Source organism: Micromonospora citrea (assembly GCF_049629545.1).
Lineage (GTDB): Bacteria > Actinomycetota > Actinomycetes > Mycobacteriales > Micromonosporaceae > Micromonospora > Micromonospora citrea_A.
This window is the reverse complement of the sequence record NZ_JBNADX010000010.1, coordinates 1-115343: the sequence shown is the minus strand read 5'-3', so window position 1 is coordinate 115343 and position 115343 is coordinate 1. Positions and strand designations below refer to the sequence as shown.

Annotated in this window: 102 protein-coding genes, 1 tRNA gene, 1 other RNA gene and 1 pseudogene (1 of these 105 running past the window's edge); 42 read left to right on the top strand and 63 right to left on the bottom strand. The window is 72.9% G+C overall.

Annotated features, from left to right (window positions below; genetic code table 11):
- Together ACPFP2_RS13610 and ACPFP2_RS13605 are read left to right on the top strand one after the other, a co-directional pair.
- On the top strand, positions 1-852 hold the 3' portion of the coding sequence (locus ACPFP2_RS13610; RefSeq protein ID WP_424089495.1) for a carbohydrate kinase family protein. Its footprint begins 126 nt before the window's first position; only the last 852 of its 978 coding nucleotides appear in the window; its start codon lies beyond the left edge, outside the window; the stop codon is at positions 850-852.
- Positions 849-1376, top strand: a complete 528-nt coding sequence (locus tag ACPFP2_RS13605) for an AAA family ATPase (RefSeq protein WP_424089494.1) — start codon at positions 849-851, stop codon at positions 1374-1376. The genes ACPFP2_RS13610 and ACPFP2_RS13605 overlap by 4 nt, the downstream gene beginning before the upstream one ends.
- 132 nt (positions 1377-1508) lie before the next feature.
- Here ACPFP2_RS13605 and ACPFP2_RS13600 read toward each other — a convergent pair whose 3' ends face one another.
- The 8 genes from ACPFP2_RS13600 to ACPFP2_RS13565 form a co-directional block, all read right to left on the bottom strand.
- Complete coding sequence (locus tag ACPFP2_RS13600; protein WP_424089492.1) at positions 1509-3809, bottom strand: putative bifunctional diguanylate cyclase/phosphodiesterase; 2301 nt, start codon at positions 3807-3809, stop codon at positions 1509-1511.
- A gap of 146 nt (positions 3810-3955) precedes the next feature.
- Entirely contained in the window at positions 3956-5512 is a 1557-nt protein-coding gene (locus ACPFP2_RS13595) for a glycosyl hydrolase (RefSeq protein WP_424089490.1), read from the bottom strand.
- A gap of 132 nt (positions 5513-5644) precedes the next feature.
- On the bottom strand, positions 5645-7150 hold the full coding sequence (locus ACPFP2_RS13590; RefSeq protein ID WP_424089488.1) for a hypothetical protein: 1506 nt from the start codon (positions 7148-7150) through the stop codon (positions 5645-5647).
- Complete coding sequence (locus ACPFP2_RS13585; protein WP_424089486.1) at positions 7147-8235, bottom strand: hypothetical protein; 1089 nt, start codon at positions 8233-8235, stop codon at positions 7147-7149. The genes ACPFP2_RS13590 and ACPFP2_RS13585 overlap by 4 nt, the downstream gene beginning before the upstream one ends.
- Positions 8236-8299: 64 nt before the next feature.
- The gene (locus tag ACPFP2_RS13580; protein WP_424089484.1) at positions 8300-9682 is read right to left on the bottom strand and encodes an MFS transporter; all 1383 of its coding nucleotides are present in this window, start codon (positions 9680-9682) and stop codon (positions 8300-8302) included.
- Between the two features lie 71 nt (positions 9683-9753).
- A complete protein-coding gene (locus ACPFP2_RS13575) occupies positions 9754-9933 on the bottom strand; it encodes a hypothetical protein (RefSeq protein ID WP_424089482.1) in 180 nt (59 codons plus the stop codon).
- Between the two features lie 3 nt (positions 9934-9936).
- Entirely contained in the window at positions 9937-10170 is a 234-nt protein-coding gene (locus ACPFP2_RS13570; protein ID WP_424089480.1) for a zinc-ribbon domain-containing protein, read from the bottom strand.
- A gap of 42 nt (positions 10171-10212) precedes the next feature.
- Positions 10213-10506 carry a hypothetical protein gene (locus ACPFP2_RS13565; protein WP_424089478.1) on the bottom strand — a complete coding sequence of 98 codons (294 nt, stop codon included), beginning with the start codon at positions 10504-10506 and terminating at the stop codon, positions 10213-10215.
- A 190-nt stretch (positions 10507-10696) separates the two neighbouring features.
- Here ACPFP2_RS13565 and ACPFP2_RS13560 point away from each other — a divergent pair, with 190 nt between their 5' ends.
- Positions 10697-11029, top strand: a complete 333-nt coding sequence (locus ACPFP2_RS13560) for a YciI family protein (protein WP_424089476.1) — start codon at positions 10697-10699, stop codon at positions 11027-11029.
- A 1-nt stretch (position 11030) separates the two neighbouring features.
- The gene (locus ACPFP2_RS13555) at positions 11031-12248 is read left to right on the top strand and encodes an RNA polymerase sigma factor (protein WP_424089475.1); all 1218 of its coding nucleotides are present in this window, start codon (positions 11031-11033) and stop codon (positions 12246-12248) included.
- Between the two features lie 105 nt (positions 12249-12353).
- On the opposite strand, the gene ACPFP2_RS13550 is transcribed toward ACPFP2_RS13555, so the two are convergent.
- From ACPFP2_RS13550 to ACPFP2_RS13535, 4 genes are all read right to left on the bottom strand, one after another.
- Positions 12354-13208 (bottom strand): SRPBCC family protein, encoded by an 855-nt coding sequence (locus ACPFP2_RS13550; protein WP_424089473.1) that lies wholly within the window; start codon positions 13206-13208, stop codon positions 12354-12356.
- On the bottom strand, positions 13201-13761 hold the full coding sequence (locus tag ACPFP2_RS13545; RefSeq protein ID WP_424089471.1) for a helix-turn-helix domain-containing protein: 561 nt from the start codon (positions 13759-13761) through the stop codon (positions 13201-13203). Before ACPFP2_RS13545 ends, ACPFP2_RS13550 begins: the two co-directional genes overlap by 8 nt.
- A gap of 91 nt (positions 13762-13852) precedes the next feature.
- Complete coding sequence (locus ACPFP2_RS13540) at positions 13853-15196, bottom strand: class I SAM-dependent methyltransferase (RefSeq protein WP_424089469.1); 1344 nt, start codon at positions 15194-15196, stop codon at positions 13853-13855.
- Complete coding sequence (locus ACPFP2_RS13535; protein ID WP_424089467.1) at positions 15193-16575, bottom strand: FAD-binding oxidoreductase; 1383 nt, start codon at positions 16573-16575, stop codon at positions 15193-15195. Before ACPFP2_RS13535 ends, ACPFP2_RS13540 begins: the two co-directional genes overlap by 4 nt.
- Before the next feature lie 172 nt (positions 16576-16747).
- On the opposite strand from ACPFP2_RS13535, the gene ACPFP2_RS13530 reads away from it, so the two are divergent.
- A complete protein-coding gene (locus tag ACPFP2_RS13530) occupies positions 16748-17032 on the top strand; it encodes a DUF427 domain-containing protein (protein WP_424089465.1) in 285 nt (94 codons plus the stop codon).
- Positions 17033-17090: 58 nt separating this feature from the next.
- A complete protein-coding gene (locus ACPFP2_RS13525) occupies positions 17091-17816 on the top strand; it encodes an RICIN domain-containing protein (protein WP_424089463.1) in 726 nt (241 codons plus the stop codon).
- 38 nt (positions 17817-17854) lie between these two features.
- On the opposite strand, the gene ACPFP2_RS13520 is transcribed toward ACPFP2_RS13525, so the two are convergent.
- The 7 genes from ACPFP2_RS13520 to ACPFP2_RS13490 form a co-directional block, all read right to left on the bottom strand.
- Positions 17855-18325 carry a hypothetical protein gene (locus ACPFP2_RS13520; protein ID WP_424089461.1) on the bottom strand — a complete coding sequence of 157 codons (471 nt, stop codon included), beginning with the start codon at positions 18323-18325 and terminating at the stop codon, positions 17855-17857.
- A 64-nt stretch (positions 18326-18389) separates the two neighbouring features.
- Positions 18390-20342, bottom strand: coding sequence for a vWA domain-containing protein (locus ACPFP2_RS13515; protein WP_424089459.1), 1953 nt, complete (start codon positions 20340-20342; stop codon positions 18390-18392).
- A gap of 2 nt (positions 20343-20344) precedes the next feature.
- Complete coding sequence (locus ACPFP2_RS13510) at positions 20345-21823, bottom strand: magnesium chelatase (protein WP_424089457.1); 1479 nt, start codon at positions 21821-21823, stop codon at positions 20345-20347.
- A gap of 97 nt (positions 21824-21920) precedes the next feature.
- Positions 21921-22997, bottom strand: coding sequence for a hypothetical protein (locus ACPFP2_RS13505; protein ID WP_424089456.1), 1077 nt, complete (start codon positions 22995-22997; stop codon positions 21921-21923).
- Positions 22998-23091: 94 nt separating this feature from the next.
- On the bottom strand, positions 23092-23742 hold the full coding sequence (locus tag ACPFP2_RS13500) for a response regulator (RefSeq protein ID WP_088977583.1): 651 nt from the start codon (positions 23740-23742) through the stop codon (positions 23092-23094).
- The gene (locus tag ACPFP2_RS13495; RefSeq protein ID WP_424089454.1) at positions 23739-25025 is read right to left on the bottom strand and encodes a sensor histidine kinase; all 1287 of its coding nucleotides are present in this window, start codon (positions 25023-25025) and stop codon (positions 23739-23741) included. The genes ACPFP2_RS13500 and ACPFP2_RS13495 overlap by 4 nt, the downstream gene beginning before the upstream one ends.
- Before the next feature lie 127 nt (positions 25026-25152).
- Positions 25153-26121: an aldo/keto reductase gene (locus ACPFP2_RS13490; protein ID WP_424089452.1), complete on the bottom strand. Its 969-nt coding sequence runs from the start codon at positions 26119-26121 to the stop codon at positions 25153-25155.
- A 79-nt stretch (positions 26122-26200) separates the two neighbouring features.
- Here ACPFP2_RS13490 and mgrA point away from each other — a divergent pair, with 79 nt between their 5' ends.
- Positions 26201-27190, top strand: a complete 990-nt coding sequence (gene mgrA, locus ACPFP2_RS13485) for an L-glyceraldehyde 3-phosphate reductase (RefSeq protein ID WP_424089450.1) — start codon at positions 26201-26203, stop codon at positions 27188-27190.
- 585 nt (positions 27191-27775) lie between these two features.
- Here mgrA and ACPFP2_RS13480 read toward each other — a convergent pair.
- On the bottom strand, positions 27776-28705 hold the full coding sequence (locus ACPFP2_RS13480; protein ID WP_424089448.1) for a lytic polysaccharide monooxygenase auxiliary activity family 9 protein: 930 nt from the start codon (positions 28703-28705) through the stop codon (positions 27776-27778).
- A 131-nt stretch (positions 28706-28836) separates the two neighbouring features.
- Between ACPFP2_RS13480 and ACPFP2_RS13475 the strand changes: the two genes are divergently transcribed.
- Both ACPFP2_RS13475 and ACPFP2_RS13470 read left to right on the top strand, forming a co-directional pair.
- A complete protein-coding gene (locus ACPFP2_RS13475; RefSeq protein WP_424089447.1) occupies positions 28837-29838 on the top strand; it encodes a 2-hydroxyacid dehydrogenase in 1002 nt (333 codons plus the stop codon).
- A gap of 99 nt (positions 29839-29937) precedes the next feature.
- On the top strand, positions 29938-32025 hold the full coding sequence (locus ACPFP2_RS13470) for a DUF4153 domain-containing protein (RefSeq protein ID WP_424089445.1): 2088 nt from the start codon (positions 29938-29940) through the stop codon (positions 32023-32025).
- Positions 32026-32091: 66 nt separating this feature from the next.
- Here ACPFP2_RS13470 and ACPFP2_RS13465 read toward each other — a convergent pair whose 3' ends face one another.
- The 4 genes from ACPFP2_RS13465 to ACPFP2_RS13450 form a co-directional block, all read right to left on the bottom strand.
- Positions 32092-33078 carry a LacI family DNA-binding transcriptional regulator gene (locus tag ACPFP2_RS13465; protein ID WP_424089597.1) on the bottom strand — a complete coding sequence of 329 codons (987 nt, stop codon included), beginning with the start codon at positions 33076-33078 and terminating at the stop codon, positions 32092-32094.
- 98 nt (positions 33079-33176) lie between these two features.
- A complete protein-coding gene (locus ACPFP2_RS13460; RefSeq protein ID WP_424089444.1) occupies positions 33177-34016 on the bottom strand; it encodes a carbohydrate ABC transporter permease in 840 nt (279 codons plus the stop codon).
- Complete coding sequence (locus tag ACPFP2_RS13455; RefSeq protein ID WP_424089442.1) at positions 34013-35011, bottom strand: carbohydrate ABC transporter permease; 999 nt, start codon at positions 35009-35011, stop codon at positions 34013-34015. Before ACPFP2_RS13455 ends, ACPFP2_RS13460 begins: the two co-directional genes overlap by 4 nt.
- A 55-nt stretch (positions 35012-35066) precedes the next feature.
- A complete protein-coding gene (locus tag ACPFP2_RS13450) occupies positions 35067-36359 on the bottom strand; it encodes an extracellular solute-binding protein (protein ID WP_424089440.1) in 1293 nt (430 codons plus the stop codon).
- 247 nt (positions 36360-36606) lie between these two features.
- Here ACPFP2_RS13450 and ACPFP2_RS13445 point away from each other — a divergent pair, with 247 nt between their 5' ends.
- Positions 36607-38232 carry a glycoside hydrolase family 43 protein gene (locus ACPFP2_RS13445; protein WP_424089438.1) on the top strand — a complete coding sequence of 542 codons (1626 nt, stop codon included), beginning with the start codon at positions 36607-36609 and terminating at the stop codon, positions 38230-38232.
- Between the two features lie 103 nt (positions 38233-38335).
- On the opposite strand, the gene ACPFP2_RS13440 is transcribed toward ACPFP2_RS13445, so the two are convergent.
- Entirely contained in the window at positions 38336-39511 is a 1176-nt protein-coding gene (locus ACPFP2_RS13440) for an epoxide hydrolase family protein (RefSeq protein WP_424089596.1), read from the bottom strand.
- An 81-nt stretch (positions 39512-39592) separates the two neighbouring features.
- Here ACPFP2_RS13440 and ACPFP2_RS13435 point away from each other — a divergent pair, with 81 nt between their 5' ends.
- From ACPFP2_RS13435 to ACPFP2_RS13420, 4 genes are all read left to right on the top strand, one after another.
- Positions 39593-40564: a helix-turn-helix transcriptional regulator gene (locus tag ACPFP2_RS13435; protein WP_424089436.1), complete on the top strand. Its 972-nt coding sequence runs from the start codon at positions 39593-39595 to the stop codon at positions 40562-40564.
- 149 nt (positions 40565-40713) lie between these two features.
- Complete coding sequence (locus ACPFP2_RS13430; protein ID WP_424089434.1) at positions 40714-41223, top strand: SigE family RNA polymerase sigma factor; 510 nt, start codon at positions 40714-40716, stop codon at positions 41221-41223.
- Positions 41220-42098 (top strand): hypothetical protein, encoded by an 879-nt coding sequence (locus tag ACPFP2_RS13425; RefSeq protein WP_424089432.1) that lies wholly within the window; start codon positions 41220-41222, stop codon positions 42096-42098. Before ACPFP2_RS13430 ends, ACPFP2_RS13425 begins: the two co-directional genes overlap by 4 nt.
- Positions 42099-42296: 198 nt before the next feature.
- On the top strand, positions 42297-44879 hold the full coding sequence (locus tag ACPFP2_RS13420; protein ID WP_424089595.1) for a CHAP domain-containing protein: 2583 nt from the start codon (positions 42297-42299) through the stop codon (positions 44877-44879).
- A gap of 85 nt (positions 44880-44964) precedes the next feature.
- Here the strand turns inward: ACPFP2_RS13420 and ACPFP2_RS13415 are convergent, their stop codons facing one another.
- Complete coding sequence (locus ACPFP2_RS13415) at positions 44965-45807, bottom strand: glutamate ABC transporter substrate-binding protein (RefSeq protein WP_424089431.1); 843 nt, start codon at positions 45805-45807, stop codon at positions 44965-44967.
- Positions 45808-45973: 166 nt separating this feature from the next.
- Here ACPFP2_RS13415 and ACPFP2_RS13410 point away from each other — a divergent pair, with 166 nt between their 5' ends.
- Both ACPFP2_RS13410 and ACPFP2_RS13405 read left to right on the top strand, forming a co-directional pair.
- Positions 45974-47611 (top strand): hypothetical protein, encoded by a 1638-nt coding sequence (locus ACPFP2_RS13410; protein WP_424089429.1) that lies wholly within the window; start codon positions 45974-45976, stop codon positions 47609-47611.
- 142 nt (positions 47612-47753) lie between these two features.
- A complete protein-coding gene (locus ACPFP2_RS13405) occupies positions 47754-47897 on the top strand; it encodes a hypothetical protein (RefSeq protein WP_424089427.1) in 144 nt (47 codons plus the stop codon).
- Between the two features lie 65 nt (positions 47898-47962).
- Here ACPFP2_RS13405 and ACPFP2_RS13400 read toward each other — a convergent pair whose 3' ends face one another.
- Positions 47963-49459 (bottom strand): S1 family peptidase, encoded by a 1497-nt coding sequence (locus ACPFP2_RS13400; RefSeq protein WP_424089425.1) that lies wholly within the window; start codon positions 49457-49459, stop codon positions 47963-47965.
- Between the two features lie 278 nt (positions 49460-49737).
- Here ACPFP2_RS13400 and ACPFP2_RS13395 point away from each other — a divergent pair, with 278 nt between their 5' ends.
- The gene (locus ACPFP2_RS13395; protein WP_424089423.1) at positions 49738-50178 is read left to right on the top strand and encodes a VOC family protein; all 441 of its coding nucleotides are present in this window, start codon (positions 49738-49740) and stop codon (positions 50176-50178) included.
- Positions 50179-50267: 89 nt separating this feature from the next.
- Here the strand turns inward: ACPFP2_RS13395 and ACPFP2_RS13390 are convergent.
- Both ACPFP2_RS13390 and ACPFP2_RS13385 read right to left on the bottom strand, forming a co-directional pair.
- Positions 50268-50340: transfer RNA gene (locus tag ACPFP2_RS13390), tRNA-Ala, on the bottom strand.
- Between the two features lie 90 nt (positions 50341-50430).
- On the bottom strand, positions 50431-51021 hold the full coding sequence (locus ACPFP2_RS13385) for a YqgE/AlgH family protein (protein WP_088979561.1): 591 nt from the start codon (positions 51019-51021) through the stop codon (positions 50431-50433).
- Between the two features lie 150 nt (positions 51022-51171).
- On the opposite strand from ACPFP2_RS13385, the gene ACPFP2_RS13380 reads away from it, so the two are divergent.
- Both ACPFP2_RS13380 and mdlC read left to right on the top strand, forming a co-directional pair.
- On the top strand, positions 51172-51975 hold the full coding sequence (locus ACPFP2_RS13380; protein ID WP_424089421.1) for an S-methyl-5'-thioadenosine phosphorylase: 804 nt from the start codon (positions 51172-51174) through the stop codon (positions 51973-51975).
- A gap of 110 nt (positions 51976-52085) precedes the next feature.
- Entirely contained in the window at positions 52086-53681 is a 1596-nt protein-coding gene (gene mdlC, locus ACPFP2_RS13375) for a benzoylformate decarboxylase (protein ID WP_424089419.1), read from the top strand.
- 3 nt (positions 53682-53684) lie between these two features.
- On the opposite strand, the gene ACPFP2_RS13370 is transcribed toward mdlC, so the two are convergent.
- The 9 genes from ACPFP2_RS13370 to pruA all read right to left on the bottom strand — a co-directional run bounded on the left by ACPFP2_RS13370 (position 53685) and on the right by pruA (position 61725).
- Entirely contained in the window at positions 53685-54626 is a 942-nt protein-coding gene (locus ACPFP2_RS13370) for a hypothetical protein (protein WP_424089418.1), read from the bottom strand.
- A gap of 40 nt (positions 54627-54666) precedes the next feature.
- Positions 54667-55125 carry a hypothetical protein gene (locus tag ACPFP2_RS13365; RefSeq protein WP_424089417.1) on the bottom strand — a complete coding sequence of 153 codons (459 nt, stop codon included), beginning with the start codon at positions 55123-55125 and terminating at the stop codon, positions 54667-54669.
- Positions 55126-55316: 191 nt separating this feature from the next.
- Positions 55317-55692: a transfer-messenger RNA gene (gene ssrA / locus ACPFP2_RS13360) on the bottom strand.
- 105 nt (positions 55693-55797) lie between these two features.
- Positions 55798-56277, bottom strand: coding sequence for an SsrA-binding protein SmpB (gene smpB / locus ACPFP2_RS13355; RefSeq protein WP_088979560.1), 480 nt, complete (start codon positions 56275-56277; stop codon positions 55798-55800).
- A gap of 135 nt (positions 56278-56412) precedes the next feature.
- Positions 56413-57288, bottom strand: a complete 876-nt coding sequence (gene ftsX / locus ACPFP2_RS13350; protein ID WP_424089414.1) for a permease-like cell division protein FtsX — start codon at positions 57286-57288, stop codon at positions 56413-56415.
- A 70-nt stretch (positions 57289-57358) separates the two neighbouring features.
- Positions 57359-58039 carry a cell division ATP-binding protein FtsE gene (gene ftsE, locus ACPFP2_RS13345; protein ID WP_091083937.1) on the bottom strand — a complete coding sequence of 227 codons (681 nt, stop codon included), beginning with the start codon at positions 58037-58039 and terminating at the stop codon, positions 57359-57361.
- Positions 58040-58157: 118 nt separating this feature from the next.
- A complete protein-coding gene (gene prfB, locus ACPFP2_RS13340) occupies positions 58158-59279 on the bottom strand; it encodes a peptide chain release factor 2 (RefSeq protein ID WP_424089411.1) in 1122 nt (373 codons plus the stop codon).
- 65 nt (positions 59280-59344) lie between these two features.
- On the bottom strand, positions 59345-59860 hold the full coding sequence (locus tag ACPFP2_RS13335) for a PadR family transcriptional regulator (protein WP_363868572.1): 516 nt from the start codon (positions 59858-59860) through the stop codon (positions 59345-59347).
- A gap of 236 nt (positions 59861-60096) precedes the next feature.
- Positions 60097-61725, bottom strand: coding sequence for an L-glutamate gamma-semialdehyde dehydrogenase (gene pruA / locus ACPFP2_RS13330; RefSeq protein ID WP_424089410.1), 1629 nt, complete (start codon positions 61723-61725; stop codon positions 60097-60099).
- 433 nt (positions 61726-62158) lie between these two features.
- Between pruA and ACPFP2_RS13325 the strand changes: the two genes are divergently transcribed.
- Positions 62159-63172 (top strand): hypothetical protein, encoded by a 1014-nt coding sequence (locus ACPFP2_RS13325; protein WP_424089408.1) that lies wholly within the window; start codon positions 62159-62161, stop codon positions 63170-63172.
- A 28-nt stretch (positions 63173-63200) separates the two neighbouring features.
- Here the strand turns inward: ACPFP2_RS13325 and ACPFP2_RS13320 are convergent, their stop codons facing one another.
- On the bottom strand, positions 63201-63713 hold the full coding sequence (locus ACPFP2_RS13320; protein ID WP_424089406.1) for a DUF6912 family protein: 513 nt from the start codon (positions 63711-63713) through the stop codon (positions 63201-63203).
- A gap of 326 nt (positions 63714-64039) precedes the next feature.
- Between ACPFP2_RS13320 and ACPFP2_RS13315 the strand changes: the two genes are divergently transcribed.
- Positions 64040-64267: a helix-turn-helix transcriptional regulator gene (locus ACPFP2_RS13315; protein ID WP_424089404.1), complete on the top strand. Its 228-nt coding sequence runs from the start codon at positions 64040-64042 to the stop codon at positions 64265-64267.
- A 105-nt stretch (positions 64268-64372) separates the two neighbouring features.
- Positions 64373-64963: an Rv3235 family protein gene (locus ACPFP2_RS13310; protein WP_424089594.1), complete on the top strand. Its 591-nt coding sequence runs from the start codon at positions 64373-64375 to the stop codon at positions 64961-64963.
- Positions 64964-65281: 318 nt separating this feature from the next.
- Here ACPFP2_RS13310 and secA read toward each other — a convergent pair whose 3' ends face one another.
- The gene (gene secA, locus ACPFP2_RS13305) at positions 65282-68179 is read right to left on the bottom strand and encodes a preprotein translocase subunit SecA (RefSeq protein ID WP_424089402.1); all 2898 of its coding nucleotides are present in this window, start codon (positions 68177-68179) and stop codon (positions 65282-65284) included.
- 160 nt (positions 68180-68339) lie between these two features.
- Here secA and ACPFP2_RS13300 point away from each other — a divergent pair, with 160 nt between their 5' ends.
- A complete protein-coding gene (locus ACPFP2_RS13300) occupies positions 68340-69503 on the top strand; it encodes a GNAT family N-acetyltransferase (RefSeq protein ID WP_424089400.1) in 1164 nt (387 codons plus the stop codon).
- Entirely contained in the window at positions 69500-70606 is a 1107-nt protein-coding gene (locus ACPFP2_RS13295) for a GNAT family N-acetyltransferase (RefSeq protein ID WP_424089398.1), read from the top strand. The genes ACPFP2_RS13300 and ACPFP2_RS13295 overlap by 4 nt, the downstream gene beginning before the upstream one ends.
- Positions 70607-70740: 134 nt before the next feature.
- Here ACPFP2_RS13295 and hpf read toward each other — a convergent pair whose 3' ends face one another.
- From hpf to mtrA, 5 genes are all read right to left on the bottom strand, one after another.
- The gene (hpf, locus tag ACPFP2_RS13290) at positions 70741-71379 is read right to left on the bottom strand and encodes a ribosome hibernation-promoting factor, HPF/YfiA family (RefSeq protein ID WP_088977550.1); all 639 of its coding nucleotides are present in this window, start codon (positions 71377-71379) and stop codon (positions 70741-70743) included.
- 252 nt (positions 71380-71631) lie between these two features.
- Complete coding sequence (locus ACPFP2_RS13285; protein ID WP_424089593.1) at positions 71632-72297, bottom strand: ComF family protein; 666 nt, start codon at positions 72295-72297, stop codon at positions 71632-71634.
- A 52-nt stretch (positions 72298-72349) separates the two neighbouring features.
- Entirely contained in the window at positions 72350-74158 is a 1809-nt protein-coding gene (locus tag ACPFP2_RS13280) for an LpqB family beta-propeller domain-containing protein (RefSeq protein WP_424089396.1), read from the bottom strand.
- On the bottom strand, positions 74155-75837 hold the full coding sequence (gene mtrB / locus ACPFP2_RS13275; protein WP_424089592.1) for an MtrAB system histidine kinase MtrB: 1683 nt from the start codon (positions 75835-75837) through the stop codon (positions 74155-74157). The genes ACPFP2_RS13280 and mtrB overlap by 4 nt, the downstream gene beginning before the upstream one ends.
- Positions 75838-75925: 88 nt before the next feature.
- A complete protein-coding gene (gene mtrA / locus ACPFP2_RS13270) occupies positions 75926-76615 on the bottom strand; it encodes an MtrAB system response regulator MtrA (protein WP_088977546.1) in 690 nt (229 codons plus the stop codon).
- 219 nt (positions 76616-76834) lie between these two features.
- On the opposite strand from mtrA, the gene ACPFP2_RS13265 reads away from it, so the two are divergent.
- From ACPFP2_RS13265 to ACPFP2_RS13245, 5 genes are read left to right on the top strand one after another with little or no spacing between them, the layout of a single operon-like run.
- Positions 76835-77686 carry a hypothetical protein gene (locus ACPFP2_RS13265; RefSeq protein WP_424089394.1) on the top strand — a complete coding sequence of 284 codons (852 nt, stop codon included), beginning with the start codon at positions 76835-76837 and terminating at the stop codon, positions 77684-77686.
- A complete protein-coding gene (locus tag ACPFP2_RS13260) occupies positions 77683-78279 on the top strand; it encodes a DUF4129 domain-containing protein (RefSeq protein ID WP_424089392.1) in 597 nt (198 codons plus the stop codon). Before ACPFP2_RS13265 ends, ACPFP2_RS13260 begins: the two co-directional genes overlap by 4 nt.
- On the top strand, positions 78276-79682 hold the full coding sequence (locus ACPFP2_RS13255) for a DUF4350 domain-containing protein (protein WP_424089390.1): 1407 nt from the start codon (positions 78276-78278) through the stop codon (positions 79680-79682). Before ACPFP2_RS13260 ends, ACPFP2_RS13255 begins: the two co-directional genes overlap by 4 nt.
- Positions 79679-80671 carry an AAA family ATPase gene (locus ACPFP2_RS13250; protein ID WP_424089389.1) on the top strand — a complete coding sequence of 331 codons (993 nt, stop codon included), beginning with the start codon at positions 79679-79681 and terminating at the stop codon, positions 80669-80671. Before ACPFP2_RS13255 ends, ACPFP2_RS13250 begins: the two co-directional genes overlap by 4 nt.
- Complete coding sequence (locus ACPFP2_RS13245; protein WP_424089387.1) at positions 80668-81978, top strand: DUF58 domain-containing protein; 1311 nt, start codon at positions 80668-80670, stop codon at positions 81976-81978. Before ACPFP2_RS13250 ends, ACPFP2_RS13245 begins: the two co-directional genes overlap by 4 nt.
- A gap of 9 nt (positions 81979-81987) precedes the next feature.
- Here the strand turns inward: ACPFP2_RS13245 and ACPFP2_RS13240 are convergent, their stop codons facing one another.
- Positions 81988-83019, bottom strand: a complete 1032-nt coding sequence (locus ACPFP2_RS13240) for a stage II sporulation protein M (protein ID WP_424089385.1) — start codon at positions 83017-83019, stop codon at positions 81988-81990.
- A gap of 41 nt (positions 83020-83060) precedes the next feature.
- On the opposite strand from ACPFP2_RS13240, the gene ACPFP2_RS13235 reads away from it, so the two are divergent.
- Complete coding sequence (locus ACPFP2_RS13235; RefSeq protein WP_424089383.1) at positions 83061-84065, top strand: RDD family protein; 1005 nt, start codon at positions 83061-83063, stop codon at positions 84063-84065.
- Positions 84066-84067: 2 nt separating this feature from the next.
- A complete protein-coding gene (locus ACPFP2_RS13230) occupies positions 84068-84319 on the top strand; it encodes a hypothetical protein (protein ID WP_424089382.1) in 252 nt (83 codons plus the stop codon).
- Positions 84320-84475: 156 nt separating this feature from the next.
- Here the strand turns inward: ACPFP2_RS13230 and ahcY are convergent, their stop codons facing one another.
- The 12 genes from ahcY to ACPFP2_RS13170 form a co-directional block, all read right to left on the bottom strand.
- The gene (gene ahcY, locus ACPFP2_RS13225; RefSeq protein WP_424089380.1) at positions 84476-85963 is read right to left on the bottom strand and encodes an adenosylhomocysteinase; all 1488 of its coding nucleotides are present in this window, start codon (positions 85961-85963) and stop codon (positions 84476-84478) included.
- 306 nt (positions 85964-86269) lie between these two features.
- Entirely contained in the window at positions 86270-87433 is a 1164-nt protein-coding gene (manA, locus tag ACPFP2_RS13220) for a mannose-6-phosphate isomerase, class I (RefSeq protein ID WP_424089378.1), read from the bottom strand.
- Between the two features lie 2 nt (positions 87434-87435).
- Complete coding sequence (locus tag ACPFP2_RS13215; RefSeq protein WP_424089377.1) at positions 87436-88425, bottom strand: cation diffusion facilitator family transporter; 990 nt, start codon at positions 88423-88425, stop codon at positions 87436-87438.
- A 76-nt stretch (positions 88426-88501) separates the two neighbouring features.
- A complete protein-coding gene (locus ACPFP2_RS13210; RefSeq protein WP_424089375.1) occupies positions 88502-89698 on the bottom strand; it encodes an SIS domain-containing protein in 1197 nt (398 codons plus the stop codon).
- Positions 89695-89880, bottom strand: a complete 186-nt coding sequence (locus tag ACPFP2_RS13205; RefSeq protein ID WP_088963849.1) for a Trm112 family protein — start codon at positions 89878-89880, stop codon at positions 89695-89697. The genes ACPFP2_RS13210 and ACPFP2_RS13205 overlap by 4 nt, the downstream gene beginning before the upstream one ends.
- Before the next feature lie 62 nt (positions 89881-89942).
- Positions 89943-91325: a phosphomannomutase/phosphoglucomutase gene (locus tag ACPFP2_RS13200; protein ID WP_424089372.1), complete on the bottom strand. Its 1383-nt coding sequence runs from the start codon at positions 91323-91325 to the stop codon at positions 89943-89945.
- 69 nt (positions 91326-91394) lie between these two features.
- Entirely contained in the window at positions 91395-92489 is a 1095-nt protein-coding gene (locus ACPFP2_RS13195; protein ID WP_424089370.1) for a hypothetical protein, read from the bottom strand.
- A 122-nt stretch (positions 92490-92611) separates the two neighbouring features.
- Positions 92612-93325: a deoxyribonuclease V gene (gene nfi, locus ACPFP2_RS13190; protein WP_424089368.1), complete on the bottom strand. Its 714-nt coding sequence runs from the start codon at positions 93323-93325 to the stop codon at positions 92612-92614.
- Positions 93326-93332: 7 nt separating this feature from the next.
- The gene (locus ACPFP2_RS13185; RefSeq protein WP_424089366.1) at positions 93333-93575 is read right to left on the bottom strand and encodes a hypothetical protein; all 243 of its coding nucleotides are present in this window, start codon (positions 93573-93575) and stop codon (positions 93333-93335) included.
- A 34-nt stretch (positions 93576-93609) separates the two neighbouring features.
- Positions 93610-97656: a toxin glutamine deamidase domain-containing protein gene (locus ACPFP2_RS13180; RefSeq protein ID WP_424089364.1), complete on the bottom strand. Its 4047-nt coding sequence runs from the start codon at positions 97654-97656 to the stop codon at positions 93610-93612.
- Positions 97657-97673: 17 nt separating this feature from the next.
- Positions 97674-98018, bottom strand: a complete 345-nt coding sequence (locus ACPFP2_RS13175) for a hypothetical protein (RefSeq protein WP_424089362.1) — start codon at positions 98016-98018, stop codon at positions 97674-97676.
- Positions 98011-98442, bottom strand: a complete 432-nt coding sequence (locus ACPFP2_RS13170; RefSeq protein ID WP_424089360.1) for a YbaB/EbfC family nucleoid-associated protein — start codon at positions 98440-98442, stop codon at positions 98011-98013. Before ACPFP2_RS13170 ends, ACPFP2_RS13175 begins: the two co-directional genes overlap by 8 nt.
- Positions 98443-98518: 76 nt before the next feature.
- Between ACPFP2_RS13170 and ACPFP2_RS13165 the strand changes: the two genes are divergently transcribed.
- Positions 98519-99751, top strand: coding sequence for an SUKH-3 domain-containing protein (locus ACPFP2_RS13165; RefSeq protein ID WP_424089358.1), 1233 nt, complete (start codon positions 98519-98521; stop codon positions 99749-99751).
- A gap of 102 nt (positions 99752-99853) precedes the next feature.
- Here the strand turns inward: ACPFP2_RS13165 and ACPFP2_RS13160 are convergent, their stop codons facing one another.
- Positions 99854-101293, bottom strand: a complete 1440-nt coding sequence (locus ACPFP2_RS13160; protein WP_424089356.1) for an aldehyde dehydrogenase family protein — start codon at positions 101291-101293, stop codon at positions 99854-99856.
- Between the two features lie 140 nt (positions 101294-101433).
- Here ACPFP2_RS13160 and ACPFP2_RS13155 point away from each other — a divergent pair, with 140 nt between their 5' ends.
- From ACPFP2_RS13155 to ACPFP2_RS13140, 4 genes and pseudogenes are all read left to right on the top strand, one after another.
- A complete protein-coding gene (locus ACPFP2_RS13155; protein ID WP_424089354.1) occupies positions 101434-102867 on the top strand; it encodes a gamma-aminobutyraldehyde dehydrogenase in 1434 nt (477 codons plus the stop codon).
- Between the two features lie 47 nt (positions 102868-102914).
- The gene (gabT, locus tag ACPFP2_RS13150; RefSeq protein WP_424089352.1) at positions 102915-104186 is read left to right on the top strand and encodes a 4-aminobutyrate--2-oxoglutarate transaminase; all 1272 of its coding nucleotides are present in this window, start codon (positions 102915-102917) and stop codon (positions 104184-104186) included.
- Positions 104187-104365: 179 nt separating this feature from the next.
- A complete protein-coding gene (locus ACPFP2_RS13145) occupies positions 104366-104782 on the top strand; it encodes a GntR family transcriptional regulator (RefSeq protein ID WP_424089351.1) in 417 nt (138 codons plus the stop codon).
- Positions 104779-105207: pseudogene (locus ACPFP2_RS13140) on the top strand (ATP-binding cassette domain-containing protein); the annotation flags it as partial. The gene ACPFP2_RS13145 and the pseudogene ACPFP2_RS13140, both read left to right, overlap by 4 nt.
- Before the next feature lie 96 nt (positions 105208-105303).
- On the opposite strand, the gene ACPFP2_RS13135 reads toward ACPFP2_RS13140, so the two are convergent.
- Positions 105304-105603, bottom strand: coding sequence for a hypothetical protein (locus ACPFP2_RS13135; protein ID WP_424089601.1), 300 nt, complete (start codon positions 105601-105603; stop codon positions 105304-105306).
- Between the two features lie 16 nt (positions 105604-105619).
- Between ACPFP2_RS13135 and ACPFP2_RS13130 the strand changes: the two genes are divergently transcribed.
- Together ACPFP2_RS13130 and ACPFP2_RS13125 are read left to right on the top strand one after the other, a co-directional pair.
- Complete coding sequence (locus ACPFP2_RS13130; RefSeq protein ID WP_424089600.1) at positions 105620-105976, top strand: hypothetical protein; 357 nt, start codon at positions 105620-105622, stop codon at positions 105974-105976.
- Positions 105977-106262: 286 nt separating this feature from the next.
- Entirely contained in the window at positions 106263-108206 is a 1944-nt protein-coding gene (locus tag ACPFP2_RS13125; RefSeq protein ID WP_424089349.1) for a S8 family peptidase, read from the top strand.
- A 133-nt stretch (positions 108207-108339) separates the two neighbouring features.
- Here the strand turns inward: ACPFP2_RS13125 and ACPFP2_RS13120 are convergent, their stop codons facing one another.
- Entirely contained in the window at positions 108340-109038 is a 699-nt protein-coding gene (locus ACPFP2_RS13120) for a hypothetical protein (RefSeq protein ID WP_424089347.1), read from the bottom strand.
- 218 nt (positions 109039-109256) lie between these two features.
- A complete protein-coding gene (locus ACPFP2_RS13115; RefSeq protein WP_424089345.1) occupies positions 109257-109475 on the bottom strand; it encodes a hypothetical protein in 219 nt (72 codons plus the stop codon).
- A 130-nt stretch (positions 109476-109605) separates the two neighbouring features.
- Between ACPFP2_RS13115 and ACPFP2_RS13110 the strand changes: the two genes are divergently transcribed.
- From ACPFP2_RS13110 to ACPFP2_RS13095, 4 genes are all read left to right on the top strand, one after another.
- Complete coding sequence (locus tag ACPFP2_RS13110) at positions 109606-110883, top strand: GAF domain-containing protein (protein WP_424089344.1); 1278 nt, start codon at positions 109606-109608, stop codon at positions 110881-110883.
- A 40-nt stretch (positions 110884-110923) separates the two neighbouring features.
- On the top strand, positions 110924-112429 hold the full coding sequence (gene adh / locus ACPFP2_RS13105) for an aldehyde dehydrogenase (protein WP_424089342.1): 1506 nt from the start codon (positions 110924-110926) through the stop codon (positions 112427-112429).
- A complete protein-coding gene (locus tag ACPFP2_RS13100; protein ID WP_424089340.1) occupies positions 112429-112773 on the top strand; it encodes a DUF779 domain-containing protein in 345 nt (114 codons plus the stop codon). The genes adh and ACPFP2_RS13100 overlap by 1 nt, the downstream gene beginning before the upstream one ends.
- 114 nt (positions 112774-112887) lie before the next feature.
- Complete coding sequence (locus ACPFP2_RS13095; protein WP_424089338.1) at positions 112888-114294, top strand: polysaccharide deacetylase family protein; 1407 nt, start codon at positions 112888-112890, stop codon at positions 114292-114294.
- Between the two features lie 58 nt (positions 114295-114352).
- Here ACPFP2_RS13095 and ACPFP2_RS13090 read toward each other — a convergent pair whose 3' ends face one another.
- Positions 114353-115087, bottom strand: a complete 735-nt coding sequence (locus ACPFP2_RS13090) for a LamG-like jellyroll fold domain-containing protein (protein ID WP_424089336.1) — start codon at positions 115085-115087, stop codon at positions 114353-114355.
- Positions 115088-115343 lie beyond the last annotated feature (256 nt).

Below are 115343 nucleotides of genomic sequence, written 5' to 3'. Positions count from 1 at the left end.
GTGCTGCGCCGCGGCGGGGTCGCGGCCAACATCGCCTTCGGCATGGCGCAGCTCGGGCTGCGCCCGATCCTGCTCGGCGCGGTCGGCGCCGACTTCGCCGACTACCGTTCCTGGTTGGAGCGGCACGGCGTCGACTGCGACTCCGTGCACGTCAGCGAGGTGGCGCACACCGCCCGCTTCGTGTGCACCACCGACACCGAGATGTGCCAGATCGCCTCCTTCTACGCCGGGGCGATGAGCGAGGCCCGCAACATCGAGCTGTCCCCGGTGGCGCAGCGGCTCGGCGGCCTCGACCTGGTGCTGGTCGGCGCGAACGACCCCGAGGCGATGATCCGCCACTCCGCCGAGTGCCGGGAGCGCGGTTACGCCTTCGTCGCCGACCCCTCCCAACAGCTCGCCCGGATGGACGGCGAGGACGTGCTCGGCCTGATCGAGGGCGCCGACTACCTGATGACCAACGACTACGAGAAGTCGCTGCTGCAGAGCAAGGTCGGCCTCTCCGACGCCCAGCTGCTGGACCGGGTGAAGGTCCGGGTCACCACGCTGGGCAAGGACGGCGCGGAGATCGCCGGCCGGGACTTCGACACCATCCACGTGCCGATCGCCCGGGAGATCCAGGCCGTCGACCCGACCGGCGTCGGGGACGGCTTCCGGGCCGGCTTCTTCACCGCCCTGTCCTGGGGTCTGGGCCTGGAGCGCGCCGCCCAGGTCGGTTCGCTGCTGGCCACGCTGGTGCTGGAGACCGTCGGCACCCAGGAGTACGAGGTGCGCCGCGACCTGTTCGTCAAGCGTCTGGCCGAGTCGTACGGCGACGACGCCGCCGAGGACGTGCGGCCGCACCTGCTGCCGTGAGCACCGCACCCGCCGCCGGCGGCCAGGTGCTGGTCGCGTTCGCCGGCCTGCCGGGCGTGGGGAAGAGCACCCTCGCCGGGCGGGTCGGCGCGGCGCTGGGTGCGCCGGTGCTGCCCGTGGATCCGGTCGAGCGGGCCCTGGCCCGGTACGGCCTGGTCGGTGACGTGCCGGGGACGGCCGCGTACGCCGCGGTCGCCGGGCTCGCCGAGGTGCAGCTCGGGCTCGGTCTGAGCGTGGTGGTGGACGCGGTCAACCCGGTGGCCGGCGCGCGCGGGCTCTGGCGCGACGTGGCCGAGCGCGCCGGTGTGCCGCTGCGGGTGATCGAGGTGCACTGCGGGGACGAGGCGGAGCACCGCCGTCGCGTCGAGGCCCGGCTTCCCGCCGAGCCCGACCCGTTCGCCCCCACCTGGGACCAGGTCCTCGTCCGCCGCGCCGGATACGAACCGATCATCGGCCCCCGCCTGGTCGTCGACACCACCGTCGACCTCGACCCCCTCCCCGCCATCCTCACCTACCTCCGCTGACCCCTCCCTCCCTCCCTCCCTCCCTCCCTCCCTCCCTACCCCGTCGATCTTGCAGTTTCGGTGGGGGTTACGCACCTCTCGGGCGTGAAGTCCCCGCCCGAACCGCAAGATCGACGGGGCGGGGGGTGGGGGTCAGGCGGGGGTGGGGTGGGGGTGGAGGGTGGTGAGGGCGCCGGGGCGGCCGTACCGGTAGCCCTGGCCGTGGACGCAGCCGATCGCGGTGACCGCCGCGTGCTGCTCCTCGGTCTCCACCCCCTCGGCCACCACCATCAGGTCGAACGCGCCGGCCAACCGGGTCACCATCTCCACCGTCGCGTACGCCCGGGAGTCGGTGTCGAGGCGGGCCACGAACGAGCGGTCGATCTTCAGCTCGGTGGCCGGGATGCGGTGCAGGTAGCTCAGCGAGGAGTAACCGGTGCCGAAGTCGTCGATGGCGATGCGGATGCCCAGCTCACGCAGTTGGGCGAGGCGTTCCAGCACCGCCTCGCTGCCGTCGATCAGCGCCGACTCGGTCAGCTCCAGGGTCAACGCGCGCGGGGCCAGGTCGGCGCTGGCGGTGGCCGAGGTGACCGTGGCGATCAGGTCGGGGCGGCGCAGGTGGGCGGCGGCGATGTTGACCGCCACGGTCGCCTCCGGCACCCGCTCGCGCCACGCGGCGGCGGCCCGGCACGCCTCGTGGACCACCCAGCGGTCGATTTGCACGATCAGCCCGGTCTCCTCCGCCAGCGGCAGGAACGCCGCCGGACTGAGCAGCCCCAGCCGGGGGTGTCGCCAGCGCACCAACGCCTCCGCGCTGCGTACCGCACCGGTGGCCAGGTCGACGATCGGCTGGTAGTCCAGGTGCAACTGCCGCTCGTCGACCGCCCGGCGCAGGTCGGCGATCAGCTCCGCCCGGGTCACCGCGGATTCCCGCAGCGCCGGGGTGCAGGTCCGGTACGCGGACTTCCCGGCGGCCTTGGCCGCGTACATGGCGATGTCGGCGTCGCGGAGCACGTCGGTGTGGGAGGCGTGCTGCGGGCCGTACTCGGCGATGCCGATGCTGGCCGACGGGTGGATGCCGACGTCCTCCTCGCCGGGCGAGGGTTGCAGGGCGGCGAGCAGCCGCTCGGCGAGCCGTTCCGGCGCGACCGGCCGGGCCGCGTCGACCAGGACGGCGAACTCGTCGCCGCCGAGCCGGGCGATGTCGCCGTCGTCGCCGACCGCGTCGCGCATCCGGCCGGCGATGGTGGTCAGCAGGGCGTCCCCGGTGGCGTGGCCGAACCGGTCGTTGACCTGCTTGAACCCGTCCAGGTCCAGCAGCAGCACGGCGACCGGTGGGCCGTCGCGCAGCGCCCGGCGCAGCCGCCGGTTGAACATCAGCCGGTTGGGCAGCCCGGTGAGCTGGTCGGTGTACGCCAGCCGGCGCAGCCGGCCGACCAGCCGCAGGTTCTCGTTGGCGGCCAGCCCCTGCCGCAGCGCCAGCACGCCGAGCAGCGTCATCATGCCGGTGAAGACCAGCTGCGGGGTCTGCCCGGTGGGGCGGCGGGCCAGCACCACCGCGATGATCGCCCCGCCCACCGGCAGGTACGGCAGGGCCACCCGCCACCAGGGCGGCAGCGGCGACTCGGTGCTGTCGTCGACGCCGTCACAGACCGGCGGCGGTGGATGGCTCGCCGCCACCCCGATCAGCAGGTAGCTCAGCGGCCAGCAGAGGTCGATCGGGTGCCCGGGGGCGTAGCTGTGGTGCGCGACCAGCGAGACGTAGATCGCGTCCGCCCCGGCCCGGACGGCGAGGCTCGCCCCGATCAGGGTCAGCGGCCGCCACACCGGTCGCCGCGGTCCGGCGACCGCGACCAGGATGGTCAGCTGCATCAGGTCGAGCATCGGGTAGAGCAGGCCGAAGGTGCGCAGCGGGTCGGCGAGGTCGGCGGTGGCGATGTCCCGGAACACCACGACCCAGCCGATCGGGATCAGCGCGAGCCCGACGATCACCCCGTCGAGCAGGGTGCGGGCCCGGCCGACGAGGCTGCGCGGGGCCGACAGCGAGCAGAGCAGGGCTGCGGTGCCGGTGACGATCCCGGCGGTGAAGACCGCCCCGATGAGGAAGGTGTGCGGCAGCTCCGGACTGCTGATCCGCTCGACGGTCCAGACCGTACGGCCGGCGGCGGACAGCCCCATGGTGAGCGCGAGCAGCGTCCAGAACCGGCGCAGCGGCGGAGGGTGTCGGCGGGCCGCGTCCGAACACGCGAGGGTGGCCCAGGTGGCCACCGTGATCGCGCCCAGGTCGCTGACCAGCGCCGCCTGCGGCAGCGCGACGACCAGCCAGAGGGCCTCGACGAGGACGACCGCCGTGGCGACGACGACGCCGACGCGGCGGGCGCGCGGGGTGACGGCCTCGCGGCGGACGTCGTGGGGCAGCACGGTGGTCGCTCCGGCTCTCTTCTTTGTGCGCACGCCTCAAGGCTGAGGACCGCCTCGCGGGCGGCGAACCATCGAAGCGTAGCCACCGGGCGGGCGGGCCGCCAGGTCCGGCCGACCCACCTGCGCGGACGTGGACGGGCCGGCGGGACCGGGGAGGTCGCGCCGGCCCGTCGTCGTCCCTACTGCACGGTGACGTTGTCGACGTACACGGCGGAGCCGCCGCTCGCCCCGCTGCCCGGGACGAACTGCACGCCGATCTCGCGGACGTCACCGAGGTTGGCCACGCCGCCGAGGTGGAGGGTGAGGGTGACGCCGGACGAGGTGACGGTCACCGCGCCGCCGTCGTACCACTGCCAGCCGGAGCCGGTCTTGACGTAGAGCTTGGCCTGGCTGCCGGTGCCGAAGCTGCCCCAGGTGGCGACCCGGGCGGTGGCCCGCAGCGTGGTCCTCCCGCTGAGGCTGGTGGTCGCGCTCCGGCGCAGGTACGCCGCGCCGGCGGCGAGGTTGACGTCGGACTTCAGGGCGTACGAGCCCTGGGCGGCCCACTCGTTCACCCGCCACGGCCCGCCGGTGACGTTGGTGCCGGCCCAGCCGTCGGTGCCCGACTCGAAGCCGGCCAGCAGGGTGCCCCCGGTGGGCGGCGGCGGGCTGGTGGTGCCGCCACCGGGCTCGGTGACGGTGCCCAGGTCGACCTCGCCCCGGTTGGCGATCCAGGAGTTGTTGAACAGGGTGCTCGCGCCGGCGTTGCGCGCCGGGCCCCAGCCGTCGTTCCAGGCCAGGAAGTAGGTGGTCCGGGGGTAGTTCTGCTGGAAGGCGGTGATCCACCTGCCGTAGTCGAAGGAGCCCTGGCTGTCCGGTCCGATCTCGGCGAACGCGAACGGCTTGCCCAGCGCGGTCAGCTCGTTGTACGCGGACTGGATGCCGGAGGTCTGCGGGTTGTCGTCGTAGGCGTCCATGCCGACGATGTCCACGTAGGACGCACCCGGGTAGAAGGCGGTGCGGTTGCCCCGGCTGAAGTCGGCGGAGTAGATCCAGAGCAGGTTGTCCAGCCCCTTGGTGCCGGTGAGGTAGCTGTGCATCTGCTGCCAGACCTGCCGGAAGGTGGCCTGGTCCCGGTTGCCCCACCAGAACCAGTCGCCGTTCATCTCGTGGAACGGCCGGAACAGCACCGGCACGCCGGCGTTCTCCAGGTCCTGCAGGCCGGCGGCCATCTTGTCCATCAGCCGCCGCCACCGGGCGCCCGCCTCGGTGGACGGGTTGAGCAGGTCGGCGAAGTTGCCCATCGCGGTGTTCAGGCCGCCGCCGTTGGCGTTGGCCGGGCTCGGCGAGTGGACACTGATGGTTACCAGACCGCCGCTGTTCCACCAGGACTTCAGGCTGGCGTTGCACGAGTGGTCGACCAGCGCGGTGATGTCGCTGTTGGTGGCCCAGCCGGAGCCGTAGTCGCAGCTGAGGATCGCCGGGTACTGGCCGGTGGCGTTGCGCAGTTCCTCGGTCTGGGCGAGGGAGAAGCCGCTGTTGCTGTAGCCGCCGAAGAAGCCGGAGGCGATCCGGTTGGTGCTCCGGTTGGGCAGGTGGGCCAGCCAGTTGAGGACGCTGCGGGTCGAGGCGGAGGCGTTCGGGTTGACGGGCGCGACGGTGTGCGCGTCGGCGCGCCCGATCACGGTCAGCAGGGAGGCCGCGACGAGGGCGGTGGCGGCGGCGCTGAGCGCGAGGCGGAGTCGTCTACTTCGCATCGGACCAACCTTTTCGGGGACGGGGGTGGTGGTCCGGACCCTCCGCGCGGTCAGGGCCCGTCCCACCAGTGGACTCCTGAACCGGTTAAGTTTCAAGCATGTAAATGCATTGTTGCCGTCACGCCGAGTGACTCAGGCCCACTCCTCGGCGGCGTCGCCGTCGGCCGCCGGGTCCACCCCCGACACCGGCGGACCGCCGTGCGTCCACGGGGTTTCCTCCGGCGCGGGGAACGCCCCCGCCGGCATGAACGCGTCGGAGAGCGTGGTCAGGCAGAGCCGCTCCCCCACCTCGGGCACCGTGCCCGGCGGCGCGGTCAGCCCCCGCCCCATCCCGCCGGAGAGCTCCAGCACCACCTCGGTCTTGCCGTCGGCCGGGGTCACGAAGACCACCTTCGCCTTCTGCGCCGGGCGGGCCGGGGAGTACAGCGTCGCCCCCACCGGCACCAGCACCGGCTCGGTGGTCACCACCTGGATGCGCGGGCGCAGCACCGGCCGCCTGCCGCTGTCGTCCACCCGCTTCGCGTCGGCCAGGGTCACGTCGCCGACGAACGCCTCACCGGTCAACCGGTGCTCCGCCATGACCAGCGGATCGTCGTAGGCGCGCTGCACCGCGTACGAGGTCAGGGCCCGCTCCAGCCGGTGCAGCCGTACCGCCGCGGCCACCGCCCCGTCCCGGCGGGGCTGCGGCGCGCCACCCGCGTCGACGTGCTCGGCGTACCCGGTGAAGGCGTCCCTGTCGCCGTCCCAGCGGCCCGCCACCCGCGCCCCGGGCGGCAGTGCCCGCAACAACCCGACGCCGCGCCACATCAGCTCCCAGGTGGGCGCGAGCTGGTCGCGCAGCACCCGCTCCAGCTCCGCGTACGCCGCCGCGACCGCGACCGGGTCCTCCCCCGCCTCCGCGTACGCGGCCACGGCCGGGGCGAGCACCCGGTTGTCGAAGTCCGGGTCGGTGGCCGGGCCGGCCGGCGGGCAGCTGCCCGGGTCCTCCGCCCGGGCGGCCGCCTGCGCGCCGGTGAGCCCGGCGGGCGGGTCGATCCAGCCCAGCAACGCCGGCAGGTGCAGGTCCTCCACCGTGCTCTGCCCGGTGGCCCAGTGCAGGGTCAGCGCGTCGGTCATCGCCAGCAGCGCCGACGAGCCGGGATGCTCGGCCCGCTCGGTGAAGAAGGTCAGCCACCGCCCGAGCAACGGCACGTCGGGGTGCACCGGGTACTCGCCGTCGGGGCGGCGGAACCGGGTGGAGCGGCCGAACAGCCGCAGGAAGCCGACCCCGGCGGGGCTCGGCACCAGCAGCTGCGGCGCGTCCACGTACCGGTACCGCACGTCCCGGCCCCGGTCCACCGGCACCGCCTCCGACACCCCCCGGAAGGAGTCCAGGTACGGCAGCACGATCGCGGCCAGCTCGGCGGCGAACCGGAACCGCTGGTCCCGGTTGCGCGGCTGCGGCACGATCAGCAGCCGCCCGTCGTCCGGGGCCGTGCCGACCAGCGCCGCGAGCGGGGCGTTCGCCTCCCCGGCCATGCCGAGCGGCACCAGCACCAGCGGCCGCTCGGCCAGGTGCAGGTGGCGGACCGTGGCCACCGGCTGGGCCACCCCGGCGGCGACCGCCTGCGCCCGGGCCAGCGCACGCAGCGTACTCATGCGGGGTCTCCGGCGAGGGCGTCGGCGCGCAGGCGGGCGGCGGCCCGCAGCAGCGCGGCGGCCTCCTCCTGACCGGGGTCGGGGGCGCGCTCGCCGGCGGCCAGCGCCAGCACGTCGGCCACCGTGCCCACGCCGCCCAGCGCCTCGCGCACCGGCCGGCCCAGGGCGCCGGTGTGCCCGCGCGCCTCGTCCCGGCAGAAGTACGCCAGCTCGCAACTGGCCAGGCACTCCGGCGCGTAGCGGGCCTCGACGGTGCGCAGCGCGGCGGCCAGTTCGGCCGGCTCGGCCGCCGGGTCGGCGGTGAACCCCGCCGGGACCCCGGCGAGCAGGTCGTCCAGCCGGGCCATCCGGTCGAGCTGGCGGCGCAGCACCAGCAACTGCTTGCGCACGTCGAGCAGGCTCGCCACCGGCCGGTTCGTGAAGTCGCGCGGGCAGACCAGCACCACGTCGTGCGAGACCAGCTCCTCGTCGTGCCCCTCGGCGGCGAGCAGTTCGCGCAGCGCCAGCACGTAGACGGCGGACTGGACGGCGGCGGCGGCGACCTTCGCCGGGTCGGCCTGCCCGTCGACGACCGGGAACGACTTGATCTCCACCACGTGGAACCGGCCGCCGAGGCGGGCCGCGACCAGATCCGGCTCCAGGCTCACCCGCTGCCCGGCGACGTCCAGCCCGAGCAGCGGATGGTCGAACAGCGCCGCGTCCGGCCCGACCGCGGTCAACGCCCGCCGGGACCGCTCGTGCCGGTCCGGCAGGTCGTCCGCGCCGCCCAGGTCCGTCCAGCTCGCCCGCTCCGGCACCGGCACGCCCAGCCGTTGCGCGACCAGCCGCAGCAGCTCCACCCCACCGTCGGCCTTGACCTGCGCCTCGAACGCGTTGCCCCGGGTGATGGCGAACCGGGACTGCCCGAAGCGGGCCGGGAAGCCGATCCGCTCGGCGAGCTTCGGCTTGTCCACCCCGGCGCCGTCGAGCACCGCCCGCCGGGCACAGCCCGGGTTGCCGGTGAGCGCGGCGATGGTACGGGCGTTGTGCCGCTTCGGCGGCGCGTCACCCCTGATGGCGGCCAGTCGCTGCGCGGTGCTCGTCACGACAGGCCACGATAGCCGTCCGCCGTCACCCCGGCCGGCACCGCGCGGGCGCGTGCCGGGCACCTCAGCCGACCGGACTGCCCTGGATCCGGGCGCGGCGGACCAGCACGGCGGTCACCACCGCGGCGGTCAGGGCCAGCGCCGCCATCGACCAGAGCACCGCGCGCAGCCCGCCGGTGAAGCCCGGATCGGCCAGCCGGCCACCGGTCGTGCTGGCCAGCACCGCGCCGACCACCGCGATGGCGACCGTCTCGCTGGCCAGCCGGGCCGTGTTGATCATCCCGGCGCCGGTGGCCGCCCGGTGCGGCGCGACACTGCCGATCGCCATCGCGTCGAGCAGCCCGATGGACAGGCCCACCCCGACGCCGATGGTGAGCAGCGGACCCGCCAGGGCGGCCGCGCCGCTGTCCGGGGCGAGGACGGTGGCCCAGGCCGCGCCGGCCGCGACCACCGCCACCGAGGTGACGACCACCGCCGAGGGCGGCACCAGCCGGGCCGTCGCGCCGGTGAGCAGCGGCAGCACCAGCGTCGGCGCGGTCAGCAGGATCAGCGTGGCGCCGGCCGCGCCGGGACTCATCCCGACCACCGTGGTCAGGTACGACGGCAGGTACACCAGCAGCGGCACCAGCACCGCGACGATGGTGGCCGCCGCCAGGCAGATCCCGACGAAGCGGGGGCTCGCCAACAGGGCCAGGTCGAACATCGGATCGTGGCGACGCCGCTCCACCACGACGAAGGCCACCAGCAGGACGAGCGCGGCGACGAACGCGGCCACGATCACCGGGGCGGACCACCCCGTCTCGGGACCCTGCACGAAACCGAAGATGAGCAGCAGCAGCGCGGCGGTGAAGGTGACCGTGCCGGGCCAGTCGATCCGGCCGGCGTGCGGCTGGCGCGACTCGGGCAGCAGCGGGGTCAGCGCCAGCACCACCAGGGCGGCCAGGGCCGGCCCGGCGAAGACGGCCCGCCAGCCGAAGGCGTCGATCAGCAGCCCGGCGATGGAGGGGCCGAAGGCCAGGCCGACGCCGATGGTCGTACCGAAGAGGCTGAACACGCGGGCCCGGGCCCGGCCGGTGAACGTGGCGGCCAGGATGGCGGAGGCGCTGGTCGCGGCGGCGGCCGCGCCGACCCCGGCGAGCGCGCGAAGCAGGTCGAGCAGCACGATGCCGGTGGCCACCGAGGCGGCCAGCCCGGCCCCGGCGAAGATCGCGACGCCGGTGGCGAAGACCCGCCGCCGGCCGAGCAGGTCCGCCAGCGCGCCGGTGGCCAGCATGAAGCTGGCGAAGGTGGCGTTGTAGCCGTTCACCACCCACTGCACGCCGGCCAGCCCGGCGTCGAGGTCCCGGCCTATCTCCGGCAACGCCACCGACGCGCCGGTCAGCGACGCGGGCAGCGAGACGGTGGACAGCAGGACGGCGACCAGCACGACGGCCGGGTGGTTGCGCAATGAATCTCCCCGTTTCTCGGCGGCCTCAGCCTAGAACGGGCAGGTGGGGGCGGGTCCGGCACGGGGTCGGGTCAGCGTTCGGCCGAGCGGTTCCAGGGCGAGCGGGGCAGCCGCGCCCCGGCCAACGGCCGGCGGCGGCGACGGTGCCGGCGACGGCCCGGGGTGCAGGGCGGACGGGAGACGGTGTGCACCGGCGCGGGATCCGGTACGACGGGCTGCCGGCCGATCAGCCAGCACAGGAAGCGGGCCATCGCTCAGCCGACCGGGAGGCGACGGGCCTCGTCCTTCGAGATGGCGTACTCGGCCCCGCAGAACGTGCACTGCTGCGCGTACCGGGTGCGCACCGGGATCAGCGGGATGAAGAAGAGGGTGAACTTCGTCGACCGCCGGGTGACGACCTGGGCGGCCTGGTTGCCGCAGTTGCGGCAGACGGCGGTGGCCACACCCGAGCGGCTGACCGACGTGCGAAGTCCGAAGATGAAGAACATCGCCCGCCTGTACCCCGCCCGCGACGGTTGAACCCCCCGATCTCAGGAAGTGGTGCGCCGCCACGGACGGCGCGCGTCGAGTTCGGCGGCGAGCAGCTCCAGGAAGGCCCGGAACCCCTCCTCGCCGTGCGGCGTCGGCATCTCGTCGGTGAGTGGGCCACGGTGCCGGCGGGCCCGCACGATCGCGGCGGCGTAGACGCCCGGGCCGGCGACGAAGTGCCGCCGCTCCACCATGGCGTCGGCCATCCGGCTCGCGGCGACGTCGTCCAACTCCCTCGTGAAGGTCAATCCGTAGAGGATCTGGTTGACGACACCCTTCCAGTCGTCGCGGGGCATCGCTGGCCTCCTCGGAAACCCTCGCCGAGCTGCGGTGACGATGACATGATCCCCGAGCGCGGCCAGGATGCGGTCTGACCCGCCGGGCCGCATCCTGATGCCGGTCGCGGAACTTTTCGCCACACGGGTGTCCGGATCCGGCTCCCGCGTTCGTCACTCGGGTGAGACCACGACACCGAGGAGCCGAGACATGCAGTTCATGATGTTCGTCTGCACCGACACCGAGCCGGACACCGACCCGGGCGCCGCCCCGGACATCGAGCGGTGGGTGGCCGACCGGGACGCCGCCGGCCAGCGCCTGCTCGGCGAGCGGCTGGCCCCGCCGTCGGCGGCCACCACGGTCCGGGTACGCGGCGGCGAGCTGCTGCTGACCGACGGGCCGTTCGCCGAGACCAAGGAGGTCATCGTCGGTTTCGACATCCTCGAGTGCGCCGACCTGGACGAGGCGGTCGAGGTGGCCCGCGCCCACCCGATGGCGTACGCGGGGCGGATCGAGCTGCGCCCGTTCGACCCGCTGGACTGAGGTGGGCACCGACACCGCGCGGGCCGTCGCCGACGCGGGCGCCGAGGCGTACCCGAGGATCGTCGCCGCGCTGATCCGCAGCACCGGGGACTGGACCCTGGCCGAGGACTGCGCGCAGGAGGCGCTGGCCTCGGCGCTGGAACGCTGGCCCCGCGACGGCGTGCCCGGCAACCCGGGCGGCTGGCTGATGACGGCCGCCCGCAACCGGGCCGTGGACGTGCTGCGCCGGGCCTCGGTGGAGCGCCGCAAGCTGCACGAGCTGGCGCTGCTCACCGCTGCGGCCCCGGCGCCCGAGCAGGAGGGGGACGTGGTGGACGACCGGTTGCGGCTCATCTTCACCTGCTGCCATCCGGCGCTGGCGCCGGAGGCGCGGGTCGCGTTGACGCTGCGCACGGTCGCCGGGGTGCCGACCGCCGACATCGCCCGCGCCTTCCTGGTCGGCGAGTCCGCGATGACCCGGCGGATCACCCGGGCGAAGGCCCGGATCGCCGACGCCGGCATCCCGTACCGGGTGCCGACCGGGGCCGCGCTGGTCGAGCGGCTGCCGGGCGTGCTGGCCGTGCTCTACCTGCTCTTCACCCGGGGGTACGACGCGGACGGCGAGCCGGCCTTCGCCGACGAGGCGATCCGGCTGGCCCGGCTGCTCGACCGGCTGCTGCCGGACGAGCCGGAGGTGGCCGCCCTGTTGGCGTTGTTCCTGTTGCAGAACTCACGCCGGGCGGCCCGCCGGGACGCCGACGGCAACCTGCTCACCCTCGACGAGCAGGACCGCTCCCGCTGGGACCGGGCCGCCGTCGCCGAGGGTCTGGCCGTGCTGGCCCGCGCCGGTGACGGCCCGTACGCCCTCCAGGCCCGGATCGCCGCCGCCCACGCCACCGCCGCGACCGGCGCGGACACCGACTGGGCCGCCATCGCCGGCTGGTACGACGAGCTGGCCCGGCTGCGCCCCACCCCGGTGGTCCGGCTCAACCGGGCGGTGGCACACGGCTACGCGCACGGCCCACTGGCGGGTCTGGCCCTGATCGTCGAGGCGCGGACCGGCGGCGCGCTCGACGGCTACCCACCGGCGGTGGCCGCCGAGGCCGAGCTGACCGCCCGCCACGGCGACCCGGTACGCGCCGCAGCGCTGTTCCGGGACGCCGCCACCCTGGTCTGCTCCGAGCCGGAGCGGCGGGCCCTGCTGCGTCGGGCCGAGTCGCTGACGCCCTCAGGCCCGTAGCGTGCGCGCCGACACCCACCGGGTTCGGGGCCGGTGGGCGGCGGCGGGCGGGTGGCGCACGTCGGTGCGGGCCGTGGGATGCGGCCCGCACCGACCGGGCGGCGCTCAGGCGCCCGCCGGCACCTCCTCGGAGACCCAGATCGGCTGCCAGTCGGCCATCTCGTGGTAGCGCCGCAGCTCGGAGAGCCCCGCGACGCTCCCGGTCCACGCCGGGTACGGCGGGTTGCCCTCGTCGAAGCCGCTCTGCACGAAGGTCAGCGTCGTCTTCCCGTCGGACTCGGCGAGCTCCCAGGTGGTGACGCCGACCGGTCCCCAGTCGACGGAGAGCGTACGGCCCGGATCCAGGTCGACCACCTTCGCCGCGTACCCGGACTCGAACCCGCCCATCGCGTACCGGCCGCCGACCCAGGGCTCGATCCCGATCGGGTACCCGAACCAGGCGCTGGCCTGGTCGGAGTCGGTGAGCGACTCCCAGACCTTCGCCGCCGGGGCGGCGATCAGCAGCTCACCGCGCAGCTCGGCGGAGGTGAAGTCGGTACGCGGCAGCAGCGGACGCCCCTCCAGGTGCGCCGCGAGGTTGGCCAACGACAGCGACCACCAGGTCTGCAGCACGCCCCGGATGCTGCTGCCGTCGAACGCCTCGGCCATGGTGAAGTGGCTCTGGGTCAGCGTCAGCAGGGTGCTCCGCGGCCCCTCGGCGGCCAGCCGTATCTCGCTGGTGGTCTCCACCCCGTCGAGCAGCCAGGCGAAGCGCAGCGAGTGGTCGTCGGCGTGCAGCAGCCGCTGGTGCGGGGCGTCCCCGTCCGGCGTGTACCGGCCCCAGAACTCGTACCGCCGGGGCAGCTCGACCTCGGCGTGCTCGGCGAACCAGACCCGCAGCTCGGCCGGGTCGGTCACCGCCCGCCGGACCGCCTCGACAGGCGCGGCGAGCCGGACGCAGATCGTCATCGGTTCAGTCATGGTCGTCCCCCTTGGGATAGCAGGCCACGGCGAGCTTGAAGGCATCCCCCTCGGCGCCCCCGTAGCGCGTGAACAGGTCCTGCAGCGTGGACCGCAGGTCGTGCAGGAACTCCTGCCGGCGCTCGGCCGGCACCCGGATCTCGCCGGAGACACCGATCGAGGGCAGCTCCGGCGCCGAGCGGTCGAGCGCGGCGACGTCCGCCTGGACCTCCTCCATCAGGTCGAGCAGGTGGCCGAGGCTCAACTCGTCGCCGGCGCGGCGCAGCCCGCCGACCCGCCCGACGAGCCGGGGCGAGAGCCAGTACGACCGCGCGGCGGCCTGGTAGATGCCCTCGCTGATGCCGCGCACCCGGCGCGTCTGCACCTGCTCGACCAGGCCGGCCGCCACCAGCTGCCGGACGTGGTAGTAGACGCGCTGCGGCGTCTGGCCCAGCCGGGTGGCGACCTCGGTGCAGGTGCGGGGTTCGGCCAGTTGCCGCAGCACCTCGACACGCTGCGGCTTGAGCAGGACCTCGGCCTGCTCGATCTGTTCCAGGTACAGGACGTCTCTCATGGCAAAATCATCTTGTACGTAAAAACTTCCTTTGTCAATCGGTTCGACGAAAGCCGCGCCGGTGATCCGGCGCGGCTCCCGTCGACTCGGGTCAGGGCGTCCAGTCGGGACGCAGCGGGTACCCGTTCACCCCGTCCGGCCCGTTCCGGGTCGCCACGACCTGGTGCAGCTGGATGCCGTTGCGCTCGAAGGCCAGCCGCGACCCGGCCATGTACAGCCCCCACACCCGGGCCGTGCCCTGCCCCACCTCACCGACGCAGAAGTCCCAGTTCTCGACCAGGTTGCGGCACCACGCCGCCAACGTCAGCGCGTAGTGCTGGCGCAGGTTCTCCTCGTGGTGCACCTCCAACCCGACGTCGTGGATCTCCCCGATCAGCCGGCCCGGCCCGGCCAACTCGCCGTCCGGGAAGACGTACCGGTCGATGAACGCGCCGGAGCGGTGCGGGGCCCGGTTGTCGGCCCGGGTGATGCAGTGGTTGAGCAGCCGGCCCCCCGGACGCAGCCGGTCCCGCAGCGCCCCGAAGTACCCCGGGTAGTTGCGCACCCCGACATGCTCGGTCAACCCGATCGAGGAGACCACGTCGAACTGCTGCCGCGGGGCGTCCCGGTAGTCCAGGTGACGCACCTCCGCCAGCCCGGTCAGCCCCTCGCGCTCGATCGCCGCCTGCGCCCACTGCGCCTGCGCCCGCGACAGGGTCACCCCCAGGGCCTTCACCCCGTACTCGCGGGCGGCGTGCCGGACCATCCCGCCCCAGCCGCACCCGACGTCGAGCAGCCGCATCCCCGGCTGGAGCGCCAACTTGCCGGCGACCAGGTCGTACTTGGTCGCCTGGGCCTGCTCCAGGGTGTCCGACGGGCTGCGGTAGACCGCGCAGGTGTACGTCATCGACGGGCCGAGCACCTTCTCGTAGAAGGCGTTCGAGACGTCGTAGTGGTGCGAGATGGCGGTGCTGTCCCGCAGCCGGGAGTGCCGCAGCCCGTTCACCACCCGCCGCCAGCGCGGCTGCGCCTCCTGCGGCGGGGGCGGCGGGGGCAGCAGCCGCTCCCAGCCCAGCCCGCGCACCAGCGCCAGCCCCTCGGCCACCGAGGGCGGCCGCAACCGCAACTCGTCCTTGAGCACCCGCAGCGCCTCGTACGGGTCGCCCGGATGGACCCCCTCCAGCCCGAGGTCACCGCTGACGTACGCCCGGGCCATGCCCAGGTCGCCCGGCGCGGTGAGCAGGTACGACAGGCCCCGCTCGGAGCGGATGGCCAGGGTGATCCCGGAGTCGGCCGGGCCGATCGCGCTGCCGTCGTACCCGGTGATGCGGACCGGCAGGTCCCGGGCGGTGACCGCGCGGACGACGTCCGCGACGGTCGTGCCGATGCGCCGGCCCCCCGCCGGCGGTGTGGACGGGGTGCTCGCCGCCCCCTGTTCTCGGTCGGTCAGGCTCATTTCCTCGCTACCGCCTTCTCGTACAGTCCCGTGAGCCGGTGGTCCGGGTCGTAGCGGTCCTTCACGGCGCGCCAGACGTCCCCGCCGTACAGCCGGTCGAACGCCTCCCGGTCGTAGTACGCGTCCGAGTAGAGCGACTTGTGGCCGCCCGCCTCGGACACCGCCCGCTCCACAGAGCGGTTCACGTCGCCGTCCGCCGCACCCTCGGCGATCGGCACAGTCCCCCAGAACCCGATGTTGACGTAGGTCTGCCCAGGCCGGAGCGGATACAGCGGCCACCCCCGGGCCGAACCCGGGCCGGCCGGCTCGCGCAGCCGCAGCGGGCAGAGCCACACGGGGCTCATCCCCACGTGCCGGGCGAACCAGCGCAGGAAGTCGGCCGTCCGGTCGAGGGGGATCTCCACGTCCTGCACCACCCGCTCCCGCGCCGGCCGGCCGCGCCAACGGTCCACCCGGGCGGCCACCTGGTGCCGGTGCTCCAGGCGGACCAGCCGGTGGTAGACGTCGCTGCGCCGCCAGCGCGCCGGCCAGAGCCGGCGGACCAGCGGATGCTGCACGCCGAACGCCGCCGAGCACCAGAACCAGTCGGTGTCCCAGCGCCACAGGTAGTCGTAGGTGGTCAACGCGTCGCGGGTGCGTTCGCGCAGCGAGCGGTAGTAGATCGCCTGGCCGGTGTAGTCGCTCGGCGGCGGCGCATCGTCGGTGAAGCTGCCCAGCACCAGGTACGCCTCGCCGGGGCTGAACACCACCCCGTCCATCGCGTCGACTCCCCGGCCCTCCCACTCCCCCTTGGTGACCACGTCCCCGATCGCCTCGGTCAACTCCTCCAGCCGGCTGAACCGCACGTTGCGCAGCGCCACCGCGTGCCGTACGGGCTGGAGCTCGATGCGCAGCCGGGTGGCGTACCCGAGGCTGCCCAGCGAGTTGGGGAAGGCCGCGAAGAGGTCGGCGTGCTCCCCGTCCGGCCGGACCGTGAGCAGGTCGCCGGCGCCGGTGAGCACGTCCATTTCGGTCACCGACTCGTGCGGCAGGCCGTTGCGGAACGACGTCGACTCGATGCCCAGCCCGGTGACCGCGCCGCCCAGCGTGATCGTGCGCAGCTGCGGCACGACCATCGGCATCAGCCCGTGCGGGAGGGTGGCGTCGACGAGATCCTCGTAGGTGCACATGCCCTGCACCTCTGCGGTACGGGCCCGCGGGTCGACCGCGAGGACGCCGTCCAGGCCGGAGACGTCCAGCCCGGGGGAGCTGACGGCGCTGCGGGGGCGGAACAGGTTGGAGGTCCGCTTGGCGAGGCGGACGGGTTGTCCGGGGGGCACCGCGGCGTACGACCGCCGCAGCGTCGCCACCGCCTGGTCATGATCACGCAGAGCGCGCATGAGATCACCTTACGCGCCGAACGCCACTCGCGTGGGGACGTCCACGGTGGCCTTTTCCGCGTCCGGAACCGGACAGCCGGACGCGCCGGACCGCCGACACCCGCCGGACACCGGTTCGCGGAGCGCAGCCGAGCGGTGGTCACGCCGGCCCGGCCGGCATAGCGTGGAGTCCATGCCGAAAGCCGTCTGGAACGACCTCGTCGTCGCCGAGAGCGACGACACCGTCATGGTGGAGGGCAACCACTACTTCCCCCGCTCCGCCCTGCGCACCGACCTGATCCGGGAGTCGGACACCCACACGGTCTGCCCGTGGAAGGGCACCGCCTCCTACTACACGCTCGCCCACGCGGGCCGGACCAGCGCCGACGCCGTCTGGTACTACCCGGACCCGAAGCCGGAGGCCGAGCTGGTGCGCGACCGGGTGGCCTTCTGGAAGGACGTCACCGTCGTCGACTGAGTCACCGCCGGGCGGGGCCGGGTGGCCGTCGACCCGGCCGGTGGGCCAGGATGCCCCCATGTCCGTCCCCGACGAGCACCACGACCCGTCCGGCACCGTCTACGGCGCCCGCCGGGCCCCGCGCCCCGGGCTGCTGCCCCGGGACCCGCTGATGCGGTTCGCGCTGGCCACCGGGCTGGTCGGCGTACTGCTGGGGGTCTTCTTCGCCACCGGGGTGCTCGGCGGCGGCGACGAACCGCCGGTGGTGCCGGCGACGGCCGCGTCCGCGCCACCGACCCAGGAGCCGACCCCGGAGATCCCCGAGGTGACGGCGAGCAGCGCCCCGCCCTCGCCGAGCGCGTCGCCCACCACCCCGCCGCCCCCGGCGGCGGTCACCGGGCCGAAGGTGCTCCGGTCGGTGGTCTCCGGCCTCTGCGTCGGCACCGACGGCGACGACGAGAAGGCCGAGGCCCGACTGGCCGCCTGCACCGGCGGGCCGGAGCAGCAGTGGGTCGCCAACCCGGTCACCCCCGACCTGGTCACCCTGACCAACGCCGCGCACGGCCAGTGCCTGGACGTCGAGGGCGGCAGCGGCGACGACGGCGCGAAGCTCCAGCAGTATCCCTGCCACGGCCAGGCCAACCAGCAGTGGCGGTTGACCCCGGTGGGCAGCGGCCCGGTGCTGATCGTCGCGGTGCACTCCGGCAAGTGCGCGGAGGTCTCCGACGGCGGCACCGAGGCCGGCGACGAACTGCGCCAGGTCCCCTGCACCGGCTCGGCCCAGCAGCAGTGGACGGTCGGCTGAGCCGCCGCCGACTACGCCCGGTCGGCCGACGTCGCCGGCTACGCCACCACCGGGCGCAGCATCCGCAGCTGGGCCAGGTGCTTGGGCAGGTGCACCCGGGTGTGCAGGTCCAGGGTGCGTGACCACGGCAGCGGCTCGTCCACCCGCAGGTCGAAACCCTCCCGCAGGTGCGTCTCCACCGGGGTGTCGGCCGCCGGGCCCAGCCGCTCCACCAGGGCGCAGAGCTTGTGACTGGTGGCGCGCAGCAGGGTGGCCAGACCGTCCAGCCCGCCGCACTCGGCGACCAGCGCGTCCACCTGCGGCCGGTGGATCGTCTCCAGGTCGTAGTAGGCGAACGGCGACCCGGCCAGCACCGCCTCCGTCGCCTCGCTCATCAGCTCGTCGTTGGCGGCCAGGTGCGCCACGATCTGCTCGGCGCTCAGCTGCCCCGGCTGCGGTCCACCGAAGCCGCCCACCTCCACCTCGGCGAGCAGCTCGTCGTACGCCCGCCGCAGGTCGCCGCTGTCCATGCCCCCAGTCAACGTGCCCCGGCACGCCGGGCGCCGCGCCGCCCGGTGAGATCACCCGGACGGGTCAACGGCGGCCCCGACGGGCGCGCAGGTAGTCGGAGACCACGTACTCGCCGAGGTCCTCCAGGTCCGGGGTGAACATCCGCCCCTTCGACCGGCGGGCCACCGCGTCGACGAACCGGCGCAGGCCCGGATCGTCGCCGAGCATGAACAGGTTCAACGTCGTCCCGTACCGGGTCAGCCGGTCCACCTCACGCACGGTCGCCTCGATCGTCTCCGGCAGCGGCGGCCAGTGGAAGTACGCCTCCCCGTCGTCCGGGTCGAGGTGCGCGGTGGGCTCCCCGTCGGTGACCACCAGGACCACCGGCTCCGCCCCCGGATGCCGGCGCAGGTGCCGCCCGGCCAGCCGCAGCGCGTGCTGGAGATTGGTGCCCTGCTCCAGGTCCGGCTCCACCGCCGCCAGCTCCTGCTGGGTCAGCGGCAGCGCCCGGCGGCCGAACCCGACGATCTGCAGGGCGTCCTGCGGGAAGCGGGTCGCCACCAGGTGCGACAGGGCCAGCGCCGTCTGCTTCATCGGCCCCCAGCGCCCCTGCGAGATCATCGAGTACGACAGGTCCACGCAGAGCGCCACCGCCGCCGACGCCCGCCGTTCGGTCTCCACCACCTCGAAGTCGTCGACCGCGAGCTGCACCGGGACGGTGGGCCCGCTGCGGCGTACCGCGCGGGTGAGGGTGCGCACCACGTCCAGCGGCTGCTCGTCGCCGTACTCCCACGGGCGGGACGCGCCGCTGACCTCCCCGGCCGCCCCGGCGGTACGCAGGTCGTGCTGGCCGCGCGGGCCGGCGGTCAGGTCGGCGAAGACCCGCCGCAGCGCGGTGCCGGCGAGCCGCCGCAGCGCCTTCGGGCTCAGCGTCAGCCCGTCGGTGTCCCGGCTCACCCAACCCTGCCGGCGCAGCTCCCGCTCCAGCTCCCGCAGCCGGCGTACGTCGTCGGCGGCGTCGCGGCCCAGCGTCCGGGCGACCGCCTCGACGTCGACGTCGTCCAGGGTGGCCCCCGGATGGTCCTGGTCCAGGGCGTCCAGCAGCTCGTCCAGCTCCGCGATCTCGCCGAGCGCCCCGGTCGCCTCGCCGTAGCCGAGCGGCTGCTCACCCCGGACCCGTTCCCCGCGCTGCCAGTCCAGGTCGGGACGCAGCGCCCGCAGGTGCCCGTCCAGCGCGGAGATCTCACCGGCCAGCCGGTCGCCGAGGGACTGCCGCATCAGCCCGGCCAGCTCCTCGCGCTGCCGCTCCGACAGCGAGCGCATCAGCCGCTCCCCCGCCGCCGCCCGCCGGGCCAGCACGTCGACCAGCTCGTCGACGTCCTTCGGCTGCTCCGGGAAGAACTGCCCGTGCCGGCGCATGAACTCGGCGAACGCGTCGGTGGTGTCCTCGGCGCGGGCGTGCCGGGCCAACAGGTCGTTGAGGTCGCCCATCATCTCGGCGAGCTGCCGCTGCACGGCCGGGTCGCCGGCCGCCCGCGCCGCGTCGCGCAGCCCGGCGAAGCGCTGCTCCAGCACCTCGCCGCGCAGCCCGTCGAGGATCTTCCGGTACGCCTGCCGCGCCTCGTCGCTGGCCCAGTCGTACCCGGCCAGCTCCTCCACGGCCCGGGCGGTGGAGCGGGGCAGGTTGTCCAGCACCGCCTCGGCGAAGCGCGCGTCGTCGCCGTCGCGCCCGCGCAACTCGTCCCGCTCGGCGGCCAGCGCCTGGTCGAGCAGGGCCCGGGCCCGGGTCACCGCGCCGTCCAGGTCGCCCCGGCGCAGCGCCTCCCGACGCAGCCGCCGGGCCCGGGCGGCCAGGTCGTCCAGGCCGCCCCGCCCCTGCGGGCCACGGCGCAGCAGGTCGCGCAGCGCCTCCCGCAGGCTGCCACCGGCCAGCACCTCGGCGCCGACCGCGTCCACCGCGGCCCGCACGTCGTACGGCGGGGCGAGCGGGTCGGGCCCACCGCGCCACTGGCCGTACCGGAACCGGTTGCCGGCCATCGTCAGCTCCGGCCACCGTAGACGGTACGGCCCGACTCGGTGACGTCCTTGCCGAGCCGCCGGGTCAGGTGCAGCCCCTCGAGGACGAACTCCACCCCGGCGGCGGCCTCCTCCGGGGTGGGCGCGTCGCCCAGGCCGAGCCGGTCGAGCGCCTTCGCCAGCCCGGGCACGGTGCCGACCTGGCGCAGCAGCTCCGCCGAGGAGACCAGCTCACCGGTCTCGATCACGGTGCCCTCGGCCACCAGGGAGATGAAGCCGGAGAGGTCCAGCCCGGCCAGCCGGGCCCGGAAGGTCTCGGCGGTGGCGGTACGCAGCAGGTGGGCCAGGATCTCGATCTCCCGCCCCTCCTCGCCGCTCTCGAACTCGACCTTGCCGCGCAGGGTGGAGGTCACCGACACCGCGTCGCCGACCCGGGCGACCGGCGCCTCGGGGCGTACCGTGGCGTCGCCGGCCGCCGACGGGGCGGAACCGGCGGCGAGCAGGCCGGAGCGGCGCAGCGCGGCGGCGGCGACGGTCTCCGCCGCGGCGATCGCGAAGCGGGCGGAGACCCCGGAGCGCGGGTCCACCGACGGGGACTCGCGCACCGCGCGGGCGAAGCGCGCCAGCACCTCCAGCACGTGCTCGGGTACCTCGGCGACCAGGTCGGCCTCCTGCCGGATCAGCGCCAGCTCCAGGTCCAGGTCGACCGGGTAGTGGGTGCGGATCTCCGCGCCGAAGCGGTCCTTGAGCGGGGTGATGATCCGGCCCCGGTTGGTGTAGTCCTCCGGGTTGGCGCTGGCCACCAGGAGCAGGTCCAGCGGCAGCCGCAGCTGGTAGCCGCGGACCTGGATGTCCCGCTCCTCCAGCACGTTGAGCAGCGCCACCTGGATCCGCTCGGCCAGGTCGGGCAGCTCGTTCACCGCGAAGATCCCCCGGTTGGTGCGGGGCACCAGTCCGAAGTGGATGGTCTCCGGGTCGCCGAGGGTGCGCCCCTGGGCCAGCCGGATCGGGTCCACGTCGCCGATCAGGTCACCGACGCTGGTGTCCGGGGTGGCCAGCTTCTCGCCGTACCGCATCGACCGGTGCAGCCAGCCGACCGCGAGGTCGTCACCGGCCTCGGCGACCAGCGCGCGCGACGCCGCGGTGAGCGGGTGCATCGGGTGCTCGTTGAGCGCCGAGCCCTCGATGACCGGGGTCCACTCGTCGAGCAGCGCCACCAGCGAACGGATCAGCCGGGTCTTGCCCTGGCCCCGCTCGCCGAGCAGCACCATGTCGTGCCCGGCGAGCAGGGCCCGCTCGACCTCGGGCAGGACGGTGTCGTCGTAGCCGACGATGCCGGGGAAGCGGTCGCCGCCCGCGCGCATCCGGGCGAGGAGGTTGTCACGGAGTTCCTGCTTGACGGTCTTGTACCCGTGCCCGGCGGCGCGCAGCGCGCCGAGCGTGCCCGGCAGGTCGGCGGGCGGGACCGGGAGTACCTGATGGGGCGCAGTCACCCGAACCACGCTAGCGCGGTGCACCCGCCGCCGCCCCCTTCCGCGTGCTGCCCACCCGTCCGGACGCCCCACCCGTCCCGGCGGGGCGTCCCCACGTCGGGCCCGGTCAGTCCCGGCCGCACCGGCGGCAGGCACCCCGGCGGCGCAGCCGGTAGGCGTAGGTGGCGACGGCGAGCGCGACGCCCCAGAGCGGCCAGAGCAGGACCGGCGCGATGGCCAGGTCGACTCCGCCGGAGAAGTCCCAGAAGGCGGAGGTGGAGAGCAGGCCGACACCGGCCGCCGTCACCGCCACCGCGACCCCACCGGCGGGCACGACGGCGAGGGACACTGGCACCCGCCGGCCGGCCAGCCCCGGCATCCAGCGCGGGAACCGCTCACCCCAGCGCTGCACCAGACCGAGCGTGAGGACCGTACCCACCAGGGCGAACACGCCCAACCCGGCACCGGACCACACCTGCCCGGACTCCCGCATCTCGTCGAGGAACGCCCGGTCGATGCCGAGCGGCACGCCGACCGCCCAGGCCAGCCGGGTCACCGCGTACAGGGCGGGGATGACCGCGGCCACATACGCCGCCCACCGGCCCCGGCGGACGACCGTCGCCAGCCGGGCCGTGTCGCGGTCGGTGCCGTCCCGCCCGCACGCCGGGCACCCGGCGACCGTGCGGCGTTGCCAGGCCAGCACCGCCCCGGCCAGCAGCACCCCGGCGACGACAGCCGAGAACCTGGCGAACAGCGACCAGGTGAAGATGTCGGCGTAGTCCACATCCGGCCAGCCGAACGGCGCGCCGACGATCAGGATGGGCAGGTACCCGAGGACCGCCAGCACCCGGAAGTCCGGCACCACGACGGCGAGCAGGAAGGCGACCGTCCAGCCGTAGCCGAGCAGCAGGACGCGCAGCGGCCGGGGCAGCCCGGCCGCCACGCCACCGCTCATCACCAGCGCGGCGACCGCGGCGCCGAGCAGGAGCACGGCGAAGACCGGGGGCGCGACGTCCACCGGCAGCAGCCGGAGCAGGGTGGCGTCACCGCCGTGCGGGTCGTTCGCGCCGAACGGGTAGCCGGCGCCGGTGAGGGTGCAGAGCAGGGCGAGCACGCCCCAGAGGCCGAGCCAACCGGCGGCCAGCGGCGCGGCCCGCCCGGTCCAGCCACCGTGGGTGCGGGGCGCTGTGGTGATCGTCGTCATGGGACCAGCGTCGGCCGCACCGGGGCGGCATCCCTCCCGCGTGCCGGCGAACCCGCTCCCCCGCCCGGGGGACCGGCCCGGCCCCGACAGGGGATCAGCCGGTGGGAACGACGAAGCCCGACTCGTACGCGGCGATCACCGCCTGCGTGCGGTCCCGGACGGCGAGCTTGGCCAGCACGTTGCCGACGTGCGTCTTCACCGTCTCCACACCGACGACGAGCTGCGCGGCGATCTCGGTGTTGGACAGCCCGGTGGCCATCAGGCGCAGCACCTCGGCCTCCCGTTCGGTGAGCCGGGCCGAGCGCAGTCGGTCCCCGCCCGGCCCGCCGTACGCGCCGACGAGCTGCCGGATCGCCGCCGGGAAGAGCAGCGAGTCACCGGCCGCCACGACCCGGATCGCCTCCACCACCTCGGCGGGCCGGGCCCGCTTGAGCAGGAAGCCGCTCGCCCCGGCCCGCAGCGCCTCGTAGACGTACTCGTCGTTGGCGAAGGTGGTGACGACCAGCACCTTCGGCGGGTCGGCCGAGGTGGCGAGCAGCCGCCGGGTGGCCTGGATGCCGTCGATCGAGGGCATCCGGACGTCCATCAGCACCACCCGGGGACGCAGCTTCGCCACCAGCGGCGGCACCTCCGCCCCGTCGGCGGCCTCCCCCACCACCCGCAGGTCCGGCTGGGCGTCGATGATCGCCCGTAGCCCCACCCGGATCAGCTCGTCGTCGTCGACGACCAGCACGTCCACGCTCACCGTGTCTCCCCCCTCGGCACCGGCAGCCGCACCCTGACCCGCCAGCGGTCGCCCTCCGGTCCGGCGGTGATCCGGCCACCGAGCAGCAGCACCCGTTCCCGCATGCCGTCCAGGCCGCGCCCGGCGCGCCCCGGCCGGGCCACCCCGGCGAGGGCGTTGTCCACCTCGATCTCCAACCACCGGTCGCCCGGCGGGTCGTCCCCGGCGTCCGGCTCCCCGGGCACGCCCACCCGCAGCCGTACCGGCCCACGACCGTAGCGGGCGGCGTTGGTGAGCCCCTCCTGCACGATCCGGTAGCCCTCGCGGGACACCACCGCCGGCACGTCCCCCAGCTCGCCGGTGATCTCCGCCGTCACCGGCAGCCCCGCCGTACGGGTGTCGGCGACCAGCCGGTCGAGCTGGGTCAGGGTGCGCTGCGGGGCGGTGCCCGCCGGCGCGCGGCTGCCGTCGCCGCTGTCGCGGAGCAGGCCGAGCACGTGGTCCAGGTCGTCCATCGCGTGTCGGCTGGTCTCCTCGATCGCGGTGAGCGCACGCCGGACGAACGCCGGGTCGTCGTCGAGGAGCTGCCGGGCCGCGCCGGCCTGCAGGGTGGCCACGGTCAGCGCGTGGCCGACGGAGTCGTGCAGCTCCCGGGCCAGCCGGTTGCGTTCGGCGAGCCGGGCGGCCCGCGCCTCCAGGGCGGCGATCCGTTCGCCCGGCGAGGGGCCGAGCAGCACCGGGGCCATCGAGGTGGCGAGCGCGCCCAGCCCGGCGACGGCGTAGCCGAGGCCGAGCAGCACCAGTACCCCGGTGAGGGTCAGCCAGCCGGTGTCCCGCCCGTCGAGCGGGCCGAACCGTTCCCGGGCGACGAGTTCGGCGCCGATGCCGAACTGCGCGGCGATCACCGACAGCGCCATCGGCAGGGCGCTGATCAGCGCGAACATCACCACCCCGCCGACGGTCATGTGCATGACGATCCAGAGCGCCGCGCGCAGCCGGGTCTCCCGGTCCGCCGGGTGTCCGGCGGCGGGCTCCGGCAGCCGTACGCCGAGCAGGGCACGGACGGCGGCGATCTCCAACGCCCGACTGCCGTCGAGGAAGAACGGCACCGCGCCGATGACCGCGGCGACCACCGCCAGCCCGAGGACCAGCGGCCGGGGCACCTCCCCCCGGGTGAGCAGTTGGGCGAAGGTCACGCCGAGCAGCACGTACGGCAGCACCAGCACCCCGCCGAGCAGCAGGAACACGCCGCGTCGGAGGGTGCTGGCACGGATCAGCGGCGCGACTGCCGTCCGGAGGCCCATCCGGCCATTCTCGCCACTGGTCGGGCCCGGCGGATCCCCCACGACGGGGAGATCGGCCACTGCGGGCCCGCCCGCGCGCTCGTCGGAACGGCGTGTCAGCCGCCGACGGTGGGTACGTCCGGCCTGGTCACCGCCCCGCTCGGACCCGGATCAGCTTCGGCACCGCGGCCAGGCCGGTGACCGGCCGGAACTGCCGGGCGGCGGTGGCCAGGGCCGCGTACTCGTCGTCGGCCAGGTCGATCTCCGCGGCGGCGGCGTTGCGTTCCATCTGCTCCACGCCGGACGCCCCGGGGATGGCCACCACGTTCGGGTGGTGCAGCAGGTACGCCAGGGCGATCTGGCTCGGCGTGGCCCGGTGCGCGTCGGCCACCTCGCGCAGTGCCGCGATCAGCGCGGCCCCGCGCTCCAGGTTCTCCGGCAGGAAGTACGGGTTGGCCCGGCGGACCGCGCCGCTCGGCGGGTTCGTCGCGTCGTACCGGCCGGAGAGGAACCCCTGCGCCAGCGGGCTGTACGCGATGACGATCCGGCCGGCCTGCTGCGCGTACGGGATCAGGTCCTCCTCCGGACCACGGTCGATCATGCTGTAGCGGACCTGGTTGCTCAGCACCCGGCGGCCCAGCGCGGCCTCGGCGAACCGCCACCGGCGCAGGCTGTAGTTGCTGACCCCGACCTCGCCGACCAGCCCGACGTCCTGCAGGGCGCGCATGCCCCGCATGGTGGTGGTGTCGGCGACCACCGGGTTGGGCTGGTGCACCTGGTAGAGGTCGATGCTGCGGACGCCGAGCCGGGCCGCCGAGGCGACCGCCCGCTGCTGCACCACCGGGGCGAGCGGCAGCACCGGGAAGATCTTGCTGGCCACCACGACCTTGTCCCGGTCGTCGCCGAGCGCCGCGCCGAGGATCCGCTCGCTGCGGCCGAAGCCGTACAGCTCGGCGGTGTCGAACAGGGTGACCCCGAGGTCGAGCGCCCGCCGGACGATGTCCGCCGCCCGCCGCTCGTAGTCCGGGCCGTAGCCCCACTCCTTCGAGCCGAACTGCCAGGTGCCCAGACCGATCTTCGAGATGGGCCGGGGGGTGTCGAGCGGGACGAAGCGCATGCCCTCGACGCTACCCGCGCCGCCGCCGGTGGCACGCCCGCACGGTCGGGCCGGGTCGCGGCGGTCTAGGGTCGAGGTCGTGACCTACCTCGCCGCGGATGAGCGCTACGACCGGATGACCTACCGCCGCAGCGGGCGCAGCGGGTTGCGGCTGCCTGCCGTGTCGTTGGGGCTCTGGCACAACTTCGGGCCGGACCGGCCCTTCGAGCGGCAGCGGGACATCGTCCGGCGGGCGTTCGACCTGGGGGTCACCCACGTCGACCTGGCGAACAACTACGGCCCGCCGCCCGGGGCGGCCGAGGAGGCGTTCGGCCGGATGCTCGCCACCGACCTGAAGCCGTACCGGGACGAGCTGGTGATCTCCACCAAGGCGGGGTACCTGATGTGGCCCGGCCCGTACGGCGAGTGGGGCTCGCGCAAGTACCTGATCTCCTCGCTGGACCAGTCGCTGCGCCGGATGGGGCTGGAGTACGTCGACGTCTTCTACTCGCACCGCTACGACCCGGACACCCCGCTGGAGGAGACGATGGGCGCGCTCGACGCCGCCGTCCGCTCCGGCAAGGCGCTCTACGTCGGCATCTCCAACTACGACTCGGAGCAGACCGTCCGGGCGGCGGCGATCCTGCGCGACCTGGGCACGCCGCTGCTGATCAACCAGCCGTCGTACTCGATGCTCAACCGCTGGACGGAGGCCGACGGCCTGCTGGACACGCTGGCCGAGGTCGGCGCGGGCTGCATCGCCTACAGCCCGCTCGCGCAGGGGCTGCTCACCGACCGCTACCTGGCCGGCATCCCGGCGGACTCCCGGGTGCGCACCAGCGCCTTCCTCAACGAGAGCGACCTGACCGAGGAGAGGCTGGCCACCATCCGAGGGCTGGGCAGCATCGCCGAGCAGCGCGGACAGACCCTGGCCCAGCTCGCCCTCGCCTGGGCGCTGCGCGACCCACGGATGACCAGCCTGATCATCGGGGCGAGCAGCGTGGCGCAACTGGAGACCAACGTCGCCGCCGTCGAGAACCTCGACTTCACCGCCGAGGAACTGGCCGAGATCGACCGGCTGCTCGGCTGACGCCCCTGGGCGGCCAACCGCGAGTCTGACGGAGTGATCGGGCAGCGGTCCGCCGGGCGGGCGGCGGGATCGGCGGTCCGGCGGCGTCGGCGGGATCGGCGGGGACGTGGGGTGTCCGCGGCGTCGGCGGGGACGTGGGGTGTCGTGCGGACGCTACAGACTTGATGGCGTAGATGGATCAGCGGCCGGCCATCGACCGACGCGCGCACACCGGTGTGCCCGATGACCGGGACCAGCGCCGCGTGGCCGACCACCGGCGTTCCGGAAGCCGGCCATCCCGATGTCGACCAGCCCGATACCGGTGTGCCGGTTGCCTTCCGGCCGCCGACGAAGCCAGAGTGCCAATCCACCGGCCCACCGCCTGATCCATCTGTGCGATCAGGTCCGTAGCGCCCACCACCACCCCACCGAACCCGCCAGGAACGCCGACGACGCCACTCACGCCCACCGGTTGCCGGCGAGCCCCGGCCAGGTGAGAGAGTGCCCAGCCCACCGGCCCACCGCCTGATCCGTCCGTGCGATCAGGTCCGTAGCGCCCACCACCACCCCACCGAACCCGCCAGGAACGCCGACCCGCCGCCGACGTCACCAGATGCGGCGGCGGCCGGCGCGGTGGTTGCGCACCTCGCAGGGGCGGCCCGGCGGAACGGGTGCGGGGCGGCGCAGCCGCATCGCGGCCAGCACGGCGACCAGGACGGCGGTGACCGCGACGCCACCGACCACCAACCGGAGGTCGTCACCGCCGAGTTCGGTCACCGACGCGACCGGTACGCCCGGGTCCTGCGCCGATGTGAACGCGGGCACGGCGGTGGCGTCGGACGCGACGGAGGACTTCGGGGTGGCGACCTCGGCGGCCGGCGAGTCGGTGGCGCGGGCGGCCGGGGACGTCTCCGCCGCCGGCCGGAACTCCACGTCGGAGCAGGAGTAGTAGGTGTCCGGGGTGTCGGAGTTCTGCCACACGGTGTAGATCAGGTGCCGCCCGGTCAGCCCGGCCGGCAACTGCCCCCGCATCTGGTACGACCCGCTGCGCAGCGGCGGGTCGGTGATCGTCAGGAACGGGCGCGGCGAGAGGTCGTCCCAGGTCAGTCGCCGTTGCGGGTCGTACCCGGGCAGGGTGGCGTAGAGCCGGAACGTGCCCTTGTGCGGGATGGTGCCCCGGTAGCGGAAGGTGAACGTCGCGCCGGCGGTCAGCTGCGTCGCCGGCCAGTCGACGCGGGGCAGGTCCAACCCCTGGTACGCGGAGAGGCCACCGCTGCACAGCTCACCGTCGGGGATCTTCTCCCGGTCCCGGCCGGCGACGCCGAAGGCCCGGACGTTGTCCCACTCCCGCAGGGCCGCGCCGGCCCGGACGGCCGCCCGGCAGGCCGGGGTCGAGGCGTGCGGACCCTCGGGACCGCAGGCCGCGGAGCGGCTCATCGGGTTGGTGGGCGCGCCGTGTGCCGCGGCGGGCGTCGCGGTCGGCAGGACGGTCGCGGCGACGGCCGCGACGACGGCGAGCACTCGGCGTACGGTCATCAGGTGGACCTCCCACGCACTGGTACGGACGGCGGGCGGCAAAGGTTCGACGGGCCGGGAACCCCGTTCCGCGTGCCCGGCTGCTGGGAGCCGCTCCGCACTCCGGTGCCGGGCCGCCTAACGTGATCACCATGCGAGTGGCCGTCTTCAGCACCAAGCCGTACGACCGGGACTTCCTCACCGCCGCGAACGCCGACGGGCGACACGAGCTGGCCCTGCTGGAGCCCCGCCTGTCGGCGGAGACGGCGCCCCTGGCGCGCGGCGCGGACGCGGTCTGCGCGTTCGTCAACGACGACCTGGGCGCGCCCGTGCTGGAGCAGCTCGCCGCGACCGGGGTGCGGGTGGTGGCGCTGCGCTCGGCCGGTTACAACCACGTCGACGTGGCCACCGCGGCGAAGCTCGGCCTCACCGTGGTCCGGGTGCCGGAGTACTCGCCGTACGCCGTCGCCGAGCACAGCGTGGGTCTGATGCTCGCCCTCAACCGCAAGATCCACCGCGCGCACAACCGGGTCCGCGAGCACAACTTCGCCCTGACCGGACTGCTCGGCTTCGACCTGCACGGCAAGACCGTCGGCGTGGTCGGCACCGGCAAGATCGGGGTCTCCGTGGCCCGGATCATGGCCGGCTTCGGCTGCCGGGTGCTGGCCAGCGACCCCTACCCCAACCCCGACGCGCTCGCCGCCGGGGTGGAGTACGTGCCGCTGGAGACGCTGCTGGCCCAGTCGCACGTGGTGACCCTGCACTGCCCGCTCACCCCGGACACCCACCATCTCATCGACTCCGAGCGGATCCGGCAGATGCGTCCCGGAGTGATGCTGATCAACACCAGCCGGGGTGCGCTGGTCGACACCCGGGCGGTCATCTCGGGGCTGAAGAACGGCCGGATCGGCCACCTCGGTCTGGACGTGTACGAGGAGGAGACCGACCTCTTCTTCGAGGACCTCTCCGACCAGATGCTGCGCGACGACGACTTCTCCCGACTCAGCACCTTCCCGAACGTACTGATCACCGGCCACCAGGCGTTCTTCACCGAGGAGGCGCTGCACAACATCGCCGCCACCACGATCGCCAACCTCACCGCCGTCGAGCGCGACGGCCCCGACGGGGTGACCGGCCCGGCCCGGGTCTGCTGACCCGTCGTACCTGCTCACGGCACGCCGGGTCACGGGACGGCGGGCGGCACCCGCGCGGCTCTACAGTGACCGCACCACTGAAGGATCGAGGAGCGTGCCGTGTCCGAGCCGCCACCGACGCCAGACTCCCCCGAGGGCGCCGCGCCCGCCGGGGGCGCCGGCAACCCACTGCCCGCCGACGGGACGCCGTACCTGCTGGTCATGCCGACCGCGGACGGCGCGCCACCGAGCGTGGTGTGGCCCGGCCAGGAGGGCCGGCCCGCCTGGGCCATCCCGGTCACCGTGCCACCCGGCACCCGCGGGTACGCGGTGTTCGTACCCCTGGTGCCGGCGACGGCGGCGGAGAGCCCCGCGGAGCCGGTGACCACCGGGGGGCCCGCCGCCGCACCGGCGGACGCCACCCCCGCGCCCTCGGCCCCGACCGGGCAGCCCCCCGGGCCGGCGGCGGAGCCCTCGACCGCTCCCCCGCCACCGGCCGGCGGTGCGACCACGAACCCGGTCCCCTCCCCCCGCACCGAGGCCCCGACCGGTCCGGCCGTCGCCGTCGCCGTCGCGGACCCGGCGCTGCCGGTGCCGTCCGGCGCGCGCCCCGGGCCGCTCGCCGCGCCGCCCGGGGCACGGCCGATGCCGCAGTACGGCGGCCCGCCGGTCTCCTGGGCACCCCGCCCCGGCCCGCCCCCGCCGTCCTTCCTGCAGACCCGGTGGCCCGGCCCGGAGCCGGCCACCGGATGGGCGGTGCCCGCCGCGGTCGGCGCCGCGGCGCTGGGCGTGGCGTCCTTCGTGCCGCTGAGCCGGGTCGGCATCGGCTGGTTCCTGGGCTGGCTCGTGCTGACCGTCGCGGTGGTCGTCGCGGTCCGGCGGAGCACCGCCGCCCTGCCCCGGACCGAACGGCTGGTGAGGGCCGGCTGGGCGGGGGCGGCGCTCGCGCTGCTCGCGGTGCTCACCTTCCGCAACGCCTGGTGGCTGGTGACCTTCTGCGTGCTCGGCGCGCTCGGCTGCGCGGCGCTGGCGATCGTCGGCGGCCGGCTCATCCGCTCGATCCTGTTCAGCCTGGTCGCCGCCCCGTTCGCGGCCCTGCGGGGCCTGCCCTGGGTACGCCGGCACGTCACCGCCGGGCCGGACACCGGGGCGGTCCGCCGGGTGGTCTGGTCGGTGGTCGCCACCGCGCTGGTGCTGCTGGTCTTCGGCGGCCTGCTCTCCTCCGCCGACGCGGCCTTCTCCGAGGTCCTCGGCGCGATCGTGCCGGAGATCAACGTCGGCAGCGTGTTCCGGTGGCTCTTCCTGGCCGCGGTGGGCGGCCTGATCGCCGTCGCCGCCGTCTACACCCTGGCCGCCCCGCCGGACCTCTCCACCGTCGACGAGCCGGGTGATCGGCGCTTCGGCCTCCTGGAGTGGGCCCCGGCGATCGCCGCGCTGACCGCGCTCTTCGGCGGCTTCGTGGCCGTGCAGTTCACCGTGCTCTTCGGCGGCCAGCGCCACGTCCTGCGCACCGCCGGCCTCAGCTACGCCGAGTACGCCCGCAGCGGCTTCTGGCAGCTCGTCGTGGTCACCCTGCTCACCCTGGCGGTGCTGGGCGGGGTCACCCGGTGGGCCCGGCGGGACAGGCCGGTGGAGCGCACCCTGCTGCGGGTGCTGCTCGGCCTGATCAGCGTGCTCAGCGTGGTGATCGTGATCTCGGCGCTGTCCCGCATGTACGCGTACCAGAAGGTCTACAGCTTCACCGGGGAGCGGATCTTCGTGATGGCGTTCGAGCTGCTGCTCGGGGCCGTCTTCCTGATGGTCCTCGCCGCCGGCGTGCGCTGGCGGGGGCGGTGGATCCCGGGGGTCACCGTCGCCCTGGCGGTGGCGATGCTGCTGAGCCTCGCCGTGCTCAACCCGGAGGACTACGCCGCCCGCCGCAACGTCGCCCGCTACGAGCAGACCGGCAAGATCGACGCCTGGTACCTGCGGGCGCTCTCCGCCGACGCCACCCCGGCGCTGGCCACGCTCCCCGACCGGGTCCGCCGGTGCACGTTGAGCTGGATCGACGACGACCTCGACCAGCCCGACCCCTGGTACGCCTGGAACCTGGGCCGGGCCCGGGCCCGGGCCGAACTCGACCGGCTCGGGCCGGGCGCGGCCGGCGGCCAGAAGGACTGCAAGGCCGCCGACCAGTTCGACCTGCCCAAGACGCGCGCTCCGCGCTGAGCCCGCCGCGCCGCCACGGTCATCCGGCCGTGGCGGCGCGCCCCGGCGGCCGCCGGGCCTCCGCCGTCACCGCGCCCGGGGCGGGGCGGCGCTGTCGCGGATGACGAGTTCGGTGGCGAGTTCGACGCGCGGGCTCTCGATCTTCTCGCCCTGGGCCAGGCGCAGCACCGTACGGGCGGCCAGCATGCCCATCTCGGCCAGGGGCTGGCGGATCGTGGTGAGCGGAGGCGAGCACCACCGGACCTCGGGCAGGTCGTCGAAGCCGACCACGCTGATGTCGTCGGGCACCCGCAGGCCACGCTTGCGGACCGCCTCGTAGACACCGAGTGCCATCTGGTCACTGGAGGCGAAGATGGCAGTCGGCGGATCGGGCAGCGCCAGCAGTTGGGCGCCGGCGGTGTAGCCGGCCTCGTGGTAGAAGTTGCCGGGGCGGATGAGAGCGTCGTCGATGGCGATGCCCGCGGCGTCGATGGCGGCGCGGTAGCCGTCCATCCGGGCCCGGCTGCACATCAGCTGCGGCGGGCCGGCGATGAAGCCGATGCGGCGGTGGCCGAGGCCGAGCAGGTACTGGTTGGCACGCAGGCTGCCCTCCCAGTTGGTCGCGCCTATGGTGGGCGCGTCCTGCGGGGCCACCCCGGCCGGGTCGACGATGACCACGGGGAGGCGGAGCCGGCGCAGTTCGGCCTGCAACGGTGGCTCCACCATCGACGTCACGAAGATGACGCCCTCGGTGGAGCGGGTACGCATGTTGTCGAGCCACTGCTTGGCCGACGAGGTACGCCGGTGGATGGCGGAGACGACGGTGCCGGCGCCGCTGCTGTGCGCGACGTCCTCCACCCCGCGGATGATCTCCACCGCCCACGGGCTGTCGAGGTCGTTGAAGACCAGGTCGATCAGGGCGGAGCTGGTGCGCCTGCTCGGTGGGCGGCGGCGGTAACCGTGCCGGGAGAGCAGGTCCTCGACGCGTTCCCGGGTCTGTGGGGCGACGTCGGAGCGGCCGTTGAGGACCCGGGAGACCGTGGGCACGGAGACGCCGGCCAAGCGCGCGATCATCGCGATGGTGACGTTCCGGCTGTTGTCGGAGTCCACGGTCCACCCTCTCGTCGTGGCGGGATCCTACGGTCGCAGAAGGCTACCGCAGGGCTGGTCGGTCACCCCTTGACGCTGCCGGCCAGACCACCGACGAGCTGGCGTTCGGCCACCGCGTAGAAGCCGAGGGCCGGCAGCATGGACAGCACGACGAAGGCGAGCACCCGGGCGGTGTCGTCGGCGTACTGGCCCTGGAACGCCTGCACCCCGACCGGGAGGGTCCACCAGCTCTGGTCGGTGAAGACCACCAGCGGGAGCATGAAGTTGTTCCAGCTGCTCACCAGGGCCAGTACGGAGACGGTGGCCAGGGCCGGCCGGGCCATCGGCAGCAGGATGCGCAGGAAGAATCCGAACGGGCTGCACCCGTCGAGGGTCGCGGCCTCCTCGACCTCGCCGGGGATGGTGCGGAAGAACTGGCGCAGGATGACGATGGTGATCGGCAGGCCGAAGGCGGCCTGGGGCAGGATCACCCCGAGCGGGTTGTCCAGCAGCCCCATGCCGCGCAGCAGGACGAACAGCGGCAGGATGGCGACCGCGAACGGGAACATCAGCCCGATCGCGAACAGGGTGAACAGCAGTTCCCGGCCCCGGAAGGCGAAGCGCGCGAAGACGAACGCCGCCATTGCCGCCGCGGCGACCATGATGAGCGTGCTGCTGACGGCGATGAGGACGCTGTTGCCGAGCTGTCGCCAGAACACCTCGGAGCCGAGGATGCCGGTGTAGTTGCCGGGCACCCAGGGGTCCGGCCAGCCGAGGGGGTTGGTGGAGAGCTGCCCGTTGTCCTTGAATCCGCCGAGCACCCCGAACCAGACCGGTACGACGATGAGCGCGCCGACGGCGATGCAGACGAGGTGCAGCAGGAGGCGGCGGGTCCGCAGGGCCGGGTTCGCCGTGCCGGTCATCGCTGGTCTCCTTGGTTGGTGAGCGCGCCCTCGGCGTCGCGGCGCATGACGACGCGCTGGTAGAAGAGGGCGAAGACGAGGCTCAGGACGAACATGACGATGCTGATCGCGCTGGCGTAGCCGACCTCGAAGCGACGGAAGCCGTACTGGTACATCGTCACGGCCATGGTCTCCGAGGCGTGGATCGGGCCGCCGCCGGTGAGCACCCAGACCATGTCGAACAGCTGGATGGTGCCGATCACCGACAGGAACACGCTGATCCGGATCGTCGGTCCGAGCAGGGGCAGGGTGACGTGGCGGAAGGCCTGCCAAGGGCTGGCGCCGTCGGTGAGCGCGGCCTCGGACAGCTCCTTGGGGATGCTCTGCCGGGCGGCCAGGAAGAGGATCATGTAGAGGCCGAAGTACTTCCAGGACACCACCAGGAAGACGGCGAACAGCACCGTGTCCGGGTCACCGAAGACCGCGCCGGCGTCGGCCCCCAGCCACCGCGAGATCGTGTCCCCCAGCCCCCGGTTGGGCGAGAACACCAGGGTGAACAGGACGGCCGTGGTGACCTCGGAGAGCACGTACGGGGCGAAGAAGATCAGCCGGTAGACGCTGCGGCCCTTCAGCGGCTGGTTGAGCAGCATGGCCAGGCCCAGCGCGACGGGCAGCTGGACCACCAGGGACAGCACGATCAGCACGAGCCCGCGCCACAGGTCGCCCCGGAAGGTCGGGTCGGCGAAGGCGCGCGTGTAGTTGTCCAGCCCGACGAAGTTCTCCGGCAGGCCGAAGCCGTTCCACTTGTACAGGCTGGCATAGCTGGCCACCACGATCGGGGCGACGACCAGCAGCAGGAACAGCACCAGGGACGGGGTCAGGAAGGCCGCGAGGGTGCCGCGGCGGCCCGGCCGGGGCCGGCGGCCGCGCTGGCGCGCGGTGGCCGGCCCCGGGCCCGGCGGGTCGGTCGCCGGGCCACCGCGCAACGCGCTCGACACGGCCGATGAACTGGTCATGCCTGCTCCACTCGGTACTCGCCGCCGGCTACGGATCGGTGCGGGGTCGCCACGGCTACTGGCTCTTCGCCACCTGGGTGACGTCCTTGACGACCTGCGCCGGCGACTTGTTGCCGGCGATCAGTTCGGCCACGCTGTCGTTGACCTGCTGGCCGACGGCGGGCGGGTACGCCTGGTCGAGGTAGAGCTGGAAGCCGGTGGCGTTGGCCAGGTTCTCCGCGACGATCTTGCTGTTCGGGTCGGAGATGGCCGGGGCGGCCTCCTTGACCGTCGGCAGCACCGCGCCGGTCTTGGCGGCCCTGCGCTGGCTGTCGGCGGTCAGCAGGGACTTGAGGAAGTCGACGGTCGCCGCGGGGGCGTCCTTGCCGACGGCGAAGCCGTTGCCGCCGCCGAACACCTCCGACGCGGAGCCCTTGCCCCCGTCGACGGCGGGGAAGGGGAAGAAGCCGAGCTTGTCGCCGAGACCCTTCTTGCTGGTGGAGCTGGACGCCTGCACCGACGGGGCCCACTGGCCCATGAGTTCCATGGCCGCGCCACCGTTGCCGATGGTGGCGGCCTGCCCGTCCGGGGAGCCGTACTCCGCGCCGAGGAAGCCCTTCTGGAACGGCTGCAGGTCGACCAGTTCCTTGAGCCGCTCGCCGGCGGCGACGAAGTCGGGGGTGTCGAAGTTCTTGTCCTTGGCGGCCTGTTGCAGGGCGCCGAGTCCGCCGATGCGCATCGCCAGGTAGGCCCAGTAGAAGTGGCCCGGCCACTTGTCCTTGCCGGCCAGCGCGATCGGCACGATCCCGGCGGCCTTGAGCTTGCGGACCACGTCGAGCACGCCGGCCCAACTGGTGGGCATCGCGGTGATGCCGGCCCGGGCGAAGAGGTCCTTGTTGTACCAGAAGCCGACCATGCCGACGTCGAACGGGACGCCGTAGATCCGCTCGTCGATGGTGAACGGCTGCATGGCGGCGGGCACCAGGCCGCCGATCCACGGCCGTACGTCGTCGGTGAGGTCCTTGACCAGGCCGGCGTCCACCTGCTGCCTGAGCACGCCGCCGCCCCAGGACTGGAAGAGGTCGGGCGGGTCGCCGGCCTGGGTGGCGGTGGTCAGCTTGGCCTTGAACGCCTCGTTCTCCAGCGGCTGGATCTTGACGGTCACGTTGCTGTGCGCGCTCTGGTACTCCTGCGCCATCGCCGCCCACACCGGCAGCATCGGCTCGGTGTTCTGGATGTGCCACCAGTTGATGGTCTGCGGGCCGTCCGGGTCGCCGGAATCGTCGTCGCTACAGGCGCTCAGCAGGTAGGCGCCGGCACCGGCGCCGACGAGGCCGAGCAGCGTTCTGCGGGAGAGGTGCGCTGTCATGATCCATCCCTTCGAGGACTCACGAGGTGCTCGGGTGCCGATCAGGTCGGCGGGATATCCAACGTCGAATTCGAAACTTTCGGAATCTCGCTCGGAATTACCGATCGATGGCCGGCACGCTACGAGCTGATTCCGCGCGGGTCAAGGGGTCTGTCCTATCGCGCTGAGAACAGCTAGCGTGTGCAGGACTTCCCAAACTTCCGGAAGATCTTCGAAAGTTTCCGAGAGCCGCACCAGAGGAGCACCCGTGTCGACCGAGACCGCTGACGTGGCGACCGCTGCCCGGTCGATCCGCAATCCCGTCCTCGCCGGGTTCCACCCGGACCCGTCGATCCTGCGGGTCGGCGACGACTACTACCTGGCCACCTCGACCTTCGAGTGGTACCCGGGGGTCCGCGTGCACCACTCGCGCGACCTCGTGCACTGGCGTCCGCTGGGCGGCGTCATCACCGAACGCCGCCTGCTCGACCTGCGCGGCTGCGGCGACTCCAACGGCGTGTGGGCGCCCGACCTGTCCTGGCACGACGGCGAGTTCCACCTCGTCTACAGCGATGTGGCCAGCTTCGCCAGCGGCTACTGGGACCCGCAGAACTACCTGGTCACCGCCCCCGACATCGACGGCCCCTGGTCCGACCCGGTGAAGCTGCACGGGCACGGCTTCGACGCCTCGCTGTTCCACGACGACGACGGCACCAGTTGGCTGCTGAGCATGAGCGCCGACTGGCGGCCCGGCCGCGACCGCTTCGGCGGCATCGAGATCCAGCAGTACGACCGGGCCGCGCGCCGTCTCGTCGGCCGACCCCGCCTGCTGTTCACCGGCACCCCGGTCGGGCTCACCGAGGGCCCGCACCTCTACCGCCACGACGGCTGGTACTGGCTGATCACCGCCGAGGGCGGCACCAGCTGGGAGCACCAGGTCACCGTGGCCCGCTCGCGCGAGCTGTTCGGGCCGTACGAGGTGGACCCGGACGGGCCGCTGCTGACCTCCGTGGGCCGGCCCGAGCTGCGGTTGCAGAAGGCCGGCCACGGCAGCCTGGTCCGCACCCCGCACGGCGAGTGGTACCTGGCCCACCTGGTCGGCCGCCCCTACACCCCGCTGGGCAACTGCGTGCTGGGACGGGAGACCGCGATCCAGCGGGTCGAGTGGCCGGCCGGCGGCTGGCCCCGGATCCCCGGAGGCGTGCCCGCGGACGAGGTCGTCGCGCCCGGCCTGCCCGCGCACCCGTGGCCGGCGGAGCCCGCCACCGACCACTTCGACGACCCTGAGCTGGGGCACTGCTGGTCGACGTTGCGCCGGCCGGCCACCCCGGACTGGATCGACCTGCGGTCGCGTCCGTCTCACCTGCGGGTGCACGGCGGACAGTCGCCGGTGGGCCGGCAGGCCCCCAGCCTGGTCGCGCGGCGCGTCGGCGCGACGCACTGTTCGCTGGAGACCGTGCTCGAGTTCGACCCGGTCGACCACCGCCAGCTGGCCGGGATCACCGCCTACTACAACACCCTCAACTGGCACCACCTCTACCTGACCCGGGCCGACGACGGCCGGACGGTGCTGGAGCTGCTCAGCTCGGACAGCGGCCGACGCACCGCGTACCCCGCGCTGACCGTCGACGCCGCCGGCGCCACCCGGGTCGGCCTGCGGGCGGTGTTCGACGGGCCCGTCGTCCGCTTCGCCTACGACCTCGGCGCCGGCTGGCGACAGCTCCCGGTCGAGTTGGACGCCACCATCCTCTCCGACGAGCACGCCGCGCTGATCATCGACGGGGAGCCGGCGGCGTGGGGCTTCACCGGCGCGTTCCTCGGCCTGTGGGTGCAGGACCTCGGCGGCGACGGCGGGCACGCCGACTTCGACCTCGCCACCTACCGGGAGCACTGACCGGACGCGCTCCTCCGCCCGGGCCGGCCGCCACGCTTGCCGGCCCGGGCGGGGGGCGTCCTCGGGCACCTCGCCGCAGGGTGCCGCTCGACGGGAGCCCCGGTCAGCGGACCTCGTCGAAGAACTTCCGCACGTCGGCGACGAACAGTTCGGGCTGCTCCAGCGCGAAGAAGTGTCCACCACGGTCGTACTCCGACCAGTGCACCACGTGGTGGTCGCGCTCGGCGAGACGGCGGACCGTGACGTCCCGGGCGGTGGCCACCAGGACCCCGGTGGGTACGCCACCCGCTGCCGCCTCCCGGCCGCCGACACCGGGTTCCGCGCCGTCTCCCCACGCCTCGTCGCCCCACGCGGTGGCGGTGATGTCCTCGTAGTAGACCTGGGCGGACGAGCCGCCGGCACCGGTCAGCCAGTAGAGCATGACGTTGGTCAGCAACCGGTCCCGGCCGACCACGTCCTCCGCGAGCCCGTCGTCGGGATGGTCGGTCAGCCGCTGGAACATCTCCACGATCCAGGCGAGCTGGGCGACCGGGGAGTCCTGCAGCCCGTACGCCAGCGTGTGTGGTGACTTCGCCTGAATCTGGAGGTAGCCGTCGTTGTAGCTCTCCATCGCCGCCAGGCGCCGTCGCTCGACCTCGGTGAGCCCGTCGAGTTCTCCCGCCGCGCCGGTCGGGAAGGTGAGCAGCGCGTTGACGTGGACCCCGACGACCCGGTCCGGGGCCTGCCGGCCGATCGCCGGGGCGACCCAGGACCCCGTGTCGCCGCCCTGCACGCCGTAGCGGTCGTAGCCGAGGCGGGCCATCAGCCGCACGAGCGCGCCGGCCATCCGCTCGCTGCCCCAACCGGGCCCGGACAGCGGCGTGGAGAACCCGAAGCCGGGCAGCGACGGGATCACCAGGTGGAACGCGCCGGCCGCCTCGGCGCCGTGGGCCTTCGGGTCGGTCAGCGGGCCGATGCTGTCGAGGAACTCCACGATCGAGCCCGGCCAGCCGTGCAACAGCAGCAACGGGGTCGCGTCCGGCTCGGACGAGCGGACGTGCAGGAAGTGGAGCCGCTGGCCGTCGACGTCGGTGACGTACTGCGGGATCTCGTTGAGCGCCGCCTCGTGCGTACGCCAGTCGTACCCGGTGCGCCAGTGGTCGGCGAGCCGGCGCAGGTAGGTCACCGGCACGCCGCGGTGCCAGCCGGCATCGGGCAGGTCGGGCCAGCGGGTGTCGGCCAGCCGAGCCGCCAGATCGTCCAACTGGGACCCGGGGACGTCGATACGGAAGGGATGGATGTCCGGTGGTGTCGTCACGGACCCGACCGTAGGAGCCGGTCAGGTCAGCTTCGGACCTAAGGGGCTGGCAGGCTCGCGGTCATGCTGAAGTCGTCGGCGCGCCTGCTCAGACTGCTGTCGCTGTTACAGACGTACCGTCACTGGTCCGGCGCCGAGCTGGCCGACCAGCTCGGCGTGACGATCCGGACGGTACGCCGGGACGTCGACCGCCTTCGGGAGCTGGGCTACCCCGTGCACGCGACCCAGGGCAGCGCCGGCTACCGGCTGGGAGCCGGCGCGGTGCTGCCTCCCCTGCTGCTCGACGACGACGAGGCGGTCGCGGTCGCGATCGGGCTGCGCACCGCCGCCGCCAGCGCGGTGACCGGCATCGACGAGACCGCCCTGCGTGCGCTGGCCAAGCTGGAACGGGTCCTGCCGTCCCGCCTGCGACACCGGGTCACGGCGGTGCAGAAGGCGACCGTCCGGGCCGCGCACCCCGGGCCTACCGTGGACCCGGACGTCCTCACCGCGATATCCGACGCCTGCCACCGCCGGGAACGGCTGCGGTTCGACTACACCGACCACCACGGCGACCGGTCGACCCGCCTGGTCGAGCCACACACCCTGGTCAGCTGGGGCCGGCACTGGTACCTGCTCGCCTGGGACCCGGACCGGGACGACTGGCGGTCGTTCCGGGTGGACCGACTGCGGCCGTGGACACCGACCGGGCCCCGGTTCTCCCGCCGGGAACCACCCGGCGGCGACGCCGCGGCGTACCTGGCGCGGCAGCTCTCCGTCGGGCCGTGGGCGGTGCGGGCCACGGTCACCGTGCCCGAGCCGGCGACCGTCGTGGCCGGGCGACTCTGGCCCGGCATGGGTGCCGTCGAGGCCGTCGACGCGAGGAGCTGCCTGGTGCACCTCGGCGCCGACACCCCCGCCGACCTGGCCTGGATGGTCACGGTGATCGGCGTCGACTTCACCGCCTCCGGGCCACCCGAGTTCGTCGACGCCGTTCGAGCCCTCGGTGCGCGCTGCGACCGTGCGGTCCGCGACCCGGCGGACAAGCAGCCGTGACGACGGCCCGCGTGGTCGCCGCCCGTCCGGGGCTGCCGGCCACGACCGGATCCGCGCCGGCGGGCCGTGCGTCGAAGAGGCCGATCCGGCTGCAACCCTGGGAGGTCGACCCCGCGTGACTATCTCCGAATCGGGGATCGGAGGCTCGAATGGGCGATCGCGACACAGCGTTCGCGGAGTATTTCGCCGCACGGTCGGCGGCGATGCGCGGCACCGCGTACCTGCTCTGCGGTGACTGGCACCGGGCGGAGGACCTGGTCCAGACCGCGTTCACCAAGCTCTACCTGGTCTGGAACCGGGTCGCCCGGCACGAGGTGCTCGACGCCTACGTACGCCAGATCCTGGTCCGTACCTTCCTGGACGAGCGGCGTCGCGGCTGGTGGCGACGGGAACGGGTGGGCGGGGAGGACGCCGAACGGCCCACCCCGGCCGACTCGCCGGAGAACCGGCTGGTGATGCTCCGGGCGTTGGCCGCCGTACCGCCGCGTCAGCGGGCCGTCCTGGTGCTCCGGTACTGGGAGGACCTGTCGGTCGACGAGGCGGCGGCGCTGCTCGGGTGCTCGGCCGGGACGGTCAAGAGCCAGGCGGCCCGCGGCCTGGACACGCTGCGCGGGCTCCTGACCCCCACCTACAGCGGGATCGAGAAGGGGGAACGATGAACGGGGAAGAGTTGCGCGAGACGCTGCGCATTGAGATGGCGGAGGTCGACGCACCGCCACCGCTGAGCGCGGCCACCGCGCTGGCCGTCGCCAGACGGGCCCGGGTCCGCCGCCACACCGCCTGGGCCTGCGCCGGAGCCGCCGCCGCGGTGCTGACGGTCGTCGGCGTCGTCGGGATCACGGCCGTCGACGCCACGGGTGGCCGGGGCTTCAGCGCGGCGGCCCCCGGGGCGGCGAGTCCCCGCCCGACGGACACCGCGCCACCGGCCCTCCCCACCCCGTCGGAGACCAAGTCCGGGCAGCCGTGGCCGACCGGACCGGACGGCCAGCCGCAGGAGGACCGGACCGCCTCCGCCGGCACCCGCCACGACCAGGGGGTACGGCTGCTCGACGCGATCGTGGCCGTCGTGCCGGCCGGTTACACCGCACCGGAGAACCTTCCGAACCAGCCTGCCGACCAGCTGCCGCGGCAACACCAGGCACAGTTCGAGGACGAGATCAACGGTGTGGACGTGTGGAGTTACCTCTCCTCGGTCACCCTGAAGCAGGGGGACCGGACGGGTCGCCTGGCCGTCGAGGTGCACACCGCGGGCAACGCGCTGCCCTCGGAACCGTGCGACCTGGCGCGGCAGTTCTGGGGGATGCAGGGCGAGTGCCAGGTGACCACCGTCGGCGGGCGACAGGTCGGCGTGGTGGTCCGGCCCACCGGGGACGACCGGTTCGACCAGTGGGCGGCGTACCGGCACCCGGACGGGGTGGTGGTCTACGTCGCACAGGCCGGGAAGCTGGGCGCCGGCCCGGAGCTGACGGCGCTGCCGTTCTCCGTGGCGCAGCTCGCGGCGCTGACCGGCGACGAACGGTTCCATCTGCGGTGAGGTCGGCTCCCGTGGGGTGCGGCGGTCGCCGCGCCCCACGGACGAGCCCGACCGGTTTCGGCCGTGGAACCTCCACCATGAGCTACCTTGTGCGGCCCCACCTGCTTCGCTCTGATGATCCAATGAGCGACCGCCCGGATCGCTCACCATCTCTGAACGGAGCATCCCCCGTTGCGTACCCTGCAACGCGTGCTCGCCATGACGGTCAGTGCCTGCACGGCACTGGTCGCCGCCGTGGCGATCGCGTCTCCCGCACAAGCCGATCCGACCTTCCCGCTGTACGGGCCCTACCCCGCCACGACCGCGATCGACGGCCGCAGCAGCATGGACCCGAACGACCGTACCGCGACCGATCTGTACCTCAGCGGTGAGCAGATCTACCTGCGCTGCCAGGACTCCGGCATGAGCGCCGGTGGCAGCACTGTCTGGGACTACACCCGTGAGGGCTACTGGATTCCCGACGCCTACGTGCGCACCGGCAGCAGCGGGTTCGTCGCGGGCGTTCCGCGCTGCCTGTCCATCGGCATCAACGGCACCCCGTCGGGCGGCGGCTCCAACTCCGGCCCCTATCCGGTGAAGTTCGCCATCGACGGCCGCGGCAGCGCCGATCCGAACGACCGCATCCGCGTCGACGCGTACCCCGACGGCAGCTCGCTCTGGGTGCGCTGCCAGGACTACGGGGTCGCTGTCGGTGGTTCGACGCTGTGGATCTACACGACGGACGGCTACTGGGTGCCCGACGCGTACGTCACCACCGGCACCAGCGGTCGCATCACCGGCGTTCCGCTGTGCTCGTCGATCGGCATCAGCGGCGGCGTGGCGACCAACCCGAACGGTGGCACCCAGTTCAAGATCCGCGCGACGTTGAACGGCTACTTCGAGAAGAGTCTCGGCGCGGGCAACGTCTGGGACAAGTACGGTGAGGGCAGCTACGTCACCGTCATGTGCCAGGCGTACGGCGAGGTCAACTACGGTGGCTCGGCGATCTGGGACATGACCAGCGACGGGCTGTGGATCCCCGACTTCTACGTCATCACCGGATCCAGCAGCCTCGTGATGCGCCAGTGCGACAGCGACCCGCCGTCCGGCGGCGGGAACCGGTTCCTCGCCAAGACCACCCTCAACGGCTACTACGGCAAGAGCCTGACCTCGGGCAGCGTCGTCGACAAGTACCCGGGCGGCAGTTACCTCACCATCACCTGCCAGGCGTACGGTGAGTTCAACTATGGCGGCTCGGCGGTGTGGGACAAGACCAGCGACGGGCTGTGGGTGCCCGACTTCTACGTCTCCACCGGCTCGGTCGACATCATCCTGCCGCGCTGCGACAGCGATCCCAAGCCCACCGGTGGACCGGGCAATCCGACCGTGCCCACGACCCCGAGCCCGGGCAGCGTCGCCTCGTCGAACATCCGCTCGGCGATCGTGAACGCCGCCTACGGTCAGCTCGGCACCGACGAGTGGGGCGACAACTGCAACCCCTACGGCTACCACGGCACCGTGAAGTGCGGCGATCCGTGGTGCTCGATGTTCGCCTCGTGGACCTGGCAGCAGGCCGGCATCGACGTGTACTTCCCGTACTCGGGCACCTTCGAGACCTGGGGCCGCAACCACGGCCTGCTGCGCTCGAAGTCCAACATCCGCCCCGGCGACGTGGTCCTCTACGGCAACGGCTACTACTCCAGCCAGCACGTCGGGGTCGTCGTCGACGTGCTGCCGGACGGCCGGATCACCACCATCGAGGGCAACTACGGCAACACCGTGAAGAAGGTCGGCCCGTTCGACCCCGGCAACCCCGGGGCTGTGCACACGTACGACAACATCTACGCCGTCGTCGCCCCGGTCGCCGACCCGTCCACCGACAAGAAGTGGGGCACCAAGGCCATTTCCGACGAGGACGCGGAGAACGACGGCGTCGACAGCGGTGAGGAGCTGTGCGCCGCCTCGGCGTACCCGGGTGTGTACTACGCCGGCTGTCTGGAGTACTCCGGCAGCAGCGTCAAGGCACACCTGTACGCGAAGCCGCTGAGCACCTCCGCGGTCGTCCGGGGCAAGCTGACGATGATCGACTCAGCGGGTGACCTGACGTTGAACACCTGCCAGGCGGCGTACTACGGCAACGACAGATCCTGCGACGGGCCGAGCTTCGTCTCGACAGCCGGGAGGACGACGGTGCTGCAGACCGGCATCGAGATCAACGGCGGCTGGAAGCACACGTTGCGCGTGGCCAGCATGAACGTCAACGGCGAGGAACAGCAGACCGGCACCTGGTGCGGCCCGACCGCGCTGCAGGCGATCCTGAAGTCGCTCGGCAAGACGCCGCTGGACACGCAGGCCGGGTATGCCGCCAAGCTCGGCACCGACTCACTCGGCACCAACCCGTGGGACGTGCGCGACGTGCTCAACGCCGAACTCGCCGGCAGGTCCGGGCTCACGAGCTACGTGTACCACGACTACGCGGCCGAGGGCGTCTCCAGCGACAAGTGGAAGCTGGTGATGAACAAGCTCGCCCGCTCGGTCGACCTGAGCCAGCCGGCCGCCATCGTCGTGCAGGCCAAGGACATCCCCTGGTGGAGCAACGACGACTACTTCACCATGCACTACCTGGTGGTGCAGGGCTACGCCGGCATCAAGAACAGCAACGGCACCTACGACATCGACAAGTTCATCGTGTGGGACCCCGCCCACGACGACCACCACCTGGTCAACGCCAGCCAGATGTACAGCATGACCAACATGGACGGCATCCCCGGCCAGGGCCACATGATCGTCGTGGCCGAGTAGCAGGCGGGTGAGGGCTCCCGCGGCGTGGCGGAGCCCTCACCCCGCCGGCCCGACGGCGCACGTTGTCGCCGCCGGCCCTGGTCACTCACGCACTGCAGTGGCTCATCCTGCCGGCGTCCAGCGTCGGTACCGAGTTGCCATTCCTGCCCAACGTGGCGGCCCAGGCCGCCTGGTACGACCCGTCCCGCGCGGCGGCCAGCAGGATCTGGTTGATCCTCTCGCAGCCGGCTCTGTCCTTCTTCCTCATCCCGATGCCGTAGGGCTCCTCGGAGAAGGTCTTGCCCACCAGCTTGAACTTGCCCGCGTACTGCGGCCGCATGGAGTAGCCGAGGAGAACAACGTCGTCGGTGCTCATCGCGTCGACCGCGCCTGACTCGAGGTCCGTAAGGCACCGGTAGTCGGAATCGTACTGCTGCAGGCGGACCTTCGGGTACTGCGACCGGATCCGCCTGGCCGACGTCGAGCCGGCGTTGGAGCAGACGACCTTGCCGTCGAGGTCCTCCGGCCCGCTGAGCGTCGAGTCGTTCTTGACCAGCAGATCCTGGCCGGCGACGTAGTACGGACCGGCGAACCTGACCTCTTTCTTGCGCGCTTCGTTGATCGTGTAGGCGGACACCACCAGGTCGACCGCGCCCTCCTTGATGGCCCGCTCGCGGTCCGGCAGGCTGGTATCCCTCCACTGGATGTCGGCCGGGTCGACGCCGAGTCCCTTGGCGACGATCTTCCCGATCTCGACGTCGAAGCCCACGTAGGTGTCGTCGGTCTTCAGGCTGAGGCCCGGCTGGTCGGGAATCACGCCGATGGCGAGCGTCTTCGCCTCCGTGGCCTTCTCGATGACGCCGGGGCCGCTGTCGTCCCCACCGCAGGCGCCGGTGGTGAGTGTGATCGCCGCGGCCACCACCGTCGCCGCCGCCCGCGTGACACGCATACCCCTCTCCTTCTTCGAGGACGGAGGGTCCCGGAGCCGGGCACCACACGTAACTGTGCCGCAATTACCCGGGTCTCGCCTACTTCGTCAGTAAATAGTCGCGCAACGGTAAGTTGGGCCCAACTGGGTCTCACACCCTCCGGTCGGCCGGCGGAAGGGAGGAACCGTGCGCCCCGAGCGGGTACGACAGCTGTGGCTGCTCGTCCTGACCGCCGTGCCGGCGGCGGCCGTGGCGGCCGTGCTGTACGCCGTCGACTTCACCTCGGCGTTCGGCCTGGCGCCCCAGGCAAGCGCGATCTCGCCGTACGGGGCGTTCTTCGACCTGCGCTGGGTGCTGGTGTACCACAACTCCTGGGCCATGTTCGCCGGCCTGTTGCTGGGCGTCATCGTGTTCCGCGGACTGTTCTCGGCCGTACTGGTCGCGCTCGCCTGGCCGGCCGAACGGCCGCGTCCGTCGCTTCGCCGGCTGGCCGGGCGCAACCTGGCCTTCGCGGCCGTCGTCGCTGTGATCCTCTCGCCGTGGACCGCGCTGGCCGTGGTCGCCTCGGACGTGTCGTTGGCCTACTTCCAGTTCCTCGAGTTGGTGCCGGTGATCATCCTGGCCCCGCTGCTCCAACGGGGCGGGATCGTGCCGTGCTGGTGGCGCGGCCTGCCGTCGGCCGCCATGGTCGGCTGGTCGCTGCTCAACTTCGTGACCCTCACCGCGGGCGCCGCGCTGGTCTGGTCCGTTCCGGACTGGTTGACGGTACCGGCAGCCGCCGTGGCCGGCATGGTCAACGGCCTGCTGTGGCGGCAGAAGGTGCGTGCCACAGTGCTCCAGCAACGGGTGCGGTGGGCCCGACTGCCCGTGACGCCACTGGTCGTCGCCCTGGTGGTGAGCAGCCTGCTGTTGGTCGAGTACGCCGAGGACCGGGGGGCCCGCGGCGCCGGCCAGTCGCTGCAACCCATCGACGCCCTGCCACAGTTCGGGGACATCGGCCATCCGGTGATCTTCCTCGGCGGCTACAACTCGGCCCACTACGGCGACCCGTCAGAATCCCAACCTCCCATCGTGCGCTTCTCGTACCGGGGCACCGACAACCACGGCAAGCCGGTGTTCTACGCACCGGTCGACACCCACCAGTCGCTGTCCACCAGCGCCCAACTGCTCGCCACCCAGGTGGATCAACTCCACGCACGCAGCGGTAAACCGGTTTCGCTGGTCGGGCAGAGCGAAGGCGCCCTCGTCGTCCGCTACTACCTGGACCGCTACCCGCACCCGGCGGTCGACACGGTGGTGCTGGACAGCCCGATCCTGCGGGCCGGGCGGATCTACTACCCGCCGCCGCAGGCCCGTTCGGGCTGGGGCATCGCCACGGGTTGGCAACTGCGCGGCATGTTCAAGCTGATGGAAGCCACCAGCGAGGCGCCGGACACGCCCGACTCGCCGTTCATCCGCTCCCTGCTGGACGACGCCCCGTTCTACCGCAACCGCCTGCTCTGCCCGGTGCCGGGCGTACGGATGATCGCGCTCCTGCCGATTGTCGACGCCATCACGGTGCCGGCGGAGCTCAACGCCCAGATCCCCGTGATCCAGATGGCCGGCTTCCACGGCCACCTGATCGACCGGCCGGCCGGACTGCGCCACCTGGCCGATCATCTCACCGGCAAGCGGCCGAGCAACCTGCTCCGGTGGGAGTACTCAGCCCTCCAGCGGGTCGCCGGAGCGTGGCAGGCACCGGCCCTGCCGTTGGCGCTCAACCCGGCATGGCACGGCCCCGACCAGCCCGACGCGGCACTACGGCGGGAACCCTGCCGGCCCTGAGCCGTACCGCCGCGCCGGGTGAAAATCGTCCCCTTCACCTAAGAGGGGTCCGCCTGGCCGGGCGTCACCCGGCAGGGTCGCGCGGGCACCGCGCCACAGGACCGTCCCCATCCCGTCGGAGATCAAGACCGGGCAGCCGTGGGTGGCGTACCGGCACCCGGACGGGGTGGTGGTCTACGTCGCACAGGCCAGGAAGCTGGGCACCGGACCGGCGCTGACGGCGCTGCCGTTCTCCGTGGCGCAGCTCGCGGCCCTCACCGGCGACGAACGGTTCCACCTGCGGTAGGACAGGACGCCGTGGGGCCGCCCGCATCGCGTGCTGCGATGCGGGCGGCCCGGCGATCGGGTCGGTCAGGGGTTGCTGTAGCCGAGGGCGTAGCTGCCCGAACCGCTGTAGGCGTGCACCCGCCAGCGGTAGTAGCCGGCCGTGCCGGAGTAGGAGACGGTCTCGTCCGCGGCGGACGAGGTGCCCTGCGCCACCGCGGTCCAGCCGCTGCCGTTCCACTTCTGCAGGTAGAGGTCGAAGTCGGTGCCGGTCGGGCCGTCGAGGCAGCCTCGGTGGGTGCCGGAGAGCGACGAGTAGTAGTAGCTGTTGTTGGGCTGGTAGGCGCTGCCACCGCTGGACAGCGACCCGCTCACGGAGAACTCGTAGCCGGTGCAGCCGGTCGGCGGATCGGTCGGGGGCGGGGTGCCGCCGCCGCTGGTCACCAGCGTCCGGCCGTACGCGGAGAGGATCTCGTTGACCGGCTGGAAGTAGGTGGTGCCGCCGGAGGTGCAGTTGCCGGAACCGCCGGAGGTGACGCCCTGCGCCTGCTGGCCGCTGAGCCAGGACCCGCCGGAGTCACCCGGCTCGGCGCAGGCGTTGGTGCGGGTCAGGCCGGAGACGGAACCCTGCGCGTAGTTGACCGTCTGGTTGTAGGCCTGCACCGTGCCGCAGCGCCAGCCGGTGGTCGAGCCGGAGCGGCAGATGGCCGCGCCGATCGCGGCCACCGTGGAGCCGGCCACGGTCACGTTGCCGCCGGCGTAGTTGTTGACCCAGGGCTGCGGGGTCCAGTTGGAGTTGACGGCGACCCACGCGTAGTCGTTGCCGGGGAACGAGGAGCCCTGGAAGCTGCCCTGGGCGACCTGGTTGAAGCCGGTGGTGCTGGTGCCGGTGGTACCGCAGTGGCCTGCGGTGACGAAGCCGCCGTTGACGGAGAAGCCGACCGAGCAGCGCCCGCCGCCCATGTAGTAGGCGTCACCGCCGCGTACGTCATAGAGCAGCCGGGGCTGCTCGGTGGTGGGGACCACCCGTACTGCGGCGGCGTCGACGCCGCTGGCCTTGACGAAGGCCCTGGCAGCGGCGGTGCCGCCGCGGGCCTGGACCACGACGGTGTTGGTCTTCACGTCGACGTACCAGCCGGGCACCGAGGCCGAGGGCGCCTTGGCCGCCGCGGCGTCCAGGCCCTCCTTGATCCGGTCGAGCTGGTCGTCGCTGCGGCTCACCACCCTGGGGGTGGCTCCGGCAGCGGACACCTCGGCGGCCTTGGCGCTGTCGGTGACGGCCACGACCAGCGACTTCGCGTCCGGTGCCAGCCAGGCCCCGGCGAAGCTGGCGCCGAGCCGCTTGCGCAGCGCCAGTTGGGTACGGCTGGCGGCGTCGTCGGAGGCGATCCGGGCGCGCGCCGCGGTGGCGGTCAGGCCCAGGTCACGCTGCATGGCGGCGAGCATCTCGGGTGAGGCGGCCTCGGCGGCCGGCGCAACCGGCGTCGGGCCGGATGTCGCGCCGGCGGGCCCGGCGGTGAATATGGCGACCAGCCCGGCCGGCAGCAGGATCGCTGCCGCCGCGCCGGCGAGGGCTCGGTTCATTCGGGAACTCCTTCGGGCGGTGGGCGGAGCTGCGGGTGACGCTGAACCATCCGCATCGGTGATTGGCCGAAGGTAGACGCCTGTCGATGAGAGCGGTAGATAGCGCTTCGCTCATATCGCCGCTCGCGGGTCGACCGCCACAGCGGGGCAGCGCAGACGGGCGGCCGCGTCACGGGGCGGGAGAGGTGGCTGCGGCGGAGAATGTCGAGATCGGCCCGGCGGCTCCGTCCCCGGGGCGGATGCGGCCGCCGTGGCCGACACACGAAGGAGACCCGCACATGGCGATCCAGCGGATGGACAACGTCCTCATCGTCGTCGACGACCTCGACGCCACCATCGAGTTCTTCGTCGAACTCGGCATGGAACTGGAGGGCAGGGCACCGATCGAGGGACGGTGGGTGGAGCAGGTCATCGGCATCGACGACGTCCGGCAGGAGGTCGCGATGCTGCGGACCCCGGACGGCCACGGCCGCATCGAGCTGGCCCGGTTCCACACCCCGAAGGCGATCAGCGCCGAGCCGAAGGACGCGCCCGCGAACACGCTGGGCATTCGTCGCGTCATGTTCGCCGTCGACGACATCGAGGACGTCGTCGCCCGCCTGCGCACCCACGGCGCCGAACTCGTCGGCGAGCTGGCGCGGTACGAGGACAGCTATCGGCTCTGCTACGTCCGTGGCCCCGAGGGCATCATCGTCGGACTGGCCGAACAGGTCGGCTGAAGGTTGCGGCACCCAGCGGCCGAGAGGATCCGGAAACGACTAACGCCCTGGCGGGGGATTCGATCCCTCACCAGGGCGTTGTGCACGGGTGGAGCCGAGGGGACTCGAACCCCTGACCCCCACACTGCCAGTGTGGTGCGCTACCAGCTGCGCCACGGCCCCTTGCTGTCGTCCCCGGTGTCCCGGGCACGGAGAGAACTATACACACGCCGGCCGCCATGGTCATATCGCGGGGGTCCCCCCGCGTCGGGCTCAGTTCAGGGCCACATCCGGCGGGAAGTGGGCCACCGCCGCCATCATCCCGCCCTGCCGCCGCAGCACCATCGGCCACAGGTCGTCGGGCCGGTCGACGAAGGCGTCGCCGGGCAGCGCGTCGAAGACGAACCAGGATCCGTCCTCGATCTCCTGCTCCAACTGGCCGGAGCCCCAGCCGGAGTAACCGGCGAAGACCCGGATGCCGCCGATGCTGTCCCGCATCTTCTCCGGGTCGGCCGACAGGTCGACGGTGCCCACCGCGCCGGAGATCTGCTGGAACCCCTTGAGCCGCCGCATCGGGTGCCGCATCCGGGCCAGGCAGATCGCCGAGTCCGGCTGCACCGGGCCGCCCTCGAAGAGCACCGCGGGGTGGCGGGCCAGGTCGCTCCAGTCGCCCAGGACGTCCGCCACCGGCACCTCGGTGGCCCGGTTGAGCACCACGCCGAGCGCCCCGCCCGGCTCGTGGGCCACCAGCAGCACCACCGTACGGTCGAAGTTCGGGTCCTTGAGGGCCGGAGTCGCGACCAGCAGCCGCCCGGTCATCGACTCCGTGGCTCGACCGCCGATCGCGCGTCCCTCCTCCTGCATCTCGGACATGGTCAGCCGCGCGCCGGGTCGTGTGACGGGGCGCCGCCGTCCGTCCGTGCTGTCACCGCCATGCCTGGCACCATAGCCTGCGTCCGGGGCGCTGGCTAAGGTCTGACGGGCGGGTGATCGAGCAAGATCGAGGGAGGTGCGATGGGTCCGACGGCGGACATCGCGGTGATCGGCGGGTCAGGGCTCTACGCGCTGCTCGACGGCGCGACCGAGCACGAGGTCTCCACGCCGTACGGAGCGCCCTCGGACGCGGTCACCATCGCCGAGGTGGGCGGGCGGCGGGTGGCGTTCCTGCCCCGGCACGGTCGCGACCACCGGCACCCGCCGCACCTGATCCCGTACCGGGCCAACCTGTGGGCGCTGCGCTCGCTCGGGGTGCGTCAGGTGCTCGCCCCGTGCGCGGTGGGTGGACTCCGGCCGGAGCTGGGGCCGGGCACCTTCGTGGTGCCGGACCAGCTCATCGACCGGACCAGCGGCCGTACCCAGACCTACTACGACCGGGGTGCGGTGCACGTGGCGTTCGGTGACCCGTACTGCCCGGTGGGCCGGCGTACGCTGCTCGGCGCGGCGGCCGGGCGGGACGTGCCGGCGGTGGACGGCGGCACGGTGGTGGTGGTCGAGGGTCCGCGCTTCTCCACCCGTGCCGAATCCCGGTGGTACGCGGCGATGGGCGGCACGGTGGTCAACATGACCGGCCACCCGGAGGCGGTGCTCGCCCGCGAGTTGGCGCTCTGCTACACCTCCATCGCGCTCGTCACCGACCTGGACGCGGGCGTGGAGGCGGGCGGATCCGTCACCCAGGAGGAGGTGTTCCGCGTCTTCGGGGAGAACACCGACCGGCTGCGCGGGGTGCTGCTGGACGCGGTCGCGGCACTGCCGACCGACCGGGACTGCCGGTGCGGGCACGCCCTGGACGGCATCACGCTCCCGTTCGAGCTGCCCTGAGCCACCCCGAGCCAACGCAAAGCACCCTAAGCGCCCGGTTCATCCCGATAGATTCGGCAGGTCGGGGCCGCGCCGCCGCCGGCAGGCACGGCGACACGGAGGCAGGTGCGATGGCGACCGTCCGGGACACCACGTACGAGCTGCTGCGCGCCCTCGGCATGACCACCGTCTTCGGCAACCCCGGCTCCACCGAGCAGCCCTTCCTCCAGGACTTCCCGGCCGACTTCCGCTACGTGCACGCCCTGCACGAGGCGTCCGCGGTGGCGATGGCCGACGGGTACGCCCAGGCCACCGGACGCCCGGCGCACGTCAACCTGCACACCGCCCCGGGCACCGGCAACGGCATGGGCAACCTCGTCACCGCCTGGCACAACCGGACCCCGCTGATCGTCACCGCCGGGCAGCAGAGCCGGACGATGCTGCTCATGGAGCCCCGGCTGGCGGCGCGCCACCCGACGCAGCTGCCCGAGCCGTACGTGAAGTGGAGCCACGAACCGGTCCGGGCGCAGGACGTGCCGGCGGCGGTGATGCGGGCGTACGCCATGGCCGCCCAGCCGCCGGCCGGGCCGGTCTTCCTCTCCCTGCCCCTGGACGACTGGGAGCAGCCGGCGGACCCGCCGCCGCAGGTGCGTACCGTGGCCACCCGCTTCGCCCCCGATCCCCGGCGGCTACGGGAGTTCGCCGCGCTGCTGGCCGCGAGCCGCCGCCCGGTGCTGGTCCTCGGCGCGGCGGTGGACCGGGCCGACGGCTGGCCGGTGGCCGTGGCGGTGGCCGAGCGGCTCGCCGCGCCGGTGTGGTCCGCGCCCGCGCCGGAGCGGGCCGCCTTCCCCGAGCGGCACCCGCACTACCGGGGCGTGCTGCCGTTCGCGATGGCGCCGCTGGCGGAGCAGCTGCGCGGCCACGACGTCGTGCTGGTCGTCGGCGCGCCGGTGTTCCGCTACTACCCGTACGTGCCCGGGGAGCACCTGCCCGACGGGGCCCGGCTGCTGCACGTCACCGACGACCCGGACGAGGCGGCGCGCGCCCCGGTCGGCGACAGCCTGCTCGGCGACGCCGGGCTGACCCTCGCCGCGCTGCTGGACCTGCTGCCGGCGGCCGAGCGGCCCGCGCCGTCGCCCCGGGAAGACCCGGAGCCGCCCGAGGCGGGAGACCCGCCGAGCGCCGACGCGCTCTTCGCCGCGCTGGCCGGCTGCTGGCCGACCGAGGGGGTGCTGGTCCAGGAGTCACCGTCCAACCTGGCCGCGCTGCGCCGCCGGCTGCCGGTGACCCGACCGGCGTCGTACTTCACCATGGCCAGCGGCGGGCTCGGCTACGGCCTGCCGGCGGCCGTCGGCATCGCCTTGGCCGAGCGGGACACCGGGCGGGGCCGGCCGGTGGTCGCGGTGATCGGCGACGGCTCCTTCCACTACTCGGTGCAGGCACTCTGGACCGCGGCCCAGCTGCGCCTGCCCCTCGCCGTCGTGGTGCCGGCCAACCGGCAGTACGCGATCCTCAAGGCGTTCGCCGAGCTGAAGTCCACCCCCGGGGTGCCCGGGCTGGAGCTGCCCGGGCTGGACGTCACCGCCATCGCCCACGGCTACGGCTGCGCCGCGCGCAGCGTCGGGTCGCTGGACGAGCTGCCGCAGGCGCTGGATCAGGCGCTGCGGGCCGACCGGCCGACGGTGCTCCCGGTGCCGGTCAGCGGCGAGGTGCCGCGGATCCTCTGACGGCTAGCGCTGCTCGGTGAGCACCTGGCCGGTGACCACGTCGAGCACCGGCCGCCCGCCGAGCGGCGCGGTCAGGGTGACGGTGACCGGCTCCAGCTTGAGCATCTCGTTGCAGACCCCGGTCGACCGGGTCACCGCGCCGCCGACCACCACCACGTCGTCGCGCTCCCGCACCAGCGGGGTGATCCCGGTGTCGCACGAGCCGACCCCGAGCACGTAGCCGAGCGTCGCCCCGTCGGTCGCGCGGAGGTGCTGGGCGGCCACCACCCCGTCGGGGGCGGGCCGGGCCGGCGCGGTCGGCTCCGGCAGGGCGCCCACCGACTGCGGCGCGACCGCGACCCGGGCCACCGGCGCGGCCAGCTCCTCCACGGTGAACAGCCAGGCCGGCACGTCGGCGACGCCCCGGCTGGTCCGTACTCCGGCGGTGCCGAGCCGGACGGCGGTGACGGTGAGCGGGATGCAGGCCGTGGCGACCGGGCTGGAGACCGAGCCGTCCGGACCGGGTTCGACGGTCGGGCGGGGCGCCTCGGGCCGGCCCTCGCACGGCGGCGGGTCGCCCTGGTCGACCTGCCGGTACGCCTCGGCCGCGCTGACCAGCGGCACGGTGGTCGTCCCGTCGGGGAACCGGATCGTGCCGGCGGCGGGACGGGCGGCCGGCAGCTCGATCTGGTCGCGGTACCAGCCGGCCCGGAAGGCCGCCTCGGTGTCGGCGTTGAAGTCGGGGTCACCGACGAGCACGGTCTGACCCTGCAACGGGACGTAGCCGGTCGTCCAGGCCGGGCCGGGGCGCCACGCCTCGGCGACCTCGACGGCCCGCTGCGCGAACGCCTCACGGCGGTGGTCGGGGCTGCCGGCGGACCCGCCGTCGGCCGGGCCGGAGCCGGCCGGCGCGCAGGCGGTCACGGCGACCAGGGGCAGGCTCAGCAGGACCGGAAATCGACGCATACCCCTTGGACGACCTGCGCCGCCGTCCGGTTCCGCCGGCTCAGGTCTCCCCGCCGAGGTCGGTCTGGTACGCCTCCCAGAGCAGGTCCGCGCCGCGCTGCCGGTGCTGGGCCAGCGCGTCCAGCAGCTCGTCGGTACGCCGCCGCAGTTCCTCGGCGCGCACCCCGGGCCGCTCGACGGCGTGCTGGAGCTCGGCGAGCGCCACGATGATGGCCACGTGCTCCCCGGCCAGCAACCGTACGCCCCGGTGCAGCCGGGGCGCCTGGACGAGCAGTTCGGCGTAGAGACCGGCCGGCCCCTCGGTGAGCCGGACGTGTTCGGCGAAGCCCCGGCGGACCGGGGCGAGCTGCCGGATGACCCAGTCCCGCCAGTGCGGCTCCCCCGGTGGCACGGCCAACGCCCGGGACAGGGCGGGCAGGTCGCCGGCGGGGCGGCGGGCGGCGGGCGGGCGGACCGCCGTGGGGACGACGGACGGCTGCTGGATCGGACCGGTGACCATGGGCACCTCCCGCGCTGCGTGCGCTTCCGCGTACAGCGATGGTGGACCCGTGACGGGACCCTGTCCAGGCTCCGGCAGCACCTCATTCGTCCCGCCGGCACCACCGGCCCCGCAGGTCACACCAGCATCGCCCGTCTTCCCGGACACGACTGTGCGCCCCGGTCCAGGTGGACCGGGGCGCACAGTCGAGGTGGTGGAGGTGCCGGGAATCGAACCCGGGTCCTTCGCCGGTTTGTCAGGGCTTCTCCGAGCGCAGCTCGCTGTGCCTCTACTCGGCCCCTCCGATCACGCGAGCGAGTCGGTGTGACGGGCCCAGTCGCTGATTGATCTCGCCGCACGGACCCCGCGACCGGGTCCGGTTGGCCAGCCTTCTAGCTGATGCCGGCTAACTGGGTCGAAGGCGCTCCCAGGCCGACAGACTCACTACTCGCCTCAGGCGGCGAGAGCGAAGTCAGCGCGATTGTTCTTGGCGCTTATTGGTTTCCGACGAACGATTCTCGAGACGACGTCGGCTTCCTCGGCTCGCTTCCCCTGCCGCAACGTACGAAGTCGAAACCAGTCACCCCCTCGGTGGGCCGCCGGTGTTGGCGGCTCCGACAAGCGTAACGCCTGCCGCAACGGGATTCATCCCGAGGCCCGGGGCGAAGCTGCCAACCGGACGAACGGGACGAATCAGTCGTCCATCCCCTTGCCGCGCCGGCCCGCCACCCGGGCGATCTCCCGGTCGGCGTCCCGCTTGGCCAGGTCCTGACGCTTGTCGTACGACTTCTTGCCCTTGGCCAGGGCGATCTCCACCTTGGCCCAGCCGTCGGAGAAGTAGACCTGCAACGGCACCATGGTCAGGCCACCCTCGCGGGTCTTGCCGATCAGCCGGTCGATCTCCAGGCGCTTGAGCAGCAGCTTGCGGGTACGCCGGGGCTCGTGGTTGGTCCAGGTGCCCTGGGTGTACTCCGGGATGTGCATGCCGTGCAGGTAGAGCTCGCCGTTGCGCTCCTGGGCGAACGCGTCGACCAGCGAGGCCCGACCCGCGCGCAGCGACTTCACCTCGGTGCCGGTCAACGCCATGCCCGCCTCGTACGTGTCGAGGATGGCGTAGTCGTGGCGCGCCTTCTTGTTGGAGGCGACCACCTTGCGACCCTTCTCCCGTGGCATCGGCGCCACCCCCTTCCGTGTGATCCGCCCGCCGGCGACCGGCCGCTGGGCGGAGATCATGCTACCCGAACAACAAGGGCCCTCCCGCGCCGTTTATTCCCGGCGCGGAAGGGCCCTAGGAGAGCCGTACGGTGACTAGACCCGCAGGTAGAAGCGGAGCGTGACCCAGGCGGTGACCGCGCTGACCAGGCCGCCGACGCCGGCCATCAGCGGGAACATCAGGAAGATGTCCGACCACTGGATCGGCGAGAGCAGCCCGCGCAGCGCCTGCAACGACCCGTCGAAGAGGAAGTACTTCGCGCCGATCAGCGCGACCAGGCCGAGCAGTGAACCGATCAGACCGGCGACCACGGCCTCTAGCACGAACGGCGCCTGGATGAACCAGTTGGACGCGCCGACCAGCTTCATGACCGCGACCTCACGCCGCTTGCTGTAGGCGGCCACCTGGATGGTGTTGGCGACCAGGAGCAACGCGGCGACGGCCATCACGATCGCGGCGGCCAGCGCGATGTTCTGGATCGCGGTGAGGATGTCGAAGATCTTGTCCAGCAGCCGGCTCTGGTCGACGATCTCGTCGACGCCCTCGGTGTCCTTGTACTGGTCGTAGATGTTCTTGTACTGCTCCGGGTTGACCAGCTTGATCCGGAACGACTCGGGCAGTTGGTCCGCCTTGACGGCGTTCACCAGGTCCGGAGCGTCCTGGTACATCTCCTGGAACCGCTTGTACGCCTCGTCCTTGTTGACGTAGAGGACCTCCTTGACCAGGGGGTCGCTCTTCAACTTGGCGTCCAGGTCGTCACGCTGCTGGGCGCTGACGTCGGTCTTCAGGAAGATCGAGACCTGGATGTTCTTGTAGTAGAGGTCCTTCATGTCGCCGACCTGCTGGTACATCAGGCCGCTGGCGCCGAGCATGGTCAGTGACACCGCCATCGTGATGATCATCGCGACGGTCATGGTGACGTTGCGCCACAGTCCGACCAGTACCTCGGACAGGACGTACTTCATCCGCATCGGGTGTTCCTCCGGCTCTCCGGCGTGAGATGTTCGTCGTCAGGTCGTACGGCGGGGGTGGAGCGTCGGCTCACCCGTAGACGCCGCGGGCCTGGTCACGCACGATGCGACCGCTCTCGATCTCGATGACGCGGCGGCGCATCTGGTTCACGATGTTGGAGTCGTGCGTGACCATCACGACGGTCGTGCCGGTGCGGTTGATCCGGTCCAGCAGGCGCATGATCTCGATCGAGGTGTCCGGGTCGAGGTTTCCGGTCGGCTCGTCCGCGAGCAGGATCAGCGGACGGTTCACGAACGCCCGGGCGACGGCCACGCGCTGCTGCTCACCACCGGAGAGCTCGTGCGGGTACCGGTGCTCCTTGCCACCGAGCCCGACCAGCTCCAGCACCTCGGGTACGACCCGGCGGGCCACCGCCTTGGTCTTGCCGATCACCTCGAGGGCGAACGCCACGTTCTCGTACGCGGTGCGGTTGGGCAGCAGCCGGAAGTCCTGGAAGACGCAGCCGATCGAACGCCGGAAGTGGGGTCGCTTCCAGGAGCGCATCGAGGTGACGTCCTTGCCGTTCACGACGACCCGACCCTTGTTGGGGCTGACCTCGTGCAACAGCATCTTGATGATCGTGGACTTGCCGGAGCCGGAAGGACCGATGAAGAAGACGAACTCGCCCTTCTCGATCGAGACGGACACGTTGTCGAGCGAAGGCCGGGACGCCTTCGGGTACGTCTTCGTCACTTGCTCAAGCTGAATCACGGGTGGTGAGTCTACGCGGTGTAACCGCTGAGCCAAGTCCTACGCCCCACCGATGCGAGGCGCGTCATCGATTCGCCCGCTCACCAGGAGATCGACGACGCGCCCCGTCCACGGTTGATCACGCAGCGTCGCCGGCCAACTGCTGCTGCTTGCGCCAGCGGATGCCGGCCTCGATGAAGCTGTCCAGCTCCCCGTCGAAGACGGAGGACGGATTGCCGGTCTCCTGCTCGGTTCGGAGATCCTTCACCATCTGATAGGGGTGCAGGACGTACGACCGCATCTGGTCGCCCCAGGAGCTGGTGCCGCCCGTCTTGAGGCCGGCCATCTTCTCCTCCTCCTCCTGGCGCTTGCGCTCCAGCAGCCGGGCCTGGAGCACGCGCAGCGCGGAGGCCTTGTTCTGCAACTGGGACTTCTCGTTCTGGCAGGTCACCACGATGCCGGTCGGGATGTGGGTGATCCGCACCGCCGAGTCGGTCGTGTTGACGCTCTGCCCACCCGGGCCGGAGGAGCGGTAGACGTCGACGCGCATCTCGTTCTCGGGGATGTCGATGCTGTCGGTCTGCTCCACCACCGGCAGCACCTCGACCCCGGCGAAGCTGGTCTGCCGGCGGCCCTGGTTGTCGAAGGGGCTGATCCGCACCAGCCGGTGGGTGCCCGACTCGACGCTGAGGGTGCCGTAGGCGTACGGGACCTTCACCGCGAAGGTGGCGGACTTCAGGCCGGCCTCCTCGGCGTACGAGGTCTCGTAGACCTCGGTCGGGTAGCCGTGCCGCTCGGCCCAGCGCAGGTACATCCGCAGCAACATCTCGGCGAAGTCGGCGGCGTCCACCCCGCCGGCGCCCGCCCGAATGGCGACCAGCGCCTCCCGGGAGTCGTACTCGCCGGAGAGCAGGGTGCGGACCTCCATCTCCTGGATGGCCTTCTTCAGCCCGGCGACCTCGGTCTCTACCTCGGTCAGCGCCCCGGCGTCATCCTCGGCCTCGGCGAGCTCCAGCAGCACGTGCGCGTCGTCGAGGCGGGAGCGCAGGCTGCCCAGCCTGCTGATCTCGCCGTTGACGTACGACAGCTGCGAGGTCACCTGCTGCGCCCGCGCCTGGTCGTCCCAGAGGTCCGGCGCGGACGCCTGCTCCTCCAGCCGGGCCTTGTCCTCCCGCAGGCGGTCGAGGTTGAGCACCGACTCGATGTTGCGCAGGGTGGCGTCGAGTTCCTTGAGCTGTTCGGCGTAATCGGCAGCGGTCACGACAGACAAGGGTACTGGGCGGGCAGCGGTCCGTTCACCTCAGATGGCCGACCCGCCGCAGCTCGTCAGCCGACCGGGGCGGTCTTGAGCCAGGACAGGGCGGCCTTGTGGTAGGCGACGGCGAACTCCAGCGCGCTGGCGTCGTACGTGTCGCCCTCCTTCTTGGCGTTCTTCACCTGCTCACGGACGTGCGCCAGGGCCTCGGTGTGGTACTCGTTCGCCGAGGCGTACAGGTTCTTGAGCTGGCTGGCCGAGTGCAGCTCGCCGAAGGCGATACGCAGGGCGATCGGGTTGCGGATGGTGTCCCGCCCCGGGTTCTCCGCCAGCCAGCGGGAAAATGTCCGTTTCCCGCTGGCGGTGATCGCGTACGGCTGGCTCATCCGCGGCCCGGGCTTGCCGAGCCGCACCAGACCCCGCTCGGCCAGCACCGGCAACTCCCGGTAGACCTGACTGCGGGTCATCGACCAGTACGGCGCCAGTCGGCGCTCGGCGGCGGCCATCAGTTGGCCGCCTGTCATCGGCCCCTCGTGCAGCAGGCCGAGCAGGGCCGCCGCGGTGGGGTTGACTCCGGATTCCGCCATGCCCTCTAAGCTGCCACTTTGCCGTCACCGCGTCCAGGATTTCCGTATTTGCCACCCGGCCGGATTTTCCTATGTGCACTGTCGGCGGACGACAGTGGTGGCAGGACCATCGATGCCTCGCCGCCGTCCGGCCGCACGGACCCGACGATCGGCGGCCGACCCTCCCCCGAGAGGCGGGTCGAGGACCGCTCCGGCCGCCGGCGACGCCGCTCGCGCCGCCGACGGCCGTCGCCGGTTCAGCCCATGTGCGGGTACGTGTGGTCGGTCGGCGGCACGAACGTCTCCTTGATCGTCCGGGGCGACATCCAGCGGACCAGGTTGTGCCAGGAGCCCGCCTTGTCGTTGGTGCCGCTGGCCCGGGCGCCACCGAAGGGCTGCTGCCCGACCACCGCGCCGGTCGGCTTGTCGTTGATGTAGAAGTTGCCGGCCGCGTACCGCATCTTCTCGGCGACCGCGTCGACCACCCGGCGGTCGGTGGCGAAGATCGAGCCGGTCAGCGCGTACGGCGCGATCGACTCGGCCTGGGCCACCACGTCGTCGAAGCGGGCGTCGTCGAAGACGTGCACGCCGAGGATCGGCCCGAAGTACTCGGTGGTGAAGGTCTCGTGCGCCGCGTCAGTGCACTCGAAGAGCGTCGGCCGGACGAAGTAGCCGACCGAGTCGTCGGCGGTGCCGCCGGCCAGGATCCGGCAGGCGTCGTCGCCGGAGATCAGCTCCAGCGCGGCGGTGTGCCGGGAGAACGCCTTGTCGTCGATGACCGCGCCACCGAAGTTGCTGAAGTCGGCGACGTCGCCGTAGGTGAGCGCCTCGGCGGTGGCGGCCAGCCGGTCGCGCAGCCCACCCTCCCAGATCGACCGGGGGACGTACGCCCGCGAGGCGGCCGAGCACTTCTGGCCCTGGTACTCGTACGCGCCGCGGATCAGCGCGGTGTGCAGGGCGTCGACGTCGGCGCTGGTGTGGGCGACCACGAAGTCCTTGCCGCCGGTCTCGCCGACCAGGCGCGGGTAGCCCCGGTAGCCGGCGATGTTCTCGCCGACGGTCCTCCACAGGTGCTGGAAGACCTTGGTGGAGCCGGTGAAGTGGATGCCGGCCAGGTCCGGATCGGCGAGCACGACGTCGGAGACCTCCTCGCCGCGCCCGGTGACCATGTTGATCACGCCGGGCGGGAGCCCGGCCGCCTCGAACAGCCGCATCGTGAAGTGCGCGGCGAACTGCTGGGTCGGGCCCGGCTTCCAGACCACCGTGTTGCCGAGCAGGGCCGGCGCCGAGGGCAGGTTGCCGGCGATCGCGGTGAAGTTGAACGGGGTTACCGCGTAGACGAAGCCCTCCAGGGGTCGGTGGTCGAAGCGGTTCCACACCCCCGGCGACGACATCGGCTGCTCCTCCAGCAGCCTGCGGGCGAAGTGCACGTTGAACCGGAGGAAGTCGATGAACTCGCAGGCCGAATCGATCTCCGCCTGCACGGCGGTCTTGGACTGGCCCAGCATGGTGGCCGCGTTCAGCGTGTCCCGCCACGGGCCGGCGAGCAGTTCGGCGGCGCGCAGGAAGATCGCGGCCCGCTCCTCGAAGGGCAGCGCCCGCCACATCGGGGCGGCGTCCTTGGCGGCCTTCACCGCGGCGCGGGCGTCGTCGTGGGTGGCGTGACCGGTGACGCCGAGCACGTGGGCGTGCTTGTGCGGCTGGACCACGTCGATCGACTCACCGCCGGCCATCCGCTGCTCACCGGCGATGGTCATCGGCAGCTCGATGCGCTCGGCGGCCAGCTCGGCCAGCCTCCGCTGGAGCCGCTCCCGGTCGGCGCTGCCCGGCTCGTAGGTGCGTACCGGCTCGTTGCGCGGCTCGGGTACGGAGAACACGGCGTCCATCACAGGCTCCTGTGCGATCTCGACGGCGGTGGCGAAACCGGACCCGCGGGCACCGACCGGGCGGCCGGACGCCGGACACCGCACGGCGTACCCGGTCGCGGCGGCGGGACCTGCCGCGATTCTCCCACGCCCCCACCCCGACGATCACGCCACGCCCGCCCCGAAACCGTGGATCGTCAAGCACACGCCGGCATCGGGCACTGATCCGTACCCGAATGTGGTGATCTGCCGAAGGAAAGCAGGCGGCGGGCGGCCCAGCGGGCGCGCGGGCCGGCCCGGGCCGGGCGCGTACCCTGGATGGCCGGTGACCTGCCCGGCGGCGCGCGGTTTGCGGTGTGTCGCGGTATCCGCCGACCGTGACACCGCGACACGCCGCAAACGGAGTCGAACACGACCGCCGCGCGGGGCGGTGACGCCCGGAGAAGGGGAGAGCATGAGCAACCAGCCCGGCAGCTCGACGGCCGCGGAGCCGGACCGGCCGGACACCACCGACCCGGTCGACGAGGTCGCGCCGGAGGCCGGCACGGACCGCCCGGCCGGCGCTCCCGGCACGCCGGTGCTCGCCCTGCTCGCGATCGGCTGGCTGGTCGCCATGCTCTGGTCGACCCGCGAGGCGATCGACTCGGCGGCGGCCGGTCTCACCGCGATCAGCCTCTCCGCCTTCGCGCTGCCCGGGGTGATCTCCGCCGCGCTGGTGGCCGGCGCGGCCGTCGCGCTGGCGGCGAACGAACTGGCCGCCCGCCGGCTCGGCGACCGGACGAGCGTGCGCTTCGCGGCGGCGATCGGCGCCGGCATGCTGGTCGGGCTCGGCACCGCACTCGCGATCAACCTGACGTACGCCGACAACGCCACCACCAACACCATCGCCGGCACCAGCGCGGCGGCGGCGATCATCGGCGGGGCGATCGCCGGGGCGCGCACCGCCGCCCCGGTCGGCGCGGTCGTCACCGCCGCCCTCGGCACGCTGCTGTTCGTGGTGGCGTTCAGCCGGGCCCGGGACCCCCTCTTCGACCTCTTCGGCTCCGACGGCTCCCAGGCGTCGCTGGTCACCGCCGCCAAGTGGGTCTCCCGCACCGAGTCGCTGCTCGCCGGCCTCCTCGCCGGCCTGCTCGTCTTCGGCTACCTGACCTGGGCCCGGCGTCGGGCCGTCCGGCGCGACCCGGCCACGCCGGCCCTGCGCTGGCCCGTCTACCTGGTCGCCGGGGCCGGGCCGGGGCTGCTCCTGCTGCTCGCCGAGGTGATCATTCGAATCGGCGGCCGGACCCTGCTCGACCTGGCCGGCGCGCTCAGCGAGGCGGACTCGGTCGCGCAGACCAGTCTCGGCACCTCCCGGATCGACAACGGGATCTGGGTGCTCTTCGTCGGGGCGCTCACCGCGCTGATCCTCTTCGGCCGCACCCTCGGGCCGGCGCAGCGCGACGAGGACGACGAGCCGGCCGAGGGCTGACCCGCCCTCCCGGCCGGGTGCTCCGTGATCAGGAGGACGCGGCGCGCAGCAGCAGCTCCAGCTCGGACGGGTCGTACCACTCCAGTTCGTGGTCCTCGGCGCTGTCGACGGTGAACTGGGCGTCCGGGTCGCCGGCCAGCGCCTCGGCGATCACCTGCACCGCGGCACCGACGTCGTCGACCGCGTCCGCCCCGTCCACGTGCAGCGCCGCCACCGACCCGACCGGCACCGGCCCGTCGAGCAGCACGTAGCTGGACCCGAGTTCGCCGTCGCCCCGACCGACCGCCGCCGGCGGCAGGTCCACCGAGACCACCACCCGGCGGCGGGGCGCGGCCGGGTCCTCCCGCAGCAGTTGGAGGGCGTCCTGGGCGGCGCGGGTGAACGCGACGTACTCCAGCTCCTCCTCGTCGCCCTCGGCGTACCACTCGCGCAGCGCCGGGGTGACGGCGTGCGCCTCCGCGGCCGGCAGCCCGTGCTCGCGCAGCCGGGTCAGCATCGGCACGGTCGCCGGTACGTACACCCGGACCAACTGGTCGCTCACGTCGTTTCTCCCGATCGTTCGCCGGACCGGCAGGTCCGCCGGTCCCGGGCGCCGATCATGCCGTACGCCGAGACCGTCATACACCGCGCACCGCGTCAGGGGAAGGCGGCTCACCGTACGTCCGCTGCCGACGGGTGCTCGGCGGCCCGGCCGGCGGTGTCCGGGCCCGGCCGGGCGGTGGTGGCACTGGGCCGCGCCGGGCGGTGGCGGCACTGGGCCGCGCCGGGCGGTGGCGGCACTGGGCCGCGCCGGGCGGTGGTGGCACTGGGCCGCGCCGGGCGGTGGTGGCAAACTGAGGCAAACGACGCCAACACCGGGGGTTGACCGTGGAGCCGAGGTTTCTCCTGCTCTCCGACGTGGCCGCCGAGCTGAACGTGTCGGATTCGCAGGTCTATCACATGGTCCGCAGCGGCGAACTGCCCGCGATCAAGATCGGCGGGCGTGGCCAGTGGCGTGTCGAGCGCGCCCGGCTGGAGGAGTACATCCAGCGCAAGTACGCCGAAACCGCGGAGTGGGTACGCGGCAACCCGCTCGTCGACCGCGACGCCGAGTAGCGGACCGACCCCGTCCCGGCATTGACGGCGGGCACTGCCATGCCCAAGAATCGGAGCCTGTTGGAGGCAAACGAAAGCAAACGCAAGGATCGAGGGGTGATGGTGATGGTCGACTCCCGCCGTCCGGGGCCGTCCCGGCCCCCGATCCGGTTGCGCCCCGCCCCGATCAGCGAGCCGCCGTACGCCGACGAGGCGCCCGATCTGTGGCCCCGCCCGAGCGGCCAACTCGCCCTGGACCTCTTCGGCACGGAGCAGCAGCCCGCCGGACGACCGGCCGGTCGCCGGCACGACCTCCGACCGGCACCGACCCGGCCCGGCCGGCCGCCCACCGGGCCACCGTCGGTCGCCCCGGCCGCCACGCCGGAGGCGACCCGGGCCGCGCAGCGGTTCGTCGGCACCTTCCTGGAGATCCTCAACGGGTACCGGCCGCCGGGGCAGCTCCGCACCCTGGTCGAACCGGGGCGGATGACCGAGGTGAGTGAGCAGCTGGCCCGTGCCACGTCCCGCACCGGGCCGGTCCGCCGCCGGTCCACCCGACCCGCCGTGCACCTGCGTCGGCTACGGGTCTGCGAACCCCGCCCGGCCGCCGTGGAGGTGGCCGCCGTCCTCGCCGCCGCCGGTCGCACCTGGGCCATGGCCGTACGCCTCGAACACCGCCGCGGCACCTGGCTCTGCACCGCCCTCCACGTCCTCTGACACCCCCACTGCCCGCCCGCCGCCCCGCCAGCCCAGGGGCCGGCGATCTTGCAGTTTGGGTGAGGATGAAGTGGTGCAAGACCCCCATATCTCTAACCAAAACTGCAAGATCGCCGGAGCGGGGAGACGCGGAGCGGGGAGACGCGGAGCGGGGAGACGCGGAGCGGGGCGACGCGGAGCGGGGAGACGCGGAGCGGGGCGACGCGGAGCGGGGCGGCGGAGGGCGGGGCAGGGGGAGACGGCGGAGCCGCGGCCCCTGAGGGGACCGCGGCTCCGTGGTGTGGTGCGGGGGTGGCCCGGACGGGGCCGCCGGTGAGATCAGGCGCCGCCGTTGGGCGAGCCGTGGCAGCGCTTGTACTTTCGGCCCGAGCCACACGGGCAGGGGGCGTTGCGGGACGGGCCGGCCTCGGCGGCCTCACCCGGCGTAGCCCCGCGGGCGGTGCTCGCCGCGGCCATCGCCTGCCCGCCCAGCGGACGGCGCGGCTTGGCCTGTGCCGCCGGGCGCTCCGGCGTCTCCGGACGGCCGACGCCCAGGGCGGGCGCCTGCTGCTCGGGCCGCTCGACCGCGACCGCGCCCGAACCGGCCTCGCCGTCGATGGTCGGGGCGGAGTACTGCAGGCCCTGCTGCTGCGGCGCGCGGCTGAGACCCTTGGCCCGGATCTCGACCGGCTTCTCCAGCAGCTGGACCTCCTCGGCCTCGGGCTCCGGCTCCTGGACCTGCACCTCCAGGTTGTAGAGGAAGCCGACCGTCTCCTCCTTGATGCCGTCCATCATGGTGGCGAACATGTCGAAGCCCTCGCGCTGGTACTCGATGACCGGGTCGCGCTGGGCGTACGCCCGCAGGCTGATGCCCTCCTGGAGGTAGTCCATCTCGTAGAGGTGCTCACGCCACTTGCGGTCGATGACCTGGAGCAGCACCATCCGCTCCAGCTGGCGTACCGCCTCCTCGCCGAGCTGCTCCTCGCGCCGGTCGTACGCGGCGTTCGCGTCCTCCTTGAGGCGGGCGAGCAGGAAGTCCTGGTCGAGGCCGGCCCGGGAGCCGACCTCCTCCTCCAGGTCCTCGATGGTGATACCGACCGGGTAGAGCTGCTTGAGGCTGGCCCAGAGCTGCTCCAGGTCCCAGTCCTCGGCGTAGCCGTCGCTGGTGGCGCCCACGACGTACGCGCCGATCACGTCGTCGATCATGTTGCGGACCTGGTCGGAGAGGTCCTCGCCGTTGAGCACGCGCAGCCGCTCGGCGTAGATCACCTGGCGCTGCTTGTTGAGCACCTCGTCGTACTTCAGGACGTTCTTGCGGATTTCGGCGTTCTGGCCCTCGATCTGCGCCTGCGCGCTCTTGATCTGCCGGGTGACCATCTTCGACTCGATGGGCACGTCCTCCGGGATGTTGAAGCGCTCCATCACCGCCTCGACCGCGCCGGCCCGGAACCGCTTCATCAGCTCGTCCTGCAGGGAGAGGTAGAAGCGGGACTCACCCGGGTCGCCCTGCCGGCCGGCGCGACCGCGCAGCTGGTTGTCGATCCGGCGGGACTCGTGCCGCTCGGTGCCGAGCACGTAGAGACCGCCGACCGCGGCGACCTCCTCGGCCTCGGTCTCGCACGCCTGCTTCCAGGTGGGGATGACCTCCTCCATCGCCTTGGCGTACTCCTCCTCGTTCTCCACCGGGTCGAGGCCGCGCTGGCGCAGCTCGTTGGCGGCGAGGAACTCGGCGTTGCCGCCGAGCAGGATGTCCGTACCCCGGCCGGCCATGTTGGTGGCGACGGTGACCGCACCCTTGCGACCGGCCTGGGCGACGATCTCCGCCTCCCGGGCGTGGAACTTGGCGTTCAGCACCGAGTGCGGGATGCCGCGACGGCGCAGCAGCTGGGACAGGATCTCGGAGTTCTCCACCGAGACGGTGCCGACCAGCACCGGCTGGCCCTTCTCGTGCCGCTCGGCGATGTCCTCGATGACCGCGTTGAACTTGGCCCGCTCGGTCTTGTAGATGACGTCGGCGCGGTCCTGCCGGACCATCGGCCGGTGCGTCGGGATGGTCACGACGCCGACCTTGTAGACCTTGTTGAACTCGCCCGCCTCGGTCTGGGCGGTACCGGTCATGCCGGAGAGCTTCTCGTACAGGCGGAAGTAGTTCTGGAGGGTGATGGTGGCCAGGGTCTGGTTCTCCTGCTTGATCTCCACCCCCTCCTTGGCCTCGATCGCCTGGTGCATGCCCTCGTTGTAGCGACGGCCGTGCAGGATGCGCCCGGTGAACTCGTCGACGATCAGGACCTCGCCGTCGCTGACGATGTAGTCCTTGTCGCGCTTGTAGAGCTCCTTGGCCTTGATGGCGTTGTTGAGGTAGCCGACCAGCGGGGTGTTGACCGACTCGTAGAGGTTGTCGATGCCGAGCCGGTCCTCCACCTTGGCGACACCGCGCTCGGTGACCGCGATGGTGCGCTTGGCGTAGTCGACCTCGTAGTCGCCCGCGCCGTCGGTGCCCGGCTGCATCCGGGCCACCACGCCGGCGAACTCCTGGTACCAGCGGGCGGAGTGCTCGGCCGGGCCGGAGATGATCAGCGGCGTCCGGGCCTCGTCGATGAGGATCGAGTCGACCTCGTCGACCACCGCGAAGTTGTGCCCGCGCTGGACCAGCTCGTCCTTCGACCACGCCATGTTGTCGCGCAGGTAGTCGAAGCCGAACTCGTTGTTGGTGCCGTAGGTGATGTCGCACTCGTACGCGGCGCGGTGCTCGCTGGCCGGCCGGTTCGGCAGCACGACGCCGACGGTGAGCCCGAGGAACTCGTGCACCCGACCCATCCAGGCGGCATCGCGCTGGGCCAGGTAGTCGTTCACCGTGATCACGTGCACGCCCTTGCCGGAGAGCGCGTTGAGGTAGACGGCCATGACCGAGGTCAGCGTCTTGCCCTCACCGGTCTTCATCTCGGCGATGTTGCCGAAGTGCAGCGCCGCGCCGCCCATCACCTGGACGTCGTACGGGCGCTGGCCGAGCACCCGCGCGGCGGCCTCCCGCACCGTGGCGAACGCCTCCGGCAGCAGGTCGTCGAGGGTCTCACCGTCGGCGAGTCGTTCCTTGTACTGCGCGGTCAGGCCCCGCAGCTCGTCGTCGGTGAGGTTGACGTAGTCGTCCTCGATCGAGTTGACGGCGGCGGCGATGGCCTTCAGCCGGCGCAGCATGCGGCCCTCGCCGGCGCGGAGGACCTTTTCCAGAATCGACACGGATCAACGCTCCCCTAGACAGTCTCGAACCATCGTAGGCGCTCCATCGGCGTGATGGTCACTGGTGGCGGCGGTCCGTGCCGACGAAAACGACATAACACGCGGCCCACGGCCCCACCGGCGGATATCCGGTTACGCCCATCGCGAACGGTCCGGCACGATGGGCCGGGTGGAACCCGTGGAGATCATCGAGGACGGCCTGCTGCTGCGCCCCTGGCGCGCGGAGGACGCCGACGCCGTGCACCGCGCCTGCCAGGACCCGGACATCCAGCGCTGGACCACCGTGCCCCGCCCGTACCTGCCGGAGCACGCCCACGGCTACGTCACCGAGATCAGCGGCCGGGCTTGGGCCGAGGGCACCGGCGCGCTGTTCGCGGTCTGCGACGCGGCCACCGGCGAGCTGCTGGCCTCCTGCGGGCTGGTCGCCATCGACCGGTCCCTCGACTCCGGTGAACTCGGCTACTGGACCGCGCCGTGGGCGCGTGGTCAGGCCGTCGCGGTACGGGCCTGCCGGGCGGTCGCCCGATGGTCGTTCGACACGCTGAAGCTGCGCCGGCTGGTCTGGCAGGCCGAGGTGGGCAACCACTTCTCCCGGCTGGTGGCGCTGCGCGCCGGCTTCCGCGTCTCCGGCGAGCTGCGGCTGGCCCACCCCGCCGAGGGCGGCCGGACGGACGCCTGGGTCGGCTCGTTGCTCCCCGGCGAGGTGCCCGCCCCGGGCGAGCCGGGCCCGGCCGGCCCGGACACCCTGGACGCCCGCCGCGCGGCGGTCTTCGGCCGGCCGCAGCCCGTCCTCTTCGCCACCGCCGGCGACACCGAACTGCGGCTGCGCCCGATGGAGGAGCGCGACCTCGACGGGGTGGTGGAAGCCTGCCGGGACACCGACACGATCCGCTGGACCACCGTGCCGCACCCGTACCGCCGGGAACACGCGGAGGGTTTCCTGCGTGACATCGCCGACCTGGCCTGGGCCCGGGGCACCGGCGCGTACTACGCCGTCGCCGACGCCGACGACCGGTACGTGGCCTCGGTCGACCTGCGGATCGGCCCCGACCCGCTGCACGGCCACGTCGGCTTCATGACCGCCCCGCACGCGCGCGGCCGGGGCTACATGCCGGCCGCGGTGGGCGCGCTGGCCGCCTGGGGATTCACCACCCTGGGCCTGGCCCGGATCGAGTGGCTGGCGCTGGTCGGCAACACCGCCTCGCGACGGGTCGCGGAGAAGGTCGGCTTCACCGTCGAGGGCACCGCGCGGGGCCGGCTGCCCACCCGGGACGGCCGTGGCGACGCCTGGGTCGCCGCCCTGCTGGCCGAGGACCTGACGTGATCCCGGAGGTCGTGCCGGCCGGCCCGGTACGGCTGCGCCCGTTCCGGCCCGCCGACGCCGACGACCTCGCCGCCGGCTGCGACGACCCGGAGAACCTGCGGTTCAACCCGGGCATGCCACAGCCGTACACCGTGGCCGACGCCCGGTGGTGGATCGCCGAGGGCGCGCCCGCGGCCCGGAGCACCGGCGGCGTCGCGTACGCCGTCGCCGACGCCACCACCGACCGGCTGGTCGGTGGTGCGGGCCTGAGCCAGGTCGTACCGGTGCGCGGGCAGGCCGAGGTCGGCTACTGGGTGGCGCCCCGGGCCCGGCGGCGCGGGGTCGCGACCGCCGTCACCCGCGCCCTGGCCGCCACCGCGTTCCGCGCCGGTCTCGTCCGGCTGGAACTGCTCACTGACGCCGAGAACCCGGCCAGCCAGCGGGTGGCGCTCGCCGCGGGCTTCCGCCACGAGGGGGTACGCCGCGCGGCCGGGCAGTCCCGCGACGGCGGCCGGCGCGACCTGCTCGCCTGGGTACGCCTCACCGACGACCCGGACGGCCCGACGCCGCGCGTGCTGCCGGACCTGCCCGGCGGACGGCTCACCGACGGCGTGGTGACCCTGCGCCGGCTGGTCCCGGACGACGTGGACCCGCTGCACCGACTGCACACGCTGCCGGAGGTGGTGGGGAGCCGGGTCCGGCAGGTTCCGCCGACCCGGGCGGCGATCGAGCGACGGTGCGCGGTCGCGGAGAGCGAATGGCTGGTCGGCGACTCGGCCGACTTCGCGCTCTGCGACGCGTCGACCGGCGCCGTGGCCGGCGGCTGCGTGCTGATCCACGACGAGCCGGCCACCGGCCAGGGCATGCTCGGCTACAGCCTGCTGCCCGAGGCTCGCGGGCGCGGGCTGGCCACCCGTGCGGTACGCCTGATGGCCGGCTGGGCGTTCGGGATCGGGCTGGCCCGGCTCTGGGCCGGCACGGCCCCGGAGAACGTCGCCTCCCAGCGGGTGCTGGAGCGGGCCGGGTTCCGGCGGGAGGGGCTGATGCGTGCTCGGCTCCCCGGCCGGGGCGAGACCCGGACGGACGCCATGCTCTTCGCGCTGCTCGCCACCGACTTCCGCTGATCCGGGCTCGCCGCGCGACGCGTCACCGGCTCCGGTCGATCCGGTCCACCGCGGTGGGCGACGGCAGCGGTCACGGAGTCCACGGTGGCGGACCACCGGGACCCCGTGACCGGGTCGCGAGGGGTGGACAGGGGTCAGGTGTCGAGCGAGATGATCCCGTAGTCGTACGCGTGCCGCCGGTAGACGACGCTCGGCCGGCCGGTCTCCTTGTCGTGGAACAGGTAGAAGTCGTGCCCGACCAGTTCCATCTGGAACAGGGCGTCGTCCACGGTCATCGGCTCGGCGGGGTGCACCTTGGCCCGGGCGATGTGCCAGGGCTGGTCGTCGTACTCGTCGGCCGGCTCCTCGTCGCGCTCGGCGACCGCGGTGGCCGTACGGCCGTTCAGCGTCGCCAGGCCGGGCCCGTCGAGGTCGGCCACCGGCAGGTCCGCGGTGGCGGCGGCGACGGAGATCGGCGCGTGGCGGCCCCGGTGTACGCGGCGGCGGTCGGCCGCACGGCGCAGTCGGGTGTCGAGCTTGGCGATGGCCGCGTCGAGCGCGCTGTAGAAGTCGTTCGTGCAGGCCTCGGCCCTGATCACGGGTCCCCGCGAGACGCAGGTGATCTCCACCCGCTGGCAGGTGTCGGACTGTCGGGGATTGCGTTCGTGGAACAGTTCCACGTCGACCCGGATGAGCTTGTGGTCGTAGCGTTCGATCTTTGCGAGCTTCTCCGCGACGTGCACCCGGTAATGGTCCGGCACTTCGACGTTTCGGCCCTTGACCACGATGTCCACGTGACCTCCCTTTTTCGGATGGTCGTCTGATCTTCAGGACCCGGTCGACCGGCCCTCAGGGAGCGTCCCCGCGTGGCGTCGACCGGTCAGTACGGCTACGCCTCCTTCCACCGCCGGGGTGGGGTTTGAGACCTCCTACCCCGGACATGGAAACGCTAACTCCTGTTCGCCCGGCCGTCACCCCCGGTTGTCGACAACCCACAGATAATTCACAGCTCTTACCACCAAGGGGTGAAAAGGAAACACGAAGCGTCACCATTGCCGCCGTTTTTGCGTTGCGGCGAGCACCGCCGCGACGTTTGGCGTCATTCCCACGCGGCGCAAAGTCCGACTCACCGCCGCCAGGGTCGCCCCCGTGGTCAGAATGTCGTCGAGCACCACCACCGTCCGACCGTCGCCGGTCGGCCCCGACCCGGCGCGCGGCCGGAAGGCCGACTCCGCCGCCGCGGCCCGCCCGGCGCTGTCCAACGCCACCGAGTCGGGCCGGGGCAGCGCCCGCAACGGCCGGACCGTCCGCGCGTCCCAGCCGGCCGCGCGCAACCGGGCCACGGCGTGCCGGGCCAGCCGGGTCAGGTGGTCGCCGTAACGGGCCCGGGCCGCCGCCGCCGTGTCCGGCACCGGCACCAGCAGCACCGGCCGCGCCGCGCCACCGACCGCGGCGGCCACCACCTCGGCCAGCAGCGCGCCCAGCGGCCGGGCCAGCCCGTGCCGGCCCCGCTCCTTGTACGCCAGCAACGCCTCGCGCAACTCCCCCGCGTACGGGCCGAGGGCGTGGCAGGGCGGCAGGTCGGGCGGGGCGGGATCGGGCCGTGCCGGGGCCGGACGCAGCGCCTCGAGCGCGTCGGCGCAGGCCGGGCAGAAGCCGCGCCGCACGGCCGGGCCACGCTGCCGGCATCCCGCACACTCCACCGGCAGCACCAGATCGGTCAGGTCCGCCCAGATGCCCCCGAGGTCCGGCCGCACGACGTGCTCAGAACAGGAAGAGCGGCGCGGTCGGGCTGCCGGGACGTACCCCGGTCGGCGGCGGGTTCACGTCCAGGACCTGGTCGCGACGGATGGTGTCGCCCTGCGGGTACCGGTAGGCCACCCCGTTCGCCTCGTACATGATCAGGGCGCTGGGTAGGCGCACCACCGGGTTGGTCGGGTACGTGGACAGGTGCGTCACCCGGGCGCCCACGTCGGAGACCAGGGGCGTCTCCAGGGCACCGTCGATGCTCACCTGGTAGACCGCCGAACGGCCGGCCGTACCGGCCAGGACCAGGGTGTTCTCCCCCGCCCAGTCCACCGCCGACAACTCGGTCAGCGAGGTGGCCACCCGGCGGGCCGGGCCGGCGGAGACCACGCCGCCGTCCAGGTTCACCGCCGCCAGGTGCAGCGCGCCGCCGACCACCAGGGCGAGCCGGTGGCCCTCCAACGAGGCGGCCACCGCCGTCACCGGTCCGGGGACGGTCAACGGCACCTGCTCCATCCGGCCCCGGTCGTCGAAGCGCCACAGGTTGCCGTCGGCCACCACCAGCCCGTACGGCTGTCGGGGGTCCGGCGAGCGCAGCCAGACCGGCCGCCCGACCGCCTTGAAGGTCTGCGCCGAGGGGTTGGGCACCTGCACCGGGTCCGGCCCGGAACTGGTGACCAGGCGTTGGCGACCACCCGGCGCGTCGACCACGAGGGCGGCGAGGACGCGCTCGTCGGCGCGGCTGAGCCCGGCCGACACCACGTCGCGGTTGACCTCCGCCGCCAGCGGCACCGGACCGCTCACCTCGCCGGGGAAGGCAAGCGGGTGGACCGCGCCCTCGTAGACGGCGTACCGCTGGGGGTTGTCGTTGACCGGGTAGACCGGGTGGGCGAGCCGGTGCTGCTCCAGGTCGTCGATGGAGACCCGGGACTGGTTGCGGGTGGTGAGCCGGAGCTGCCCGTCCAACTCCGGCAGCGACCAGGCGAGCTGGGTGCCGATCTGGGCGAGCCGGCGGCTGTCGTCACCGGGCAGGTCGAGGGTGACGTCCCAGCGGTCGCCGGTCTCGGTGGCGTTGTTGATCAGGGCGGTCCGGTCCGGCAGCCGGCTGACCCCGGTGCTCAGCCACTCCGACGGGCCGGCGATCAGCCACTTGACCACCTCGCTGACCCGCCGCTCGTGCGGCACGGCCAGCGGCAGGTAACGCTGGTCGGGCACCAGCCGGCGCTGGTCGGAACTCCAGAAGTAGACCGGCGAGTTCTGGTAGTACTCGCGCAGGGCGTCGACGCTGAGCAGCAGCACGTTCGGCGGATCGGTGACGAACAGGCCCGCCTCCGCGGTGCCCTCCTGCCCCGGCGAGGCCGCGCCGCGCAGGCTGAACCGGTACTCCTTGTCGGTCGTCACCGGAGGCCCGAGCACGCCGTTGGCGCGCAACAGCCCGATCTGCTGCACCGGCAGCCGGACCGAGAAGACACCGTTGGCGTTCTCCGTGATCACCGGCTTCTCGGTCAGCCGGACCACGTTGACCGCGACCTCGCTGCCCTGTTTCTCCTGCAGGCGGCTCTTGTTCTCCGGCGCGATGAACTTCTTCACCCGGGTGTACGCCTGCTCCGGCTCGCCCGCCGCGGCGGCGAGATAGTTGCGGACGAACAGCTCCCGGTCGTCGCCGCTGGCCGTACGGCTCGGCGGCTCGTCCCGACGGAAGCTGGACGCCCCCGCCTCGACCGCCGGCCCGGACCCGTCCACCTGCACCTCGGTGTTCGCCGGGATGCCGCACCCGGTCAGGGCCAGCAGCGCGGCGCCGAGCACGCCGGCGAGCGCACGCCTCACGACCGCACCTCCGCCCGATCCCCGTCGTCGGCCGTCGGGCCGGGCCCGATCGCCAGCGCACCGCCACCGGCCGGACCGATGGCCAGTATCTCGCCGTCCCGGGGGCCGCCGAAGGGCAGCGCGGCGTCGGCCGGCACCAGCCGCAGCGGCGAGGTGGTGAGCCGGTCCCCGGCACGCGCCGGCAGGGTGAGCCGGAACTGGGCGCCCTGCCCCGGCGCGCCCCACGCCTCCAGCCATCCGCCGTGCAGCCGGGCGTCCTCCAGGCTGATCGACAGACCCAGCCCGGTGCCGCCGGTCTGCCGGGCGCGGGACGGGTCGGCCCGCCAGAAGCGGTTGAAGACCAGCTTCTCCTCACCCGGCTTGAGCCCGACGCCGTGGTCCCGCACGGTGATCGCGACCGCGGTCTGGTCCATGCCGAGGGTGATCAGGACGGGCTTGGCCTCGCCGTGCTCGACCGCGTTGCCGACCAGGTTGCGCAGCACCCGCTCGACCCGGCGGGGATCCACCTCGGCGATCACCGGGGTGCTCGGCACGTCCAGCTCGATGGCCACGCCCGCCCGCTCGGCCAGCCCGGCCAGCCGGTCGGCGACCCGGTGCACCACCGGCACCAGGTCGGTCGGCTCGGAGTCGAGCATGGCGAAGCCGGCGTCGAACCGGCTGATCTCCAGCAGGTCGGTCAGCAGTTCCTCGAACCGGTCCAGCTCGGCCTGGAGCAGCTCGGCGCTGCGGGCCACCGCCGGGTCGAACTCGTCGCGCTCGGCGAAGATCAGGTCGGCGGCCATCCGTACGGTGGTCAGCGGGGTGCGCAGCTCGTGCGACACGTCCGAGGTGAACCGGCGTTGCAGGCGGGACATCTCCTCCAGCCGGAGGATCTGCCGTTGCAGGTTGGTCGCCATCTGGTTGAACGAGGCGGCCAGCAGCGCCAGGTCGTCCTCGCCGTTGACCTCCATCCGCTGGTCGAGCAGGCCGGCGGAGAGCCGCTGGGCCGTGCGGGCGGCCACCCGTACCGGGGTGACCACCAGGCGGGTCACCAGGGCGGCGAGCAGGCCGAGCAGCAGCACCAGGGCGAGGCCGGTGGCGAGCACGGTGGCCCGGGCGTCGGCGGCGGTGGCGTCCTGCCGGCTCAGCGGGACGAGGTAGTAGAGCTCCAGCTGACCGAAGCGGGTGGGCACCGGCGAGCCGTAGACCAGGTACTTCGTACGCTCGTCGCCGAGCCGGCCGGTCCGGATCTGGTGGGCAACCTTGCCCTCCGCGACGGCGGCGCGCAGCTCCCGGCTGACCAGCGGCCGCACGTCCGTCGCGGGGGACGTCCGGGTGTCGATGATCCCGGTGTAGCTGTCTGCGGTGATCGCCACGACCACCCCGCTGGTCTGCTGCGGGTCACCACCGGCCAGGTAGTTGACCGTGCCCTCGATGGTGTCCTGGAGCTGCGCCTCCTGCGGCTGGCTGTAGAGGTAGAACTGCTTGGCCGAGTAGTCGCTGCCACTGCGCAGCCGCAGCAGCGTGTCGGCCTTGGCGTTCTCCACCAGGATGTCGGTGATCTTGTTGGCGATCAGGTAGGCGAACCCACCGACCAGCAGGCTGGACACCACCAACGTGATGGTCACCACCCGGACCTGCAACGAGCGCCGCCAGGTCTGGTGCAGCCCGGCGGCCAGGCCGAGGACCCGGCCGGCCAGGGCACGCCCGAGCGCCCGCGCGGCGGGACGCCAGCCTGCGGGGGTCTCGGGGAGGGAACTCGGGGCGCTGGTCACGGTGCAGACCAGGCTATCCGGTACCCGCCTTGTAGCCCACGCCCCGAACGGTGAGGATGATTTCCGGCCGCTCCGGATCCGGCTCGATCTTCGCGCGCAGCCGCTGCACGTGCACGTTGACCAGCCGGGTGTCCGCCGCGTGCCGGTAGCCCCACACCTGCTCCAGCAGGACCTCACGGGTGAACACCTGGCGCGGCTTGCGGGCCAGCGCGACCAGCAGGTCGAACTCCAGCGGCGTCAGCTTGACCTCCTCGCCGTCCCGGCTGACGGTGTGCGCCGGCACGTCGATGGTGATCTGGTTGCCGGGCGGGCCGATGGTCAGCATCTCCGGGGCGACGTCCTCGCCGCGCCGCAGCCGGGCCCGCATCCGGGCGACCAGCTCCTTGGGCTTGAACGGCTTGACCACGTAGTCGTCGGCACCGGACTCCAGGCCGAGCACCACGTCCACGGTGTCGCTCTTCGCCGTGAGCATCACGATCGGCACGCCGGATTCGGCCCGGATCGCCCGGGCCACGTCGATACCGCTCATACCGGGCAGCATCAGGTCGAGCAGGACGATGTCGGGTCGGTTGTCCCGGAACGCGGCCAACGCCCGTTCCCCGTCGGCGACGAAGGAGGGCAGGAAGCCCTCGCTGCGCAGGACGATGCCGAGCATCTCGGCGAGCGCGGGGTCGTCGTCGACCACCAGTACCCGGGCTCTCATGGGGTTTATGTTTCCATCCCCGTTCAGTCAGGTGGGATCGGCGTCACCCGGCACCGTACTGCCGGAGGAGGCGTCCCCGCACGTTCCACGCGGAACAACCGTTTCCCGTGGTCGCCGCCGCGGCTCACGCGACGTGCGGGTCCACCGGATCGAACCGGTCGTGTCACCATGATCCCCGGGCGCGCCGCCGCCCGCCACCAAGACCGCCAGGAGTACGCGTTGCCCGACGTCGGCCCGACCGCCGTGCTCCCCCGACGACCGCTCACCGTGGGCGAACTGCTCGACTCGGCGGTGCTGCTGCTGCGCGGCCAGGGCCGGCTGCTGATCCCGCTGGCCGCCCTGCTCGCCGTGGGCGAACAACTCCTCCTGCTGCCGCTGCGGCGGGCCGCCGGGGTCGACCCGCCGACCTGGGGACCGGACCTGGACAACTTCGGCTGGGTGTGGCTCATGCTGGCCGTCGGCGCGGGGACGGAGGCGGTGATCGTCACGCTGCTCGGCAACCCGGCCGCCCGGGCCGCCGGCGCCGCGCTGCTCGGCCGGCGCGCCGGCGTGGTCGAACTGCTCCGCCCCCGGGGCGCCCGATGGGGGGTGACCCTGCTGCTCGCCGCGCCCGTCGGCGCCCTCGTCCTGCTGGCCTCGCTGGCCGGGCCGGTCTGGCTGCTGGCGTTCGGGATGTGGGGCTCCCTCGCGGCGGCCCTGGTGCTCGACCGGGTGCCCGCCTGGCGGGCGCTCGACCGGGCGGCCGGGCTCGCGCTGCGCGACGGGGCCCGGGCGGCGGGCATCCGGCTGCTCGGCTACCTCGGCTGGTGGCTGCTGCGGGTCGGCCTCGCCCTCGGCGCCTACTACGGGCTGGCCTCGCTCGACCTGCTGGACCTGCGGGACGCCGGCGGGCGGACGCTGACCGCGATGGTTGTCTTCGCGGCGGTGAACGCCGTCGCGTACCCCGCCCTGGCCTGCCTGGACGCCGTGCTGCACCTGGACAACCGGATGCGCACCGAGGGGCTGGACATCCGGCTCTCCCGCTCCCCCGCCGGGCTGACCGAGCCCGTCCTGCTGGCGGCCGACCGATGAGCTTCAGCCGCTGGTGGACCGAGGCCGCCGGCGCGCTCGGCGACGTCGTCCCGCTGCCCCTCGCGGCGGTGGCCCTCCTGCTGGCCGCCGCGCTGGCGGCGCTGGCCTGGTACCACTTCCCCGCCTGGGTGCCCCGACGCCTGCCCCGGCTGCCCCGGTTCCGCCGGCCCCGGCTGCGGCTGAGGCGCCGGCGTCGCCGCCCGACGACAGCCGACCTGCCGGTGGCCGAGGTGCCCCGCCCGCGCGACGGCGGAACGGACGCGCCGACCGGCGCCGGCCTCTCGCTGGCCGACCGGCTGGCCGCCGAGGGACGTTTCGCCGAGGCGGTCCGGGAGCGGCTGCGCGGCATGGTCCGACGGCTGGTCGCCGTCGGGGCGGTGGAGCAACGCCCCGGCCTGACCGTGATCGAACTGGCCGACGAGGCGGCCCGCAACCGGCCCCCGGTCGAGGAGCCGTTGCGCGCGGCCGGCACGATCTTCTCCGAGGTCTGGTACGCCCACCGCCCCGCCTCGGCCGCGCACGACCGGCGGATGCGGGACCTCGCCGACGAACTCGACCGGGTGCTCGCCGGCCACCCGGAGGAGCCGCGATGACCGCCACCGCCGCGCCACCCGCGCCCGCGAAGACCGTCCCCGTCCGGCGACGGCGCCGGTGGCACCGGGTCGTGATCCCGTTCGCGCTCGCCGCCGTGCTGGTCACGGTGACCCTGGTCACCCACGCGGTGGACCAGCCCGACCCGGGTGACCGGGGTTTCCTCTCCCCGGTGACGACCGGCGACGACGGCGGCAGCCGGCTCGCCGAGGCGCTGCGCGGGCAGGGCGTCACCGTGCAGCGGGAGACGGACACCCTGCGGGCGCTGCTGGCGCTCGACGGCCGGCCGGCGACGCTCTTCGTACCGGCCCCGGAACTGCTGCACGCCGACACCGTCGGCGCGCTGGGCGACCTGCCCGCCGGCAGCCGGCTGGTGCTGGTCGACCCGTCGCGGCGCGTGCTGGAGTCGGTCGACCTGCCGGTGGCGCCCACCGACCGTCGCTGGGCCGCCCGCGCCGTCGACCCCGAGGCGGACGGGCGGGCGTGCCCGCTGCCCGAGGCGGACCGGGCCGGCACCGCCGCCGCCCGACTCCAGGGCTACGCCGCGGCCCCCGGCTACGCGGGCGACCTGCGCCGCTGCTACTCCGGCGGCCTGGTCCACCTGCCGTGGGCCGCCGACGTGGTGGTGATCGGCGCCAGCGACCCGTTCCGCAACGACCGGATCGGCGAGTGGGGCAACGAGGCGCTGGCCACCGGGCTGCTCGGCGTACGCGGCCGGGTGGTCTGGCTCGACCTGGACGGCCCCGCGCCGCCCCCGCACTTCGGCACCGGCAGCAGCGGCCCGCCGGCCTGGTCGCCGACCCCGGGCGGCTCCACCACCTGGGGCGACGGCAGCGGCACCGGGAACGGCGACCCAGGCGGTCCCGGCGGTCCCGGCGGTCCGGGCGGCGACAGCGACGACGGCGACAGCGACGAGCAGGACCAGGCCGACGGGCCGCCGCCGGAGGAGAACCCGCTCTGGTCGGCCTTCCCGTCCTGGTTCTGGGCGCTGCTGCTCCAGCTCGCCCTGGCCGCGCTGCTGGTGGTGCTCTGGCGCGCCCGCCGGCTCGGCCCACCCGTCGGCGAACCGCTGCCGGTGCAGGTCCGCGCCGCCGAGACGGTGCTCGGCCGGGCCCGGCTCTACCAGCAGGCCCGGGCGCGCGGCCCGGCCGCCGGTACGCTGCGCGCGGCCACCCTCGACCGGCTGCTGACCCGGCTCAACCTGCCCCCCACCACGCCGCCCGCCGAGGTCGCCGCATTCGTCGCCGCCCGCGCCGGCGGCACCGCCGACGAGGTCCACGAGCTGCTGTACGGGGCCGAGCCGAGCACCGACGCCGAACTGCTGGCGCTGGCCCGGTCACTGGACCGGGTGACCCGTACGGTCACCGCAGCCCCCGACCACCCGACCGAAGGAGACCCCCGGTGACCCACCCCGCCGCACCCGCCGCACCCGCGACCGCCGGCGCGGACGACGGCCGCGCCGCCCTGCACCGGCTGCGCGCCGAGGTGGCCAAGGCGGTCGTCGGGCAGGACGCCGTGGTCACCGGCCTGGTGATCGCGCTGCTCTGCCGGGGCCACGTGCTGCTGGAGGGCGTGCCCGGAGTGGCCAAGACGCTGCTGATCCGTACCGTCGCCACCGCGCTGGACCTCGGGTCGAAGCGGGTGCAGTTCACCCCCGACCTGATGCCCGGCGACGTCACCGGGTCGTTGATCTTCGACCCGCACACCGCCGCGTTCACCTTCCGCGAGGGGCCCGTCTTCACCAACCTGCTGCTCGCCGACGAGATCAACCGGACGCCGCCGAAGACCCAGTCGGCGCTGCTGGAGGTGATGGAGGAGCGGCAGGTCTCCGTCGAGGGGTCGCGCCGCCCGCTGCCCGACCCGTTCATCGTGGCCGCCACCCAGAACCCCATCGAGTACGAGGGCACCTACCCGCTGCCCGAGGCGCAGCTGGACCGGTTCCTGCTCAAGCTCACCGTGCCGCTGCCCACCCGGGACGAGGAGCTGGGCGTGCTGCGCGCCCACCACGCCGGCTTCGACCCGCGTGACCTGGCGGCGGCGGGCGTACGGCCGGTGGCCACCGCGGCCGACCTGGCCGCCGCGCGGGAGTCGGTCGGCCGGGTGTACGTCGCCGAGCCGGTCCTCGCCTACATCGTGGACCTGTGCCGGGCCACCCGGGCCACCCCGGCGCTGGAGCTGGGCGCCTCGCCCCGGGGCGCCACGGCCCTGCTCAGCACCGCCAAGGCGTGGGCCTGGCTGGCCGGACGGGACCACGTCACCCCGGACGACGTCAAGGCGACCGCCCGGCCGACGCTGCGGCACCGGCTGCGGTTGCGCCCGGAGGTCGAGCTGGAGGGCGTCGGGGTGGACGCGGTGCTGGACACGGTGCTCGCCACCGTGCCGACCCCGCGATGACCTGGCGGGCGGCCGTCCTGCTGCTGGTGGGCGCGCTGACCCTGCCGGCCTGGCCGGATCCGCTCTCCGGCGTCGCGGTGATGACCGGCACCGTGCTGCTGCTCTGCGCCCTGGACTGGGCGCTCGCCGCCCCGCTGCACGCGCTCACCGCCACCCGCGACGGCGACCGGTCGGTACGCCTCGGCGGCACCGCCACCGTCACGCTGCGCCTGACCAACACCTCCGGCCGTACGCTGCGCGCCCAGGTGCGCGACGCCTGGGTGCCCTCGGCGGGCGCGGTCGCGGACGTACCGCCGGAACGGGTGACCCGGGTGGAGCCCGGCGCGACGGCGGTGCTGCCCGGCCGGCTGACCCCGACCCGGCGCGGCGACCGGCCGGCGGTGGCCCTGACGGTGCGCTCGCACGGGCCGCTGGGGCTGGCCTTCCGGCAGCGGGCCGGGCGGCCCGCCACCCCGACCTGGACGCTACGGGTGCTGCCCCGCTTCGACTCCCGCCGGCACCTGCCGGAGAAGCTGTCCCGGCTACGGGTGATCGACGGCACGCAGGTGACCCGGGGCCGGGGCCAGGGGACCGAGTTCGACACCCTCCGCGAGTACGTGGTCGGCGACGACGTGCGCTCGATCGACTGGCGGGCCAGCGCCCGCCGGGCCGACGTGCTGGTACGCACCTGGCGCCCGGAGCGCGACCGACGGCTGGTCTGCGTGCTGGACACCGGCCGCACCTCGGCGGTACGGGTCGGCGACGAGCCCCGGCTGGACACCGCCATCGACGCGGCGCTGCTGCTCACCACGCTGGCCGCCCGGGCCGGCGACCGGGTCGACCTGCTCGCCGCCGACGCCGCGATCCGGGCCACGGTGACCGGCAGCGGCCGGCCGGCGCTGCTCAACCGGCTGGTGACCGCGCTCGCGCCGCTCCAGCCGGCCCTGGTGGAGACGGACTTCGAGCTGATCGCCGGGGAGATCCTGCGCCGGGAGCGGCAGCGCAGCCTGGTGGTCCTCTTCACCGCCCTGGAGGCGGGTGCGCTGGGCGAGGGGCTGCTGCCGGTGCTGCCCCGGCTGGCCGCGCGGCACCGGGTGGTGGTGGCGGCCGTGCACGATCCGGTGCTGACCGGCCTCACCACCGCCGAGCCGACCCGCCCCGGCGACGCGTACGCGGCGGCGGCGGGCTGGCGGGCCCTGGCGGAGCGGGGCCGGGTACGCGCCGCCCTGGCCCGCTACGGCGTCACCGTTGTCGACGCCCCGGCCGACCGCCTCGCCCCCACCGTCGCCGACACCTACCTCCGCCTCAAGGCCCTCGGCCAACTCTGACCCCCCGGGTCAGGGACGGGTGGGGTGCCAGGCGCGGGTCGGGTCGGCGGAGGGCCAGAGTTCGGCCAGCCAGGGGTCGGTGCGCTCGGCGCGGGCGGACTCGGCGAGGACCGCGCGGCGACCGAGGACGACGACGTACGCGAGGAAACCCAGCCAGACGGCGGCACCGACACCCACCCGCAGCACGGTCGGCACCGGCGCCGGGGTCACGAAGGCCTCCAGCAGCGCGGAGACGGCGAAGAGCCCGACCAGGCCGACGGCGACCAGGATCGCCGAGCGTCCCGCCTCGGCCACCGCCCGCCCCCGGGTCAGGTGCGCCGGCGGCGAGATCCATGCCCAGGCGGTCCGCAGCCCCACCCCGGCCGCGACGAACACCCCGGTCAGTTCGAGCAGCCCGTGCGGGGTGATCAGGCCGAAGAAGACGTCGGCCCGGCCGTAGGAGACCATCACCCCGCCCACCACGCCGACGTTGAGCGCGTTCTGCCAGAGCAGGTAGAACACCGGCACGACGAGCACCCCGGACGCCAGGCACTGGGCCGCGATCCAGGCGTTGTGCGTCCACAGGTGGAAGGCGAAGGTCGGCGCGGAGAACTCGGTGTAGTAACCGGCGAAGCCGGAGTCGACGAGGTCGGCCGCCGCCTCCGGGCCGATGAACGCCGCAGCGGTGTCCGGGTTCCCGGCGACGTACCAGATCAGGAAGAAGCTGAGCGCGGTGAAGCCGGTCGACACCGCGCACCACCAGGGCCACGCCCGGTAGACCGCCCCCGGGAAGCCGACGAGCAGGAACCGGCCCACCGCCGCCCAGGACGGGCCACGCCGCCCGGCGATCCGGGCCCGGGCCCGCAGCACGAGCTGGGAGAGACGGCTGACCAGGGCCGGATCGGGTGAGCGGCTGCGCAGCGCGGAGAGGTGGGTGGTGGCCCGCTGGTAGAGCGCCACCAGCTCGTCGATCTCGTCGGCGTCCGGCCGACGCCGGCCACAGAGCTGGTCCAGCCGACGCCACTCGTGTTCGTGCTCGGCGACGTACGCGTCGAGATCCACTCGTCCTCCCCCGTCCGGCGCTCATAGTGTTCACTGTGCGGGTGACCGCGCAACCACCGGTGCCCGCCCCGACCGGCACGGCGGGCCGTACCCCGGCCTGGGCCGACGCCGGCCTGGTCAGCGGCGAGGCCGTCGAGCTGGACGTACGCGCCGCCCGACTCGGCTCCCGGGTGCTGGCGCTGCTGCTGGACATCGTCGCCCAGGCGGTGCTGACGGTGCTGCTGGCGATCCTGCTGAGCGCGCTGGCGGCGCAACTGCTGCCCTCGGGGCTGGTCGACGGCGCCTTCTTCGAGGGCCTCGCGACGGTCTTCCTCGTGTTCGCGCTGGTCGGCTACCCGGTGCTCTTCGAGCGCTTCTGCCACGGGCGCACGCCGGGCAAGATGGCGGTCGGCCTGCGGGTGGTCAGCGCCGACGGCGGCCCGGTCGGGCTGCGGCAGTCGCTGACCCGGGCGCTGGTCGGGGTGGCGGTGGAGTGGCCCGGCCTGGTGCTGCCCCTGCTGAGCTGGGTGGCCGGCGTGACGGTGATGCTGACCGACCGGCGCGGGCGACGACTGGGCGACCTGGTGGCCGGCACGATGGTGGTGCACACCCGTACGGCCCAGTCGTGGCGTCCGGCCCCGATGATCATCCCGCCGCTGGTCGGCTGGGCCGTCACGCTGGACCTGACCCGGATGGACGACGCGCTGGCGCTGGCCGTACGGCAGTACCTGACCCGGGCGCACGGGTTCGCCGAGCCGTCCCGGACCCGGCTGGCGCAGGGGCTGTGGAGCGAGGTGGCGGCGGTGACCTCCCCACCCCCGCCGCGGGGCGTACCGGAGCCGCTGCTCCTCGCCGCGGTGCTGGCCGAACGGAACCGTCGGGGGGCGCTGCGGCTACGCCGTACCCGAGCGGTGAACGCCGGCCTGTGGCCGGAGCTGAACCCGGCCCCGCAGCTCACCCCCGCCCCGCGGCTCACTCCGGCGTCCACCGCCTCGCCGGCGTCCACACCGGCCGCCGTTCGCCCGTCGGTCCCCGCCGCCCGCACCGGCCCGCCGACGCTCGGCTGAGCATGAGGCTGCCGTCGGGCGGGACGACGCGGCGCACCGCCGACGTCATGATCGGCGAGGTCGGGCCGGACGAGGTCGTGCGGAGGGGGGCGCAGGTGAGAGGGTTCGGTCCCTGGCTGGCGGTGCTGGCGGTGGTCGTCTTGCTCAGCGCGCTGCGCCTGCGCGCCCTCGCCACCCTGGTCTCGCTCACCTGGCTGGCCTGGTGCGTCTGGACCTGGATCCGCCCCGACCGGCGGCGCAACGGCCCGCGCTGACCTCCCGCCCCGTCCCACGAGGGAGTCGAGCGTCGGCGAAACGGGCCGGTCGGGGCCGGGAGCCGGCGCGAAGCGCCGGGGGACGCCGGGCGCGGGCGTACCCGAAGAGCAGACCGGGCCGGCCGCGCGGCGGCCGACCCGGTCTGCGGACGGAACTCAGTAGCGGTAGTGCTCCGGCTTGAACGGGCCCTCCACCGCAACGCCGAGGTACGCGGCCTGCTCCTTGGTGAGCTCGGTCAGCTTGGCGCCGAGGGCGCCCAGGTGCAGCCGGGCGACCTTCTCGTCCAGGTGCTTCGGCAACACGTACACGCCGACCGGGTACTCGTCGGTCTTGGTGTACAGCTCGATCTGGGCGATCGTCTGGTTGGCGAACGAGTTCGACATGACGAAGCTCGGGTGGCCGGTGGCGTTGCCCAGGTTCAGCAGACGACCCTCGGAGAGCACGATGATGGCGTGGCCGTCGTCGAAGCGCCACACGTCGACCTGCGGCTTGATGTTCTCCCGGGTGACGTCCGAGCGCTTCGCCAGACCGGCCATGTCGATCTCGTTGTCGAAGTGGCCGATGTTGCCGACGATGGCCTGGTGCTTCATCCGGGCCATGTGCTCGTTGGTGATGACGTCGAAGCAGCCGGTCGCGGTGATGAAGATGTCGGCCTGCTCGACCACGTCCTCCAGGGTGGCGACCTGGTAGCCGTCCATCGCCGCCTGGAGCGCGCAGATCGGGTCGACCTCGGTCACCACGACCCGGGCGCCCTGGCCGCGCAGCGACTCGGCGCAGCCCTTGCCCACGTCGCCGTAGCCGAGCACGACGGCCATCTTGCCGCCGATGAGCACGTCGGTGGCGCGGTTGATGCCGTCGATGAGCGAGTGGCGGCAGCCGTACTTGTTGTCGAACTTGCTCTTGGTGACCGAGTCGTTGACGTTGATGGCCGGGAAGAGCAGGGTGCCGGCGCGGTGCATCTCGTAGAGGCGGTGCACGCCGGTGGTGGTCTCCTCGGTCACGCCCTTGATGGTGGAGGCGACCCGGGTCCACCGCTGGCCGTCCTCGGCCAGCGAGCGGTGCAGCAGCTGCAGGATGACCGCGTACTCCTCGGAGTCGGCGGACTCGACCGGCGGGACGACGCCGGCCTTCTCGAACTCGACGCCCTTGTGGACGAGCAGGGTGGCGTCACCACCGTCGTCGAGGATCATGTTGGGGCCCTGGCCGTCCGGCCAGTTCAGCACCTGCTCGGTGCACCACCAGTACTCCTCGAGGGTCTCGCCCTTCCAGGCGTAGACCGGGACGCCGGCGGGGGCCTCGGGGGTCCCCTCGGGGCCCACCACGATCGCCGCGGCGGCGTGGTCCTGGGTCGAGAAGATGTTGCAGGACGCCCAGCGGACCTGCGCGCCGAGCGCGACCAGGGTCTCGATCAGGACGGCGGTCTGGATGGTCATGTGCAGCGAGCCGGTGATGCGTGCGCCGGCCAGCGGCTGCGCGTCGGCGAACTCGCGACGGATGGCCATCAGGCCGGGCATCTCGTGCTCGGCGAGCCGGATCTCCTTGCGCCCGAACTCGGCGAGCGACAGATCCGCCACCTTGTAGTCGCCCTCGGCGAGGGTGCTCGGCCGGGCGCCGCTGGTGGACGCCGGGAGGGTGCTGGTCATGGAAGCTCCTGTCGAACGTTGTGCTGCGCGACCCTCCACCTTACGCGCGTGCCCGTGGGCCGCAGGGAGCACCGCCGTGAATGTGCGGGAACAGCGCACGGGGCGGTCGGTGTGGACTGAGTCTCCGTCCACGGCCGGCCGCCCCGTGCATCCCCCCGGTTTGGTTCCCCCGCACGTTCCCGGACCTTCGTCACGACAACGCTGCGTACCCATAGAGTCACACTCGGCCACCGACGAGTCAAGCTATTTCGGGAAAGTCGGACTCGTGTCGTCCGGGCGGAGTCACCCATGACCCCACGTGCCAACTCAGTGGGTGCCGCAGGTGGCGACGAACGCCTCACCCTCGCCGGAGAAGACCAGCGGTTCCGCGACGGCCGTGCCCACCGCGGCCTGCCCCGGGCCGATGGTGACCACACCGGCCCCGTCGTCCACCGAGAGCTTGCCGGCCCGGCAGAGCACCACCCGGGGCCCCGGCAGCGGCAGCCGCACCTGCGGCGTAGCGGCGTCCACCGTCACCCGGTGCAACGCGAAGTCGTCCACCGGCACGGGCCAGCAGACCACCCCCGGGGCCACCGGCCGCGCGGTGACCACCGGGTCGGCCAGCACCTCGAACCGGAGCACCCGCAGCAGCTCGTCGACGTCCACGTGCTTCGGGGTGAGCCCCCCGCGCAACACGTTGTCGCTGGCCGCCATGACCTCCACGCCGGTGCCCCGCAGGTAGGCGTGCAGGTTGCCGGCCGGCATCCAGATCGCTTCCCCCGGCGCCAGCGTCACGTGGTGCAGCAGCAGCGCCACCAGCACCCCCGGATCGCCCGGGTAGCCGGCGGCCAGGGCCCGCGCCAGCTCGGCGTCCGGGCCGGCGACGTCCGCCGCCACCACCGCCTCGACCAGCCCGGCCCGCTCCGCCGCCGGCCAGGTCAGCAGCAGGCGTACGGCCTCCCGGAGCCCTCCCGGCCCGGCGCGCAGCGCCGCCACCACCGGCTCCAGCGCCGGTACGCCGAACGCGGCGAGCACCCGCGCCGATTCGGCCGGTTCCCGGAAACCGCAGAGCGCCTCCATCGGCGAGATGGCGACCAGCAGCTCCGGCTTGTGGTACGGGTCGACGTAGTTGCGGTGCCCGCCGGTGCGTGCCGCGTCGGCGGCGTGCCCGGCCCGGGCCTGTTCGGCGTCCGGGTGGGCCTGCAGGCTCAGCGGGGCGTCCGCGGCGAGCACCTTCATCAGGAACGGCAGCCGGGTGCCGAACCGGTCGACCACCCGCTCGCCGAGCCAGTGGTCCGGCTCGGCGACCAGCAGGTCGACCAGGCTCACCCGGTCGCCGTCCCGGTCGACCATGGCCGGGGCGCCCGGGTGGGCGCCCAGCCACAGTTCCGCCTCCGGCCCGTCGCTGGGCACCGGACGCCCCTGCAACTCGGCGATGGCCGAGCGGGACCCCCAGGCGTAGTCGCGAATCGGCCCGTACAGCAGTTCCACGCTCAGCTCCCGGCCCGCTCCGACACCTCGTCCGAACCGGCCTCGGACCGCGCCGCGTCCGCCCGCCCGGCGGCGGCTGCCGGGTTGTAGATGTCCGGCTCCAGGTAGATGACCCGGGCGAGCGGCACCGCAGCCCGGATCCGGGCCTCGACCGTGTTGATGTCGCGGGCCAGCTTCTCGGTGTTGTCGCAGGGCGGCACGCCGATCTTCGCGGCGACCATCAGCTCCTCGGGACCCAGGTAGAGCGTCTTCATGTGGATGATCCGCTCGACCTCGGGGCCGTCGGTGACCGCCCGCTCGATCGCGGCCACGTCGTGCTGCTCGGCACCCTCACCGAGCAGCAGGCTCTTGGTCTCGATGGCCAGGATGATCGCGATCGTCACCAGCAGCACACCGATCATCGCGGTGCCGGCGGCGTCCCACTTGCCGTTGCCGGTGATCAGGGTCATGCCGACGCCGAAGAGCGCGAAGACCAGACCGACCAGCGCGCCCAGGTCCTCCAGCAGCACCACCGGCAGCTCGGGGGCCTTGGCCCGGCGGACGAACTTCACCCAGGACTGGTTGCCCCGGACGTGGTTCGACTCCACGATGGCGGTCCGGAACGAGAACGACTCCATGATGATCGCGGCCACCAGCACCACGATCGGCACCCACTGCCAGCTGGTGATGCCCTCCGCGTGCGACCACTTGTGGTACGCCTCGTACAGGGCGAACAGGCCACCGACGGTGAACAGCACGATCGACACGATGAACGCGTAGACGTAGCGCTCCCGGCCGTATCCGAAGGGGTGCTGCGGGGTGGCCTCCCGCTTGGCCCGCTTACCGCCGAGCAGCAGCAGACCCTGGTTGCCGGAGTCGGCCACCGAGTGGATCGACTCCGCCAGCATCGACGACGAACCCGTCAGCAGGAAGGCGATGAACTTGGTGACGGCGATGCCGACGTTGGCCAGCAAGGCGGCGACGATCGCCTTCGTCCCGCCATTGGCACTCACGCCGCCGCTCCGCTCCGCTGCGCGGCGGCGCGAGGCGCCGCACTGCTGAGCCGAGTAGTTCGCTCCCTACGGTCGCTCACTGGTTTGCCAGCTCCTTCATTTCCGTGATCGCCGGGACCGCCATCGGGTCCAGGCCGTGGGCCAGAGCGAGGTAGATCGAGGCGAAGTCGGGCACCGCGACCAGCGAGGCGAGCCGCTCCAGCGCGGAGCCGCCCTCGGCGGTCACCACGTCGCAGCGCACCCCGCGTCGCTCGGCGAGGGTCTGCACCGCGTCGGCGCGGCGCTCCTCGACGGCGAGCGGCTCGTCGGTGTCGTCCTCCGCGTTCAGGCCACCGTCGCGCAGCAGCACCAACCGCAGCCGGGTCGGGTCGGCCTCGACGTCGGCCGGGTCGGCGAAGATGTCCCGCGTCGACTCGACCAGCCCGCCGAACGCACCGTCGAGCAGGCCGACCCGCCCTCGGCCGGCCTCACCGAGCGCCCCGGTCACCACCGGGTAGCGGGCGTTGGCCGAGAGGGTGTCGCCGAAGCGTCGCGCCGCGACCGTGGCCAGCGGGGACGACCCCCAGACGATCGGGATCGACCCGGCCAGCCCCAGCGCCAGCGACTTCGCCGGGTTGACGAAGGACTCGGCGGTCGGACGGCACCGGTCGGCGTCGGCGTCCAGCCGGGCCGCGGTCTCCGCCAGATCCGCCTCGTTGACCTTCACGAGGCCGAGCGTACGGGCGGCCAGCAGGACCGGCACGGTGAGCGCCCAGAGGCTGGCCCGGGCCGGGGCGCGCCGAGGCACCGGGATGAACGGCGCACGGGCCCGCTCCGCCACCGACTGCAGCTGCGAGTCCGGCGCGCCGACCGCGACCAGGCGGGCCCCCCGACGCTGCGCGGCCTCGGCGGCGCCCAGCGCCTCGGGGCTGCGGCCGGAGGCGCTGACCGCGATCACCACGTCGGCCGCGCCGACCCAGCCGGGCACGCCGGCGCTGCGGTGCGGGATCACCGGCACCGGGCAGCGCGGCCCGGCGACCGTGGCGAGCACGTCACCGGTACGCCCGGCGGTGCCGATGCCGGCGATGACGACCGCGCGGGGGCGGCCCTCGTCCTCCAGCAGTTGCAGGTTCGCCTCGGCGGCCAGGGCCGCCGACTCGCGTACCTGGGCGCCCGCGGAGGCGGTGAAGCGCAGCATGCCGCCCGGGTCCTGCTCGGCGAAGGTGTCCGGGTCGTCCAGCACGCTCTCGTCGGCCACCCGCCGGCCGCGGACGCCGGCCGTCCCGTCCATCACCGCTGCGCCTCCGGCCCGCCGCGCGCCTCGTCCAGCAGCAGCACCGGCACGTCGTCGCGGACCTCGAAGACGCGGCCGCACTCGGTGCAGGTCAGGGTCTGCGCCTGCGCGTCGTAGTCGAGCGGGGCGTGGTGTGTGTCCGGGCAGGCGAGGATCTCGAGCAACTGCGGGTCCAGGGCCACGGTGCGGCTCCTTCCACTGTGCGGTCGTCGTCGGCCGGCGGTGCCGACCGGCGCTGGGGATCTTATCGGCGAACCCGCTCCAGCACCTCGTCGCGCAGCGAGATCATCCGCTCCTCGGTCGGGCCCTCGACGTTGAGCCGCAGCAACGGCTCGGTGTTGGAGGCGCGCAGGTTGAACCACGCCCCGTCGGGGAAGCGCAGGGTCAGCCCGTCCAGCTCGTCGACCTCCGCCTCCGGGTACGCGGCGCGCACCTCGGCGACCTTCGCCGCCTGGTCCGCGACCGTGGAGTTGATCTCACCGGAGGCGACGTACCGCTCGAAGACGCCGGCCAGGACCGACAGCGGCTGGGACTGTTCGCCCAGCGCGGCCAGCGTGTGCATGGCGGCGAGCATGCCGGTGTCGGCGAACCAGAAGTCGCGGAAGTAGTAGTGCGCGGAGTGCTCGCCGCCGAAGATCGCATTGGTCCGGGCCATCTCGGCCTTGATGAAGGAGTGCCCGACCCGGGCCACCACCGGCTCGCCCCCGTGCTCCCGGATGATCTCCGGCACCGCGCGGGAGGTGATCAGGTTGTGGATCACCGTGGAGCCGGGGTGCTTGGCCAGCTCCCGGGCCGCGACCAGGGCGGTGATCGCCGACGGGGAGACCGGCTCGCCCCGCTCGTCGACGACGAAGCAGCGGTCGGCGTCCCCGTCGAAGGCCAGGCCGATGTCCGCGCCGTGCGCGACCACGGCACGCTGCAGGTCCACCAGGTTCTTCGGGTCCAGGGGGTTCGCCTCGTGGTTGGGGAAGGTGCCGTCCAGCTCGAAGTAGAGCGGCACGATCTCCAACGGCAGGGCGGGCAGGGCGGCGTCACCGAGCACCGTGGGCACCGTGTGCCCACCCATGCCGTTGCCCGCGTCCACGACCACCTTCAGCGGCCGGATGGTCGACAGGTCGACCAGCTTGCGCAGGTGGGCGGCGTAGTCGGCGAGCAGGTCCCGCCGCTCGGCCGGGGCCACCGGCTCACCGGCCGGACGCTCACCGCGGTCCAGCAGGGCCCGGGCCCGGTCCCGGATGTCGGCCAGGCCGCTGTCCTGCCCGATGGGACGAGCGCCGGAGCGACACATCTTGATGCCGTTGTACTGCGCCGGGTTGTGGCTGGCGGTGAACATCGCCCCGGGCAGGTCCAGCGCGCCGGAGGCGTAGTAGAGCATGTCGGTGGAGGCCAACCCCAGCTCGATCACGCGCCGCCCCTCGGCCCGGACGCCGGCCGCGAAGGCCGCCGCCAGGCCCGGACCGGTGGCCCGCATGTCGTGCGCGATCAGCACCGCCTCGCCCGGCTCACCGGCGGCGTCGAGGACCTGGGTGAACGCGGCCCCGAGGGCCTCGGCCGTACGCTCGTCCCACTGGTCGGGCACCGTCCCCCGGACGTCGTACGCCTTCACGATCTGGGACAGGTCAGACACCGGTTTCGCTCCTCGCCAGCAGGTCGTCAACGAACCTGAGCGTAACGGAGCGGACGGGTCCGTCCCGTCCTAGCCGGGCAGGCGGGGCATCACCGTCGTCGCGTCGCCGCCCGAAGCCGCCGGAGGCGGGGTCTGCGGGGCGGGCGGCGCCGAGGTGGGCCGCTGCGGCGCCGGGTGCGGGCGGTCCGGCGCGGCCGGGGCGCCGTACACGCCGCCGGTCGGGCGGGACGCCGGGTTGACCGTCGGGTACGCGCCGGGGCTGCCGTAGAGACCGCCGGAGCGGGGCGCGGGAGCGGCCTGCTGGCCGTACACCTGGCCGGTCGGCGCGGGGGTGCCGCCCGGCAGCCCGCCGCCGGAGCGGTAGGTGGTCGGACCGGGGTTGCGCGGCAGCGGCACACCCGGGTGGGCCGACGGCTCCTCGACGTGCGAGCGGTCCTTGCGGTTGTTGCGGACGAGGAGGGCGATCAGCCCGACGCCGACGGCGACCAGGGCGATGCCGAACCACATGAGCATGGATCCTCCGGAGGACTCTTCGGCAGCGGCGGTGGCCTGGCCGGTGGTCGGGGCGGCCGGGACGGCCTGGTTCGGCTCGTCCGTGGCGAGGGTCTCGATCGCGCTCGGGCTGGGGGTCGGGGTGGGCCTGCTGCTCGGCGTCGGGGAGGCGGCGGCCCGACCACCGACCCGGGAGGTGTCCACGGCGCGGCCGATGAGCCGGCCGGCCGCGGTCGTCGCCTCGCCGACCACCTCCAACCGGCCCGCGGGTGCGCCCGCGAGGAACGCGACCCGGTACCGGACGGTGATGCTCTTCCCCTTGCACAACGTCGCATCGGCCGGCGAGGTACGGGCGGTGGCCACGCTGCCACCCCCACCGGAGACCGACACCGGGAACCAGCGGCCTCCGACGTTCACCTGTACCCGCACCCGGTCGGGGTTCAATCCCGTCAGGCGCAGCCCGAGCGAACTGCGCAGCAGCACGCACCCGTCCGTACGCCTGCGCACCTCCAGGGAGACGCCGCCGGGAGAGCCACCGGCGGCGAAGCTGCTCGCCGCGCGGACCCCGACCCGATCGGAGTCCGCGTACACGGGAGCGGCGCCGACGACCAGCAGGCCGCCCAGCAGCGCGCCCGCCGTCACCAGGCGCGCCAGGTGCCGACGCACCGACATCTCCACCTCACCGTCTCTGCCCCACCGGGGTCCGGCGGTCAGGCTACTACCGGGTCACCGGGTCCCTCGCCCATTGAACGCTCCACATGTGTGCGGCATTACCCTGCCGGCCGTGGCCTGGATCACGCCGGCCGTGCCGCTGCCGCGGCTGCCAGGGCGGCGGCGAGGGCGTCGCGGCAGAGCCGGTCGGCGGCCCGGGTGGTCTCCGGCAGCCGGTAGCGCGGGGTGAGGGCCAGCACCTGCTCGACGGCGTTGCCGAGGCTCATCCGGTGCCCGACGCTGACGAAGACCGGCTTCACCCCGTCGCGGGTACGCAGCACCCGCCCCACCGTCTCGCCCCGGTCCACCAGCGGGGCGCCGGCGCCGCGCTCCCGCGCCGGCTCGGTCCACTCCCCGACCAGCGGGGTCTTGCCCACCCCGATCGCCGGCAACCCGGTGACCACGCCCAGGTGGCAGGCCAACCCGAACCGGCGCGGGTGGGCCAGCCCGTGCCCGTCGCAGACCAGCAACTCGGGGCGGGTGGTCAACCGGTCCAGCGCGGCCAGCAGCGCCGGCATCTCCCGGAAGGCGAACAGCCCCGGCACGTACCCGAACGCCGGCCGTTCCACGGCGACCGCCCGGTCCACCACGGCGAGCGTCGCGGTGTCGAGCACGGTCACCGCCGCCGCCAGCAGGTCACCGCTCTCCGCGTACGCCACGTCGAGGCCGGCCACCGTCGCGGGCCGGCGAGGGCCCGGCCCGACCAGGTCGGTGAGCGGTCGCAACCGATCCTGTACGGCCACCGCCTCGGCCACGGTGCGCGGCCGGTCCCGGATCTGATGCTGGCCTTGACCCATGGCTTGTTCAGTCACTACCACTCGGAGAAGCATTGGCTTCGTGAAACCTTTGAGTAATCACGTCTTCGGCGGGCAACGGCGGCCCCCCGCTGACCAAGGCCGCGACGCGTTCAGCCACCTCTCGCCCCACCTCCTCATATCGGTCGATGTTCCGATAATCGTCGAGGAACCGCACCACTAACTCCGGGTTGTAGGACCACGTTTTCTTGCGGTGATCCCACAGCAGGGCGTCACCCGTCGCCGCCTCCATAACGAAGACCCCGGACGGCTTACTCCGGTCAGCATTACGATACAGAACGTAATATGTCAACATTCTCCGGCCCCAACCCGTCGATCAAGCTCATCGCAACAGGAAAGTCGTCGGACGACAATCCGAAGTCTCGGACGACATCCGAGAATGACCTACCGCCAGCCCTCAGGCCACGCAGATACGTCCGCCACAATTTGCCGTTCCTGGTGACCCACTTCGCGAAGGTAGCATCCTTCTCTGGGAAGCGATCAGCGAGGCCGTGCGGTATGCGACTCGACATGCCGTGCTCACGGTTTACAGACAACATTCGCAAGAATGCGTGAACACGCTCAGTCGGCGTTCGCGCCAACTGACGAAGAACCTCGTACTCGTCGTGGGTCTCAAGCCATGCTTCCTTCGAAGCCTCAGTATGGAGCTGAAGTTCGAACGTTTGCCCAGATGGCGAACGAAGGGTGGCGTTAAATCCGTAGAAACGGTTACCGGCACGCCAGAAATTCTTGCACGCCCCGTCATCCGCCTCGAACCCTAGCCGCCTCAACTCCGCCAGCACATATTCGACCGACTGCACGTAGCGGCTCCCACCCGGCAGTACGAGACAGAACCTCAGAACATCGTTCACATCCTCAGCGAAGTCCTCGACCGGGATCTGCTCCGCTGCAGCCTCGTCCAGAAATTTTCGAGCAAGCGAGTTGAAGTCCTTGACTCTGTGCTCCGCGCCCGTCAGGTACAACGGCCCCTGCAACCCGAGTTGCCCTACGGCATGCGTGCCGATAGCGACAAGAGCGTCCTGTACGGCCTCAGCGGAACTATCGGCTCGAGTGTGCAGTTCCCTCAATACCCGACTCTCGCTGGGTGTCAACTCAGCCAATACGCCAGCGGCAGCACCCTCGCCCTGATCGGGCGGCTCCTTTCCACCCGCCTCTGAAGGCTCTCCCTGGAACGCCTTTCCACTGGGGGTGCCCAACGGGGGGAGCCTGCTGTCCAACCGCTCCAAGGTGCGGCGCGGGCCGTACGGCTCATCCGGCAGGGCGCTGAATCGCCCCGGGGCCAGTCCGTCCAGCGGCATCGGTCGCCCGTCCCCACCGAGGACCAACACGTCGATGCCGACCACGTTGTCCTCGTGGGCCACCCCGGCGTGCCCGTACAGCGGCTGGTCACGGACCGCGCCGCTCTGCGGATCCAGGTAGAGGATGGTGCCGTTCTGGTTGAGCGCGACCCAGGCGTGCGAGCCTCCGCCCTCCCACTCGGTGATGAGGAAGGCGTAGCTCCCGTGGCCACCGAGCTGCAACTGGTACTGAAGGTTGTCGAAGCGGCGGTCGACGGCGTGGCCCGTCAGGTTCGGGCTCCACTCCTCGTCCTCAGGGATCCCGAAGAGCCGCTGGAAGCGCCCGCCGGTCACCTCCTCCACCCGCGCGGGACCGCCCTGCTCGCCCATGATCGGCCGCGAGATGTCGCCGTCGGTGTAGCCGTCGAAGGTGCGCGGCGCCGAGACCCGGGGCCGGCCGTGCACCCAGGTGTCGTAGAGCGACAGCGTGCAGTCGAGGCAGTTGATGCCCCGGGTGGAGTCGGCCTGCGGCCCTCCGTCGTTGGCGAGCGCGAACCACCCGCCCTGACGGGGGTCGGCGGTGCGGACCACGCTACCGTCGGCGTTACGCGGCATCGCCCGTTCGAGGTCGGTCTGGTGCAGCGCCAGCGGCGGCCGTAGCCCGCCCCACCGCCCGTAGGGACGGGAACGGTCGATCGGCGGCGGGTGATCGTCCCAGGTCAACGCCGACCAGTCACTCGTCTCCACCGCACCGGGGGCCAACTCGGCGACGTCATCGTTGATCCGCTGGAAGTCGGCCGCATTCTCGATGACGACGTCGCCTCGCAGGAATCCACCGTCCTGGACGGCGTCGGCCCTGTCGGCGAACTCGTACGAGTCCCGCTCGGCGACCTCACTGGCCTTGAACATGTGCTCGGCGCGCAGAGTCAGTCCGGCTCCCGCGAACTCACGAGCCCGTCGTTTCAACCAGCGCGCACGGTCGAGGTAGCTGCTGGCCGACCGGCGCAGCCGAGCTACGAAGTCCTCACGTCTCCGCTCCTCGTACCAAGCGCGTTGTGACTCGAAGTACCCCTGGTAGCGGCGACGCTCCAGCGCTTCACGATCTGCGGCCCACTTGGCGGCATACCACTCGGGCGTCCTCGGGCGAAGCTCCTCACTGCCATGGCTCGGCGAGGGCGACATGGGAGGCGGAACGTCGGACGGTGGCGGTGTGGCCGTCTTGGGTGCCAGCACCTCCAGCTCGGGGAAGCGGTTCAGCGTCCGTGCCGTGCTGGCGTTGCTGTTTCGCTCCGTCTGCGCACCGCCCGGGTTCGGCGTCGGATCCGCACCGATCTCCGAAGACTGCCGTGGAACGGAGGGCGGAGCGACGGCCGAGGCGGCGGAATGGGATGCCGCCACCGGGTTATGGGACACCGCCGTCCCGGCTCGAATGTTCTGCGAATCGAAGGGTGGCGTGCCGCTGGCCGAGGACATGCCCCCGGCCGCCACACTGGCGGATGCGACCGAAGGCGCGGATGTCCCCACGCTGCTAGAGATCACCGCCGGAGCGGACGGCGTCGCGGGTGAGGCGGTAACCGGGCCGGCTGTCGCCGTGGTGGCCGTCGTTGTCAGTTGGGCGGTCGACTGACCCGCCGTCGTCGGCACGTCGGCCGTCTGGTGCGGAAGCGACGGCGAACCCTCGGCCGCTACCGAGGAGAGCGTTGCGCTGGCCGAACTGGAGCCGCTCCCGGTCGACCCGTCGGCAACAACAGCGCCGGGCGACACGGCGGGGCTCGCCGTCGATCCCATGTCATCGATCAGAGCGTGCGGCGCACCACTCGTGGCGGCGGCGACCGGGCCAGGCAGCGTGGCGGACACGGGGCCGTCGTGGACGCCTACGGCAGCGACACCGGCGTTCGACACGGCCGGCGTGGACGTGCCCGCGTCGGCGTCTGCGCTCGGAGGGGAGGGGACCTCGCCTGCGGCCGTCACCGGTGACGGCGCAAGCGGCAGGTCCATCGGTGGCACGGGTGCCGCGAGCGCGCCCAACTGGCTGTCCAGGCGGGCGCGCAGCGCGGCGTCCGCCTGGCCGGTCGCGGAGCCGGTGGCGCCGGACACGGCCGCCCGGGCCGCGTCCTCCGGTGACAGCACGCCCTGGCCGGTGGCCAGGCTCGCGGCCCCCTCGGCCATCGTCTCGCCGGTCATCTCCCGGCCGAAGTGCTCGGCGATGCGCCCACCCCGCCCCTGGGCGTGCCGTCCCAGTCCGGCCAGGGGCGCCACCGCGCCGCCGGCCAGGCCACCGACGGCCGACGCGCCCAGGTCGGCCATGTCCAGGCCGTCGCGTCGCCCGGTGGTGTTCTGGTACGCCTGCGTGGCGAGGTTGATCCCGGACTCCTCCGCCGCCTCCTCCAGCCCGCCCCTGAGGGAACGCTTGCCGAGCCCGCGCATGCCGTCCTTGGTCACCTGCTTGGCGGCCCGCTCCCCGGCCTCCTTGAGGCCGGCCTTGAGCTCCTTCTTCGCGAGCTGCGCCAGCAGGCGCTTGAAGATCTGCTGGACCAGGACCCGGGTGGCGGTGATCGCCGCTGCGGCGGCCGGCGACGCCGCACCTGCGGTCAGCACCGCCGCCACGGCCAGCGAGATCAGCTCGACGACGAGGATGCCCAGCTCGATCCAGACTTCCAGCTTGGCGCCCTCGATGTCGCAACCGCACTCCTCCACGAGCCGGCCCAGGTCGCTGCTGACCGCGAGCAGGACGGCCAGCGGGGCGTCGTCGCCCTCGGCCACCCGCCGCCAGGCGGTGTCGAACGCCTCGGCCACCAGACCGACGCCGCCGTACCCGCTGCGCACCTCGGCGGCGGCGGTGATCGCGTCGTCCCGGGGACCGGTCAGCGCCGACGCGACCGCGTACCACTCGTCGGCGAGCTCCCAGACGGCGCGCTCGTCACCCTCGGGCCACTCCACCCCGATGACCCAGTCGAAGGCTTCGTAGACCCAGCCCGGCAGGTCCCAGGGGCTGTACCGGAGCGGATGCGGAATCGGGCTCGGCAGGATGCTCACGCCTGGTCCTCCGCAGGTCAGCGCCGGTAGTCGTGCCGGCCGGCGACTCCGTCGAGGCGCCGGCCGCTCGCCGTGTCGGTGTCCACGGTGGCCTCGACGGAGGTGACCACGTCCGCGCCGAGCCCGGCCAGCGAACGACCGAGGTCCTCCCAGGCGCGCAGCAGTGTCTCCTCGTAGCCCCGGTAGCTCTTCTCGAAGGCGGCTCCGATGTCGTCGCGACCCCAGGGCCGCTGGGCGCTCGCCGCCGCGATCCGGCCGCCGACCTCCTTCCGCCGGCTGCCGACCGCCTCACCGGCGAGGTGGAGGTCCTTGCCTCCCCGGCGGGCCCGATCCGGGTCGAGCCAGAGCTGTCCCTCAGCCACGCCGCTCCCCCTCACCTCGGAACACCGCGTCGGCCCGCCCCAGCAGCGCCCCGAAGTCACCGGTACGCAGGAACTCCACCGACCCCGACCCGGCCGGCAGGTAGCCGGCGACGAGGTCCTGGGTGGTGGCGACGGCGGTCGCGGTGGCGCGGTGCACGGTCAGCGTGATCTTCCGACTCAGCGCCTTGGCGTCGCGGTCGTGGAAGACGCTGGGATGGAGCTCCACCGACACCAGCTCGCCCCGGGCTCCCACGGTCGCGGTCACCTGACCGTCGTCGGAGCGTTCGGTGACCCGCAGCTGCGCCAGTTTCGTCTGCAGTTCGTCCAGACCGGACCGGAGCCGCTGGTACTGCCCGTGGACCTCCTCGAACCGCGCCCGGAGCGCGCGATTGGCGTCCCGGTCGACACTTTCGGCCAACGCCACCCTCCCCCGGTCACGTTCAGTCAGGCGAACCATACCGGGCGCCACGGAATCGTGGGGGTCCGGTAGTTTCTGCCTCGTGATCGATCGCCAGCAGGCCGAGCAACTCGCCACGGTGTGGGCCCGCCGCGACTCCGAGCGCCTGGGGTACGAATGCCGGCCCCGGGTCGACGAGTTCGATCTGGGTTACGTCATCAGGTCGGTCGTCGCGCCGGAGGTCGACACCGTCCCTGGTGACCTGCCGACCACGGTCGTCGACAAGGAGACCGGCGAGGTCTCCACCTGGCCCCGGGTGCCGGCCACCGCGGTCGAGCAGATGTACCGCCGCAGTCGCCCCACCGGCACGCCCGCGCCGCGCACCGTCGATCCGGCGAGCCAGTTGCTCCGCGAGATCCGCCGGCTGCCGACCCCGGCCACGGTCGCCCACCTCACCGTCGACGGCCGGACGTACGTGGCCCAGGGCGCCAAGGGCGACGTCGACTTGCACCATCACCCACTGGTCCGCGCCTACCTGGACGAACTGCCGCCCGGGCACCTGGTCCGGGGCGGGGATCGCCATGCCGAGCTGATCGTCGTCTCCGACGTCCTCCACGAGTACGACCACCGCCGCGCCGCCACCGGCCAGCCTCCACTGACAGCCGGCGAGGCCAAGGCACTTCTTTCGAACGGCCGATTCCAGGTCTTTCAGGTACGGGAGCCCGGAGACCCCAACGGTGGCGAGGCCCGGGATCTCTGCGAGTCGTGCACGGCAGCGCTCGTGGAACTCGGCGTGCTGCCATGGGGCGAGTTGGGTGGAATCACCGAGCCGCCGGTGATCAACCGTCCCGTACCGCTCCCTGACCGGTTCCCGCCCGAAGTGGCGCAACCACTGGCCGATGCAGGCTGGGATCAGAATCCACTCAACTGGGCTCTGGCGGAGGGTGCCATTGAGGAGACCTGTGAAGTCACCGGGCGCACCCATCGCCACGAGCCGTTCCCTGCCGCAGAACGCGTCTTCCTGGACTTCCCGGCGATCGTGACCTTCCGTCGCGGGCCTGGCGCCGAGGTGTGGATCCGCCAGTTCGACACCAACCCGACCTGGGCGGCGCACACCGCCGACACGCTCGCCGACTTCGGCGCCGTCCTCGGCGTCCGGCTCTTCCCGATCGGCTCCGAACGCCAGGACAGCATCCTCGCGGTCGACGAGCAGGGCAGGATCTTCGCCCTCGACCAGGCCGGCGAGTGGTTCCTCGGCGACGACATCGACGCCGCGCTGACCACGCTGCTGCTCGGCCTGGCCCCACGGCGGGTCCACGACGACGGCACCTGGTGACCGACCGTCCAAAAACCTCCCGGCGGCAGCGCCGGGACCGGCGCCCACAACGGCGGCGCAGCAACGGGCCGAGCCGGCAGTCCGAGCCGCCGACAGGAACGGCTACAACCGCACCCCGGTCAGCACCATCACCCGCGGCTCGGTGTAGTCCTCCATCGCGCTGCGCAGCCCCTCCCGCCCGACCCCGCTGCCCTTGACGCCCCCGTACGGCATCTGGTCGGCCCGGTACGACGGCACGTCGCCGACGATGATCCCGCCGACCTCGAGGACGCTCGCGGCGAGAAAGGCCACGTCGAGGCGGTGCGTGAAGACTCCCGCCTGCAACCCGTACGCCGAGTCGTTGACCGCCGCGAAGGCCGCCCGGTCGGTCTCGGCCCTGGCGACGACCAGGACCGGCCCGAAGACCTCCTCGGCGCAGACCTTGGCCGAGGCCGGCACCCCGGACAACACGGTCGGCGGGTAGCTGGCGCCGTCGCGCCGGCCGCCCACCTCGATGGTGGCCCCGGCGGCGACGGCCTCGTCCACCCACGCCTCGACCCGGCGGGCGGCGTCCTCCGACACCAGCGGCCCGACGTCGGTCGATTCCGAGGCGGGGTCACCCGTGCGCAGTTCCTGCACGGACGCGACCAGCCGGGGCAGGAAGCCGTCGTAGAGCCACTCGTGCACGAACACCCGCTGCACCGCGATGCACGACTGCCCGGCCTGGTAGTTGGAGAAGGTCGCGATCCGGTGCGCGGCGAAGGTGAGGTCCTCGTCGGCGGCCCAGTCCTCGCAGATCACCGCCGCCGCGTTGCCACCCAGTTCCAGGGTGACGTGCTTCTCCGGCACGGATCGGCGGATCGCCGCGCCGACCGGGCCGGAGCCGGTGAACGACACCACCGGCAGGCGCGGGTCGGTGACCAGTTCGGCGGCGCGGTCGTTGGGCAGCGGCAGCACCGAGAACATGCCCGCCGGCAGGTCGGTCCCGGCCAGGATCTCCCCGAGCAGCAGCGCGGACAGCGGGGTCGCCGGGGCCGGCTTGACGATGATCGGCGCGCCGACCGCGATCGCCGGGGCGACCTTGTGCGCGACCAGGTTGAGCGGGAAGTTGAACGGGGCGATCCCCAGCACGGGCCCCCGGGGCACCCGACGTACCAGGGCGATCCGCCCGGTCGCCGCCGGGTCGGTGTCGAGGCGTTGCAGCTCGCCGGAGAAGCGCCGCGCCTCCTCCGCCGCCCAGCGGAACGTCGAGATCGCGCGTCCCACCTCGGCCCGCGCCCACTTGACCGGCTTGCCGTTCTCGGCGGTGATCAGCGCCGCGACCTCGTCGGCCCGTTCGGCCAGCCGGCGGGACACGTGGTCGAGGGCCGCCGCCCGGGCGTGCGCGGGCAGGGCCGCGGCCTGCGCCGCCACGCCGGCCGCTGCCGCGACGGCGGCTTCGACCTGGTCGGCCGTGGCGAGGGTGGTACGCCCCACCGTCCGGCCGTCGTAGGGGTGGGTGACGGTCAGTTCGCCCTCGCCGTGGACTTCCCGGCCGGCGACATAGAAGGCTCTCGGCTCCACGTCGGCAGCGTAGACGACTGCCCACCCGCACGGATACAGTCGCCGCGGGCCTTGTCTGCCGCGAATTCAGTAGCCAAGATGGCAGACAGATTGCGATTACCTCCGCTGACCATCCCCCGGCCACCCTCGGAGTCACCCCCATGAGCGACCAGCAGAAGCTCCGTAACTTCATCAACGGCGAGTACGTCGACCCGGTGGACGGCGGGTACGCCGACCTGATCGACCCGTGCACCGGGGAGGTCTTCGCCCAGGCGCCGGTCTCCGGTGCGGCGGACGTGGACGCGGCGATGACGGCCGCCGCCACCGCCTTCGAGAGTTGGCGGGACACCACTCCGGCCGAGCGGCAGCGGGCGATGCTGAAGCTCGCCGACGCGGTCGAGGCCCGCGCGGCCGAGCTTGTCGACGCCGAGGTGCGCAACACCGGCAAGCCGCGCCAGCTCACCGCCGACGAGGAGCTGCCCCCGGCGGTCGACCAGTTCCGCTTCTTCGCCGGCGCCGCCCGCCTGCTCGAAGGGCGCTCGGCCGGTGAGTACCTGGCCGGGCACACCTCCTACGTACGGCGCGAGCCGATCGGTGTGTGCGCGCAGGTGACGCCGTGGAACTACCCGCTGATGATGGCGGTCTGGAAGATCGCCCCGGCGTTGGCGGCCGGCAACACGGTGGTGCTCAAGCCGTCGGACACCACGCCGGTGTCGACGCTGCTGCTCGCCGAGATCGCGGCCGAGTTCTTCCCACCGGGCGTGTTCAACGTGGTCTGCGGCGACCGGGACACCGGTCGTACCCTGGTGGCGCACCGGACCCCGCAGCTGGTGTCGATCACCGGCTCGACCCGCGCGGGCATGGAGGTCGCCTCCGCCGCCGCGCCCGACCTGAAGCGGACCCACCTGGAGCTGGGCGGCAAGGCCCCGGTGGTGGTCTTCGACGACGCGGACGTCGAGGCGGCGGCCGAGGCGATCGCGATGGGCGGCTACTTCAACGCCGGCCAGGACTGCACCGCCGCGACCCGGGTGCTCGCCGGTCCCGGCGTGTACGACGACTTCGTCGCCGCCCTCGCCGAGCAGGCCCGCGACACGAGGACGGGGGCGCCCGACGACGACGTCCTCTACGGCCCGCTGAACAACGCCAACCAGCTCGCCCGGGTACGCGGCTTCGTGGACCGCCTCCCCGATCACGCGAACGTCGAGACCGGCGGCTCACAGCTCGGCGAGCGCGGCTACTTCTACGCCCCGACCGTCGTCTCCGGTGTCCGGCAGGCCGACGAGATCGTCCAGGACGAGGTCTTCGGCCCGGTCATCACCGTGCAACGCTTCACCGACGAGGACGAGGCGGTGCGCTGGGCCAACGGCGTCGACTACGGCCTGTCCGCCTCGGTCTGGACGAAGGACCACGGCCGGGCGATGCGGATGACCCGCCGGCTCGACTTCGGCTGCGTCTGGGTGAACACCCACATCCCGTTCGTCTCCGAGATGCCGCACGGCGGCTTCAAGCACTCCGGCCACGGCAAGGACCTCTCCGTCTACAGCCTGGAGGACTACACCCGGATCAAGCACGTCATGCACCACATCGAGGGCTGACCCGTGAACGCGAGGACCGGGCGGTCACGAACGAGGGAGGCACGGCCGTGACGTCGTCGGAGGAGCTGCACAAGCGGCGTGGCGCGGCGGTCGCCCGTGGCGTCGGCAGCGTCGTGCCGTACTACGTGGACCGGGCCGGGGGCGGCACCCTCACCGACGTCGACGGCCGGCAGTGGATCGACTTCGCCGCCGGCATCGCGGTCACCAACGTCGGCAACTCCGCACCGAGGGTGGTCGAGGCGGTGAAGGCGCAGGTCGAACGCTTCACCCACACCTGTTTCATGGTCGCCCCGTACGAGTCGTACGTGGCGGTGTGCGAGCAGTTGAACGTGCTGACGCCGGGGACGTTCGAGAAGCGCTCGGCGCTGTTCAACTCCGGCGCCGAGGCGGTGGAGAACGCGGTGAAGATCGCCCGGCACGCCACGGGCCGGCCGGCGGTGGTGGTCTTCGACCACGCGTACCACGGGCGGACCAACCTGACCATGGCGCTGACCGCGAAGAACATGCCGTACAAGCACCGGTTCGGGCCGTTCGCCGGGGAGATCTACCGGGTGCCGATGTCGTACCCGCTGCGCGACGGGGGTCTCTCCGGCGCCGAGGCGGCGGCCCGGGCGATCGAGACGGTGGAGAAGCAGGTGGGCGCGGAGAACGTGGCCGCGCTGCTGATCGAGCCGATCCAGGGCGAGGGTGGCTTCGTCGTACCCGCGCCGGGGTTCCTGCCGGCGCTGCGCGAGTGGGCGACCGCCGCCGGCGTGGTGTTCGTCGCCGACGAGATCCAGACCGGCTTCTGCCGCACCGGTGACTGGTTCGCCTGCCAGCACGAGGGCGTCGAGCCGGATCTGATCACGCTGGCCAAGGGGATCGCCGGCGGGCTGCCGCTGGCGGCGGTGACCGGCCGGGCCGAGTTGATGGACGCGGTGCACGTCGGCGGCCTCGGCGGCACGTACGGCGGCAACCCGATCGCCTGCGCGGCGGCGCTGGCGAGCATCGAGACCATGCACGAGCTGGACCTGGCCGTGGCCGCACGCCGGATCGGGCAGGTGATGGGTGACCGGCTGCGCGCGATCGCCGCCCGCGACCCGCGCATCGCCGAGGTGCGCGGTCGCGGCGCGATGCTGGCCGTCGAACTGGTCCGGCCCGGCACGCCGACACCCGATCCCGCCGCGGCGACGGCGATCTCGGCGGCCTGCCACGCCGCCGGGCTGCTCACCCTGACCTGCGGCACGTACGGCAACGTGCTGCGGTTCCTGCCGCCGCTGGTCATCTCCGACGAGGAGCTGGGCCGGGGTCTGGACATCCTGGACGCCGCCGTCGGCTGACGCCCCGTCCTACCCGCCGCCGGAACCCGTCCCTCACCAGAGGGGCGGGTTCGGTGCGTTCTCCACTCAGGAGCGATCCCCTCGCCCCGGGCGCGCGGCACCGTTGACAGCAGGGCTCCCGTCCCACCACCATGTCTTATAGTCTTACTGTCGTAGGACAATAGAAGGGTTGGTCCTGGGTGATCGAGTTCGTGCTGAACAGCCGGTCCAGGGTGAACACGTATGTGCAGCTGATTCAGCAGGTCAAACAGGCCCTGCGCGTGGGGCTGCTGACTCCGGGCGACCAGCTGCCCAAGGTCCGCGACGTCGCACAGTCGCTGGCGATCAACCCGAACACGGTGTTGAAGGCGTATCGCGAGTTGGAGATCGAGGGCCTGGTGGAGGGCCGCCCCGGCGTGGGCACCTTCGTCCGGCGCAGCCTCGCCGACGCGTCCCTGGCGAACCAGGGCGCGCTGCGCGAGGAGCTCGTCGCCTGGGTGCAACGGGCCCGGGCCGCCGGGCTCGCCCCGGAGGACGTCACCGCGCTGGTCGAGACCACCATGCGGGCCGCACTCGCCGCCGAGGCGTCGCGCGGCGAGACCGCACGAGCGGAATGAGAGGACAGCGAATGGAGACAGTGCTGGAGGCCGAGCAGCTCGGCAAGCGCTACGGCAAGAGCTGGGCGCTGCGGGATTGCGCACTGCGGCTGCCCGCCGGGCGCGTCGCCGCACTCGTCGGGCCCAACGGTGCGGGCAAGAGCACTCTGCTGCACCTGACGGTCGGCCTACTGAGACCGGACGCCGGCACGGTGCGGGTCTTCGGCGAGTCGCCGTACGACAACCCGGCGGTCCTGCCGGAGATCGGCTTCGTCGCCCAGGACACCCCGCTGTACCGCGACTTCACCGCCGCCGAACTGGTCCACCTCGGTGGCCGGATGAACCGGCGCTGGGACGCCGCGCTGGCGCGGGACCGGCTCGCCCAACTCGGCATCCCACCGCACCTGCCGGTCGGCAGGCTCTCCGGCGGCCAACGGGCCCAGGTCGCGCTCGCGCTCGCGCTGGCGAAGCGACCCCGTCTGCTGCTGCTCGACGAGCCGGTCGCCAGCCTCGACCCGCTGGCCCGCAGGGAGTTCCACCAGTCACTGATGGGTAGCGTCGCCGAGTCGGAGACGACCGTGCTGCTCTCCTCGCACCTGTTGGCCGACCTGGAACGGGTCTGCGACTACCTGATCGTGCTCACCTCCGCCCGGGTGCAGCTCGCCGGCGTCGTCGACGACCTGGTCGCCGCGCACCGGCAGTTGATCGGCCCACGGCACGACGGCGGCCCGATCGGCGGCGTCGCCGGGGTGGTCCGGGCCAGCCACACCGACCGGCAGTCCACGCTGCTGGTCCGCACCGACGGCCCGGTCACCGACCCCACCTGGCCTGGCCTGCTTCATCGGTGTACGGGCGGCGGTGGCGATCCTGGCCCGACCGCACTACCAGCCGGCCCGCACCCTCACCTTCCCCATCGAGGGGTCCACCGAGGCAGACATGGGACGCGGCGACTGGGTCCTCGCCCGAGGCATCCGGAACGCCGACGGGACGATGGTGGCGGAGGACGCACGGATCATCTGCCCGCCCGGCGGCAAGGGACCGGACGGCCGGGCCTGCGGCGCCGAGCTGGGCCTCCAGCCGGGCGCGTACAACTGGCAGCTCTACCAGCCGGGCGACCGGTTCTGGCTGTTCCAGGGCATCGAGACCGGCATCTTCGTCGCCCTCGCCGTGCTCCTGCTCCACCTGGCCGTCCGCCGCATCCGGCGCATCGCCTGACGAGCCGTGGAACACCATGGGTGCCCCGCGCCCATGGTGTTCCACCGACCCCCCGGCCGGACTCGGCAACCGAAAACTGACTCTTCAGTCAGTCGGGCACGAGCCGGGCAGGCCGACTGCCTGCGGGTATGGCACTCGGAGGCCGTCCAGAGTTTGTGATTTTTTTCCTATCCCTTAGATCTGTCTCCATACGTCGATCTCGGCCCTACGATCTCCTTCAACTCGATCAACATCGATCGGGTGGTGTGCCACGAGCACACCTCACCGGAAGGAACACCCCCCAGGGATGACGAACCCCCACGCACCCCGAAGCCCCTGGCGCATCGGGATCGCCACAGCCGCCGTCACCACCGCGGTGGCCCTCGGCGCTCCGGCGACCGCCGCCCCCACCGCCCCCGCCGAGGGACAGATCCTCCAGGCCGGTGGCGCCACCGCGGTCACCGGCTCGTACATCGTCGTGTTCAAGGACGCCGCCGTGAACCGGGCCGACGTCGCGAAGACCGCGCGTGCCCTCGCCGACGAGCACGACGGCGCGGTGGCCCGCACCTACCGGAACGCGCTGCGCGGCTTCGAGGCCCGACTGTCGGAGGCCGAGGCCCGGCAGCTCGCCGCCGACCCGTCCGTGCGCTACGTCCAGCAGAACCACACCGTCCGCATCACCGGTACGCAGAGCCCGACCTCGTCCTGGGGCCTCGACCGGCTCGACCAGCGCGCCCTGCCGCTGAACAACTCCTACACGTACCCGAACACCGGCTCGGGCGTGAAGGCGTACATCATCGACACCGGCATCCGGACCAGCCACAGCGACTTCGGCGGTCGCGCGATCTCCGGCTTCGACTCCGTCGACGGCGGCACCGCGGACGACTGCAACGGGCACGGCACGCACGTCGCCGGCACGGTCGGCGGCACCTCGTACGGCGTGGCCAAGGGTGTCACCCTGGTCGGCGTCCGGGTGCTCGACTGCGAGGGCAGCGGCACCAACGCCGGGGTCATCCAGGGCGTCGACTGGGTGACCGGCGACCACGCCGCCGGCCAGCTCGCGGTGGCCAACATGAGCCTCGGCGGCGGCTTCGACCAGGCGCTCAACGACGCGGTCGCCCGCTCCATCGCCGACGGCGTCACCTACGGCCTCGCCGCGGGCAACGACAGCGGCGCCAACGCCTGCAACAGCTCGCCAGCCAGCACCCCGGCGGGCATCACCGTCGGCTCGACCACCAACACCGACGCCCGGTCGTCGTTCTCCAACATCGGCAGCTGCCTGGACATCTTCGCCCCGGGCTCGTCGATCACCTCGGCCTGGCACACCGGCAACACCGCGACGAACACCATCAGCGGCACCTCGATGGCGACCCCGCACGTGGTCGGCGCCGCGGCGCTGGTGCTCGCCGCCAACCCGTCGTTCACCCCGCAGCAGGTGCGCGACAAGCTGGTCACCGACGCCACCAGCAACGTGGTGACCAACGTCGGCACCGGCTCGCCCAACAAGCTGCTCCACGTCGGCGGCGGCACCACCACGCCGCCCCCGCCGCCGCCGGGCTGCACGCAGACCAACGACGCCGACGTGACCGTCTCGGACAACGCCACCGTCGAGAGCGCGATCACCATCTCCGGTTGCACGGGCAACGCCGGCGCCGCCAGCACCGTCGCGGTGAACATCGTGCACCCGTACATCGGCGACCTCGTCGTCAGCCTCGTCGCCCCCGACGGCAGCGCCTACACCCTGCACAACCGCGCCGGCGGCTCCGCCGACAACATCAACCAGACCTACACGGTCAACCTCTCCGGTGAGGTCGCCAACGGCACCTGGAAGCTGCGCGTCCAGGACGCCGCCAGCGGTGACACCGGCTACCTGAACAGCTGGACGCTCAACCTGGGCGGCTCGGCGGCCACCTGCGGCGGCACCAACGGCAACAACGTGACGATCGGCGACAACGCCACGGTGTCCAGCGCCATCGCGGTCTCGGGCTGCACCGGCACCGCCTCGTCGACCAGCAAGGTCGAGGTGCACATCGTGCACACCTACATCGGGGACCTGGTGGTCAGCCTGATCGCCCCCGACGGCAGCGCCTACACCCTGCACAACCGCAGCGGCAGCTCCACCGACAACATCAACCAGACCTACACGGTCAACCTCTCCACCGAGACCCGCAACGGCACCTGGAACCTGCGGGTCCAGGACGCCGCCGGCGGCGACACCGGCTACATCGACAGCTGGACCCTGACCCTGTAGTTCCACCGCCCCGGTTCGACCGGGCCGGGCCGGACGGGCCCCTCGCCATCGGTTGGCGAGGGGCCCCTTCCGGCTGTTTCAAGACGCCGGCACCTTCTGGCGGCGGAGGCTGCCCGCCATGACCGCCGCCCTGTCAGCGGAGCAGTTCGACCATGTTGCGGCGGACCAGGTTCTTGCCGGGTTCCCGGATCGCGTCCATGGCGGCGGCGTTGAGCAGCACGCAACTGCCCGACGGCCCGGTCACCGTCACGGTGACCGCCTTGCCGTTGTCCAGGTTCGTCACCCGCAGCCGCGTCCCGACCGGAAACTGGCCGCTGGTCGCGGCGGGCGCACCGCCCTCGGCGGAGAAGGTGATCGACCCGGCGCACACGCTCGCCCCGGCAGCGCCACCCGGCTGCGCGCCGCCCGCCGTGGCCCCGGGCTGCGCGCTGCCCGGCCGGATCTGGCTGCCAGGCTGGGCCGCTCCCCCGGGCTGGGCCCCGCCGTCGAGGCGTTCCACCAGGTTGCGGCGGATCACGTTCTTCCCCGGCTCCCGCACGAGGTCCATCGCGGCGGCGTTGAGCAGCACGCAACTGCCCGACGGCCCGGTCACCGTCACGGTGGCCGCCTTGCCGTTGTCCAGGTTCGTCACCCGCAGCCGCGTCCCCACCGGGAACCGGTCGCTGGTCGCCGCCGGGACGCCACCCTCGGCCGAGAACGTGACCGACCCCTGGCAGGCGCTCGGCCGGGCGGTGGCGGTGTCGGCGAACCCGAACCCCGTCCCGACCGCCACCACCGCCGTGGCCACCGCCGCCACCCCGGCCGCCAGCACGTGCTTCCGCTGCACCTTCACCGCAACTCCCGTCTCCCGGTGGTCTCCTACGACGCCGGGTACGGACTGGGAGCGCTGCCGGGTTCACCGTTTCCGGCAGGAAAGTTTCGAGTGGTACGGGCACCGGGCACGACGGACGCCCAGGGTCGCCTGCGCGGGCAGCAGCCCGGGAGGCAACTCGTCAATGTCGAGCCAAGCACGAGAAGTGGGCCCGGGAGGAGTCCCGGGCCCACGGAGGATCAGATGTCGTTGTGCCAGCCGCGCCTGATCTCGCCGGCCGGCCGCGGCTCGCCCTTGGCGACCACCCGCCAGAACCGGTCCGGCTCGGCATGGTCCCGCAGCGACAGCTCGACGCCCACCCTCAGCCGCCGCTCGTCGCGCACCCAGGCGACCAGGTGGCGGTCGTCGCTGACCAGCTGGAGCTGCACCATCATCCGTTCCCGCGTCCCGACCATCACGACCGCCCTTCCCCTGCCCCGGCGCGCACCCTGCGCGCCGGGCACAGGATGGGGGATCGTCGATCGACCGGGCAACCGGTATTGGCGATCACGGGTGAGCTGGGTCACCATGGGCGCGAGGAGGTCGCCCGTGGCTGACCCGTGGCTCGCCCTGGAGTTCGGCGTCGATCCGGCAGAGCGGATCGCGCAGGTCGGCGCCGCCCACGAGGCGTTCCTGACCGCCGGCGTCACCGCGCACCCGGTCCGCGAGGTGGTCCGACGGTCGTGGGAACGGTCCGCGCTGCTCGACCCGGAGACCACCGCCCCCGTCGACCTCACCGACGAGGCGCTGGAGAGCTACCGTGCCGCCCATCCCCTGGTCCGGGTGCTGCCCCTCTTCCGCGACCTGCTCGGCGGCATCGCCCAGGACGGCGCGCACCTGATGGCGGTCTGCGACGCGTACGGGCGGCTGCTCTGGGTGGAGGGGCATCCGGGGGTGCTCCGGCACGCCGAGCGGATGAACTTCGTCCCCGGGGCCCGCTGGGACGAGCAGCACGCCGGCACCAACGCCCCCGGCACCGCCCTCGCCATCGACCACAGTGTGCAGATCTTCGCCACCGAGCACTTCGTCCGGCCGGTGCAGCGCTGGACCTGCGCCGCCGCGCCCATCCACGACCCGGCCACCGGCCGGCTGCTCGGCGCGGTCGACATCACCGGCGGCGACCATCTGGCCACCCCGCAGAGCCTCGCCCTGGTGCGGGCCACCGCCCGGGCCGCCGAGGCGTTCCTGGCCGCGCCGGTCGAACCCGACCTGGTCCAGGTGTCCGCGCTCGGCCGCGACGAGGCGGAACTGCGCGTCGGCGGACGACGCGTACGGCTCGGCCGCCGGCACAGCGAGCTGCTGGTGCTGCTGCTCGACCACCCCGAGGGGCGGACCGGCGAGCAGCTCGGCCTCGACCTCTACGGCGACGACCGGCTGCACCCGGTCACCCTGCGCGCCGAGCTGTCCCGGCTGCGCCGGGCACTCGGTGACGAGTTGCTCGAGTCCCGGCCGTACCGGCTGCGGGGGCGGCTGCGCGCGGACTTCCGTACCGTCACCGAACTGCTGGAACACGGCGACGTGCCGGGCGCGCTCGGGGCGTACCCGGGAAGTCTGCTGCCGGCCTCCGACGCGCCGGGAGTGGTGCGACTGCGCCGGCTGGTCGACGGGCAACTGCGCGCGGCCGTGCTGGCCGCCGCGGACCCGGCGCTGCTCGCGGCCTGGACCGCGACGCCCGCCGGCCGCGACGACCTGGCCGCCTGGCAGGCGATGGCGCGGGCGTTGCCGGCGGGCGCGCCCCGCCGGCCCCTCGCCCTCGCGCGGATCCGCCAGCTCTCCCGGGAGTACGACCTCCAGGGCGCAACGTCGCTGCAACGTCACTGCCACTAGCGTCCCGCCATCCACCACCCACGGACGGCGGAGGTACCCGATGACGCGCTACGACGCCCCCACCCACTGGCAGTCCCGCTACGACCACTTCATCGGCGGCGAGTACGTGAAGCCGCACGGCGGTCGCTACTTCGAGAACCCCACCCCGGTCACCGGGCAGACCTTCTGCGAGGTGGCCCGGGGCACCGCCGAGGACGTCGAGAAGGCCCTCGACGCCGCGCACGGCGCCGCCGACGCCTGGGGACGCACCTCGGTCGCCGAGCGGGCGCTGGTCCTGAACCGGATCGCCGACCGGATGCAGGAGAACCTGGAGTCCCTCGCCGTCGCCGAGACCTGGGAGAACGGCAAGCCGGTACGCGAGACCCTGGCCGCCGACATCCCGCTCGCGATCGACCACTTCCGGTACTTCGCCGGGGCGATCCGGGCCCAGGAGGGCACCCTCGGGGAGATCGACGACGACACCGTGGCGTACCACTTCCACGAGCCGCTCGGCGTGGTCGGGCAGATCATCCCGTGGAACTTCCCGATCCTGATGGCGGTCTGGAAGCTCGCCCCGGCGCTCGCCGCCGGCAACGCCGTGGTGCTCAAACCCGCCGAGCAGACCCCCGCGTCGATCCACCATCTGCTCTCGCTCGTCGCCGACCTGCTGCCGCCCGGCGTGGTGAACGTGGTCAACGGCTTCGGCGTCGAGGCGGGCAAGCCGCTGGCCTCCTCGCCCCGGGTGGCGAAGGTGGCGTTCACCGGAGAGACCACCACCGGTCGGCTGATCATGCAGTACGCCAGCGAGAACATCAGGCCCGTCACGCTGGAGCTGGGCGGCAAGAGCCCGAACATCTTCTTCGACGACGTCAGCGCCGCCTCCGACGACTTCCGGGACAAGGCACTGGAGGGCTTCACCATGTTCGCGCTCAACCAGGGCGAGGTCTGCACCTGCCCGTCGCGGGCGCTGATCCAGCAGGGCCACTACAGCGACTTCCTCGCCGCCGCCGTCGAGCGGACGTCAGCGGTACGGCAGGGGCACCCGCTGGACACCGACACGATGATCGGCGCACAGGCGAGCAACGACCAACTGGAGAAGATCCTTTCCTACCTGGACATCGGTCGGCAGGAGGGCGCGAGGGTGCTCACCGGCGGCGGGCGCGCCGAACTCGGTGGGGAACTGTCCGGCGGGTACTACGTCGAGCCGACGATCTTCGAGGGCGACAACTCGATGCGGATCTTCCAGGAGGAGATCTTCGGCCCGGTGGTCTCGGTGACCTCCTTCGCCGACCTGGACGACGCCGTGAAGATCGCCAACGACACCCTGTACGGGCTCGGCGCGGGCGTCTGGACCCGCGACATGAACACCGCGTACCGGGCCGGGCGGGCGATCCAGGCCGGGCGGGTCTGGACGAACTGCTACCACGCGTACCCGGCGCACGCCGCGTTCGGCGGGTACAAGCAGTCCGGCATCGGCCGGGAGAACCACAAGATGATGCTGGAGCACTACCAGCAGACCAAGAACCTGCTGGTCAGCTACTCCACCGAGAAGCTCGGCCTCTTCTGATGGCCGACCCCGTCTCGCTGACTCCCGCGGCGGCCGGCCTGATCCGGTCGCTGCGGGAGCGGCACGGGCCGTTGATGTTCCACCAGTCCGGCGGCTGCTGCGACGGCAGCGCCCCGATGTGCTACCCGGCCGGGGAGTTCCGCACCGGCTCCTCCGACGTCCTGCTCGCGGCGCTGCGGATCGAGGAGGTCGCGGAACCGGTCGAGTTCTGGATGTCGGCGGCGCAGTGGGAGCTGTGGAAGCACACCACGCTCACGATCGACGTGGTCCCCGGGCGGGGCGGCGGCTTCTCGCTGGAGGCCCCGGACGGCGTGCGCTTCCTCATCCGGTCGCGGCTCGCCTGAGCGGCGCAACGGGACGTCCGACTCTGCGCGGCGTCGACCGGCGGGCGGAGGATGGAGGCAGCGGGCGCGAGAGGCCCCCTGCCCCGTCCGACGCCCGCGTCGGAGGTGATTCCCGTGAACGAGCGGAGCAGCAACGGTGTGGTCCGGCGGATCCGGGCCGTGCTCGTCGCCGCGGCGGCAATGGTGCTGGTGGTCGCCGTCGGGGTGGTGGTGGCGCCGTCGCGGGCCGTCGCCGCCGACACCGCACCCTCCCGGGCAGCGGTCTTCACCAAGGGGTACGACAGCACGAAGATCGTCACCCTGACCTTCGACTCGGACTGGCCCACCTCGGACGACGAGCGGACCAGGGCGAACATCTCCTCCGTCCTGGACACCCTGGCCGCGAACGGGATCACCGCCGGGTTCGGGCTGACCGGGCGGTTCGTGGCGCAGAACCAGGACGCCACCCGGGCCATCGCCGCCGGCGGGCACAAGCTGATCAACCACAGCTGGGACCACCCCGACTTCCTGACCCTGAGCCAGGCCGCGCGGTGGTCCCAGCTCGACCGCGCCGAGGCGGCCTACCGGGCGCTCGGGCTCACCTCGGCCGGCTGGTTCCGCACCCCGTACCGGTCCGGCTACCTCGACCCGGGGGTGAACCGAGACCTCGCCCTGCACGGCTGGTACGTCAACCTCGACTGGACCTACGACACCACCGGCTACCAGGCGAAGCCGTGGTCGGTCATCAGTCAGCGGATCGACGCGTACACGGTGCCGGGCGCGATCCTGGTGATGCACGTCAGCGCGCCCTCCACCGACCCCGGGTACCTGCAGGCGATCATCGACAAGCTCAAGGGCATGGGGTACGGCTTCGCCAGCCCGTACCGGGCGGTGACCGTCGGCGGGATCAGGTCGAAGTACCTCTCGCTGGGCGGCCCGTCGTCGGCGTTCGGGGCCCCGGTCACGGCGGAGATGGTCGCCACCACCAGCGGCACGGCGGTGCAGTGGTTCCAGCGCGGCCGCATCTACTGGCGCAGCGGCGTCGGCACGTACTACGTGTTCGGCGGCATCCTGACCAAGTACCGCTCCCTGGGCACCGTCACGTCGTTCCTGGGCTTCCCGCTCGTCGACGAGCAGGCCGGGGCGAACGGCGGCCGGTACCAGCGGTTCCAGGGCGGGTCGATCTACTGGTCGTCGGCGACCGGGGCACACACGGTCAACGGCGGCATCCGGACGAAGTGGACGGCGCTGGGCGCCGAGGCGGGCTTCCTCGGCTATCCCGTCTCGGACGAGGTGGCGGTCACCGGCGGACGCGCCTCACAGTTCCAGGGCGGCAACGTGTACTGGTCGTCGGCGACCGGGGCGCACGAGGTACACGGCCCGATCCTGAGCCGCTACGTCAGCCTCGGCGGCACCGGCAGCCGGCTCGGCCTGCCCACCACCGACGAGTACGCGGTGACCGGTGGCCGCCGGGCCGACTTCCAGCACGGCGCGATCGTCCTGGACACCGCGACCGGCACGACCCGGGTCATCTACACCTGACCGGGCCGGACGACCGTGGGGGCGGACGCCCGGCGTCCGCCCCCACCGCGATCCCCGGTCAGCCGATGCTGAAGACGGCGTTGTCCATCTCGCCGCGGAACTGGTCGTTGTTCGTCAGGCCCGCACCCTTGGCGCCGATGTGCACCTTCGCGGTGCTGGTGACGTCCATCGTCGCGCCCGGACCTTCCGCCACCACCGTGCTGCCGACGACCAGGCTCAGCGTGTCACCACGCCGCTTGCACTGGACGAACTTCCAGCCCTGGTCGGCGATGGAGGCGTCGGCGGTGATCAGCTTCGACACGGTGAGACCCGCGGTGTCGAGCCCCTTGATGCGGCAGCCCGGCCTGCCGCCGTCGAGCTGGAGCTTCCACTGCGCCGGGTCGGCGTAGACACCCTTCTGGACCAGGTTGGCGCCCTCGGTCACCTGACCGGCGGTCACCTTCACCATGGCGCTGATCGTGAAGTCCTGCGTTCCCGGGTTGAGGTTGGCCGCGTCCGGCACCTGGATCAGCGCGCTGCCCGTGGCCGGGAAGGCGATCGCCGGGCTCGCGCCGGATCCGCTCGGGCGGGACGTACGGGAGATGCTGCCCGGGGCGCCCACCGCGATGCACCCCGAGTCGCCCGGAGTGGCGACGTCGGCGAAGCAGCCGGCCGTCCACGGACCGGGCTCGACCTGCCCGGTCGGAGTGGCGTCGAAGTCGAGCCGGAGCTGCTCGGTGGCCGCGTAGGCGGGCGTCGCGTTGACCAGGGCGGCGGTGGCGAGAGCGGCGACACCGAGGGCGAATGTGGACATGGCACGACCCATGAAGGTCCTCCGGAGATTGGGCCACGGACCCCCGTACGGCCGCAGCGTCACCACATGATCACGTCACGTCCACCCCCTGTCAATGCCCCACGAACCGACTCCCCCACCCACCCCCACCCACGGGACCGTTGATGATCCCGTTCGAGATGTGCATCGCCAGGGTGTCCACCGGGTCAGCTTATTTCCACGGCATCGTTGTTGCCAAGATGTGGCAACAAGGCATGGTGTTGATCACCGTACGCCC

Coding starts and splice junctions, on each gene's coding strand:
- ACPFP2_RS13490 (WP_424089452.1), bottom strand. CDS start 26,121: ATGCGCTTCGTCCCGCTCGACACCCCCCGGCCCATCTCGAAGATCGGT.
- ACPFP2_RS13505 (WP_424089456.1), bottom strand. CDS start 22,997: ATGACGACGATCACCACAGCGCCCCGCACCCACGGTGGCTGGACCGGG.
- mtrA (WP_088977546.1), bottom strand. CDS start 76,615: ATGAGAGCCCGGGTACTGGTGGTCGACGACGACCCCGCGCTCGCCGAG.
- ACPFP2_RS13425 (WP_424089432.1), top strand. CDS start 41,220: ATGAACGGGGAAGAGTTGCGCGAGACGCTGCGCATTGAGATGGCGGAG.
- ftsX (WP_424089414.1), bottom strand. CDS start 57,288: ATGCGGATGAAGTACGTCCTGTCCGAGGTACTGGTCGGACTGTGGCGC.
- ACPFP2_RS13325 (WP_424089408.1), top strand. CDS start 62,159: ATGAGCAACCAGCCCGGCAGCTCGACGGCCGCGGAGCCGGACCGGCCG.
- nfi (WP_424089368.1), bottom strand. CDS start 93,325: ATGGGTCAAGGCCAGCATCAGATCCGGGACCGGCCGCGCACCGTGGCC.
- ACPFP2_RS13545 (WP_424089471.1), bottom strand. CDS start 13,761: ATGAGAGACGTCCTGTACCTGGAACAGATCGAGCAGGCCGAGGTCCTG.
- pruA (WP_424089410.1), bottom strand. CDS start 61,725: ATGGACGCCGTGTTCTCCGTACCCGAGCCGCGCAACGAGCCGGTACGC.
- ACPFP2_RS13475 (WP_424089447.1), top strand. CDS start 28,837: ATGCGAGTGGCCGTCTTCAGCACCAAGCCGTACGACCGGGACTTCCTC.
- ACPFP2_RS13560 (WP_424089476.1), top strand. CDS start 10,697: ATGCAGTTCATGATGTTCGTCTGCACCGACACCGAGCCGGACACCGAC.
- ACPFP2_RS13195 (WP_424089370.1), bottom strand. CDS start 92,489: ATGTCGGTGCGTCGGCACCTGGCGCGCCTGGTGACGGCGGGCGCGCTG.
- smpB (WP_088979560.1), bottom strand. CDS start 56,277: ATGCCACGGGAGAAGGGTCGCAAGGTGGTCGCCTCCAACAAGAAGGCG.
- ACPFP2_RS13385 (WP_088979561.1), bottom strand. CDS start 51,021: ATGCAGGAGGAGGGACGCGCGATCGGCGGTCGAGCCACGGAGTCGATG.
- ACPFP2_RS13260 (WP_424089392.1), top strand. CDS start 77,683: ATGAGCTTCAGCCGCTGGTGGACCGAGGCCGCCGGCGCGCTCGGCGAC.
- ACPFP2_RS13420 (WP_424089595.1), top strand. CDS start 42,297: ATGACGGTCAGTGCCTGCACGGCACTGGTCGCCGCCGTGGCGATCGCG.
- ACPFP2_RS13450 (WP_424089440.1), bottom strand. CDS start 36,359: ATGACAGCGCACCTCTCCCGCAGAACGCTGCTCGGCCTCGTCGGCGCC.
- ACPFP2_RS13245 (WP_424089387.1), top strand. CDS start 80,668: ATGACCTGGCGGGCGGCCGTCCTGCTGCTGGTGGGCGCGCTGACCCTG.
- mdlC (WP_424089419.1), top strand. CDS start 52,086: ATGGCGACCGTCCGGGACACCACGTACGAGCTGCTGCGCGCCCTCGGC.
- ACPFP2_RS13575 (WP_424089482.1), bottom strand. CDS start 9,933: ATGGCCCGCTTCCTGTGCTGGCTGATCGGCCGGCAGCCCGTCGTACCG.
- ACPFP2_RS13255 (WP_424089390.1), top strand. CDS start 78,276: ATGACCGCCACCGCCGCGCCACCCGCGCCCGCGAAGACCGTCCCCGTC.
- ACPFP2_RS13455 (WP_424089442.1), bottom strand. CDS start 35,011: ATGACCAGTTCATCGGCCGTGTCGAGCGCGTTGCGCGGTGGCCCGGCG.
- ACPFP2_RS13300 (WP_424089400.1), top strand. CDS start 68,340: ATGGGCCGGGTGGAACCCGTGGAGATCATCGAGGACGGCCTGCTGCTG.
- ACPFP2_RS13565 (WP_424089478.1), bottom strand. CDS start 10,506: ATGCCCCGCGACGACTGGAAGGGTGTCGTCAACCAGATCCTCTACGGA.
- ACPFP2_RS13415 (WP_424089431.1), bottom strand. CDS start 45,807: ATGCGTGTCACGCGGGCGGCGGCGACGGTGGTGGCCGCGGCGATCACA.
- ACPFP2_RS13430 (WP_424089434.1), top strand. CDS start 40,714: ATGGGCGATCGCGACACAGCGTTCGCGGAGTATTTCGCCGCACGGTCG.
- ACPFP2_RS13570 (WP_424089480.1), bottom strand. CDS start 10,170: ATGTTCTTCATCTTCGGACTTCGCACGTCGGTCAGCCGCTCGGGTGTG.
- ACPFP2_RS13335 (WP_363868572.1), bottom strand. CDS start 59,860: ATGGCGGAATCCGGAGTCAACCCCACCGCGGCGGCCCTGCTCGGCCTG.
- ACPFP2_RS13125 (WP_424089349.1), top strand. CDS start 106,263: ATGACGAACCCCCACGCACCCCGAAGCCCCTGGCGCATCGGGATCGCC.
- ACPFP2_RS13395 (WP_424089423.1), top strand. CDS start 49,738: ATGGCGATCCAGCGGATGGACAACGTCCTCATCGTCGTCGACGACCTC.
- ACPFP2_RS13515 (WP_424089459.1), bottom strand. CDS start 20,342: ATGGCCGGCAACCGGTTCCGGTACGGCCAGTGGCGCGGTGGGCCCGAC.
- ACPFP2_RS13365 (WP_424089417.1), bottom strand. CDS start 55,125: ATGGTCACCGGTCCGATCCAGCAGCCGTCCGTCGTCCCCACGGCGGTC.
- ACPFP2_RS13135 (WP_424089601.1), bottom strand. CDS start 105,603: ATGAAGCAGGCCAGGCCAGGTGGGGTCGGTGACCGGGCCGTCGGTGCG.
- ACPFP2_RS13480 (WP_424089448.1), bottom strand. CDS start 28,705: ATGACCGTACGCCGAGTGCTCGCCGTCGTCGCGGCCGTCGCCGCGACC.
- ACPFP2_RS13540 (WP_424089469.1), bottom strand. CDS start 15,196: ATGAGCCTGACCGACCGAGAACAGGGGGCGGCGAGCACCCCGTCCACA.
- ACPFP2_RS13310 (WP_424089594.1), top strand. CDS start 64,373: ATGGTCGACTCCCGCCGTCCGGGGCCGTCCCGGCCCCCGATCCGGTTG.
- ACPFP2_RS13465 (WP_424089597.1), bottom strand. CDS start 33,078: ATGATCGCGCGCTTGGCCGGCGTCTCCGTGCCCACGGTCTCCCGGGTC.
- ACPFP2_RS13550 (WP_424089473.1), bottom strand. CDS start 13,208: ATGACTGAACCGATGACGATCTGCGTCCGGCTCGCCGCGCCTGTCGAG.
- ACPFP2_RS13460 (WP_424089444.1), bottom strand. CDS start 34,016: ATGACCGGCACGGCGAACCCGGCCCTGCGGACCCGCCGCCTCCTGCTG.
- ACPFP2_RS13380 (WP_424089421.1), top strand. CDS start 51,172: ATGGGTCCGACGGCGGACATCGCGGTGATCGGCGGGTCAGGGCTCTAC.
- ACPFP2_RS13525 (WP_424089463.1), top strand. CDS start 17,091: ATGTCCGTCCCCGACGAGCACCACGACCCGTCCGGCACCGTCTACGGC.
- ACPFP2_RS13185 (WP_424089366.1), bottom strand. CDS start 93,575: ATGGAGGCGGCGACGGGTGACGCCCTGCTGTGGGATCACCGCAAGAAA.
- ACPFP2_RS13155 (WP_424089354.1), top strand. CDS start 101,434: ATGAGCGACCAGCAGAAGCTCCGTAACTTCATCAACGGCGAGTACGTC.
- ACPFP2_RS13520 (WP_424089461.1), bottom strand. CDS start 18,325: ATGGACAGCGGCGACCTGCGGCGGGCGTACGACGAGCTGCTCGCCGAG.
- ACPFP2_RS13590 (WP_424089488.1), bottom strand. CDS start 7,150: ATGAGTACGCTGCGTGCGCTGGCCCGGGCGCAGGCGGTCGCCGCCGGG.
- ACPFP2_RS13090 (WP_424089336.1), bottom strand. CDS start 115,087: ATGTCCACATTCGCCCTCGGTGTCGCCGCTCTCGCCACCGCCGCCCTG.
- adh (WP_424089342.1), top strand. CDS start 110,924: ATGACGCGCTACGACGCCCCCACCCACTGGCAGTCCCGCTACGACCAC.
- ahcY (WP_424089380.1), bottom strand. CDS start 85,963: ATGACCAGCACCCTCCCGGCGTCCACCAGCGGCGCCCGGCCGAGCACC.
- ACPFP2_RS13595 (WP_424089490.1), bottom strand. CDS start 5,512: ATGCGAAGTAGACGACTCCGCCTCGCGCTCAGCGCCGCCGCCACCGCC.
- ACPFP2_RS13435 (WP_424089436.1), top strand. CDS start 39,593: ATGCTGAAGTCGTCGGCGCGCCTGCTCAGACTGCTGTCGCTGTTACAG.
- ACPFP2_RS13530 (WP_424089465.1), top strand. CDS start 16,748: ATGCCGAAAGCCGTCTGGAACGACCTCGTCGTCGCCGAGAGCGACGAC.
- ACPFP2_RS13495 (WP_424089454.1), bottom strand. CDS start 25,025: ATGGGCCTCCGGACGGCAGTCGCGCCGCTGATCCGTGCCAGCACCCTC.
- ACPFP2_RS13400 (WP_424089425.1), bottom strand. CDS start 49,459: ATGAACCGAGCCCTCGCCGGCGCGGCGGCAGCGATCCTGCTGCCGGCC.
- ACPFP2_RS13535 (WP_424089467.1), bottom strand. CDS start 16,575: ATGCGCGCTCTGCGTGATCATGACCAGGCGGTGGCGACGCTGCGGCGG.
- ACPFP2_RS13230 (WP_424089382.1), top strand. CDS start 84,068: ATGAGGCTGCCGTCGGGCGGGACGACGCGGCGCACCGCCGACGTCATG.
- ACPFP2_RS13370 (WP_424089418.1), bottom strand. CDS start 54,626: ATGCGTCGATTTCCGGTCCTGCTGAGCCTGCCCCTGGTCGCCGTGACC.
- ACPFP2_RS13100 (WP_424089340.1), top strand. CDS start 112,429: ATGGCCGACCCCGTCTCGCTGACTCCCGCGGCGGCCGGCCTGATCCGG.